Origin of the sequence: Shouchella phoenicis, assembly GCF_047238345.1 — a bacterium.
Lineage (GTDB): Bacteria > Bacillota > Bacilli > Bacillales > Bacillaceae_D > Shouchella.
Genome location: NZ_JBDFMQ010000001.1, coordinates 1 through 115,343 on the forward strand (window position 1 = coordinate 1; position 115,343 = coordinate 115,343).

Genomic DNA, 115,343 nt, shown 5'->3' on the forward strand with positions numbered 1-115,343 from the left:
GCAAACGAGTTCTTTGAAAACTGAACAAAAGCCAAGCGTAAAAGAGATACAAGGTATCTCGTCAATGAAGTTAGACACAGCTTTAAATTGTGCAAATGAGCAAGTCAAACACTTTTAACGGAGAGTTTGATCCTGGCTCAGGACGAACGCTGGCGGCGTGCCTAATACATGCAAGTCGAGCGGACAGAAGGGAGCTTGCTCCCGGAAGTTAGCGGCGGACGGGTGAGTAACACGTAGGTAACCTGCCCCTTAGACTGGGATAACTCCGGGAAACCGGAGCTAATACGGGATAATAAAGAGAATCGCCTGATTTTCTTTTGAAAGACGGTTTCGGCTGTCACTAAGGGATGGACCTGCGGCGCATTAGCTAGTTGGTAAGGTAACGGCTTACCAAGGCGACGATGCGTAGCCGACCTGAGAGGGTGATCGGCCACACTGGGACTGAGACACGGCCCAGACTCCTACGGGAGGCAGCAGTAGGGAATCTTCCGCAATGGACGAAAGTCTGACGGAGCAACGCCGCGTGAGTGAGGAAGGCCTTCGGGTCGTAAAGCTCTGTTGTGAGGGAAGAACAAGTGCCGGCGTAACTACCGGCACCTTGACGGTACCTCACCAGAAAGCCACGGCTAACTACGTGCCAGCAGCCGCGGTAATACGTAGGTGGCAAGCGTTGTCCGGAATTATTGGGCGTAAAGCGCGCGCAGGCGGCTTCTTAAGTCTGATGTGAAATCTCGGGGCTCAACCCCGAGCGGCCATTGGAAACTGGGGAGCTTGAGTGCAGAAGAGGAGAGTGGAATTCCACGTGTAGCGGTGAAATGCGTAGATATGTGGAGGAACACCAGTGGCGAAGGCGACTCTCTGGTCTGTAACTGACGCTGAGGCGCGAAAGCGTGGGGAGCAAACAGGATTAGATACCCTGGTAGTCCACGCCGTAAACGATGAGTGCTAGGTGTTAGGGGTTTCGATGCCCGTAGTGCCGAAGTAAACACATTAAGCACTCCGCCTGGGGAGTACGGCCGCAAGGCTGAAACTCAAAGGAATTGACGGGGACCCGCACAAGCAGTGGAGCATGTGGTTTAATTCGAAGCAACGCGAAGAACCTTACCAGGTCTTGACATCCTTTGACCACTCTGGAGACAGAGCTTCCCCTTCGGGGGCAAAGTGACAGGTGGTGCATGGTTGTCGTCAGCTCGTGTCGTGAGATGTTGGGTTAAGTCCCGCAACGAGCGCAACCCTTGATCTTAGTTGCCAGCATTTAGTTGGGCACTCTAAGGTGACTGCCGGTGACAAACCGGAGGAAGGTGGGGACGACGTCAAATCATCATGCCCCTTATGACCTGGGCTACACACGTGCTACAATGGATGGTACAAAGGGCAGCGAAGCCGTGAGGTGGAGCCAATCCCATAAAGCCATTCTCAGTTCGGATTGCAGGCTGCAACTCGCCTGCATGAAGCCGGAATTGCTAGTAATCGCGGATCAGCATGCCGCGGTGAATACGTTCCCGGGTCTTGTACACACCGCCCGTCACACCACGAGAGTTTGTAACACCCGAAGTCGGTGAGGTAACCTTTTGGAGCCAGCCGCCTAAGGTGGGACAAATGATTGGGGTGAAGTCGTAACAAGGTAGCCGTATCGGAAGGTGCGGCTGGATCACCTCCTTTCTATGGAGTATTTACTCTAGTCGATATATGACCGTTGGTCATATAACGCTTCGGATCTTTTGTTCAGTTTTGAATGAACTCAAATTCATTCATCTATAGCCTAATAGGGTATGGAACCAAGCTAAATGCGTGGTACCGACCTTCATGTAGGCAGGTTCTTTGAAAACTAAATCTAAAATCAACTCAAATAAAGTTTTGTTCATCGGTTTTAAACTGTTTGAACGAGACGTCAAGAATTCATAAACCTTTTAGGTTAACCAATTACTTTTTAAAAGTAAAATGGATAAGTTAGAAAGGGCGCACGGTGAATGCCTTGGCACTAGGAGCCGATGAAGGACGCGACGAACAGCGATATGCTTCGGGGAGCTGTAAGTAAGCTTTGATCCGGAGATTTCCGAATGGGGGAACCCACCATCCGTAATGGGATGGTACTCCTACCTGAACACATAGGGTAGGTAGAGGCAGACCCGGGGAACTGAAACATCTAAGTACCCGGAGGAAGAGAAAGCAAATGCGATTTCCTGAGTAGCGGCGAGCGAAACGGAATCAGCCCAAACCAAGAGGCTTGCCTCTTGGGGTTGTAGGACACTCTATACGGAGTTACAAAGAAACGGAGTAGGTGAACTGTCTGGAAAGACAGGCCGAAGAAGGTAACAGCCCTGTAGCTGAAACTTCGTTTCCTCCAGAGTGGATCCTGAGTACGGCGGGACACGTGAAACCCCGTCGGAATCCGGGAGGACCATCTCCCAAGGCTAAATACTCCCTAGTGACCGATAGTGAACCAGTACCGTGAGGGAAAGGTGAAAAGCACCCCGGAAGGGGAGTGAAAGAGATCCTGAAACCGTGTGCCTACAACTAGTCAGAGCCCGTTAATGGGTGATGGCGTGCCTTTTGTAGAATGAACCGGCGAGTTACGATAACGTGCAAGGTTAAGCTGATGAGGCGGAGCCGCAGCGAAAGCGAGTCTGAATAGGGCGAGTGAGTACGTTGTCGTAGACCCGAAACCGGGTGATCTACCCATGTCCAGGGTGAAGGTCGGGTAACACCGACTGGAGGCCCGAACCCACGCATGTTGAAAAATGCGGGGATGAGGTGTGGGTAGGGGTGAAATGCCAATCGAACTCGGAAATAGCTGGTTCTCCCCGAAATAGCTTTAGGGCTAGCCTCGAGTGATGAGTTTTGGAGGTAGAGCACTGATTGGACGAGGGGTCCCCACAGGATTACCGAATTCAGTCAAACTCCGAATGCCAAAAACTTTAACTCGGGAGTCAGACTGCGAGTGCTAAGATCCGTAGTCAAGAGGGAAACAGCCCAGACCATCAGCTAAGGTCCCCAAGTATACGTTAAGTGGAAAAGGATGTGGAGTTGCTTAGACAACCAGGATGTTGGCTTAGAAGCAGCCATCATTGAAAGAGTGCGTAATAGCTCACTGGTCGAGTGACTCTGCGCCGAAAATGTACCGGGGCTAAACGTATCACCGAAGCTATGGCAATCCCAATAGGGATTGGGTAGGGGAGCGTTCCAAGGACTGTGAAGCTAGATCGTGAGGACTAGTGGAGTGCTTGGAAGTGAGAATGCCGGTATGAGTAGCGAAAAGAGGGGTGAGAATCCCCTCCGTCGAAAGCCCAAGGTTTCCTGAGGAAGGCTCGTCCGCTCAGGGTTAGTCGGGACCTAAGCCGAGGCTGAAAAGCGTAGGCGATGGACAACAGGTTGATATTCCTGTACCACCTCGTATTTGTTTGAACGATGGGGGGACGCAGAAAGGTAGGGTGAGCGCGCCGCTGGCTGTGCGCGTCGAAGCATGCAAGGCTGGAACATAGGCAAATCCGTGTTCCGTGAAGGCTGAGCTGTGACCGTGAAGGACCCAAGGGTCCGAAATCCCTGATCCTCCGCTGCCGAGAAAAGCCTCTAGTTAGAATACAGGTGCCCGTACCGCAAACCGACACAGGTAGGCGAGAAGAGAATTCTAAGACGCTCGGGAGAACTCTCGTTAAGGAACTCGGCAAAATGACCCCGTAACTTCGGGAGAAGGGGTGCTCTATTAAGGTGAATAGCCTGAGAGAGCCGCAGTGAATAGATCCAAGCGACTGTTTAGCAAAAACACAGGTCTCTGCCAAGCCGCAAGGCGAAGTATAGGGGCTGACACCTGCCCGGTGCTGGAAGGTTAAGAGGAGGGGTTATCCCGTAAGGGAGAAGCTCTGAATTGAAGCCCCAGTAAACGGCGGCCGTAACTATAACGGTCCTAAGGTAGCGAAATTCCTTGTCGGGTAAGTTCCGACCCGCACGAATGGTGCAACGACTTGGATACTGTCTCAACGAGAGACCCGGTGAAATTATAGTACCTGTGAAGATGCAGGTTACCCGCGACAGGACGGAAAGACCCCATGGAGCTTTACTGTAGCTTGATAGTGAGTGTTGGTACCATTTGTACAGGATAGGTAGGAGCCTAGGAAACCGGAGCGCTAGCTTCGGTGGAGGCGTCGGTGGGATACTACCCTGATGGTGCTGACATTCTAACCTCGACCCGTGATCCGGGTCAGGGACATTGTCAGGTGGGCAGTTTGACTGGGGCGGTCGCCTCCTAAACAGTAACGGAGGCGCCCAAAGGTTCCCTCAGAATGGTTGGAAATCATTCGTAGAGTGCAAAGGCATAAGGGAGCTTGACTGCGAGACCTACAAGTCGAGCAGGGACGAAAGTCGGGCTTAGTGATCCGGCGGTGCCGTATGGAAGGGCCGTCGCTCAACGGATAAAAGCTACCCTGGGGATAACAGGCTTATCTCCCCCAAGAGTCCACATCGACGGGGAGGTTTGGCACCTCGATGTCGGCTCGTCGCATCCTGGGGCTGAAGTAGGTCCCAAGGGTTGGGCTGTTCGCCCATTAAAGCGGCACGCGAGCTGGGTTCAGAACGTCGTGAGACAGTTCGGTCCCTATCCGTCGCGGGCGTAGGAAATTTGAGAGGAGCTGTCCTTAGTACGAGAGGACCGGGATGGACATACCGCTGGTGTACCAGTTGTTCCGCCAGGAGCATCGCTGGGTAGCTACGTATGGACGGGATAAGTGCTGAAAGCATCTAAGCATGAAGCCCCCCTCAAGATGAGATTTCCCATGGCGTAAGCCAGTAAGACCCCTTAGAGATGATGAGGTTGATAGGTCAGAAGTGGAAGTGTGGCGACACATGGAGCGGACTGATACTAATCGGTCGAGGGCTTATCCTAATTTTTTTCTTGACTTGAGTTTGATTTCTAGATTTAGTTTTGAAAGAATCAACGATTCTTTTCATAGTCTGGTGGCAATAGCAAAGAGGTCACACCCGTTCCCATGCCGAACACGGTCGTTAAGCTCTTTTGCGCCGATGGTAGTTGGGGGCTTCCCCCTGTGAGAGTAGGACGTTGCCAGGCAAGCAGAAAGACACCTAAATAGGTGTCTTTTTTTGTGTATAAAGAGACGCAAAAGAGCTACGCTTCGAAGAAGCGAGATTAAGAAGAACGTACCCAGATCGAATAAGGCATCAATCCAAACCCATCACGAATAATCATCGAAGAAGAGGCATCATGCTTCCCCCTGTGAGACGAAAGGATCGAGTTCGTAGAACGTCATGAAGAAACCATCGTAAAAAGCGACATGCGAAACGTCCCTGTAAGAACTCATGACGGAGCCAAAGGACATTGCCAGGCAAGCAGAGAGACATTCCTAACTCTTTCCCTAATACTTTATTACTGTTTTCATGATTATCTAACTTAGGCGTTTGAAGAAATACCTTTTAGGTTAAAGAGAGGTACATTACTAAAATCTGTATTTAAACGATAAGGAGAATGAGGGATGATTGATCATAGAGAACCCCTTTATCCAGAATGCAAATGGCTATCATTTGAAAAAAGCTTTTTCATACAGCAGCGGTTCGTAAATTGAAATTAATAGCCCATTTCGGAGGAGCTTCTTTAATATCCCCTCTAGCCCATTCTAGGTTTGAACATACGCTAGGTGTTTCAAAATTAGTCTCGAAATTTTTTCCTGAAGACAAGGAGTTACGTGCAGCTGCCATTTTATTTGATGTAGCGGCTTTACCGTTTTCACCGTCCATTAACACGGTGTTGAATTATGAGCATGAGGCTATTCTTTCGGAGACCCTGCTTTCAGATGATATTCAAGAGGTCTTGAGAGCAGAAAACTTAGATTGGCTCGTTATTAAAGACCATGCACTAAACAGTTCGATCTTACATGGTCGAAACGATCAAGTGGGTTTAATTGATCTTGATAAAGCATTTCGAACCTTATATATGTTAGGTGAACTGAAAGAATCAGCAACTGATTACCTTACTCACTGTAGCTGTGATGTATCTGGAGTTCGCTTTGACGATGATATGGAGGAGGAGTTGACCTCCATTTTTGGGAGAGCAGGAAAAATTCTTTCAAGTAAAGAAACAGCAGCAGTTGAAGCGATTGTGTTGGAAGCTATACAATGCGACTGGGCAGAAAAAGGTGATGAAAAAGGGGTCTATCATGATTTAACAGACTGGGAAATATTATGCTTGTTAAAGACATCCCCATCTCCAAGAGCGCAATTTTTAATTCAATCTTTGCTCCATCAGCCTGATAAATTTGTAATTCGAGAGAAAGCAACAGGTGCAGGGATTCCTTTCTCTATTCACAGTGCATTTAAGGTGTTTTCTAGAGTAAAAGCAGAAAAAGCTCAAGAACAAAGTAACACCTATGAAGTAATCGATCTTTCTACAATAGCAGAAACAATTTAACCTCTGACAAACACCTACACGCCATAAGCTGCATAGAATAATAAAAAATGCCTCTCTGCAGTATAAGGAGCGCATTCTAGGCGATACTTATGGTGGAGGTGCATCATGCGGAGAGTTGAACGGACGATTCGATTTAAACTTCATAAAGAATGTCATGTTTGTGGGGAGTTCATCACCAAAGGGCTATGTGTAAATCAAATGAATATTTGTATGGCATGCGAAGAAGATATGGTTGATGAAAAAGAGAACAATTTGTATGAGCATTACGTAAAAGCAGTAAAACAAATATGGAAAAATTACTAAGACTTGTTGAGAAAACAAGTCTTTTTTAGGTGACGGACAAATTATTATTCGTTAAAATAGGGATAGTTTTAAAATGTAGAAAGGGCGTTGTCGCTTGAGTGTACGTACTCCTATCATTGATGCCATTGAAACACATATTCAAACCGAACCAATTTCTTTTCACGTACCAGGACATAAAAATGGTGTTCAATGGCACACGTTACTGCCTGCTTTTAAAAAAATACTGCCATATGATCTTACAGAAATTAGTGGTCTGGATGATTTACATGATCCAAAAGAGGCAATCGCAGAATCGCAGGCTCTATGTGCACGCTTTTATGGAGCTGGTGAAACGAGTTACCTCATTGGAGGATCAACAAGTGGAAATTTAGCTATGATCTATGGCACCTTGCAAGAAGACGATGTTGTTTTTGTTGAACGAGATTGTCATAAATCTGTTATTCACGCGCTAGAACTTTGTAGGGCACATGTAGTATTTTTACCATCGGTTCGTTCTAGTATAACAAGTCATCCCCTTGGAGTAAGTTGCTCGACTTTGGAAGACGCACTAGTAAAATATCCGCTTGCTAAAGCATTGATTGTAACGTATCCAAATTACTGGGGGCACATTAATGAATACGAACCATTGTTTTCTTATGCAAAACGTAAAGGGTTATACATATTAGTAGATGAAGCACATGGTCCGCATTTTTCATTAGGTCATCATGTAGATGGTTGCCCACCATCTGCGTTACGTATAGGTGCTGATATTGTTGTTCAATCTGCGCATAAAATGTTACCAGCATTAACGATGACAGGATGGTTGCATTTCTCTCAATCCGTCGATCCAACTGTTAAAAAACGAGTGAAACACGCTCTACAAATGTTCCAATCAAGCAGTCCTTCTTACGTTTTGCTAGCATCGTTAGACGGGGCACGTGCTTTTTTAGAACAATCAGGTAGGCAGTCTTTGGAAGAGGCCGTGCAGGAAAGAGATCAATTATGTAAATGGATTGATCAACATAGATATCTAGAAAGAGTGGTGGATGAGAGTTTCTATGCAGATCCATTAAAAATCATGATAAGGGCGAGAAACGGTGAAGCCGGAAATGCTTTGCTAGCTGAATTAAATAAAGTGGGCATTTATGCCGAGATGGCCGATCCGCATATGGTTTTGATTGTGTTGGGTCTAGGAAAGTTACATCCAAACACGCATGAACGGTTAAAAAAGGTTACAATAGAGAGAGAAATGAAAAGAAAAAATGTTTTTTTTCAAGCAGGAGCACAAGGAACAGTGTCCGAATTAATAAGGACGACTAAGAACGATGAAGAAACTGAATTGTTATCATTGCAAGAGGCAGTAGGGAGAATATCAGCAAGTGATGTCATTCCGTATCCTCCAGGTGTACCGCTTCTTTTAAAAGGAGAGAGGATTACACCGGAACATGTAGAACAATTGAATCAATACGTCTATACAGGTGTTTCCTTTCAAGGATTTCAACCTAAAGAAGGACTATTAGTTAAGTGTAAAGCAGGAGAAGAATAATGCAAAAAGGTATATTTATAACAGTTGAAGGCGGTGAAGGAGCTGGGAAAACGACAGTTGTTGACCGAATTGAACGCACGCTTAAAGATTGGAATTATCAAGTGTTGCGGACAAGGGAACCAGGTGGCGTCCAGCTTGCTGAACAAATAAGGGATATTTTGCTTCACACAAAGCATATTGAAATGGACGATCGAACGGAAGCGTTGCTGTATGCAGCAGCTAGAAGAGAACATCTTGTAAAAAAGGTGGTGCCTGCTATTGAAGCGGGCAAAATTGTTCTTTGTGATCGTTTTATTGATTCAAGTCTTGTTTATCAAGGGTATGCGCGAGGTATTGGTGTGGAAGAAGTAAGAAGCATTAATGAATTTGCAGTGGAACATCATATGCCTGATTTAACACTTTATTTTGATGTTTCCCCAGAAGTAGGTTTATCAAGAGTACAAAACGATCACGTGCGTGACTGGAATCGATTGGATCAAGAAACCATTGATTTTCATAAAAAAGTAGAAAACGGGTATAAGTCACTTATTGAAACTGAAGGTGATCGTATACGTGTTATTGATGCAGATCAATCAGTAGAAGACGTCTTTCAGCAAGCGCTAAGCATTGTTGAGGAATTTATAAAGGGAGTGGAGTAAAGTGAAGCTAATTATGGCTGTTATTCAAGACAAAGATAGCACTAGATTATCCGATGCATTAGTAAAATCCGACTACAGAGCAACACGTCTTTCGAGTACTGGTGGATTTTTAAAAGCTGGAAATACAACATTCCTAATTGGTGTGGAAGACAACTCTGTTGAAGAAGTCATGGGAATTATTCAAAAAAATTGCCGTAGCCGTGAACAAGTCGTTGCACCTATTTCACCAATGGGCGGAAATGCTGATTCCTACGTTCCTTATCCAGTTGAAGTACAAGTTGGTGGAGCGACCGTATTTGTACTCCCAGTTGATCAGTTTGAACAATTCTAATAATACTGGTGGGTAGATAATGAGACTTTGGAAAGATTGGGTAGAGGCACAGCCACAGGTTGTGCCTATGCTTGTAGAGAGTATAAAAAAGGAAAGGCTTGCTCATGCGTATTTATTTGAAGGGCTGGCTGGAAGCGGGACAATGGATCTTGCCATGCTCATTGCTAAACGCTTTTTATGTGAAAATAGCCAAGGCGAGGATCCCTGTTTACGTTGTGTAGACTGCACGCGAATTGAAACAGGAAATCATCCTGATTTACACAGGATTTTTCCCGATGGTCAATCAATTAAAAGAGAACAAATTGATTATCTTCAAAAAGAATTTTCGTACCGAGGGATGGAGTCGCGAAAAAAAGTATATATTGTTTCGGATGCCGATAAGATGACTAGCACAGCAGCAAACACTTTATTAAAATTTTTAGAGGAGCCTCAAGGTGAAACGCTAGCTATTCTAATGACTGAACAAGCGAGTAATGTGTTACCGACGATTCGAAGTCGTTCGCAGCACTTAAGGTTCCAACCGCCTCTTAAAGAAGAAATCATTCATCAGCTAGTCGAGCATGGGATTGAACAGAAACATAGTCATTTTCTTGCTGAACTTACTGAAAATAAAGAGATGGCAATACGCTTAATCGAAGACGACTGGTCTTTTCAAGCTAGAAGCGTAGTGTTACAATTAATGTATGAGCTTTACACAAGACCCGATCAAGCGACAATGACGTTAGCGGAAAAATGGCTACCGCTAATGAAAGAGCGCATTCATCAAGAAATGGGTCTAGAAATGATGATTTTATGGTTGCGAGACCTTTTATATATAAAAGTTGAAAAGCAAGGAGAGCTTGTTTATAGCGATTTTTCTGAGCGCTACAATGAACTATCTCTTTCAACGTCACAGCGTCTCATCAGCCTTTCGTTGACTAAGGTCATGGAAGCGAAAAGTCAACTAAGTGCTAATGTTGCCATACAGTTAGTGATGGAAAGATTGCTTTTCACAATACAGGAGGGCTAGTTTTGCACGAGGTTGTAGGTGTCCGATTTAAAAAAGCGGGCAAAATATATTACTTCTCGCCAGGTTCTTTGCAAATTGCTGGCGATGAAGCGGTAATCGTCGAAACATCCCGGGGAGTTGAATACGGGAAAATAGTCGTTTCACCAAAGTTTGTTGATGAACAAGATGTCGTTTTGCCGTTGAAACAAGTCATCCGTTTAGCAACAGCTGAAGATACATTAATTGTAAGAGAGAATCGTGAAGCAACAAGAGAAGCAATTGATGTATGCACACAGAAAATTATTGAACACAAGCTAGATATGAAGTTAGTGGACGTTGAATATACATTTGATCGGAATAAAGTGCTGTTTTACTTTACAGCGGATGGTCGAATTGATTTTAGAGAATTAGTAAAAGACTTGGCGGCTATCTTTAGAACAAGAATTGAACTTAGGCAGATTGGTGTAAGAGATGAAGCCAAGTTACTCGGCGGAATTGGTCCTTGCGGTAGAATGCTTTGTTGCTCCACATTCCTAGGTGATTTTGAACCTGTATCCATCAAGATGGCAAAAGATCAGAACCTCTCTCTTAATCCCGCAAAGATTTCAGGGCTTTGTGGACGTTTAATGTGCTGTTTGAAGTATGAAAACGACACATATGAAGAAGCTAAGAAAGAAATGCCTGACATTGGTAAGAAAATATCGACGCCTGATGGTACTGGAAAAGTCATTGGACTGAATTTACTTGATCGAGTCGTTCAGGTTCAACTTTTAGAAGAAGAACAAACGCTTGAATATGCTTTTGATGAATTAATGAAAAGTGAAAAGCTCACTTCAAAAGCAACGGATTAATGAGGTGAACGATGTGGATAAAAAGGCCATCTTCATACAGGTATCAAGCCTTGAAGAACGAATTGGTGATTTGCACGAAGAGTTACGAGGGTTAAAGGAACAACTTGCTTACTTAATTGAAGAGAATCATTATTTACACATAGAGAATGAAAATTTACGTAAACGTCTAGAGCCTGAAAAGCCTGTTCTCCCGGAAGAATTTGAACGCAAGAAAATGGTTGGAGAAGGGCATGAGAATTTAGCAAGGCTATACCAAGAAGGGTTTCATATTTGTAATACGCATTATGGAAGCATACGGCCTGAAGGTGATGATTGTTTGTTTTGCCTTTCATTTCTACATCAAAAATAAAAGAGGATTTAACAGCCGGTCTCCATATGCAGAGATCGGCTTTTACAGTAAGGAGCCATAAACCATGCTTGAAAAAGACGAGCGTCTAGACCATATTGCCGGTACTTCCTATAAAATTGTTCAAAGTGATCAAGTCTTTACGTACTCTATTGATGCTGTGTTACTAGCCAGGTTTGCTTCTATCCCGCTTCAGAAAGGTCGAATTCTTGATTTGTGCAGCGGGAACGGTGTTGTAGGGATTACGATGACTGAGCGTACAAAAGCTCTAATTTCTTTGGTGGAGCTACAAGAACCTCTTCATTCAATGGCATTGCGCTCGATTAAAGAAAATGGATTAGAGAAGCAACTAACTCCTTTATGTGCAGACTTGAAACACATTAGGGATTATTTTGCACATGGTTATTTTGATGTCGTTACATGCAATCCCCCTTATTTTACAAAAGGTGATCATGAACAAATCAAACTGGAATCAACAAAAGCGTTGGCAAGACATGAGATATCGTGTACGTTAGATGACGTAATTGCTGCGGGTTCGTATGTCTTAAAACATGGAGGCAAATTTACGATGGTCCATCGTCCAGAGCGTATGGTAGAAATCATTGAAACGATGAAACAACATCGTATTGAACCAAAGCGGATTCGTTTTTGCCATAGTAGCGCAACTAAACCGTCAACGATGCTATTGATTGAAGGAACCAAAGGTGGCAAACCAGGACTCGTGTGTGAGGCTCCTTTATTTGTATACGATCAAGACGGCAAATACACAAATGCTTTTAACAAGGAGTATTTTGATGTATGAAGCATTATGTCTATATTCTTGAATGTCGCGATAAGTCGTGGTACACCGGCTACACAAACGACTTAACGCAACGTCTTAGAAAGCACGAAGAAGGTAAAGGGGCAAAATATACGCGTGGCAGAGGGCCACTTAAACTGATTCATGTAGAGGCGTTTGAAACAAAGACCGAAGCGCTTAAGCATGAGTATCAATTGAAGCAAAAGAAGCGGAGCGACAAAGAACGCTATGTCGCAGAAAAAAGGAGTTTAAATCAAAATGATTGAACAAAAAAGTTATCCCCTTACTGGCGGGGGTTTATATTTAGTGCCGACACCGATTGGAAATTTAGAAGATATGACTTTTCGAGCAATTAACATTTTAAAAGAAGCAAACTTAATTGCTGCGGAAGATACACGACAAACGAAAAAGCTAACGAATCATTTTGATATTGATACTCCTTTAGTAAGCTATCATGAACATAATAAACAAAAAGTTGGACAAGACTTACTAGACAAGATGAAGGCTGGCACTGTAATTGCACTCGTTACAGATGCAGGCATGCCGGGAATATCTGATCCTGGTGAAGACTTAGCCACGTTATGTATAGAAGAGCAGATTCCGGTGATTTCACTACCAGGAGCAAATGCTGCACTCACTGCACTCGTTGCATCGGGCTTATCAGCGGCTTCTTTTACTTTTGTCGGCTTTTTACCTAGAGGAAAGAAAGAGAGTAAAGTAGAGTTAGATCGATTAAAAACGCATCAGGAGACGTTAATTTTTTATGAAGCGCCCCATCGATTAAGCCAAACCCTTACTTCTTTACAGGAAACTCTCGGGAATCGAAAGATTGTACTCGCTCGCGAATTAACAAAACGATTTGAAGAATTTAAGCGAGGAACGTTAGAAGAAGCAGCAGAGTGGGTTAAAGATGCTTCATTAAAAGGGGAATTCTGTATTGTTGTTGAGGGCTTCGACGGTGAGATTGAGGACGAACAGGATACATGGTGGAAAGCGTTAACGGACATTCAACATGTTAAGCACTATGTAGAGTTAGGTCTTTCAGAAAAAGAAGCAATTAAGCAGACAGCGAGTGATCGGAAGTTAGTCAAACGTGAACTTTACCAACAGTATCACGAGGCTAAAAAATAAAAAAACCCGCCATGGGCAGGTTTAAGTGATTATTTCTGTGCCACATAGTCTTGAAGTTGTTGAAGAACAGCTTCGGCTCCTTGAGGGCTAAGTACAATCTTGCCATTTGCAAGTGATAAGTTATCATCAGATACTTCACCAGTTACTTGGCAAGTCATGTTGGCTTTGTATTTCTTTAAAATGATGCGGTCATTATCAACATAAATTTCAAGTGCGTCCTTTTCAGCAATGTCTAACGTACGACGAAGCTCAATCGGAATCACAACTCGACCTAATTCATCGACCTTGCGGACAATCCCAGTTGATTTCATTACGTTTCCCCCTATATTAAGCCGTATGTAGTCAAGAATAATTTTGTGTCATATTTCGACATAATTCTATAGTAATCTTAGAATAACAATATTTCCAAAACAAGTCAATCGCTTTAAATAAAAAAACTTATATTTTGCGACAATTTATTTGAAGTGCTTTAAAAGTTGAATTGGCGGGCTTTTTTAAAAGGAAAAGTCATATGAGATGAAGAAAGGAGACCGCTTCATTGGATATTCATGCAGATATTATTCATAAGTTACAAGAATCAAATGAGATTTTAAAAGAAAAATATGCTCAGAGTCATAGAAAAAAAGAACCATTTCGACAAAAACTGACAAAAGAAGCGAACATCTTTCGACAAATGCAGCGAATTAATAAGGAAGATTTAGTACAGTCATTGAACGGGAAAAAATTAGCTGGAACAGACGGGTCGGTAAATCAGACAAAGGGCGAATCCCCTCATATTATTTATCTTTTTCAAGCTGTAGCCAAAACAACAGATGGAATCGCAAAATGGACGTCTGATCTATTTGTCCCTCTATTAGAGCGCGAAGAAGAGGAAGATGGAATCAGTAAACAACGAGCAAAGCGTTTAGCTACGCTAGAATTAAATGCCGCACGAACATTAATCGAACAAGAAGAAGTGGCTGTGATGCTGATGGATGGTGCCCTGTACCACTATCGCATTGATGCAAAAGAAGAATGGGAGCAGTTGCGGCAGTCTGCATTATCCAGGGGGACGCTACTTATTGGTGTATCAGAAGAAATTACAACGGAAAATCTTATTAAGCTATCAAGCTTTGATTCCTATGCACGAAACCCCTATTCCTATGACCGGGATCTGTTGTTCGGTATGCTGGAACAAAATGAAATGATTTATATTGATGCGATCCAACATAAAGCTGGATTGCTATCAGCATGGATGCGTTTAGGGTCAACACCGACGATTACAGGGTTTGATATGCTAGAAGAGCAATCTGAGCATATGAGTTGGGTCGGAGACTTAATTTGTACGCTGACTCCAGTCGATGGTCGAGGCATTCCGCTCTGGCTTGATCATATAGATCAAGAGATTCGAATAACAGACAAGCTAGTCGAAGGTTTAGTAGAGCAATATGTCGATGAAGACATTCGCAAGCAATTTTTTGTGAAAATGAGAACCGAGCGTCCATATTAGGAGGAGGAATGAATGATGCAAGTGGTCGGCGTTACAACACAACATGAAATTCATGTTGCGTCGAAAGCACATAAGTTTCGAATGAATGAAATGTTAGTGATTCAAGATCAAGATTTGCAAGAGCCAAAAGGAGAAGTTGTCGAAACCTTATCATACAATCGCTATATTCCAATGGGAATGGATAAGGGGTTAGTCGACCGCAATGTGTTAGAAACGTTAGAAGCGATTGGCTATGATATTGGTCAAGACGACATTCATTTAGCAAAAGTAAGGTTATTTGAAGAAGCTCAAAAACCGATTCAAACGGGTGTGACTGTTCGCCACCCTGAATTTTATGAGATTGAGCATTTACTTGTGTCGGCATCAAAAGAAAAAGGCATGGTTCTAGGTGAAATTAAGTCGACAGATTTTATTGCTGAATCTTTACCAGATCATTTAGATCAAATTTTGCATATGCAAGAACAGGGTCAGGTCAGAGAGCAGAATGGTGTGCCGTTTATTTTTGATATTCGGGCAATGCAACAATATCCTCATATTGGCGTGTTTGGTGGCTCAGGCTCAGGGAAATCGTTTGGTCTTCGCGTGATGCTCGAGGAATTAATGAAGTTAAAGATTCCATCGCTCGTATTTGATCCACATTTTGAAATGAATTTTACAGGTAAAACGGAAGCCGATCGCGGGGATGTTCCATATTCATCTCGTTATGAAGTTGTGCAAATTGGTCGTGATGTTGGCGTTGATTTTTCGGCGTTAACAACAAGAGACGTTGAACGTTTACTTGGAGCTGCTGGGCAGTTAACGGAGTCAATGGTAAACGTCATTCAATCGGTCCATAAGCGCAAAGACAGCTACCAATCATTTAGTGATCGCGTGGCTAACTTAATTGAGGCACTGGATATGGGGAAACAGAAAATCGACGGTATGCTTCATGATGGTGGGATGACGAAAGACGAGATTAAACGATACAGTGAGTTTAAACGTTTACTCGATCAATTTGGTAGCCTGCCTCCTTCTTCTGTAAAAGGTATTCAGTGGCGTGCCAACCGTCTTTATCAAGCAGGTTTGTTTCAACAAAACATTCGGGCCATTGAACACGGTATTCATAATGGAAAGCTAGTGGTCATCCAAGGCGCTGTTTGGTTGCTCCAAGTGTTTGCAAGTTATGTCATTGGAACACTCTATTTTAAAAGGCGTTCTTATAAAGATGCTAAACTGCAACAGCAACAAAGTGAATTCTTTCCACCGTTTGTCGTTGTAACAGATGAAGCACATAATTTCGCACCGAAAGGGTTTGAAGCACCGGCAAAATCGGTTTTAAAAGAAATTGCACAAGAAGGAAGAAAGTATGGAACGTTTCTTATTTTTGCGACACAGCGGCCAACGTTACTTGATGAAACCATCACGGCACAATTGAACTCCAAGTTTGTATTCCGTACGGTTCGTGGTACAGATATTCAAACAATTAAAGAAGAAACCGATTTAACAGCTGAAGAAGGAAAGCGGCTCCCATATTTACAGTCAGGTGATGTGTTTTTGTCATCAGCTATTATTGGTCGTACGGTAGCGGTTCGGATTCGTCTTGCTCATTCAACAAGCCCACACACGATGAATCCATTCGATGAGCTTGAACAAATGAATGAAGTAAGTAATGAAGAGTTGATTGCAGCACTTGATGATTTTCTCCCTTTAGCCGAAATGCATGTGATGCAAAAGCTTGATCAAATGAATAAAAAAGCAGGCAAGTCTTGGGATGTGTCAGAGTGGAAGCAAGAATTAGAGCGACTATGTGAGGACGGGTCGTTGAAAAAACAAAAAACACCTTTTGCAACACTCTACGATCGCACTTGACAATCCGATGTATGATTCGCTATATTTTTGATAAGAATGAACCATATACGTTTCTGTGAATGGATGAGTATAAAGGAAGATGCTTGTACTAGAGAGCCGGGTTAGGTGGAAGCCGGTCAAGGATGCCTTTAGAAGATGGTCCAGGAGAATTCATTTTCGAGCCAGCTAAGGTAAGGGAGTGACGTTTGCCAGCGTTATTGGTCTAAAGCCTTGTCACACGTGATAAGGGAATTTTGGGTGGTACCACGTAAGATAACCTTTCGTCCCGATTGCGGACGAAGGGTTTTTTGTATTTTATTCGAAAGGGTGAGGATTTTGACAAAACCATCATTTTACATTACAACGCCAATCTATTATCCAAGTGGAAAGCTTCATATCGGACATACGTATACGACTGTAGCTGGAGATGCAATGGCTCGCTATAAGCGCCTTCGTGGCTATGACGTGCGTTATTTAACAGGTACAGACGAACATGGTCAAAAGATTGAACAAAAAGCAGCTGAGAGAAACATTTCACCTCAAGAATATACCGATGAAATGGTAAAGCCAATTAAAGAACTTTGGGAAAAACTCGACATAACGTATGATGATTTTATTCGTACAACAGAAGACCGCCACAAAAAGGTAGTCGAAAAAATCTTTGATCAGCTTCTTGCTCAAGATGATATTTATTTAGGCGAATATGAAGGTTGGTACTGTGTATCAGATGAGACTTTTTATGGAGAAAGAGAGCTCATCGATCCAATTAAAGATCAAGAAGGCACGATTATTGGAGGAAAAAGTCCGGATTCCGGTCATCCTGTAGAAAAAGTTCGTGAGGAATCTTATTTCTTTAGAATGAGTAAATATGCAGATCGATTGCTCAAGTACTACGAAGAAAATCCTGAATTTATTCAGCCAGCTTCAAGAAAGAATGAAATGGTAAACAATTTTATAAAACCGGGTCTGCAAGATCTTGCCGTATCAAGAACCTCGTTTACTTGGGGTGTGAAGGTACCAAGTAATCCAAAACACGTTGTTTATGTATGGATTGATGCGCTGACGAATTATATTACAGCACTTGGTTATGGCACGTCTGAAGATGAACTTTATCAAAAACATTGGCCAGCAGATGTTCATCTTGTAGGAAAAGATATCTTACGTTTCCATACGATTTATTGGCCTGTCATGTTAATGGCGCTTGATTTACCACTTCCTAAAAAAGTGTTCGGACATGGTTGGTTCTTAACACGTGACGGAAAAATGTCGAAATCAAAAGGAAACGTTATTGATCCAGTTCCACTAATTGATCATTTTGGTCTGGATGCAATTCGCTATTATCTCTTAAGAGAAGTTCCGTTTGGTTCCGATGGTGTTTTCACACCAGAAGCTTTTGTAGAACGAGTAAACTATGATCTAGCAAATGACCTTGGAAACTTATTAAACCGTACTGTGGCGATGATTAATAAGTATTTTGATGGAAGCATGCCTACCTATATCAAAAGCGCGACACCATTTGATGAAGAACTGCTAGAGTTAATTGATGCTACCGCAACAAAAGTAGAAAATGCGATGGAAGAGATGGAATTTTCTATAGCGTTAACGGCAATTTGGCAGCTTGTTAGTCGTACAAATAAATATATTGATGAAACACAGCCGTGGATGTTAGCAAAAGATGAGGAGCAAAAGGATCAGCTAGGTTCGGTTATGTATCACTTGGCAGAGTCACTTCGAATCATTTCTGTATTCTTACGTCCGTTCTTAACAAGAACACCACAAAAAATGTGGGAACAGCTTGGCATTTCAGAAGACCAAGCAACATGGGAATCTGTACGTACGTTTGGCATGATAAAAGCGGGTACAAAGGTAAGCAAAGGAACACCTGTATTTCCACGATTGGATGTTGAAAAAGAAGTAGAATACATCGTGGAGTTGATGGGTGGTAAAGCAAATCCAGAACCGGAAGAAATTGAAGATGAAAATCAAATCACAATTGATGATTTTTCAAAAGTAGAGTTAAAAGTAGCGGAGGTCATTGGTGCTGAACCGGTTGAAGGAGCGGATCGTCTTTTAAAGATTCAGCTTGATTTAGGGAATGAAAAGCGTCAAGTTGTATCTGGGATTGCTAAATTCTACACACCAGAAGATTTAAAAGGTAAAAAAGTAATTTGTGTTACGAACTTAAAGCCTGTGAAGTTACGTGGTGAACTATCGCAAGGAATGATTTTAGCTGGTTCAAAAGGGAAAAAACTTCAGCTCGCGACTGTAGACGGAAATCTTCCGAACGGTGCGCAAGTGAAATAAAAATTGAAGGAGCGAAGCAGGGAAACCCCCGCTGCGCTCCTTTTCAATCTTATAAAAGCTCTTTACAACAGTTGAATATTCAGATATATTTAATTTATTCGTTAGTAGGAGGTGAGTAGATTGGATCTTTTTAATGGTAGCCAGGCAAAACGATTAGCATACTTGTGGATTTGTCAGGCGATTTTTTCGGCATCAGTTAGAAAATTGGATACGTCTGTCCTTTTTAAATAACTGTATACGAAAAAACCATTAGAAAGAAACACGTCTGTCTACTTGCATACGGATTACACATGCAGCAGCGAGTTTTTGCTGCTTTTTTGTGTTGGTTTCTTTCTTTCATTAAAGGAGAAACGATAAAATGATTTATTTTTATGGAAAAGAAATAGAACAAAACTACGCGGGCAATCAAATTTTTAAAAAGGTCTCAGTTGAAATAAAAGCCGGAGACCGTATAGGCATTGTTGGGCAAAACGGTGCAGGGAAAACGACGATCGCAAAAATTGTTGCAGGAACGGAAAGCCCTTCTGTAGGAGTAGTTGGATGGAAGAAAGGCTTGAAAACAGCAATGATTGATCAAAATCCTTATTACCAAGATATGCTCATTAAAGATGTACTACTGACACCTTTTACTCAGCTAATCGATATGGAAGCAGAACTTAAGAGAATGGAACATGTATTGTCAACATCACTAAGCGAACGAAAGCTTACAGAAACCCTAAATCAATATGCAGAAGTCCAAGAACAGTATACAAATAATGGAGGCTACGAATATCATGCCCTCATTCGAAAGGTAACAGCAGGTCTCCTTTTAGACACTTATCTCAATCATAGTTGGGACTCATTAAGTGGTGGGGAGCGTTCAAAGGTTGAGCTAGCATGTTTACTACTTAAGCAACCTGACTTAATCGTTTTGGATGAACCGACCAATCATTTAGATCTTGTTTCCGTCGACTGGTTAATTCAATGGCTGAATCAATATGAAGGCAGTGTGTTAGTCGTTTCTCATGATCGTTACTTTTTAGACCGTGTTGTGACCACGGTCTGGGAAATGGACCAAGGGATGTTATATGAATATCAAGGAAATTATAGTCGCTTTGTGCAACAAAAGGAAGAAAGGGTGTTAAAAGAATTTCAACACTACGAGGATCAGCAAAAGAAAATAAAGAAAATGAAGGAAACCATTAAGCGTTTAAAAGAATGGGCAAATCAAGCAAACCCACCAAATGCAAGCTTGCACAAGCAAGCAAAAAGCATGGAAAAAGCATTGAATCGAATTGAAGTTTTACAAAAGCCGGTGCAGTCAAAACGTGTCTCGTTTCAATTTAAGCAAGATCAAAGAAGTGGTCAAGACGTATTCAAGCTTGAAGATGTGTCGTTTGCATTTAATCAAAAAACGATTCTGCATAAAGCTAATTTTGTCACTTACCATCGAGAAAGAGTTGCCATTATCGGACCAAATGGTGCAGGGAAGTCAACTTTACTTCAACTATTGCGCGGGAAATATTCTCCGAATAATGGAAGGGTGAAAATAGGGTCAAGTCTGTCGATTGGGTATTTATCACAACATGTGGAAGAGCTTTTAGGAGAGAAAACGGTGCTGGATGCTTATCGAGAATATGCACATGTAGAAGCAGGTGCTGCACGAGGGAGATTAGCAAAATTTTTATTCTTTGGCATGGATGTCTTCAAAAAGACTAGAGATTTAAGCGGAGGAGAGCGAATGCGGTTGCGTCTTGCTCAACTAATGGAAGAGCAACATAACGTGTTACTATTAGATGAACCAACGAACCATCTCGATATTGATTCAAGAGAAGTATTAGAAGACGCTTTAGTAGAATTTAGTGGAACGGTTGTGGCGGTTTCGCATGATCGACAACTTTTAAATCAATATTTCCCCGTCTCTTATTGGCTAGAGAATGGAACAATAACGAGGTATGAAGGCAATGTCTCTTATGTGCAAGCGAAACGTAAGAAAGAGTGTAAGTAAAAATAAACGAGCGACCTGTTTGCACTGTTCAGGTCGCTTGTTTACATAGAATACTGTTATTGTTCATCAATATCCGTTAAGTCAGAGACTTTACCGTCGTCGACACGCACTTCTAATAGTTGTCCATCTTTCGTTAGGGCAAAGATGCCGCTGTTAAAGTCGGTTTGTAAGTGTTTAAAGAAGATCCCTTCAAACGTTTGCCCTTCGAGGTCATCAAAATGAAGATCGTAGGCACCGTTGCCGTCGTCGACTAAATACGCGTGGACGCCTCGTTCGAAATTCCAGTCCTCCGTTTCTTCAGAACGTTCTCGAGGTACAACGTGCAAGTCCGCAAAAGGAGCTTTTTCAAGCAGTTCGTTGACAATGGACCCACCAATTAATTTTGCCCAAATGCTTTCAATAAATTGGCCAATAATAATTTGGGAAGCGTCAACTTCCTTTGCTTTATTGGTAATTACTTTTGTAATGTCATGATAATGAGATTTTTCTAATACGAGATTCGCCTCGTACTCATCAGCCAGCTCTTTAAATAATGTCATATCCACATCTTTATCATTTTTAAATTCTTCTTCAGGAAGAGAATCAAAAACGAGGATTGTTAAAGAAGCACCAAGTTGTTTTGCTAATGAAGCACCTCGAGAAATAAGCTTTTTTCCGTTATGACCATAGTTCACACAGACAAGAATGTTTTCTTTTTGCGATGTTGAAAACGTCATGATGATGTTCAACTCCTTTCGTAACTAAACGGTATTATTCCCCTATCTTAAAACGTTAAACAACTTATGTTGAAGGGATTTATTGACGATAATTAAATTACTTGCTTTCTACAATTCATTAGTCATAAAATGCGAACAGAGAGGTGAATAGAATGTTAATTGATACGCATGTACATTTAAATGCAGATCAGTTTGATGATGATTTGCAAGAAACCATTGATCGTGCAAGAACAGCTGGTGTAAAAGAAATGGTCGTCGTAGGTTTTGATGAAAAAACGATTAAACGAGCGATGAACTTAATTGAGGAAGACGAACAGATTTATGCAGCGATCGGCTGGCATCCAGTTGACGCAATCGATATGACCGATGAACATCTTCAGTGGATTGAAGAACTGGCCAAACATCCTAAGGTTGTTGCAATCGGGGAAATGGGCTTGGATTATCACTGGGATAAGTCCCCTAAAGATGTTCAGAAAGAAGTGTTTCGTAAACAAATCGCATTAGCAAAACGAGTGAATTTACCAATTGTCATTCATAATCGTGACGCTGATCAGGATGTTGTTGAATTATTAGAAGAGGAAAACGCTCATGAAGTTGGCGGCGTGATGCATTGCTTTGGTGGTAGTGTTGAAATTGCAGAACGTTGCATTAGAAACAACTTTTATATTGGGCTCGGAGGTCCGGTTACGTTTAAAAATGCTAAACGACCAAAAGAAGTTGCCAAACAGATCCCACTAGATCGCTTAATTATAGAAACAGACGCTCCGTTCTTAGCTCCTCATCCATACCGTGGAAAGAGAAATGAACCTGCTTATGTGAGAAGGGTAGCTGAAGATATTGCAGATTTACGTGAAATGACATTTGAAGAATTATGTCAAAAAACAACTGAAAATGCAAAGAGATTGTTCACTTTTAGTGAATAATTGGAAACGAATAATGCAACAACAATGCAAAGAAGTGTCAAACATTACTACAATGTTACGATTGTGTAACGTCTATTGACACTAGACAAGCTGGTCTCTATAATTCAGTCCTTGAGGAGGGGCTGAAATGGACCAATTGTCAAAACACGATGATTTAACAAAAAATCGACTTCCATTGCAGACAAAGACGTTTATCGTAGTCGGCGTATTTATCGCTCTTATTTTATTTTTTACTGGCCTTTACGAATGGAACAAAAAGTCTGTCACTGTTCATGTAAATGGAGAAGAGTCGGTTGTGACAACCCACGCAGAATCAATTGAAGAACTACTTCTAAGTTTAGACATAGATGTTACGGAGCACGACCTCGTAGTACCTCATCTTGAGACTGAATTATCTGACGACATGAGTGTGTTGTTTAAGCAAGCAAATGTTGTGACATTAGATATGAATGGTGAGGAAAAGGAAGTCTTAACAACAGTTGATACAATTTATGATTTCTTAAAAGAACAAGGTTTTGAATATCGAACAGAGGATCATTTATTGCCAAGTGGTGACGCTGTAATTGAAGATGGATTAACGATTACGTATAAACCTTCTGTTGAACTTAATTTTGCTTATGATGGGAATGAAGATACATATTGGAGCGCATCAGCGACTGTCGCTGACTTTTTGAAAGAAGCAAATGTAGAACTTGGAGAAGATGATCGAGTAAAACCAAGTCTAGACGAACATTTAGAAAATGGATTGTCTATCAAGCTTACAAGAATTGAAAAAGTCACCGATGTCATTGAGGAATCAACTGCATATGAAACCGTTCGTGAAGATGATGACTCGCTGAATACAGGGGTCGAGCGTGTTGTTGAACAAGGAGAGCGAGGAAAGCAAGAACTCCATTATCTTATTACGTATGAAGACGGAGAAGAAGTGGAGCGCGAACTTGTTGAAACAAAAATGGTTGAAGAACCGAAAGAGCGTATTGTAGCGGTTGGAACGAAAGAAGAAGAAGCAAAGCAGTTTGTATCTGAAACAAAAACGGCAAATGCTACTGTAAGTCAAAGGGATGCAAAGCCAGAAACAACAACTTCATCATCGAATCAACCAAGCCAATCCAGTACCTCTAAAAATGAGGCGAAATCTGAATCAAAAACCATTCAAATGACGGCGACGGCCTATTCGGCTGAATGTGATGGTTGTAGTGGCGTCACGGCAACGGGGATTAACTTGTTAAATGACCGAAATATGAAAGTAGTGGCTGTAGACCCAAGCGTTATTCCTCTTGGTTCAAAGGTTCATGTTGAGGGATACGGAGAAGCCATTGCTGGAGATACCGGTGGAGCAATTAATGGAAATAAGATTGATTTACACGTACCGACTCGTGAGCAAGCAATGAGTTATGGACGTAAAACCGTTAACGTAACCATTCTTGATTAAGTGATAAAAGAAGCGACGACAAGTTAGCTTCTTTTTTTTTGCGTATAAAACAGCTAAAATAAAAGGAGTATAGGAGTGAGATGAAAGAGGCGGATCATGAAAATTAAAGAAATAATCGTTGTAGAAGGCCGCTCAGATACGGTAGCAATTAAGCGTGCTGTTGATGCCGATACAATTGAAACAAACGGCTCAGCGGTTGGGGAGGATGTTCTCAAACGAATTGAACTTGCTTATGAGAGAAGAGGCGTCATTATTCTGACAGACCCAGATTACCCAGGAACGAGAATTAGAAGGATCGTGAGTGAACGGATTCCTGGTTGCAAACATGCGTTTATCCCAAAATCGAAAGCCATGCGGAAGAACCGAAGTCTCGGCGTCGAGCATGCTAGCGATGAAGCGATCCAACAAGCGTTAAAAGAAGTACGTTCAGCAGGGAAATCGACATATGAATCGGATGTTTCACGGAGTGACCTTATTATGGCTGGCTTAATGTCAGGAGACGGCGCTAAACAAAAGCGAGAGGCATTAGGCGAACGACTTGCTATAGGATATGCAAATGGAAAGCAATTAAAGAAACGATTGGATGCTTTTGAAATTACCGCAGAAGAATTTCAACAAGCATTGAAAGATATCGAACAAACGGAGGAAAAACGTACGTGAAAAAAGACATTGCCACACCAGCGCGAACGAAAGAAATTTTAGCGAAACATAATTTTCATCTAAAAAAAAGCTTAGGACAAAATTTTTTAATTGATTTAAACATATTGAACGGAATTGTAGATGCAAGTGGGTTTACGGAAAAAGATGGGGTCATTGAAATTGGACCTGGTATCGGTGCATTGACAGAACAGTTAGCTAAAAAAGCTAAAAAAGTCGTTGCGTTTGAAATTGACGATCGATTAATACCTGTTCTGGAGGATACGTTGTCCCCTTATTCAAATATTGAAATCATTCATGAAGATGTATTAAAAGCTGACGTACAAAGCATCCTTGCTTCATCCTTTAATGACGTGGAGCATATTCATGTAGTCGCAAACTTGCCTTACTATGTAACAACTCCTATCTTAATGAAATTGTTAGAAGAGCGGTTGCCGTTAAAAAGTATAACGGTCATGATTCAAGCAGAAGTGGCGGAGCGCATTGCTGCAGTGCCATCGACGAAAGAATATGGATCGTTATCAATCGCTGCACAATACTTTTCAGAAGCTAAGAAGAAACTGCACGTACCTGCAAGTGTATTTGTGCCGCAGCCTCGTGTTGATTCGGCTGTTTTAAAACTTACTATCCGTGAGCGGCCGCTTGTTTCTGTCAAAGAAGAAGCGTGGTTTTTTCAAGTATTTCATGCTTGCTTTGCAAATAGAAGAAAAACAATTATGAATAACCTTGTTCATAATTTAGTTGGAAAAGAAAAGAAATCACTTGCAGAAGAAGCGCTGCATCGTGCAGACATTGATCCAATGCGAAGAGGTGAAACGTTATCCATTGAAGAATTTGCTGCGCTTAGCGATGAATTGTATGATTTACGCAATTAACCATTAAATCGTGTCACTTCCCCTTCTATGTTCACATAGGCTACATGAGAGGGGGCAACGTGATGACAGTGAAAATGGGTGATGTAGTTGGCCGGCTCTCTTATAAATGTGATCTGTTATTTCGTGTCTTAGCGGTTGAGAAAGGCGTAGTCACGCTTGTAGGAGAAGAGATGCGTCTACTTGCAGATGCACCTATAGATGATGTGAAAGTAATGTCTCTGCAGGAACGTGAAGAGGATAAGAATAAAGTAAAAGAACAAGAAGATGCATCCTATCGCTTATTTCGTCAGGATGCAAAACTAATGAAGCGAAGACAAGATTATCAAACACATTCTGGATATGAAGATACGTCACATTTTTTTGAGTTAAGAGGTAGGGTTCTGCACATTGACGGCGATGCGAATTATCTAGATCGATGTACGGATATTTATAATAAACTAGGTGTCCCTGTCTATGGCGTTCACCTCGAAGAAAAAGAAATGCCTGCTCAACTAGCATCTTTAATGGAGATGGTTCAGCCAGACATTCTTGTCGTTACAGGCCATGATGCCTATTCAAAGGCAAAAGGAAACCGTAACGATTTGAAAGCATACCGGCATACAAAGTACTTTGCAGAGTGTGTCAGAATAGCTCGTAACCATACAAAAGATTTAGACCGCTTACTTATTTTTGCAGGTGCTTGCCAATCGCATTTTGAAACACTCATTCGTGCAGGAGCAAATTTTGCATCTTCGCCGGATCGGGTAAATATTCATGCTCTTGACCCAGTTTATATTGCGGCTAAATTAAGCCGATCGTCCTTTGCAGACACTGTTAATTTATGGGACGTGATTCGAAACACCATTACAGGTCAAAAGGGCTTAGGCGGGATTGAAACAAAAGGGTGTATGAGACTCGGGCTACCCTATAAAGAAGCTTATACCGACGATACCAATGCCTAACATCAATAAAAATAATTCAATTTCAGGACACTTTGCAGGTCAATATGCAAGGTGTTTTGTTATTTTTTATCAATGTTCTAATAAAAATGGGAAAGAAACATATACTATCTACAATAAATTACAAATTTAGTCATTGACATAGGTGTGGAACGTTGTTAAAATTATAAATTTTGACTTTCTACACATTTCTTGTTATACTAAGAACATAGTGAGGTGGTTGTGGAAAATGGCAAAGACGTTAATTGACATTAAGCGAGCACTAGATAGCAACATTGGAAAGAAAATAACAATAAAAGCAAATGGAGGACGTAAGAAGTCTTCTGAACAATCAGGGATGATTGAAGAAACGTATCCAGCTGTATTTATTGTTAAGCTAGATGAAGATCAAAATTCTGTTGAACGTGTTTCATATAGCTATGCAGATGTATTAACAGAAACTGTACAATTACTTTTACCGAGTGACGGAGGCAAGCCTGCAACACTCATTTAAAAGTCGTGACTTTCTTTCCAAAAAAAAGAAAGTCTTTTTTTTATGGAGTTGCGCACACTAAGAGTGCAGTACATTAACAAGCAAAGGGGCGGTTTTCACGTGAGCAGAAGACGAGGAATGATGTCAGATCGCTTAAAAGAAGAAATTGCAAAAGAGCTTGGTTTTTATGATACTGTACAAAAAGAAGGTTGGGGCGGTATTAAAGCCAAAGATGCTGGCAACATGGTGAAGCGAGCAATTGAGCTTGCGGAACAAAACCTTCACGAAAGAAAATAACTGGCTAAACAAACAAGAATACAAGTAAGAAAAAACCATGAATGCACAGGCATTCATGGTTTTTTATTCAAAAGCAGTGTATCGTGATTTTAAACAGAGATGTGGACTTCACTTTGATTCGGCTATCATTCAACTGTACTTTTTTTGTTTAAGAAATCTCTAATTGGGAATAGTAATACTACTAACCTATTAAAATGGAGATGATTAAAGATGAGTTTACAAGAATATATAACAGAAATTAACGATATGCTGGAAGAAGCTAAGACAAATGTACATACGGAAATAGATGAGTAAAGCGCCCTTTTTTATATAAGGGTGTTTTTTTATGTGGGCCCGCTAAGAGAAAAGGTGGTATGTTCGTTTCACAAGTGATAAAATAACTTCAGCATTATGCATGTATAGAAGGTGAGAAAGTGAAGGTTTCGATTAAGGCCCCGGCGAAAATCAATTTATCATTAGATGTATTAAGAAAACGTAACGATGGATATCATGAAGTGGAAATGATTATGACCATGGTTGATCTAGCTGATCGTATTGACCTTACAGATTGTTCTTCTGGGAAGATAACAGTTGATGTATCTGAAGGGTTTGTGCCTAATGATGAACGGAATTTTGCCTATCAAGCGGCCGCGTTGTTGAAGAAAAGATTTAAAGTAACATCTGGAGTTCATATTTATATTACAAAACGTATTCCTGTAGCAGCAGGTCTTGCAGGTGGTAGCAGTGATGCAGCAGCGACGTTGAAAGGGTTAAATCAGCTTTGGAAGCTTGGCTTAACGCTGGATCAACTAGCTGAACTCGGTGCAGAGATTGGATCAGACGTTTCTTTTTGTGTCTATGGCGGAACCGCGCTTGCAACAGGACGAGGGGAAAGGATCGAAGCGATTCCTTCACCGCCTCCGTTATGGGTAATCCTTGCAAAGCCGCCAATTGGGGTTTCAACGAAAGAAATATATGGGAATTTAAAATTGAACCAAGCAACACATGCAAATACGGAAGCCATGATTCAATCCTTAGTCAATCAAGATACGAAAGGGATTTTTCAAAACCTGCACAATACGCTTGAAGGTGTAACGCTTCAGCTGTATCCAGAAGTTAAGCACTTAAAAGAACAAATGAAACGTTTTGGCGCAGACGCTGTATTGATGAGTGGAAGTGGTCCAACCGTATTTGGTTTAGTGGAAACGGAGTCACGCGTTAATCGAATTTATAACGGATTAAGAGGATTTTGTGAAGAGGTTCACGCTGTGCGCTTAATTCGTACAAGCAACACTTGTCCAAAACCGTACGAAAGTGATATCTTATAAGTAAATAATTCGGTTATGGCTCGGAGGGATTATGAAAAAGTTAAAAAGAAGTTCACGTCTCGTTGATATGACGTATTTTTTGCTCCAACATCCGCATGAAGTCATCTCGTTAACGCATTTTTCAGAGCGTTACCAAGCTGCTAAATCTTCTATTAGTGAAGATTTGGTTATTATTAAAGAAATGTTTGAGGATGAAGGATACGGCGCATTATTGACCATTCCAGGAGCAAGCGGTGGCGTTAAATTTATGCCTAGGATGAAGAAGGAAGAAGCGGAAACGCTCGTTCATCAACTTGTCCTAGATCTTAATAGACCGGAACGTATTTTACCGGGTGGGTATCTCTATATGATGGATGTATTAGGAAACCCAAAATTGTTGCATGAAGTAGGGCGCTTGTTTGCAGCCGCGCTCGTGGATAAAGAGATCGATGCTGTTATGACCGTTGCAACTAAAGGAATTCCCCTTGCATATGCAGTAGGACAACATTTAGGTGTGCCTGTAAGTATTGTGCGACGTGACCATAGAATTACAGAGGGATCTATGGTGAGTATTAACTATGCATCTGGTTCTTCAGATCGTATTCAAACGATGACGCTAGCTAGACGGAGCTTGGCGCCTGGATCGAATGTTTTTATCGTCGATGACTTTATGAAGGCAGGCGGAACAATTCGTGGTATGGTGGATTTACTTGCGGAATTTGAAGCAAAGTTGGTTGGTGTCGGTGTACTGGTAGAAGCAGCTGGTGTAACAGAACGACTCGTTGAAGATTATTTATCTTTAACAAAATTAACGAATGTGAATGTTCGTGAAAGGCAAATTGAATTATTAAGTGGTAATATTTTAGATAGATTAGAGTAAAGGGGATCTTTCATATGAAAATTGTGCATACAACAAAAGCACCTCAAGCAATTGGTCCATATTCACAAGGAATGATTGTGAACAACATGTTCTATAGCTCTGGACAAATTCCGTTAACTGCAGAAGGCGAACTTGTAAATGGCTCGGTAGAAGAACAAACGCATCAAGTTTTCAGCAACCTTAAAGCGGTCTTAGCTGAAGCGGGTTCTTCCCTTGATAAGGTGATAAAAGCAACCGTATTCATCAAAGATATGAATGACTTTCCATTGATCAATGAAGTATATGGAGAATATTTCTCTGAACATCAACCAGCCCGTTCGTGTGTAGAAGTAGCCCGTCTCCCTAAAGACGTATTGATTGAAATAGAGGTTATTGCGCTCGTATAAGAAAAAAGGCTTTACAAAAGAATAGAAACATGTTGAAAAGGCGAATATTCTAATGAATGACTCGTCTTTTCTCTGTTCTTTATGATAGAGTCCAGATAATTGTATGAAAAAGGTCATGTGATTAAAATCGTCGAAGAATTCTGAGGGAGAAGCGGTGTAGTGCTCATGGACATCCATGAAAACTGGCTTGGTTCTACTATAGTGAATGGAACTAGGATGATTTTAGACAGGGATCTGGACTTGCCTTTCACGATCTTGTTGTTATAAGAATCTTGCTTGTTTGAGTCTTAGTTAAATGACGATATACTTCTTTTATTATTTTTTGAAAAATCATAAAAAAACTTTATTTCTTTGAAGGATTTAACCTGACTCTCTAGAATCTACTATATAGATTATCTATAAGAGAGGTGACCACCATGGAAATTACTGACGTAAGGTTACGGCGTGTGCAAACGGAAGGTCGTATGCGTGCAATAGCTTCAATTACGATTGACCATGAATTTGTTGTTCATGATATTCGTGTCATTGATGGAAACAACGGCCTATTCGTTGCAATGCCTAGCAAGCGAACACCTGACGGAGAATTTAGAGATATTGCACACCCGATATCCTCTAAAACGAGAGAAAAGATTCAAGTGGCTGTTATAGAAGAGTACGATCGCGTAGGAGAATATGATGACGCTAACAATTATGAAGAAGCAGGTGCTTCATAATAAAAGGAAGAACAAATCAGTCAGCTAAAGAGGCAGGCTGATTTTTTTTGTATTTTTTTTCAAGTATGTAAAGACAACAAGAGATGTTGAAATGATTGACCGTTTCAAGTATAGTTTTAATGATGAACATGAACGAGTGTGGAGGGGACTATGGGCGGACGATATGCAATTGTTCTTGCTGCTGGACAAGGGACAAGAATGAAATCAAAGCTTTATAAAGTGTTGCACCAAGTTTGTGGCAAAACCATGGTGGAACACGTTGTAAATCAAGCAGAAGCAGTTGGGTTTGATCACATCTCAGTCGTTGTTGGACACGGGGCTGATCAAGTGAAAGAAGCCATTGTAGGAGATGTTTCTTTTGCTTTACAACAAGAACAACTTGGCACAGGACATGCAGTTAGATGTGTAGAGCCTCTGTTAGAGGAGAAGCAAGGTACAACGGTTGTTTTATGTGGCGACACACCATTGATTACATCACAAACGATCCAGGAACTTCTTGATTTTCATGAACAGGAAGCTGCGAAAGTGACAGTCTTAACAGCGAATGTTCATAACCCTCATGGTTATGGTCGAATGATCCGCGATGAACATGGTGAAGTAAGCAAAATTGTTGAACAAAAAGATGCTACTGCAAAAGAGCAAGCCGTTACAGAGATAAATACTGGTATCTATTGCTTTGACAACCAAGCTCTTTTTGCTGCATTAAAAGAAGTTAATAACGATAACAAGCAAGGTGAATACTATTTACCTGATGTTATAGGGCTTTTAAAGGACAGTGGAGAGAAAGTGAGTGCTCACCCAGCATCTTCATTGGATGAGACCATAGGCGTAAATGACCGGGTTGCATTAGCTCAAGCTGAAAAGCATATGCAGAAGCGTATAAATGACTATTGGATGACGGAAGGTGTAACCCTTATCGATCCCGAAACCACTTATATATCAGCTGATGCAATGCTATCACAAGATGCGACAATCTATCCAAATGTGAGCATCAAAGGAACATCCAAAATAGGTGAGGATTGCATCATTGAGTCTGGAACTGAAATTCATGACTCAGTCATTGAAAAAGGTGTTCATATCCGATCATCATATATTTACAATAGTTATGTATCTGAAGGCGCATCAATTGGTCCTTTCGCACATATTCGACCGGAATCATCTGTAGGGAAAGACGTCAAAGTCGGGAACTTTGTTGAGTTAAAAAAAGCTGCGATTAAAGATCGAAGTAAGGTCTCTCATCTAACGTATATTGGCGATGCCGCTATAGGAGAAGATGTAAATATAGGCTGTGGTGTAGTAACGGTGAACTATGACGGCAAGAATAAACATCAAACGATTGTTCACGATGGCGCATTTATTGGCTCTGGTTCGAACTTAGTCGCACCAGTTGAGGTAGGAAAGCGTGCATTTATTGCGGCTGGATCTACAATTACGAATAGTGTAGATGACTATTCATTAGCTATTGCTCGGGCGAGACAAGTAGATAAACAAAATTACGTAAAAAAAGATTAATAACATTTATTGGAGGTAACACAAGAGATGGCAAATTACAGCGACCCAAGCTTAAAGGTCTTTACTCTTAATTCAAACAAGGCTTTAGCTGAAGAAATCGCTCAGCATATAGGTGTTTCTTTAGGGAAAAACTCCGTTATGCGCTTTAGTGATGGCGAAGTACAGATCAATATTGAAGAAAGTATACGCGGATGTGACGTATACCTCATTCAATCTACCTCTGCCCCAGCAAATGAACACTTAATGGAACTTTTAATTATGATTGATGCTGTTAAAAGAGCTTCAGCTAGAACGATAAATGTTGTTATGCCGTATTACGGATATGCGCGTCAAGATCGTAAAGCAAGAGCGAGAGAACCGATTACAGCTAAGCTTGTGGCGAATCTGCTTGAAACAGCTGGTGCAACGCGTGTTCTTACAATTGATCTTCATGCTACACAAATTCAAGGATTCTTTGATATTCCGGTTGATCAACTAATGGGTGTACCGATTCTATCTGATTATTTTGGTGGAAAAGGGTTAGATGATATTGTCGTTGTGTCGCCTGACCATGGTGGCGTGGTGAGAGCCCGTAAAATGGCTGATCGCTTAAAAGCACCAATCGCGATTATTGACAAGCGTCGACCAAAGCCAAATGTATCTGAAGTCATGAACATTGTTGGGAATATTGAAGGAAAAACTGCTATTATCATTGATGATATTATTGATACGGCAGGAACCATTACACTTGCGGCGAATGCTTTAGTAGAACAAGGAGCAAAAGAAGTGTATGCTTGTTGTACACACCCTGTTCTTTCTGGCCCTGCAGTTGAAAGAATTCGTAACTCTAAAATTAAAGAACTTGTTGTGACGAATACGATCGACTTAGAGGAAGAGAAAAAAGGCGCGAATATTACCGAGTTGTCAGTTGCTGAATTAATGGCTGAGGCAATTATTCGTGTGCATGAAGATGCTTCAGTTTCGACTCTGTTCGATTAATTCCATAAACACCTAGAGAGAAATTACGAAAAGAACAAGGAATTCTGTTTGAAAACTGACCTTTAAGGGAACACATTTAATAGACGTGGAAAACTAAGATGAGGTGAAAGAAAGATGACAGTATTACAAGCTCGTGATCGTAAAGACTTAACAGGACAAGAAACAAGAAAAATTCGCTTAGATGGCTTCGTGCCAGGCGTACTATATGGCAAGAAAATTCAAAGCCAAGCTGTATCAGTTGAAAGTGTTGCTTTTTTAAAGACAATGAGAGAAGTAGGACAAAATGGGTTATTTAACCTTGAACTAGAAAGCGGTAAAAAGCATAATGTAATGGTTCAAGAAGTTCAAGTAGATCCACTAAAAAATCACTACACTCACATTGATTTCTTTGAAGTAGATATGAACGAAGAGCGTGATGCAAATGTACCGGTTCATTTAGAAGGAGAAGCACCTGGAGCAAGCGAGGGTGGAATTGTAAACCACCTTCTTTATGAAATTACGGTTCACTGCTTACCAGCAGATATTCCAGAGAGCATTACAGTAGATATCTCCAATCTAAACATTGGTGATTCGCTATCAGTTGAAGAAATTCGTTCAAATGTACCGGTTCAAATCGTTAATGAAGACGATGAAGCTGTTGTAACCGTACAAGCACCTTCAGTGAACGAAGATCCAGAAGCGACTGAAGAAGATGGTACAACTGCACTTGGTGTTGAAGCAACAGAAGAGCGTGAAGATGACGATAAAGATCGTCCAGGTCGCGTAGAATAGAAAAAATTGGCGAAAGGTATGACCCTTTGGGGTTATGCCTTTTTCGTCAAGTTAGCATAAAGGAGTTACACATGAAGTTAATTGTGGGCTTAGGCAATCCTGGAAAACAATTTGACCATACTCGACATAATATTGGCTTTGACAGCATCGACGAGTTGGCGAAGCAATTTGACGTTTCGTTAAATAAACAAAAATACAATGGGCTTTATGGTGAAGCGATTATCGACGGTGAAAAAGTGTTTTTGCTCAAACCATTAACCTATATGAATTTATCAGGCGAGTGCGTCAGACCTTTTATGGATTTCTTTAAAATTGATATACATGATCTTGTTATTTTATATGACGATTTAGATATCCCACCAGGGAAAATTCGCCTTCGTCAAAAAGGAAGTGCCGGAGGACATAACGGGATTAAATCTCTTATCCATCATTTAGGGACACAGGAATTTAATCGTGTTCGAATCGGTGTTGGGCGGCCTATTAATGCAGAGCCGATTGTTAAATACGTTTTAAACCGTGCATCTAGCGATGAGCAAATTCATTTGAACGATGCTGTAAAAAAAACAGCAAAAGCAATGGAGTCTTGGCTAAGTAAGCCGTTTATTGAAGTCATGAACGTCTTTAATCGTTAGGATAATGTCGGCGCATTTTGATCATACTGTAGACAAGCATAAAGGTCTATAAGGAGTGATGAAAATGGCCGTACATTACAAGTGTAGCTACTGTCGAAAAGCGATGGCAACGTTAGAAGAGCCTTATACATTTGATGATTTAGGTATCAGCAATCTTCATGAAAGTGATCAAGAGGATATTGTTCGACTTACGAATAAAGGGGATGTTCATATTGCATCAATCTGTGAAGATTGTCATGAAGCCTTTCAACTAAATCCGCTTTTACATGAGACACAGCAAGTTATTCAGTAAAGGTAGAAAGCTTTGGTATCCTTAAAGACCAAGGCATTTTTCAATTAAAACAAACGTAGAATTGTTAGTATAAAACGATTTTTACGGTTCAAAATGAGTTAGCGATATCAGGGGGAAAAGAAATGTTAGGATTGCAACAGTTTGTAAGTAGAACGAATGAACTACAAACCATTGCTGACGGAATAGAAAACGGTAAGAGTGAGCAAGTCTTATCAGGTTTAACCGGTTCTTCGAGAACCGTTGCCAGTGCATCACTTTTCCGTGAGACACAGCGTAACCAATTAATTGTTACCCATAACTTATTCCAAGCACAGAAAATTTACGAAGATTTAGTTGATTTATTAGGGGAAGAAAAAGTTTTCCTTTATCCAGTGAACGAATTAATCTCTGCAGAAATAGCAGTAGCTAGTCCAGAAATGAAAGCGCAACGCATTGATGTGTTAAATCGTCTTGTGGGCTCTTTTTCTGGAATTGTTGTGGTTCCATTAGCAGGTGTACGACGATTATTGCCACCTAAGACTTTATGGGAACAGCATCAAATTGAACTAAACGTCGGTAAAGATGTACAAGAGCTCGATACATTTATTAGTCGTCTTGTTTCCATGGGCTATAGACGCTCTGATATGGTTGCAGCGCCAGGGGATATGAGTGTCCGTGGTGGCATTATTGACATGTATCCGCTTACGGAAGAGAATCCGATTCGAATTGAACTCTTCGATACAGAAATTGACTCATTACGTTATTTTTCATTAGAAACCCAACGTTCAGAAGGGCCCATTGAGACCATAAAGATTGGACCAGCTGAAGAAGTTCTTTTAACATCAAGCCATTATAGTCATGCGGCAAAGGTACTGGAAGAACAACTACATGTCACAACAAAAAAAGTCTCCAATAAAAAGACACGTGAATTGCTTCAAGAGAGAATTCCGTTTGAATTAGCGCAATTAAAACAAGGCCAATCATTTGAAGGCATGTACAAATATATGTCGTTTTACTATGAAAGTCCAAACACGCTATTATCGTATATGTCAGACCATGCTGTTATTTGGATTGATGAAATGACTCGTGTAAAAGAAATGTCCGAAAATCTCTACAAAGAAGAGGCGGAGTGGCATACGAGTATGATTGAACAAGGCGCGATTGTTCACGGGGCAGAGATGTCTTTCGAATTGATTAATCGGTTACAAGAAGTGTCGCAGCCAATCATCTATTCATCGCTTTTTCAAAAGCAAATACCAGGAACGAAACCGCAGCAAACGATTAATGTTTCTTGTAAGTCGATGCAGAATTTTCATGGACAAATGAATTTGCTGACGTCTGAAATTAATCGATGGTTGTCCAATCAATATACGATTTTGTTTATTGCAGGAACTGAAGATCGAGCCAAACGCTTATCTTTAAATCTATCCGACGAAAACATTGATGCCCACGTCATTGAAGGAAAAACAGCGTTAACGAAAAGCACTGTACAAATTTTCACCGGTCATTTACACGCTGGTTTTGAATTACCGGAAGAAAAGCTTGTTGTCATTACTGAGGAAGAAGTGTTTGCCAAACAAGCAAGAAAGCCGAAACGTCGTCAAACGATGTCTAATGCAGAGCGAATTAAAAGCTATTCTGAACTTGCTGTAGGCGATCTCATCGTACACGTGAATCACGGTGTAGGAAAGTATTTAGGCGTAGAGACACTCGAGATTAATGGGGTTCATAAAGATTATTTAAACTTACGCTATGCAGGGAATGACAAGCTGTATGTTCCAGTTGAACAAATTGATCAAGTACAAAAATACGTAGGGTCAGAAGAAAAAGATCCTAAAATTTATGCACTTGGGGGCAACGATTGGAAAAAAGTAAAGAGTAAAGTGAAGTCATCAGTCGAAGATATTGCGGATGACTTAATTAAACTTTATGCAGAGCGTGAAGCAAGTGTTGGCCACAAATTTTCTGAAGATGGGCCTGAGCAAGCGGATTTTGAAGCTTCGTTTCCTTATCAAGAAACAGAAGACCAGGCGCGGGCCATTGTTGAAATTAAAGAAGATATGGAAAAACAACGACCGATGGATCGTTTGTTATGTGGTGATGTAGGTTATGGAAAGACTGAAGTAGCAATTCGAGCTGCATTTAAAGCAATTATGGATGGGAAACAGGTTGCCATTCTTGTGCCCACTACGATTTTAGCCCAGCAGCATTTTGAAACCATTTCAGAGCGGTTTTCTGAATTTCCAATTACAGTAGGAGTTTTGAGCCGATTCCGGTCTAGAAAAGAGCAAAACGAAGTATTAAAAGGACTCAAAGCAGGTTCTGTTGATTTGGTCGTCGGAACCCATCGCTTGTTATCTAAAGATCTCGTTTTCAAAGAGCTAGGGTTACTGATTGTGGATGAAGAACAGCGGTTTGGTGTAACACATAAAGAGAAAATTAAGCAATTGAAGTCAAATATTGATGTTCTAACGTTAACGGCTACACCAATTCCAAGAACGTTGCACATGTCGATGCTCGGTGTTCGGGACTTGTCTATTATTGAAACGCCTCCAGAAAATCGTTTCCCTGTGCAGACGTATGTGGTGGAATACAATCCATCGATTGTACGAGAGGCAATTGAGCGAGAAATGACTCGTGGAGGTCAAGTGTACGTCTTATACAATCGTGTGGAAGACATTGAGCGAATGACTGAGCAAATCTCAATGCTTGTACCTGATGCAAAAGTGGCGTATGCCCATGGTCAAATGAATGAGCGGGAACTAGAATCCATTATTTTAAGTTTCTTAGAGGGTGAGAGCGATGTGCTCGTGACCACGACAATCATTGAAACAGGTGTCGATATTCCAAACGTAAACACGTTAATTGTAAGCAATGCAGACAAGATGGGATTATCGCAGCTTTATCAAATTCGCGGGCGTGTAGGACGTTCAAATCGAGTTGCTTATTCCTACTTTACTTACCAGCAAGACAAAGTATTAACGGAAGTAGCAGAACGTAGGCTTCAATCAATTAAAGAGTTTACAGAACTTGGTTCAGGTTTTAAAATTGCGATGCGTGATTTAACAATTAGAGGAGCAGGTAATCTTTTAGGCTCTCAGCAGCATGGATTTATTGATTCTGTTGGGTTTGACCTTTACTCGCAAATGCTAAAAGATGCCATTGATGAACGGAAAGGTAATGTTCCAAAACAAGAGCGGTTCCAATCTGAACTTGCAATTAGTGTGGATGCTTATATTCCAGAACGCTACATTCCAGATGCAAAACAAAAAATTGAAATGTACAAACGATTTAAAGGCATAGAAACCATTGATGAGCTCGCAGATTTACAAGATGAATTAATTGATCGTTTTGGTGAATACCCAAAACAAGTGGATTACTTGTTAAGTTTAACGAAAATAAAGCACTTAGCTGATCGCTATAAAGTAGAAAAAGTAGCGGAAGCAAAAGACACGATTACGATACTATTGTCTGCTGAAACCACTCAATCAATAAAGATTGCCTCATTTATGGAAGCTGCTCGCGCCATCGGTCGCTTTGTGACGGTTGGAACACAAGGGGATCAATTAAAAATTACGATTAAAACAAAGAGTATGTTACCTGAACAAATACTGGATGTGACGTATGAAGTACTACAAGCGGTGCATCGATCTTATTTAACGCAAGACCAAATGACCGTTAGCTGAGGTTGAAGAATCAAATCTTTAAGATATTTCATCTATTGGTGAATAGTTCTTAAAAAAGGAAGGATACTACAGTTATAACAAATTGTATTCTTCCTAAATGATTTGATTTTACACCTTAGAAAGCGAGGCTTTATTTATGAAAGCAACTGGTATCGTTCGACGTATTGATGATTTAGGCAGGGTCGTTATCCCAAAAGAAATAAGACGAACATTAAGAATTCGTGAAGGGGATCCTTTAGAAATCTTTGTCGATCGTGAAGGGGAAGTAATCTTAAAGAAATACTCTCCAATTTCTGAACTAGGCGATTTTGCAAAGGAATACGCTGAGGCATTATACGATAGCTTAAATCACTACGTTTTAATTTCTGATCGTGATACATATATTGCGGTGGCAGGTGCATCAAAAAAAGAATACGCCAATAAAGCGGTAGGCGAGGCTGTTGAATCAGCAATGGGAAACCGTAAATCTTATATGGAAGCGAATGCTGGCGAATATAACATTGTTGGTGACCATAAAGATGATTTTAAAGGTTATGTCGCTGCGCCAATTATTGCAAGTGGCGATCCGATAGGTGCGGTTGTCATTATTTCAAAATCAGAACCGTTGTCAGGAAAATTGGAACAAAAAATGGCTGAAACGGCAGCGGGTTTTCTAGCTCGACAGATGGAACAATAATAAAATAAAAACAGATGAGTATCCACGCTCATCTGTTTTTATTTTGCTTCATATACTTAAAGAAGCTACACTAAAAGTATGAAAGGAGGTACATATGAATTCATTTTTTAACGTGTGGATAAATCCACGAGGGGTCGTAAAAAGAAAAATTGAGCAAGAGGCGGCTGTACAACCGTATGGAAAGTATTTGCTTTTAGCTTATATATCAGGGCTATTTTCCATAACAAGCTCTCTTGAGACAGAAGAACCAATGACCACAACATTTTTTATCCTATCTGTCTTTCTGGGTGCTGTTTTAACAGCTGTACTGTCGGTTTTTCTAATGCCGCTGCTTTTTAAGTGGTTTGGAAGCTGGGTTGGTGGAAGAGGTGCGTTGTCTGAAGTCCGTGTTGCGGTGATGTATACGCAAGTTTTACCACAAATTCTAATTGGACTTATCCTTTTACCGTTTATTATTATTATCGGGGAAAGCTACTTCTTATCTGCTACATCAACGTATACAGTCGAACTATCTGCCATGCAGGAGTGGGCTCTTTTAATTGCGGCATTAATAATGATTACCTTATTTATTTGGCAATTTGTGATCATGCTGCACGGTCTTGGAGAAGCTCACGGATTTTCAGCTTGGAAATCACTTCTCGTCTACATTATCTTTACAGCGATTCTAACAGTAGTATTAATCGTCTTTATGCTCATTATCGTATTCGCCATCGGTGTTACGTTTATTTAAAAGACGTGAACAAACAATAAGCTACCGGCACGTACTGCCGATAGCTTATTTTTGTATAGCTGCACATCCATGCACGTTATACGTTATTTAGATTGTCTGTAATAAGTTGTACTGCGCGAGTAGCCTCGCTTTGCTGCATCGTTGTTAAGATCGGTTCACGATTGGCATAGAGAGCATGAATTTCTTTTACGAGGCTGTCGTCTTTTATAGCTTCTTCCTCAAGCATATGCGCATAGCCATTTTTTACAAAGGTTTGCGCGTTTAATATTTGGTCCCCACGACTACTTTGTCTCGAAAGTGGGATAATGAGCATTGGAATTTGCAAGGCAAGAAATTCAAAAATTGCATTTGACCCACCGCGTGTTACAACAAGGTCTGCCGCTTGCATAAGATGCGGAAGTTCTTCATGTACATATTCATACTGCTTATAGCCGCGTTTCCCATCTAACTCGGGATCCAGATGGCCTTTCCCGCAAATATGAATGATTTGATAGGTGTTTAGAAGTTCATCTAAAGAGTGACGAATACCCTCGTTAATCGCTTTAGCTCCCAAACTACCGCCCATTACAAGCATAACAGGTTTTTGTTTTACAAAATCGGTAAGCGATAGTCCTTTCGTGCGGGAGCCGGTTAAAAGGTCTTTTCGAATGGGCGAACCAACAACATGGGTGGCGTCACTTGGAAAATGCTTTGCCGTTTCTGCAAACGACGTGTAAAAGGTCTTTGTAAATCGTTTAGCAATGCGATTTGCTAACCCCGGAGTTAAATCACTTTCATGTAAATGTACAGGGATGCCTAGAGAATAGGCAGCAATAACGACAGGTACTGTCACAAATCCACCTTTTGAAAACACAACATCAGGCTTTTCTTTTTTTAAAATTTTACGGGCTTGTCGAAGGCCGTTTGAGATCCGTGCTAGATCCGTAATATTTTTTGTATCAAAGTAACGACGTAATTTCCCACTTGAGATACCAAAGTAGGGAATGCCACTTTTTTCGACGAGTTCTCGTTCAATCCCGTTATAAGAACCGATATAAGCAATGGACCAAACGTCTGCGTTCATTTCGTTAATAATCGCCAAATTTGGTGTCACGTGCCCCGCGGATCCTCCACCAGTAAAGATAATTTTTTTCATTCCAAACCTCTCCGTCTAGTTCAATGTTAACCAATAATAAGCGTTGCTGTGAAGTCTACGACAATATAGAGTCCTGCAAGACATCCAATCATAGCAACAACAACGAGTAAAGCTTTCATAATGCTAATTTTCTGTGCCTCTGAATAAGCAATTAGAAAAATAACGAAAACCCATGCAACTGTTAAGTCGATCATTACAGAGCCAAAGCTTACAATTGTTCGTAATAAAACCGTTTGAGCTTGTAGTGTTAGTAGAGCGAGACCAAACAAAAATAAATTGATTAAGCCAACAATAATTCCTGGCATAAACAAAGCATATACAAACACTTTTCGTGTGGCCTTCACATCACCGTTTCCGTTGTACCAACCTCCAACATGACCAAATGCAAAACTAAAACCATAATAGAGAATGGGTCCTGTGAGTGTGCCAATGAATATGGTGATGAGCAAAGGCAAGAATTCGCCTGTAGAAGCAAGGAGAAGTGTGTGGCTTCTTGAGAACCAAAAAGCAGTCAATCCTCCAAATACGATGGATAAGATTAAAGTCGCTTGTTTATGTATATCACTTTTCAATGCGTCTTTCATTGTTTGACGAGGCGCAATCCATATGCCTAGCCATGGATTTGTTGTTTTCAAGCAATCACCTACTATAGCATATCTTTTGTTCTTATCATACCATGATTTATGATTATGTATGAATAGGCTGAAAAAAGAATTAAAAAGTAATCGCTTTTTCTTTCGACAACTACGGAGGATGATGATATTTTAGAGAGGTAAAGGAGGAAGAGTGCTTGGAAAAATCACAAGTAGTAAAAGGGGCTTTCCTCTTATCGATAGCCGCATTAGTGACAAAGATATTCAGTGCAATCTATCGCATCCCTTTTCAAAATATGGCTGGGGACATGGGTTTTTATGTTTATCAGCAGGTATACCCATTCTTCGGTATGATTACCATTCTTGCTCTTTACGGCTTTCCGGTTGTACTATCCCGCCAAATTGCCGAAAAAAAAGCACAAGGAAAAGACGATGAAGTAAAAGAATTACTTAGCTATACATTTTGGGGCTTACTCATTCTATCCTTACTACTGTGTATCGGTTTTTTACTTTTTGCTCAATCCATTGCGTTATTTATAGGGGATGAATCCCTTTATACGGTTATTCAACTTGTCGGATTTGGCTTTTTATTTCTACCGTTATTAAGTGTCTTTCGAGGGGCTGGACAAGGTATTAATCACATGGCACCAACTGCTTTTTCACAATTGAGTGAACAGGCGGTTCGGGTATTAGGGATCCTTTTTGTGACTTTTATTCTAACTTCTCAAGGATATGATGCGTATGCAGTCGGCGAAGGGGCGATGTATGCATCGCTATTAGGAAGCGGAATTGGTACAATAATTTTAATCCTTTTAGCAAAAAAAGGTGACATTGGATTTAACATAAAAGGCTCCTTTAAATCGTTTATTCAGCATAATGCCAGTTTCTTAAAGCAAAGTGTATTTATTTGCCTTAACTCTCTCATCCTATTATTGTTTCAGCTTATTGATGTCTTCACTGTTGTTCGTGGACTTCAAGTACTGGATGTAGCAGATGTAAATATTTATACAGCAAAAGGTGTATACGATCGCGGACAGCCGATGATTCAATTAGGGACAATCTTAATTACATCCATTGCGCTAGCAGTCGTTCCGCTACTGTCAAATGCCATTGCAAAGCAACATCACCAAGATGCACGTCGTTACCGTGATGTGATGATGCGGCTGGCGATTTTGCTTGGCGGCGGGGCAACAATTGGTCTATTCTTATTAATGGATTCGCTGAACGTCATGCTTTTTACAGACCAAGCAGGTACGAACGTACTCCGACTTTTTGTTCTTTCCATTTTGCCCTGCTCAATCTATTTAGCAGGTGCGGCAATCATTCAAGGCTACGGCCGCATTCATATTCCTGTGTATGCCATTTTAGCAGGTTTGATAACGAAAACGGCAGGTAACATCGTGTTTATTGATTTATTTGAATCAACGATGGGCGCAGCACTTGCAAACGTTGTTGCGTTTACCGTTATGATGATCATTGTTTTATATTCACTTAAAAAGATTGATCAAACGATATTCATACAGAAACAATCATTCGTTACATTAGTTGTGGTCTTATTAAGTATGGGACTAGTTGTTTTTGGACTTAAAATAGGAGTAGAGACGATATTCTCCACTCCGTATCAAAGAAGTGCACACGCACTGCAAGCAATATTTTTAGCGATAATTGGGGCTTTATTTGTCGGTGTTGCTGTATGTTTGAGTAATGTTTTTACGTTACGTGAATGGGCAAGCGCACCTAAATTGGCTGCCGTGAAACGACGAATTATCCGAACGTTTATGAAGAATTAGAGGTGACATATGGGTACAATTAAAGTAGTTGGACTAGGAGCAGGCGGATTAGACCAAATGCCAATTGGGATCTATCGTACAATGAAACAAGCTAAGGGTGTAAGGGTTCGTACGTTGGATCATCCCGTTGTAGAAGAGCTTAAACAAGAAGGGGTGACGTTTTCATCCTACGATCATATTTACGAAACATTTGACGCATTTGAAAATGTCTATGACGCCATTGTAGAGGATTTAATCGAGCGCGCTCAGAATGAAGACTTGGTTTATGCAGTACCAGGCCACCCATTTGTTGCGGAAAAAACCGTGCAGTTGCTTCATCAGGCAGCTGCAGACGAACACGTACAGTTAGAGATTGTAGGAGGCGCATCGTTTCTTGATCAGATGTATACAAGTTTAAGAATTGATCCTATTGAAGGGTGCCAAATTCTTGATGGCACAGTCTTAAAGCAGGAGGAAGTGCAGCTGCGTCACCACCTCATCATTGTGCAAGTGTATGATAGCCTAATTGCATCTGACGTAAAGTTAACGTTAATGGAAATATACCCAGATGATTATGAGGTGACAATCGTTACAGCTGCTGGCTCATCTGAAGAAGTGCTTGTAAACGTCCCTTTATACGAGTTGGATCATTATACAGAAGTAAATAATTTAACAGCGGTTTATGTACCGCCGATAAAAGATGAAACCTTGTTCTATAAGGATCTCAATTATTTAAAAACCATCATTGCGCAATTAAGAGGGCCGGGAGGTTGTCCGTGGGATCAAAAGCAAACGCACCAATCGTTAAAGCGTTTCTTACTGGAAGAATCGTATGAAGTGTTTGAAGCAATTGACCTGGAAGATGATGAGCAGTTAACAGAAGAGCTCGGCGATGTCTTATTACAAGTTCTTCTCCATGCGCAGATTGGTGAAGAGTCGGGGTATTTTCAGCTTTCCGATGTGATTGGTACCCTTACTGAAAAAATGATTCGCAGGCACCCACACGTATTCGGCGATCAACAAGTAGAAACAGCAGAGGCTGTCAGTTCCATCTGGCAAGAAGTAAAACAAAAAGAAAAAGAACAGCAAGGCCATGTGGACTCGAGGCAAGAAATCAGTTCGTTTCCTTCCATGCTAGTCGCTGCAGAGACTTTGCAGAAGGATGTCGCCAAATTAGGATTTGAATATGAGGCAATTGAACAAGTGTATGACAAAGTGGTAGAAGAGCTAGAAGAAATAAAGGCTGCAGGACCTGCTGAACACGAAAAGGAATACGGTGATTTGCTTTTAGCTGTTGTCAGCTTAGGTCGCTTTATTAAACAATCACCAGAAGTATCGCTTCATACAGCGCTCACGACCTTCTTGCGTCGCTTTGCATATGTGGAGACCCAAGCGAACGAAACAGGAAAAACGATGAAGGAAATCGATATGAATACGCTTGAAACATGGTGGAAAGAAGCGAAAGAGCTAGAAAACTAACCATTATGGAGGTAGTCAATGAGACTGGACAAATTTTTAAAAGTATCCCGCTTAATCAAAAGACGAACATTAGCAAAAGAGATTAGTGATCAAGGACGTATTACAGTAAATGGACAAACGGCAAAAGCAGGTACCACAGTAAAGCCAGGTGATGAGCTTGCTGTTCGGTTTGGCCAAAAGATTGTGACGGTGAAAATTAACGACTTAAGAGATACAACGAAAAAAGAAGTCGCTGCCGAAATGTATACCATTCTTAAGGAGGAATCTGTTTAATGAAGGCGTTTATTTTTGATATGGATGGCGTCATTATTAATAGTGAGCCTCTTCATTTCCAAGTAGAATCAGAACTTGCAAAGGAAAAAGGGATTGCGTTAAAAGCGGGAGAGCTAGAATCCTACGTCGGCGTTCGTGCAGATGAAATGTGGGCATCTTTAAAAGCAAAACATCGTGCATCATTTGATGTAGAAGAGTTATTAGTAGAAGCAAATGAGAAAAAATTAACCTATTTAAACGATGCATCAATAGAACCAATTGAAGGAATACGAGAGTTACTAGCGCAGTTAAAGAAAAAAGGCTACAAAGTTGGCTTAGGCTCTTCTTCGCCAGTTGCCTTTATCGATGCAGTGTTGACTGCTTTTGCCATTAAGGATCAATTTGATATTGTTTTAAGTGGCGAACAAGTAACAAAGGGAAAACCTGCTCCCGACATTTATTTAGAAGTAGCAAAACAATTAGGTGTCGAGCCTCAGGACTGCACCGTTTTAGAAGATGCAGCACACGGAGTACAAGCAGGAAAAGCTGCAGGGATGGATGTAATTGGCTTTGTTAATCCCCACTCGGGAAACCAGGACTTATCAAAAGCTGACATCGTCATTGAAAACATTTCAACCATTACCATTCAAACAGAAGGTGTTTCTGTACAAAACTGACAAAAAAGATCTTCGTGAATGACTCTGTTCATTCATGAAGATCTTTTCGTGCTTGTACCGCTTTTTTTACTATGGCTTTACGACGTCCATCGGAGTGTCGCCTTTCGCTCCTGCAACGAGGTTTTTAATTGCACGCAATGCCATAGCTTCTCTTGTCGCAGCTGTAGCAGACCCTATATGGGGAGTAAGCGTGACGTTACGAAGGGTTAGAAATGGGTGATCTTTAGGGAGTGGTTCTGTTTCAAATACATCTAAGGCTGCACCAAAGATGTCGTTGTTCTGCAAGGCTTCAATCAATGCTTGTTCATCAATGACAGGACCGCGAGCACCGTTCACAAGTAAAGCTGTCTTTTTCATTTTTTGTAGTGCTTCTTTGTTAATAAGATGTGTTGTCTCTTTCGTAAGGGGTACCATTAAAACAACTACATCAGAGCGGGTAAGAAGATCGTCTAATTCAACTTTTTCAGCGTTGTAGCGTTCCTCTGCTACCGGTCTGCGAGAGCGATTGTGGTAAAGGACCTTCATACCGAAGCCTTCTTTAGCCCGATGTGCGATTTTTTCACCGATACGACCCATTCCTACGATACCAAGTGTTTTTTCATAAACATCTTGCCCATAAAGTGAAGCTTGCGAAGTGCTCTGATCCCATTTGCCTGCCTGGATCTGGCTATGTAATTCAGCAATTCTTCGCGAACCAGACAAAATTAAACCGAAAAGAAGATCCGCGACCGTTTCATCTAATACGTAAGGTGTGTGGGTTAACAGTACGTTTTCACTAGCCAATCCTTGCGCATCGAAATTATCATAGCCAACTGTTGCTGTACTAATTACTTTCAACCGCTCGCTCTCCTTAACAAGATCGGCATCAGCGGAATGACCTGTTAAAAGAGCACCATCTACTGATTTCAGAATTTCCTTTAAATCTTCTCGTTTTAAATCCTTTTGTTGATCCCAAATTTGGTACGTGCAATGTTCATCAAGATAGCGTAATACGCGGTCAGGAACAGAATGGGCGAGAAATACATCAGGTTTTTTCATCATCTTCACTCCTTATGAATGGTTGCTTTTGTATAAACTATAAAAGTAAACGCTTTAGAAATCAAAACAAACGTTTATTGTAAAAAGAATCATCTTAACATCGTTGTCACAGATAACGGTACTTTTTTTAAGGAATGACCAAGCTTTGGCTTGAAATTCACCTCATTGTTGCATAAACTGTAAGTAACATGAGAATGATTTTCATTATCCTAGCAAAATTGGAGGAAGGACCGTGCAACAAAACGAGATGTACGATCTAACAATTATTGGTGGTGGACCTGCTGGGTTATACAGCACGTTCTATGCAGGAATGCGCGATCTCAAGGTCAAGCTAATTGAATACAATCATGAACTAGGCGGTAAAATTCTCTTTTATCCTGAAAAAATTGTATGGGATGTCGGAGGAATGCCTCCTACTCCTGGTGCAACCCTAATAGATCAGCTTGTCAATCAAGCAAATACATTTGAACCAACCATTTGCACAAATGAACATATCGAAAAAATGGTGCGAGAGCCAGATGGGACGTTTACGTTATTAAATGCGAACGGCGAAAAGCACTATAGTAAAACGGTTATGCTCGCGTCCGGACATGGGATTCCGGTTATGCAGAAGTTAGAGCTAGAGGGTGCAGATCGTTTTGAAATCTCGAACCTACACTATACTGTAACGCAAATTGAAAGTTTCCGAGATAAGCGTGTGTTAATCTCAGGAGGCGGAAATGCAGCAGTTGATTGGGCAAATGAGTTAGTAGGTGTAGCAAAAGAGGTCATCGTTTGCCATAGAAGGCATGATTTCGGTGGTCATGAGAAAAATGTGGAACAAATGAAATCAACGGTCGCACTGCGAACGCCATTTCAAATAAAAGAGCTGCATGGAGAATTGGCAAACATTGATTCTGTTACGCTTTCAAATTGTGAAACCGAATTAGAAGAGCGTTTTGATATTGATGCAGTCATAGTCAATCACGGGATGAAGCTAGATGGCTGCTTTCTTATGGAGGCGGGGCTCGAATTAGAAGCGGATGGCTTCGTTCGTGTATCGCCTCGAATGGAAACAAGTCAGCCGGGTATATTTGCTGCAGGTGATGTGACGAGGCATGCAGGCAAGCTCCAGTTGATCTCTGGTGCTTTTGTTGAAGGCGCCACAGCTGTAAATGGTGTTAAACAATTTCTTGAGCCGACAGCGAATCAACAGGCATTTGTTTCTTCGCATAATGAGAAATTTAAACAGCGAAATAAAGAAATTAAAATTGAACATAAGCATAAAAACAAGCGAAAGAAAATTGAATTCACCTAAGATGCTCAAGGCTTAACGCCTTAAGCATCTTTTTTAGTCTTAAATCCAATTATCGGTATTGGCTCAGTTGAGCAAGAGTGTCTTTTTGTAAAAGGCGTTTTGGTTGAACGAGATCTTGATGATCATAGAAATAAACATGATCACGGTCTTGAATGAATACAGCTTTTAGAGGAGCAGTCAAAAAGATTTTTTGAATGGCTTCGTCTAGAGTCTGCTCATTTGTTAGTTGCAAAAGTTGAGTCTTTGTTAGTAACAGCCCGTCCATAAAGCGTAAAAAAGATAAAACAGTTGTGTGCGCTTCGTAAGAAAACGTAAAGGATGATGAGATCATAAGCGCAAGAACGGCGTCGATGTTTCTTTGTTGCAACGCTTCGTAAAAGGAGGGTGCTTCCACGCTTTCCATTAGATACGAGCTCGTACATAGTAAAATAGAATGCGGTTCTTCATGAATTCGCTCGTAAGTGGAGATAGGTGTTGCATCTTTTAAAAACGATGCTTTTTCATTTGTTACTAGGTCAAGCAATAAAGTTTTCACAAAACAACCCTCAAATCTTTGTAATAAATAGCTTGTTCTACCTTACTGAAGCGCTGCATAACTATCAAGTAAAGAACTGTTTTTTCGAGGAGCGTGCATAGTATGGATCAGACAAACTACGAGTTTGGAGCACCAATGGGAAGGGAAAGAAAAAACAATGACCATGATATTACGATAAAAGGTCGAAAACAGTTAGATATAACGGGTGTGAAGCAAGTCGATAGCTTTGATAATGAAGAATTTTTATTAGAGACGGTCATGGGCTACCTATCAATTAAAGGACAGAATCTTCATATGAAAAACTTGAATGTGGAACAAGGGAATGTTTCTATTGAAGGAAAGATTTACGATTTAATTTATGTGGATCAAAATCAACAAGGAAAATCAAAAGGACTATTCGGAAAGCTATTTAAATAATGACACTGACAGTCCAATTCATGTCAATGTTATCCATGGCCGCAATGGGGATCTGGCTTGGAGCGGCCATAGATACATACAGCCGATTTGTTGGAAATAGACATTCCTTTGATAGTAGAACGGCATTGTTGGATCTTTCTTTCTGGGCCGTACAGGCTATTCTTATTTTCTACATTCTTTATCAAGTGAATTTTGGAGAAGTGCGGATTTTTGTATTTATTGCGCTATTACTTGGATATGCCATGTACCAAGCGCTATTTAAAAGCTTTTACAACCATGCGCTTGAAGGACTCATCACATTCTTCATGAAACTTTTCTCTTTCATTATGTACGTATTAAAGATTCTAATTCTAATCCCTATAAAATGGTTATTGCACATTTGTAGGCGTTTAGCTATGATGATAGTACTTACATTATGGAGTCTTGTCTTCTATTTGCTAGTGAAGCCCATTTATTTCATTCTGTCTCTTCTTGGTGTTGTCAAAGTATTAAAAAAAGGACAGCCTATCTATGAGAAAATAAAGGGTTTCTGCAGCCGTTTAATGAAGAAGAAGTAGAGGTGAGGAAATTGGCGTCTAATCGAGCAACAATTAGAGAAATTGATACAAAGTACATGGAGCAACGGCAACAAGAATTAGACAGACAATCAAAGCGTCGAAAAGGATTATTTAGACGTTTAACCTTTATGGGTGTCGTGTTCGGAATAGTAATGATTATCTGTGGAATCACGCTGTTTAATCAAACATCGCAAATCAGCGAAAAAGAAGCTGACTATGAACGTTTGCAAGCAGAGCAAGCAGCATTATTAGAAGAACGAGATGACCTCAAACAAGAAATCACAAACTACCAGGATGATGAGTTTATACAGGATATTGCAAGAAGAGATTACTTCTTAACATTCCCAGGCGAGCAAAGAATTAACGTCACAAAGCAAAACAGCGATTGACACGTTTTTTTCCTGTCGAGTATAATGTTGTCAAGTATGGAATTTACCTAAAATTTTAAGGAGGATGTACGTTTTCATGTCCATAGAAGCAGGCAGCAAGCTGCAAGGCAAGGTTACTGGTATTACACACTTTGGTGCATTCGTTGAATTGCCAGAAGGAAAAACAGGACTTGTGCACATTAGTGAGGTTGCGGATCACTATGTTAAAGATATTAATGAATTATTAAAAGTCGGTGATGAGGTGACCGTTAAAGTCGTCAATGTTGAAAATGACGGCAAAATTGGACTCTCGATCCGTAAAGCCATCGACAAACCAGTAGAAGAAAAGAGACCACCTCGTCCGTCTCGCCCTTCTCATTCTGATTCACCACGTCAAAATCGTCAGTCAGGCGGTTTCCGAGGTGGAAGCAAACCACGCGTTACGCCATCTTTTGAAGATAAGGTGAGTCGTTTCTTAAAAGATAGCGAAGAACGTCTAACAACAATTAAGCGTCAAACAGAATCAAAACGTGGCGGCAGAGGCGCAAAACGAGGTTAGTATGCAGCTTGTTAACGTAGCGTCCGTGATATAAAAAGACTGAAGGATAAAAAGGAGTGAGCAATCACTCTTTTTCTTTCTTCTTCTATTGACTTCTCATCAAAAAAGAAGTATAGTTATAAGCGTCGTGAAAAACATGGCGGTGTAGCTCAGCTGGCTAGAGCGTACGGTTCATACCCGTGAGGTCGGGGGTTCGATCCCCTCCGCCGCTATCAAAGAACAAAGAAGATGATTCTCATAATGAGGGTCATCTTTTTTTTGTCGTGGAGAATAGAAATTAATACAAAGGGAAATCGTGATTTCTAGTCTAGAACCATTTTTTTATTTCTCAAACATCTTTTTCTCCGTCATTTCTTGGCAAAGGTAGTGCTAACTTGCGTGAATATGCTAGTATGGTTTCCATTTTTATTAGCGAATGTGCTTTTTTATTGCTACTTGAGCCGAAGAAGGTCGAAAGTCTTTTGAAAAACGTTTCGTAATTCTGACAAATTCTGTTCATAGCCATTGGTATAGTGACGGTACGATATCTTAATAGGTGGTGGGCGCTCGATGAATAAAACAGACAAGTCTACAGGAACGCTTTTGGCGACAGGTGCTTTTGAGAGGTTCAATCATGTACAAGCTCGTTTGGTTGTAAGTGGACAAGCATTAAAGGATATGGGTAAAACACTTTTCTTTGAATGGGGCCTACTCATTGCAATTGTTGGCTTTTTACTTGGACGAGCGATGATCCTAGCAGAATTAACGCCATTTATTCTTCCGTTCATTGCTGCAGTATTTTTATTAAGAAGAAGTCATGCGCTTATAGCTGGTGTAGCATTACTCGCAGGAACCGTTTTTAGTTATCATGGCGAAGTTGCTTACGCGTTAATCGGGATGGGGATCTTCCTATTACTATATAGAGGGGCAAAGACGTTTTTAGATCAGCCTGGAAAATCGCTTCCATACCTTGTATTTGGAGCAAGTATGGTGACCAGGATAGGGGTTGTGTTTGTTACAACGGGGACAGTAGGTCAATATTCGTTAATGATGGCAACGGTGGAAGCCGGTCTAGCGTTTATCTTAACGATGATCTTTGTTCAAAGTATACCGCTCGTTACAGGGAAACGAGGGGGACAAGCATTACGAAATGAAGAAATTATTTGTTTAATTATATTACTTGCTTCTGTTATGACAGGAACAATTGGATGGGCATTAAATGACATTGTGATGCAGCATAGTCTCGCTCGGTATTTAGTACTTATTTTTGCATTTGTTGGGGGAGCCGCCATTGGTTCAACTGTAGGGGTTGTGACAGGGTTAATATTAAGTTTAGCCAGTGTGGCTAGTTTGTATCAGATGAGCTTGCTTGCTTTTGCAGGATTATTAGGTGGTCTATTAAAAGAAGGAAATCGTCTCGGCGTCGCGTTTGGTTTATTAGTAGGAACACTGTTAATTGGGCTTTATGGCGACGGCGGTGGAAGTCTTGCTGGAACGGTCGCTGAAACAGGTATTGCCATTGCACTTTTTCTCTTAACACCAAGGAGTTGGCTTAAGACGATTGCAAAATATATCCCTGGGACAGTCGAACATTCTCAAGAGCAACAGCAATACTTACGCAAAGTACGAGATGCAACCGCAGGAAGAGTTGAGCGCTTTTCGTCTCTGTTTCAGACGTTGTCCAATAGTTTTAAAGTCCAGCAAAAGAGTGATGAAGAACAACATTCAAACGATGTGGATGTTCTGCTTAGTCATGTGACGGAGAAAACATGTCAAACGTGCATGATGAAAGAAAAGTGCTGGGTTCAAAATTTTAATCAAACGTACGATTCCATGTCAAAAATGGTGGAGCATATTGAAGTGAACGGTACGATGAACGATCCAAAACTACAGCGGCAATGGAGAAGTCACTGTCGTAAGCCTGACCAAGTGATTGCTGCGATTAATATGGAAACAAATCAGTATCGCGCAAATAAAGAACTTAAAAGACAAGTTCAAGAAAGTCAGCGATTGGTAGCCGATCAATTATTAGGGGTCTCGAGAGTGATGGGGGATTTTGCAAAAGAAATTCAAAAAGAAAAGCAACCGCATTTAATTCAGGAAGAATACATGGTTGATGCGCTTCGTAGTGCTGGAATGGATGTTGGTCATATTGATATTTATAGCATTGAAAGTGGACGAATTGAAATTGAAATGAGCGTTCAATGCGATCATGCAAATGGAGAAGCGGAAAAGGTGATTGCACCAATGCTGTCCGATTTGGTAAAAGAAACCATTATCTTAAAACGAGAGGAGCCGAAATTTTATGCAAATGGGTACAGCCATATCTCATTTGGATCGGCGCAACCTTTTGTAATGGAATCTGGCGTGGCTAAGGTCGCCAAAGGGGGAGAATGGTTATCAGGAGATAATTATTCGATGATTGAACTAAACAGTGATAAATACGCGATAGCCATTAGTGACGGCATGGGAAATGGTGAAAAAGCGTACTTAGAGAGTAGTGAGACGTTGGCGCTTTTACAAAAAGTATTGCAGTCAGGCATTGAAGAAACCGTTGCAATTAAGTCCGTTAATTCCATTTTGTCACTGCGAAATACAGAGGAAATGTTTTCAACGCTTGATCTTGCGATGATTGATATGCACGATGCACACGCGAAATTTCTGAAAATTGGTTCGACACCAAGCTTCATAAAAAGAGGTGAACGTGTATCAAAAGTGGAGGCAGGCAACCTTCCAATGGGAATCATCCCAGAATTCGAAGTGGAAGTCGTCCATGAACAATTGCGGGATGGCGATTTATTAATTATGTGTAGCGACGGGGTCTTAGAAGCGAAACGATCGATTGAAAACCGTGAGCAATGGATGAAACGTGTGATATCAGAGATTGAGACCAACGACCCCCAAGAAGTAGCCGACATTATTTTAGAACGAGTCATCCGTTCGGAGGAAGGAAACGTGATAGAGGATGACATGACCATTGTGGTCACTCAAGTGAAATTACACAAACCGAAATGGACGTCAATTCCAATACATCCAAAAATTCAAAAGCCGAAGAAAGGAAGACCATTTTTTAAACAGGCAACAGGAACATAAGCGTATAAAAGCGTTTCGTGATGGCGATGCTTGTAAGACTATTGGCTAGCTGGAGGGAACGCGATGAAAGGGACATTAAAACAAATCTTACTTATAACAGACGGGTATTCAAATGATGGTGAGGACCCGATTGCAATTGCTCGCTTGGCGAAAGAATTTGGGATTGCTGTAAATGTCATTGGAATTATGGGAGATCAAAAAGAAAACCTTCATGGACTTAATGAAGTCGAGGCGATTGCCGATGCTGGAGGTGGTGTCAGCGAAATTGTTTACGCTAAGCAGCTATCACAGACTGTGCAAGTTGTTACTCAAAAAGCGATGACACAAACGTTGCATGGTGTAATTAACCAAGAATTAAAGCAGATCTTAGGAAAAGAAGAAGAGATGGATGCCCTTCCCCCTGAAAAAAGAGGAGAAGTGATGGAAGTAGTCGATGAAATTAGCGAAACTGCTCAACTAGATGTACTAGTATTAATTGATACAAGCGCGAGCATGGCAAACAAGCTCAGCAAAGTTCAAGAGGCGTTGGAAGATCTTTCAATCGGGTTAAATTCAAGAACAGGCGAGACGTCCTTTGCAGTTTATACGTTTCCTGGTAGAAAACAACCAGTGCACAAAGTAATGGACTTTTCTCCGACTTTGAACCGTTTAAATAAATTGTTTAATAAATTAGCATCTGGAGGAATGACGCCAACAGGACCTGCTCTCAAAGCGGCCATTGAGATTATGAGAGGCAATCGTTCAAGAAGGAAAGTTATAGGTGATGTAGATGAACAACTTTTCGGCTAAAGAGAATGAGATCTCTGCAGGTTTAGCGATTGTGGGCAAATGGAATGCTCACAGCTATACACTTATACGTAAATTAGGTGAAGGTGTTACAGGTGTTGTCTATCTTGCACAATCCATTGATGGAAAAGTAGCGATAAAATTTGGGATAGACCAAATGTCGATCGCGCAAGAAGTCAATGTACTTAAAGAATTAAGTAAGGTTCAAGATATATGTCTTGGACCTTATTTACATGACGTTGATGATTATCAAGCGACACCGATAAGTCGTGTCATCCCGTATTATGTGATGGAATATATTCAAGGTGTTGATTTTTTACGGTTTATGAATGGAAAAGGAAGTGAGTGGCTTTCAATTGTCATCATTCAGTTACTAACACAGCTACAGCAGCTACATGAAAGAGATTGGATTTTCGGAGATTTAAAACCAGAAAATATTATAGTGACGAAACATGCTTCCCAGGTCAGGTTATTAGATGTTGGTGGCACCACAAAAAAAGATCGAGCAATTAAAGAGTATACAGAATTGTACGATCGAGGCTACTGGGTTGGTGGGACACGAAAAGCCGAAGTGAGCTATGATCTTTTTTCCGTTGCCATATTAATGATCCATTGTGCATATCCTAATCAGTTAAAAAAAGAAAGTCATAAGCCACTCGAACAACTAAAAAAACAAATAGAACGTTCAGAGCAATTAAAACCATTTACGCAAGTTATCATCGGTGCGCTACAAGGTCATTACCAAAGTGCAGAAAAAATGAAAAATGATTTGCTTTCCTTAAAATCAACAAAAAAACCATCTTTCTCTTCGGTGGAGTCTAATACCTCTAGGATGACAAGAATAAAGAAAAAGCGTCAAAAGCATGCTGTAACAGATTTAATTTTCTTAATCGCTTTTGTTGGACTCTTGATTATTCTATACTTATTAGTATCCAAGTTTTAGTCAAGGAAGGCGAACGATTTGAAACAGCAAATTCAAAACTTTATTGAAAAAAACGATTTGTTTAAAAAAAATCAAACCATTCTCGTAGCTGTATCTGGTGGTGCTGATTCAATGGCACTCTTATCAATCATGGAAGAAATGAGAGTGGACTGGTCGTTAACGCTATACGCTGTACACGTGAATCATCAACTTCGAGCTGAAGAGTCAGAAGAAGATGCACGTTTTATAAAGAAACGGTGTGCAGCCCTACATATCCCTCTAGAACAAAGAGATGTCGATGTGAAGACGCAAAAAACAAAAGATCATGTCGGGACTCAAGCAGCGGCCCATACGGTTCGCTATCGAGCATTTGAAGAAGTGATGAGGAAAGTAAACGCGGATGTTTTACTGACTGCCCATCATGGGGACGACCATGTAGAATCAACGTTAATGAAGCTTAACCGCGGCACAAGCCCCTTTCGTAGACTTGGAATAGCGGTAGCGCGGAATTTTGCAAATGGCAAGTTGGCAAGACCTCTTTTATGTGTTGATAAAGAGGAAATCTTGAATTATTGTCGCGCGCACCATATTCCGTACCGAGATGATTCGAGCAATCAATCTGAAGTTTATACAAGGAATCGATTCCGTAAACAGGTAATGCCATTTTTAAAGGAAGAAAACCCTTTAAGCTACAAACATATTCGCCGTTATGAAGAATGGCAGTATGAGGATAATGAACTATTAATGGAACTTGCGAACGAAAAATTAAAGGACCTAATCGTGTCTCAACGTGATGGCACCCTAACAATCTCACGTTTTGGCTATCACGAGCTAGCGATTCCTTTACAAAGAAGGTTGATTCATCTAATATTAAACTGTCTGTATAATAAAGAGAAAGTTCGTGATTTCTCTTCATACATAGAGCAAGTAGAGCATTTCTTAAAAAACCATTCGAGATTTGCATCAATTGACTTACGTGATGGTCTTAAAGTTTATCGACAAAACGACTGCTATAGGTTTACACAAGAGGATTCTGTGGAATCAGATAACTACTGTTTAGAACTGAAGGTACCTGGTGAAGTGAGGACGCCGTTAGGCATAATGAAGGCGGAATTTAGTCAAACTTATACGATGGAACATAAATCGAGTATGATGATTCCGTTAAAAGACTTGTCCATTCCTTTCTATGTAAGGAATCGTCGATCAGGTGACCGTTTTTGTCCGAAAGGTTTAAACGGATCAAAAAAAGTTAGTCGGGTCTTTATTGATAAGAAAATTGATTTCCCGAAACGACAGAGCTGGCCTATACTCGTCAATGGTATGGACGAAATCTTATGGATACCTTTACTACATAAGGCCGAAATTTCCAAACAAGAAGCAGATGATCACTATGTCCGAATCACGTTTTTAGGAAATACTTAAAAAGCAAATGGACAATAACAGGAGGTACATGACGGTTGATGAAGAACGACATGAAAGAGATTTTACTAACGGAAGAACAAATCCAGAAAAAAATTAAAGAATTAGGGCATACTATTACGGAAGAGTATAGTGATCGCTTTCCACTGTTTGTTGGTGTATTAAAAGGTGCTCTTCCTTTTATGGCTGATTTAGTGAAGTCTGTTGATATTCATTTAGAAATGGACTTTATGGACGTTTCAAGCTATGGTAAAGGATTGGTCTCTTCTGGAGAAGTGAAAATCGTCAAAGACTTGGATACAAAAGTAGAAGGTCGTGATGTTCTGATCGTCGAAGACATCATTGATAGTGGCTTAACATTAAGTTATTTAATTGAGCTCTTCAAATATCGTAAAGCAAAATCAGTAAAAGTGGTCACACTTCTTGATAAGCCTGAAGGTAGAAAAGTTGATTTAGTACCTGATTTAACAGGTTTTATCGTGCCTGACGAATTCGTTGTTGGGTACGGCTTAGATTTTGCAGAACGTTACCGAAATTTACCGTATGTCGGAATTTTAAAGCCGGAAATTTATGAAGGCTAATCGTTGGTATCCTCAAAATGGTTGTGGTAAGATAGGTTCAGTTTTTGTTGGACGTGGGAGGAGGTAAAGAATGAAAGGACGTACGTTGCGTACTGTCTTAATATTAGTTTTGGTCATGGTAGTTGTAATTGCTGCTGTTAATGCGGTAACGAGTGATCAGACTGAGACATCTGAAGTACGATATGATGAATTTGTTGAGAGACTTGAGCAAGGCGAAGTTGAAAGTATAAACGTTCAGCCAGAGCGTGGCGTTCTAATTGTAACAGGACGTTTTATAGATCAAAATGAAGATGAGAACTTTGTTACATCTGTATTTAACTCTGAGGTTACAACTGGTTTCTTAGCGGAAATTGATAATGTTGAAATTTCCATAGAACCGGAAGAAGAACAAAGCAACTGGTTTACAACGATTCTGTTTATTGCCCCATTCTTATTAATCGTTCTAATTATTATCTTTATGATGAGCTCTGCCCAAGGTGGCGGTGGCGGTGGTGGAAACCGCGTCATGAACTTTGGTAAGAGTAAAGCGAAGATGGTTAGTGATGAGAAGAAGAAAGCGAAGTTTAAAGACGTTGCTGGTGCAGATGAGGAAAAGCAAGAACTTGTTGAAGTGGTCGAGTTCTTAAAAGATCCAAGAAGGTTCTCAGCTATTGGTGCACGTATCCCTAAAGGTGTCTTACTAGTAGGACCTCCAGGTACAGGTAAAACGTTGTTAGCAAGAGCTGTAGCTGGTGAAGCAGGCGTCCCATTCTTCTCCATTAGTGGTTCAGATTTCGTAGAAATGTTTGTTGGTGTAGGGGCTTCTCGTGTACGTGATTTATTTGAAAATGCTAAGAAAAATTCTCCATGTATTATCTTTATTGATGAAATCGATGCAGTCGGTCGTCAACGTGGAGCAGGTCTTGGTGGCGGTCACGATGAACGTGAACAAACACTTAACCAACTACTTGTAGAAATGGACGGATTTAGTGCCAATGAAGGAATTATTATCATTGCAGCAACAAACCGTGCAGATATTTTAGACCCAGCGTTATTACGCCCAGGTCGATTTGATAGACAAATTCAAGTGAATGCGCCTGACGTTAAAGGTCGTGAAGAAGTTCTTCAAGTTCACGCTCGTAACAAGCCTTTACGTGAAGATGTTAAACTCGATTTAATTGCAGTTCGAACACCGGGCTTCTCTGGTGCTGATTTAGAAAACCTTCTAAATGAAGCTGCCTTAGTAGCTGCAAGAGACAACCAGAAAGAAATTGGCATGGAGCATATTGAGGAAGCCATTGACCGTGTAATTGCCGGTCCAGCTAAGAAGAGTCGTGTGATCTCGAAAAAAGAGAAAAACATTGTGGCTTGGCATGAAGCGGGACACACCGTTGTCGGCGTAAAACTAGAAAGCGCAGATACGGTTCACAAAGTAACCATTGTACCTCGTGGTATGGCTGGTGGTTATGCGATGATGCTTCCAAAAGAAGATCGTTATTTCATGACGAAACCAGAGTTACTTGATAAAATTGTCGGCCTTCTAGGTGGACGTGTAGCGGAAGAAGTACAGTTTGGTGAAGTGTCAACAGGCGCTCACAATGACTTCCAACGTGCAACTGCGATTGCCCGTAAGATGGTAACGGAATATGGAATGAGTGATAAGCTCGGACCAATGCAGTTTGGTTCAAGTTCTGGCGGTCAAGTATTCCTTGGTCGAGATATTCAAAACGAACAAAATTATTCCGATGCAATTGCCCATGAGATCGACCTTGAAGTTCAGCGCATTATCAAAGATTCTTACGAGCGTTGTAAGCAAATTCTTATTGATAATAAAGATAGCTTAGATTTAGTTGCGCAGAAATTGATTGAGTTAGAAACACTTGATGCTGAGCAAATTCAATCGCTTATCAACGAAGGCAAACTTCCTGAAAATCATCATGCGTCAAGAAAAGTGGATGATCTCAAAGTGAATATCCAGTCAAAAGACGAGAACGAAGAAGAAAATTTAAAAGGAGCTTATGAAGAAACGACGAATATGGAAGAGAATCGTCCAGCTTCTGAAGAGCCTCCAAACAATAACGAACGAAACGACTAAAAAAGAGAGTGCAGCTGCACTCTCTTTTTGTTAAGAGGAGGAAGTAAGTTGATCTTAACCATTGATATCGGAAACTCATCCATTGTAACAGGAGTGTTTAAACAAGATTATTTAGAGAATATCTTCCGTAGTTCAAAAACGACAGAAAAGACAAGCGATGAATATGGAATGCTGCTGTATAGCTTTTTTCAACACCACCATTACTCGTTTTCCGATGTTGAAGGCGTTATCCTATCCTCTGTTGTACCAAGTATCATGCATCGTTTTAAAAAAATGTGCAGAGACTATTTTAAGATTGAACCTGTTATCGTTGGTCCGGGAGTGAAAACAGGACTAAACATTTTATATGATGATCCAAAAGAAGTCGGTTCAGATCGAATTGCAAATGCAGTGGCAGCAATCTCCTTATACCAGGCACCGTGCATCGTTGTTGATATAGGAACGGCAACAACGTTTTGCTACATTGATGAAAAGCATCGCTACTGTGGAGGGGTTATTGCGCCGGGTGCTGCGCTGTCAGCAGATGCGCTTTCTATGAGTGCTTCAAGACTTCCGCAAATCGAATTGCAAAAACCGAAGCATGTCATTAATAAGACGACGTTAAGTTCCATTCATAGCGGAACGTATTACGGGTATTTATGCATGATTGATGGTATGATTGAACGCATGAAAAAAGAAGAGCGTCATAGGGATGTTGTCGTGATCGCAACAGGTGGTCTTGTTGACCTCTATGCAAGTGAGTCTGAAACGATTCAATATGTAGATCGAAATCTGACGTTAAAAGGTCTTAAAATAATATACGATCGAAATAAGTAAGAGGAGTGTTTACAATGAATGATTATTTAGTAAGAGCGACAGCATACAACGGAGAAGTAAGAGCGATAGCGCTAACTGCTACAGATATGGTGTCGGAAGCGTGTAGAAGACAAGGCACATGGCCAACAGCTTCTGCTGCTCTTGGGCGTGCGATGATGGGCGGAACGATGATGGCTTCCATGCTTAAGGGAGATGCTAAGCTTACCGTTCGTATTGAAGGCGATGGTCCAATTGGTCAAGTCATTGTTGATAGTCATGCTGATGGTTCAACGAGAGGGACAGTGACAAACCCCCACGTTAGTCCTGACTTAAACAGTCAAGGTAAGCTAGATGTGGCCCGTGTTGTTGGCTCACAAGGTACGATGTCTGTTGTAAAAGATCTAGGTATGAAGGAACCGTTTACGGGAAGTGTGCCGTTAGTTTCAGGTGAAATAGGCGACGATTTTACGTACTACTTTGCGAACTCTGAGCAGACACCTTCTTCTGTCGGTGTAGGCGTATTAGTCAATCCGGATGAAACCATATTAGCAGCTGGTGGATTTGTGATTCAAATGATGCCAGGGGCACAGGAAAGCACAATTGTTGATATTGAAAAGCGTTTATCTTCCGTACCTGCTGTTTCAAAGCTCGTAGAAAAGGGATTATCACCAGAGGAAATTCTTCACACGTTATTAGGAGAAGAAAACGTGAAGTTGTTAGAAACAAAGCCGGTTCAATTTAACTGTACGTGCTCAAAAGATCGAATTTCAAATGCGATTATTAGTTTAGGGCAAGAAGAAATCCAAGCGATGATTAGTGAAGATCATGGTGCGGAAACGACGTGTAATTTCTGTAATGAAGTGTACACATTTACTGAAGAAGAGCTTACATCTTTACTTGACTATGCAAAATAAGCATATTCAGTAAGGGTGAAGCTGTCGGACAAAAGGATAGGAGCCTGTTGAAAAGACGATTGATCCAATTTAGGGTTAATTGTCTTTTTTTCATTAATTGGTCAAAGTACCAGCCACGACGTCCTTGAAAGAGACAGGTTAAAAGAGAATATAACGAACGATTAAATTGAGTGAAAGTATAGTCAAGTAAAGAGAGGCTTTTTAATTGACTTATCTGAAAATGTTTGCTATCATTCTATTAATCAGATAAAAATACTAGGGATTGATTTAGAGGAGGATTTTCAGTATGACGGTCGTAAACAATATTACTGAACTAATTGGAAACACACCTTTGGTTAAATTAAATCGTTTAACATCAGAAGAACATGCAGATGTATATTTAAAATTAGAATATCAAAACCCAGGAAGTAGTGTAAAAGATCGTATTGCCCTCGCAATGATTAATGCTGCGGAGGAATCTGGGGAATTAACACCAGGAACGGTTATTGTAGAGCCAACAAGTGGAAATACCGGTATTGGTTTAGCAATGGTTGCGGCTGCTAAAGGTTACAAAACAAAGCTTGTTATGCCTGAGACAATGAGTTTAGAAAGAAGAAACTTGTTACGTGCCTATGGAGCTGACCTTGTTCTAACACCTGGACCAGAAGGAATGGGTGGTGCAATTCGAAAAGCAACGGAACTTGCTGAAGAAGATGGTCATTTTATGCCGCAGCAATTTGAAAACGGTGCAAATCCTAAAATTCATCGAGAAACAACAGGAAAAGAATTGCTTCAACAAGTTGATGGGCAACTTGATGGCTTCGTAGCAGGAATTGGTACAGGTGGTACTATTACTGGAGCAGGTGCATTATTAAAAGAACATTTTCCTCATTTAAAAATTGTTGCAATTGAGCCACAAGACTCAGCTGTTTTATCAGGTGGAAAGCCAGGACCACATAAAATTCAAGGAATTGGACCTGGTTTTGTTCCAGGAATTCTTGATACGGACGTATATGATGAAATTTTGAAAGTCTCAACGGATCAAGCGTTTGAGCATGCGAGAAGAGCCGCTAAAGAAGAGGGTATTCTTGGTGGAATTTCTTCAGGTGCAGCCATTTACGGAGCGCTACAACTTGCAAAAGAATTGGGGCCAGGGAAAAAAGTAGTAGCAGTGATCCCGTCAAATGGAGAGCGTTATTTAAGTACTCCTCTTTATCAGTTTGAAGAGGAAGAGGCAAAAGCATAAGAATAAGGGGATATTTTACTTCCCGGGAAATAAAAAGAAGCAGGCTCAATTGAGAGTCTGCTTTTATTATTGTTAGTAGTTTAGTAAAATGAGTCCATATCGTTATGGACGGAGGAAAGAACGTGCACGATCGAAAAACGTTAACAAAGGTTATTGAATTGAACAGTACGGATTGGTTTAGCATTTTTAAACAGCTTGCTGCAGAAGAAAGTCACTATATCTTATTAGAAAGTGGCCGAACTGGACGTTACAGCATCATGGGGGTAAAGCCTGAAGCCGTAATTGAAGGGAAAAATCGCAGTTTAACAGTTCAGCGTGCGGATAATGAGGAACTTTACGAAGGAGAACTTCTTGAGAGCCTGGAAAAGGTTTTAGAGCCTTATCAAATACATGAACCTTTAGTTGAGGATGGACCACCTGTACAAGGTGGTGCATTAGGTTACATTAGCTATGATTATGTCCGCCAAATTGAGCTACTGGATACTCGTGCTGAAGATGACTTGGACTTCCCAGAGGTTTACTTTATGGTGTTTGAAAATCTTTTTATTTATGACCACGAGAAACAAAATGTGTGGTTATGTGCCAATGGAGAGGACCAAGACGAATTAGAAGCACGTCTTTCTTATTACGAAAAACACTTTACAGAGGTTAAGCAAGAAAGTCAGTCCAAGACCGAAAGTCATCATACAATTCCTACCGAGCAGTCTGCTTTAATTGGAACGCTAAGTGAAGAGACGTTTTCAGCAGCTGTTGAGCGGATTAAAACGTATATTAGCGAAGGTGACGTCTTCCAGGTGAATTTGTCGGTTCGTCATCATAAGAAGAACGACGTAGAGCCAATGCGTATATATGAAGCACTAAGAGCGCTTAACCCTTCTCCATATATGAGCTATATCCAAACGCCAGAGCGACAAATCGTTAGTGCGTCTCCAGAGCTTCTTGTGAAAAAAAGAGGAGATGAACTTAGCACGAGACCGATTGCTGGGACAAGATCTAGAGGGCGGACAGAAGAAGACGACGACTTGTTAAAAGAGGAACTGTTGTCTGATGAAAAAGAACGGGCGGAACACGTGATGCTTGTTGATTTGGAACGGAATGATCTTGGACGTGTGAGTTCATACGGAACAGTAGAAGTAGATGAATTGCTGGTCGTAGAAAAATATTCTCATGTGATGCACTTAGTGTCTAATGTAAAAAGCAAACTGGCAGAAGGCTATTCATTGTATGACTGCATTCGAGCAGTATTCCCTGGAGGAACGATAACAGGGGCACCAAAAGTGAGGACGATGGAAATTATTGAGGAGCTGGAACCAGTACGAAGAGGGTTGTATACAGGTGCAATCGGTTGGATCGGATTTCATCAAGACATGGAACTGAATATTGTTATTCGGACTATGATTTGCCAAGGAGACAATGCGTATGTTCAGGCAGGGGCAGGTGTTGTGATTGATTCTAATCCAGCTTTTGAGTATAAGGAATCCCTAAAAAAAGCACGGGCTCTTTGGAATGCCTACGAAATCGCTAAGGAGGACAGAGAAAGATGATTTTAATGATTGATAACTATGATTCTTTTACGTATAACCTTGTACAATATCTAGGTGAAATGGGCGAAGAGCTAGTTGTTCGAAGAAATGATAAAATTTCTATATATGAAATTGAGACGACCATGAAACCGTCGATGATTATGATTTCACCAGGTCCATGTACGCCGAATGAGGCAGGCATTAGTTTAGAGGTTATCCGTCATTTTAGTGGAAAAATACCAATTTTAGGCGTTTGTCTCGGTCATCAGGCGATTGCTCAAGCTTTTGGTGGAGTGGTACACAAGGCGGAACGTCTTATGCATGGAAAAACATCACTAATCATGCACGACCAAAATACCATGTTTACAAATCTTCCGCAGCCTCTCCAAGTAACGAGATACCACTCCCTTATTGTGGACCGGGCAACCTTACCAGATTGCTTTGAAATTAGTGCAGAAACAAGTGAAGGTGAAATTATGGCAATCCGCCATAGAGAGTATCCGTTAGAAGGGGTGCAGTTCCATCCAGAAGCGATTCTCACTACTGAAGGAAAGAGGATGTTGAAGCAGTTTGTCGAAACATATAAAGGTGAAGTACCGTGTACATTAGTGTAAATGGTCGTGAGGTACGAGATATAGATGCGGTCATTTCTCCATATGATCATGGTTTTTTATACGGGTTAGGCTTGTTCGAAACCTTTGCTGTAAGAGAAGATAACGTTTTGCTTTTAAATAAACATGTCAATCGTTTGAATGAAAGTGCGAAAGAGTTAGGGATCCAGTATGTTCTGTCAGAAGACAAGGTGATGAACACAGTTCGTAAGTTGCTAAATAAAAATAACATGAGTGAGGCGTACGTTCGTTGGAATGTTTCCGCTGGTATTAGGGAGATTGGTTTATATAACGAGGAGTTTACATCTCCGCAAGAGATCGTGTATGTAAAAGAATTACCTCGCTCTTCTATTTCCGCAAAATCACTGCAATCTCTTCAGCTTAACCGAAATACTGTGGAGGGTGAGAGGCGATATAAGTCACACCATTATTTAAACAACCTTTTAGCAAAAAAAGAATTAGGGAATCAGGCTGACACAGAGGGGCTGTTTTATACAAAAGAAGGGTATGTGGCAGAAGGTATTGTTTCTAATGTATTCTTTGTAAAGGGAGGTGTCGTCTGTACACCTGCTCTTGAAACAGGTATTTTAAATGGGGTAACGAGGCAGTATACGATTGACTGGTGTAATAAACACAATCAAACAGTGGTAGAAGGTCTTTTCACAAAAGAAGATCTGCTTAAAGCGGATGAAGTGTTTCTGACTAACGCCATTCAGGGTATCGTTCCTGTAGAAACGTTTGACGAATTAAATAAGTATCAGGCAGACCTTACGCTAAAACTTTTAGAAGACTATAGGCAGGCTGCACACATGCAAGAGGAGATAGAGGGTGAGTAAGCTGGTAAAGGTTAATGTGAAAAAAGGCGCGAGAACAAAAGTAATGGGCATTTTAAATGTGACGCCAGATTCGTTTTCTGATGGTGGGAACTATACCACGATTGACGCTGCTATTGATCAAGTCGCTCAAATGATAGAAAATGGCGCTGACATTATTGATATCGGAGGAGAATCCACCCGCCCAGGCTACACACCTGTTTCTGTAGAAGAAGAAATTGAGCGGACAAGCCCGGTGATTGAAGAGCTCTCAAAGCGCTTTGCTGTCCCTATATCCATTGATACATTTAAAGCGAAGACAGCAGATGAAGCACTTAAGGCAGGTGCTGCAATGATAAACGATGTATGGGGAGCGAAAGCAGATGCGCAAATGGCTGCTATAGCCGCAAAGCATAGAGCACCCATTATATTGATGCACAATCGTGGAGAACAGCAGTATCATTCTTTTATGCCTGATGTTTTGAATGACTTAAAAGAGAGTATTAAGATATGTATAGATGCAGATGTGCAGCCTGATCAAATTTGGTTAGATCCAGGTGTAGGTTTTGCAAAATCATATGAGCAGAATTTAGAAGTAATGAGAGAGCTTCATCAAATAGTAGAACTTGGCTATCCTGTTTTATTAGGAACTTCAAGAAAGTCTGTCATTGCAAAAACTTTGCAGCTACCTGTGCACGACCGTGTTGAAGGAACAGGTGCGACAGTATGCTTAGGTATTACAAAAGGTGTAAGTGTGGTACGCGTACATGATGTTAAGGAAATAAAGCGAATGGCTGTAATGATGGATGCGATGCTACAAAGGAGTGACGAAATTGGATAAAATCTATATGAACCAACTTTTTTTTTACGGCTACCATGGGGTGTTCCCTGAGGAAAATAAACTAGGGCAACGGTTCTTAGTAGATTTGGTATTAGAATTAGATTTGCAGCCTGCTGCAGACAGTGATGATCTCAATGAATCTGTAGATTATGGAGAAATTTATAAGAGCGTTAAAAAAGTCGTTGAAGGGGATCCAGTTAAGCTTGTTGAAACCATTGCTAGAGGAATATGCGATGAGTTGTTTCAATCATTCAATAAGATTGAAGCCTGCACAGTGAAGGTTATCAAGCCTGATCCCCCAATTCCAGGACACTATGACTCGGTTGCAGTGGAGTTGAGAAGATCAAGATGAGAAATCAAGCGTTTATTGCACTTGGATCAAACTTAGGAAATCGTGAAGAGAATTTGCTAGCGTCTGTAGAGCGATTAAACCGTTCTGAAGGTATAGATGTTATTCGGGCCTCCTCCATTTATGAAACGGACCCTGTAGGTTATGAAAATCAAGATCAGTTTCTTAATATGGTTATAGAAATTTCTACGGTGCATCACCCTTTAGACTTACTAGACATTACGCAACAAATTGAGCTAGATCTTGGACGTGAACGAGATATTGTTAATGGGCCAAGAACGGTAGACCTCGACATTTTATTGTTTGAGCAGGAGGAACTGGATGTGAATGAATTACAAATCCCTCATCCAAGAATGTGGGATCGGGCATTTGTGTTAATTCCTCTTGCTGAAATTGCACCTAAGATAATCAGCGGAAAAAGTGGGCTACCCCTAAATACAATCATAAACGAGTCGTTTATTGATAAAGAGGGTGTGAAATGGTGGAAACAATGGAATGGGGAAGGAATATACGAGCCTATCGAAAGTTAAAAGGCTTTACACAACAAGATTTTGCAAAAGAGATTCATGTATCTGTATCGCTATTAGGTGAGATTGAACGTGGGATTCGTCATCCTGATGAAGAACTAATAAATCGAATTTGTTCGTGCTTACAAGTGTCGAAGCAGGACATGATGCAGTTGTAAGGAATTGAGCTTTAGGTATCTATGCAGGAAGGTATGCATGGAATGCGGTGCGTATGCAGGAAGTGAAAATAGATAAGACTGCATAAGGATAAAATGTGTACATGCTTGCATACTCCTTTTGGTTTATTTTTAAGATGAATGAACTAGCAAAGGTACGAGCTTTATAGTACACTTCTAAATAACTTGATTAAAAAAGGGTTTGATTAACAGGTGGTTGATCTGCCCTTTTTCGATGATAGAGAACAGGGGTTGAGAGTGTTGACTGAAGAATTAGAGCTACATGACTTATTGGCTGTCCGTAAAGACAAGCTGAACCAATTATATGATCAGGGTATTGACCCATTTGGAGGAAAGTTTGAGCGTACACACACATCGCAACAAGTAGTTGAGCAATTTGATGCGTTTTCTAAAGAAGAATTAGAAAATAAAGATGAAAAGGTTGTGCTTGCAGGTCGCCTTATGACAAAGCGCGGAAAAGGTAAAGCTGGCTTTGCTCATATACAAGACTTAACCGGACAAATTCAAATTTATGTTCGTCAAGATGCAATTGGGGAAGAATCATACGATCTATTTAAGTCTCTAGATATTGGAGATATGGTTGGGGTTGTAGGAGGTCCCTTTAAAACGAATGTAGGGGAAATGTCTGTTAAAGTAACAGAGCTTACGCTTTTAGGTAAATCATTACGTCCTTTACCTGATAAATATCACGGCTTAAAAGATGTAGAGCAACGCTATCGTCAGCGGTATTTAGATTTGATTACTAGTCCAGAGTCTAGAAATACGTTTATTACACGAAGCAAAATCATTCAAGTTATGCGTCGTTATCTTGATGACCAAGGCTTCTTAGAAGTCGAGACGCCAATGATGCATAGTATCCCTGGCGGAGCTTCTGCGCGTCCGTTTGTTACACATCATAATACACTAGATATGGAACTTTATATGAGGATTGCAATTGAACTTCATCTAAAGCGTCTCATTGTTGGTGGACTAGAGAAAGTGTATGAAATCGGACGAGTCTTTAGAAATGAAGGAGTTTCAACCCGACATAATCCTGAATTTACAATGATTGAACTTTACGAAGCGTATGCAGATTATCAAGACATCATGAAATTAACTGAAGGTGTAATTGCACATATAGCAAAAGAAGTCCTCGGTACGACGACTGTGCAATACGGGGAGTATGAAGTAAATCTGGCTTCTGGTTGGACGCGTGTTCACATGGTAGATGCGGTAAAAGAAAAAACAGGTGTGGACTTTTGGAAAGAGATGAGCGATGAAGAGGCTCGTTCACTCGCAAAAGAACATGGTGTACCTGTGAAAGAGACAATGAGTTTTGGTCATGTTGTAAATGAGTTTTTTGAGCACTTTGTTGAAGAGTCACTTATTCAACCAACATTTGTGTATGGTCATCCTCTTGCCATTTCGCCGCTCGCTAAGAAAAATACTGAAGATCCGCGTTTTACGGATCGCTTTGAACTATTTATTGTTGGACGTGAACATGCAAATGCATTCTCCGAGCTAAATGATCCTGTTGATCAACGTCAGCGATTTGAAGCGCAGTTGGTTGAGCGAGAACAAGGTGATGATGAAGCTCACATGATGGATGAAGATTTCGTAGAGGCGCTTGAGTATGGAATGCCTCCTACAGGAGGACTAGGTATCGGGATCGACCGTTTAGTCATGTTATTGACGAATGCGCCCTCTATAAGAGATGTACTGTTATTTCCGCAAATGCGTAAGCGTGAGCAAGGAGAATAACCTTCATTGTTCATCCACTACCCTCAATGGATTTTGGGTAGTGGATGAATTTCTAAAAAAAGTTTCAAAAAAGACTTGCGGTTTTTTTCTGAGGGTGGTATATTATTTCTTGTCGCCGCGACAGACGCGAACGACACAAAAAAAGATAAAAAACATGATTGACAAGGGTTTTGGCTTCTGTTAAGATATAAAAGTTGCTAAAACAAAACGAGTTCTTTGAAAACTGAACAAAAGCCAAGCGTAAAAGAGATACAAGGTATCTCGTCAATGAAGTTAGACACAGCTTTAAATTGTGCAAATGAGCAAGTCAAACACTTTTAACGGAGAGTTTGATCCTGGCTCAGGACGAACGCTGGCGGCGTGCCTAATACATGCAAGTCGAGCGGACAGAAGGGAGCTTGCTCCCGGAAGTTAGCGGCGGACGGGTGAGTAACACGTAGGTAACCTGCCCCTTAGACTGGGATAACTCCGGGAAACCGGAGCTAATACGGGATAATAAAGAGAATCGCCTGATTTTCTTTTGAAAGACGGTTTCGGCTGTCACTAAGGGATGGACCTGCGGCGCATTAGCTAGTTGGTAAGGTAACGGCTTACCAAGGCGACGATGCGTAGCCGACCTGAGAGGGTGATCGGCCACACTGGGACTGAGACACGGCCCAGACTCCTACGGGAGGCAGCAGTAGGGAATCTTCCGCAATGGACGAAAGTCTGACGGAGCAACGCCGCGTGAGTGAGGAAGGCCTTCGGGTCGTAAAGCTCTGTTGTGAGGGAAGAACAAGTGCCGGCGTAACTACCGGCACCTTGACGGTACCTCACCAGAAAGCCACGGCTAACTACGTGCCAGCAGCCGCGGTAATACGTAGGTGGCAAGCGTTGTCCGGAATTATTGGGCGTAAAGCGCGCGCAGGCGGCTTCTTAAGTCTGATGTGAAATCTCGGGGCTCAACCCCGAGCGGCCATTGGAAACTGGGGAGCTTGAGTGCAGAAGAGGAGAGTGGAATTCCACGTGTAGCGGTGAAATGCGTAGATATGTGGAGGAACACCAGTGGCGAAGGCGACTCTCTGGTCTGTAACTGACGCTGAGGCGCGAAAGCGTGGGGAGCAAACAGGATTAGATACCCTGGTAGTCCACGCCGTAAACGATGAGTGCTAGGTGTTAGGGGTTTCGATGCCCGTAGTGCCGAAGTAAACACATTAAGCACTCCGCCTGGGGAGTACGGCCGCAAGGCTGAAACTCAAAGGAATTGACGGGGACCCGCACAAGCAGTGGAGCATGTGGTTTAATTCGAAGCAACGCGAAGAACCTTACCAGGTCTTGACATCCTTTGACCACTCTGGAGACAGAGCTTCCCCTTCGGGGGCAAAGTGACAGGTGGTGCATGGTTGTCGTCAGCTCGTGTCGTGAGATGTTGGGTTAAGTCCCGCAACGAGCGCAACCCTTGATCTTAGTTGCCAGCATTTAGTTGGGCACTCTAAGGTGACTGCCGGTGACAAACCGGAGGAAGGTGGGGACGACGTCAAATCATCATGCCCCTTATGACCTGGGCTACACACGTGCTACAATGGATGGTACAAAGGGCAGCGAAGCCGTGAGGTGGAGCCAATCCCATAAAGCCATTCTCAGTTCGGATTGCAGGCTGCAACTCGCCTGCATGAAGCCGGAATTGCTAGTAATCGCGGATCAGCATGCCGCGGTGAATACGTTCCCGGGTCTTGTACACACCGCCCGTCACACCACGAGAGTTTGTAACACCCGAAGTCGGTGAGGTAACCTTTTGGAGCCAGCCGCCTAAGGTGGGACAAATGATTGGGGTGAAGTCGTAACAAGGTAGCCGTATCGGAAGGTGCGGCTGGATCACCTCCTTTCTATGGAGTATTTACTCTAGTCGATATATGACCGTTGGTCATATAACGCTTCGGATCTTTTGTTCAGTTTTGAATGAACTCAAATTCATTCATCTATAGCCTAATAGGGTATGGAACCAAGCTAAATGCGTGGTACCGACCTTCATGTAGGCAGGTTCTTTGAAAACTAAATCTAAAATCAACTCAAATAAAGTTTTGTTCATCGGTTTTAAACTGTTTGAACGAGACGTCAAGAATTCATAAACCTTTTAGGTTAACCAATTACTTTTTAAAAGTAAAATGGATAAGTTAGAAAGGGCGCACGGTGAATGCCTTGGCACTAGGAGCCGATGAAGGACGCGACGAACAGCGATATGCTTCGGGGAGCTGTAAGTAAGCTTTGATCCGGAGATTTCCGAATGGGGGAACCCACCATCCGTAATGGGATGGTACTCCTACCTGAACACATAGGGTAGGTAGAGGCAGACCCGGGGAACTGAAACATCTAAGTACCCGGAGGAAGAGAAAGCAAATGCGATTTCCTGAGTAGCGGCGAGCGAAACGGAATCAGCCCAAACCAAGAGGCTTGCCTCTTGGGGTTGTAGGACACTCTATACGGAGTTACAAAGAAACGGAGTAGGTGAACTGTCTGGAAAGACAGGCCGAAGTAGGTAACAGCCCTGTAGCTGAAACTTCGTTTCCTCCAGAGTGGATCCTGAGTACGGCGGGACACGTGAAACCCCGTCGGAATCCGGGAGGACCATCTCCCAAGGCTAAATACTCCCTAGTGACCGATAGTGAACCAGTACCGTGAGGGAAAGGTGAAAAGCACCCCGGAAGGGGAGTGAAAGAGATCCTGAAACCGTGTGCCTACAACTAGTCAGAGCCCGTTAATGGGTGATGGCGTGCCTTTTGTAGAATGAACCGGCGAGTTACGATAACGTGCAAGGTTAAGCTGATGAGGCGGAGCCGCAGCGAAAGCGAGTCTGAATAGGGCGAGTGAGTACGTTGTCGTAGACCCGAAACCGGGTGATCTACCCATGTCCAGGGTGAAGGTCGGGTAACACCGACTGGAGGCCCGAACCCACGCATGTTGAAAAATGCGGGGATGAGGTGTGGGTAGGGGTGAAATGCCAATCGAACTCGGAAATAGCTGGTTCTCCCCGAAATAGCTTTAGGGCTAGCCTCGAGTGATGAGTTTTGGAGGTAGAGCACTGATTGGACGAGGGGTCCCCACAGGATTACCGAATTCAGTCAAACTCCGAATGCCAAAAACTTTAACTCGGGAGTCAGACTGCGAGTGCTAAGATCCGTAGTCAAGAGGGAAACAGCCCAGACCATCAGCTAAGGTCCCCAAGTATACGTTAAGTGGAAAAGGATGTGGAGTTGCTTAGACAACCAGGATGTTGGCTTAGAAGCAGCCATCATTGAAAGAGTGCGTAATAGCTCACTGGTCGAGTGACTCTGCGCCGAAAATGTACCGGGGCTAAACGTATCACCGAAGCTATGGCAATCCCAGTAGGGATTGGGTAGGGGAGCGTTCCAAGGACTGTGAAGCTAGATCGTGAGGACTAGTGGAGTGCTTGGAAGTGAGAATGCCGGTATGAGTAGCGAAAAGAGGGGTGAGAATCCCCTCCGTCGAAAGCCCAAGGTTTCCTGAGGAAGGCTCGTCCGCTCAGGGTTAGTCGGGACCTAAGCCGAGGCTGAAAAGCGTAGGCGATGGACAACAGGTTGATATTCCTGTACCACCTCGTATTTGTTTGAACGATGGGGGGACGCAGAAAGGTAGGGTGAGCGCGCCGCTGGCTGTGCGCGTCGAAGCATGCAAGGCTGGAACATAGGCAAATCCGTGTTCCGTGAAGGCTGAGCTGTGACCGTGAAGGACCCAAGGGTCCGAAATCCCTGATCCTCCGCTGCCGAGAAAAGCCTCTAGTTAGAATACAGGTGCCCGTACCGCAAACCGACACAGGTAGGCGAGAAGAGAATTCTAAGACGCTCGGGAGAACTCTCGTTAAGGAACTCGGCAAAATGACCCCGTAACTTCGGGAGAAGGGGTGCTCTATTAAGGTGAATAGCCTGAGAGAGCCGCAGTGAATAGATCCAAGCGACTGTTTAGCAAAAACACAGGTCTCTGCCAAGCCGCAAGGCGAAGTATAGGGGCTGACACCTGCCCGGTGCTGGAAGGTTAAGAGGAGGGGTTATCCCGTAAGGGAGAAGCTCTGAATTGAAGCCCCAGTAAACGGCGGCCGTAACTATAACGGTCCTAAGGTAGCGAAATTCCTTGTCGGGTAAGTTCCGACCCGCACGAATGGTGCAACGACTTGGATACTGTCTCAACGAGAGACCCGGTGAAATTATAGTACCTGTGAAGATGCAGGTTACCCGCGACAGGACGGAAAGACCCCATGGAGCTTTACTGTAGCTTGATAGTGAGTGTTGGTACCATTTGTACAGGATAGGTAGGAGCCTAGGAAACCGGAGCGCTAGCTTCGGTGGAGGCGTCGGTGGGATACTACCCTGATGGTGCTGACATTCTAACCTCGACCCGTGATCCGGGTCAGGGACATTGTCAGGTGGGCAGTTTGACTGGGGCGGTCGCCTCCTAAACAGTAACGGAGGCGCCCAAAGGTTCCCTCAGAATGGTTGGAAATCATTCGTAGAGTGCAAAGGCATAAGGGAGCTTGACTGCGAGACCTACAAGTCGAGCAGGGACGAAAGTCGGGCTTAGTGATCCGGCGGTGCCGTATGGAAGGGCCGTCGCTCAACGGATAAAAGCTACCCTGGGGATAACAGGCTTATCTCCCCCAAGAGTCCACATCGACGGGGAGGTTTGGCACCTCGATGTCGGCTCGTCGCATCCTGGGGCTGAAGTAGGTCCCAAGGGTTGGGCTGTTCGCCCATTAAAGCGGCACGCGAGCTGGGTTCAGAACGTCGTGAGACAGTTCGGTCCCTATCCGTCGCGGGCGTAGGAAATTTGAGAGGAGCTGTCCTTAGTACGAGAGGACCGGGATGGACATACCGCTGGTGTACCAGTTGTTCCGCCAGGAGCATCGCTGGGTAGCTACGTATGGACGGGATAAGTGCTGAAAGCATCTAAGCATGAAGCCCCCCTCAAGATGAGATTTCCCATGGCGTAAGCCAGTAAGACCCCTTAGAGATGATGAGGTTGATAGGTCAGAAGTGGAAGTGTGGCGACACATGGAGCGGACTGATACTAATCGGTCGAGGGCTTATCCTAATTTTTTTCTTGACTTGAGTTTGATTTCTAGATTTAGTTTTGAAAGAATCAACGATTCTTTTCATAGTCTGGTGGCAATAGCAAAGAGGTCACACCCGTTCCCATGCCGAACACGGTCGTTAAGCTCTTTTGCGCCGATGGTAGTTGGGGGCTTCCCCCTGTGAGAGTAGGACGTTGCCAGGCTTACATATTTTCTTTGTTATTTGAAAACAAGATAATACGTTGGAGGATTAGCTCAGCTGGGAGAGCACCTGCCTTACAAGCAGGGGGTCGGCGGTTCGATCCCGTCATCCTCCACCATGTGCCGGTCTAGCTCAATTGGTAGAGCAACTGACTTGTAATCAGTAGGTTGGGGGTTCAAGTCCTCTGGCCGGCACCATGTTTCTTGAAGTCAGAGCCATTAGCTCAGTTGGTAGAGCATCTGACTTTTAATCAGAGGGTCGAAGGTTCGAATCCTTCATGGCTCACCATATATTTGCGGGTGTGGCGGAATTGGCAGACGCGCTAGACTTAGGATCTAGTGTCTTTATGACGTGGGGGTTCAAGTCCCTTCACCCGCACTCACAATTACTAATTGTGTGCGGAAGTAGTTCAGTGGTAGAACACCACCTTGCCAAGGTGGGGGTCGCGAGTTCGAATCTCGTCTTCCGCTTTTGCCAATTAATTTTGCCGGGGTGGTGGAATTGGCAGACACACAGGACTTAAAATCCTGCGGTTGGTGACAACCGTGCCGGTTCAAGTCCGGCCCTCGGCACCATTTTAAATTTAATATGCGCCCGTAGCTCAATTGGATAGAGTACTTGACTACGAATCAAGCGGTTAGAGGTTCGAGTCCTCTCGGGCGCGCCATTACGGGAAGTAGCTCAGCTTGGTAGAGCACTTGGTTTGGGACCAAGGGGTCGCAGGTTCAAATCCTGTCTTCCCGACCATGTAATGGGGCCTTAGCTCAGCTGGGAGAGCGCCTGCTTTGCACGCAGGAGGTCAGCGGTTCGATCCCGCTAGGCTCCACCAAAAAACTTTTAAAAAACTATTTGACATTCAAGATAATGTCATGTAGAGTACTAAGAGTCGCCAAGAGAGATTGAGGCGCAAACGAGTTCTTTGAAAACTGAACAAAAGCCAAGCGTAAAAGAGATACAAGGTATCTCGTCAATGAAGTTAGACACAGCTTTAAATTGTGCAAATGAGCAAGTCAAACACTTTTAACGGAGAGTTTGATCCTGGCTCAGGACGAACGCTGGCGGCGTGCCTAATACATGCAAGTCGAGCGGACAGAAGGGAGCTTGCTCCCGGAAGTTAGCGGCGGACGGGTGAGTAACACGTAGGTAACCTGCCCCTTAGACTGGGATAACTCCGGGAAACCGGAGCTAATACGGGATAATAAAGAGAATCGCCTGATTTTCTTTTGAAAGACGGTTTCGGCTGTCACTAAGGGATGGACCTGCGGCGCATTAGCTAGTTGGTAAGGTAACGGCTTACCAAGGCGACGATGCGTAGCCGACCTGAGAGGGTGATCGGCCACACTGGGACTGAGACACGGCCCAGACTCCTACGGGAGGCAGCAGTAGGGAATCTTCCGCAATGGACGAAAGTCTGACGGAGCAACGCCGCGTGAGTGAGGAAGGCCTTCGGGTCGTAAAGCTCTGTTGTGAGGGAAGAACAAGTGCCGGCGTAACTACCGGCACCTTGACGGTACCTCACCAGAAAGCCACGGCTAACTACGTGCCAGCAGCCGCGGTAATACGTAGGTGGCAAGCGTTGTCCGGAATTATTGGGCGTAAAGCGCGCGCAGGCGGCTTCTTAAGTCTGATGTGAAATCTCGGGGCTCAACCCCGAGCGGCCATTGGAAACTGGGGAGCTTGAGTGCAGAAGAGGAGAGTGGAATTCCACGTGTAGCGGTGAAATGCGTAGATATGTGGAGGAACACCAGTGGCGAAGGCGACTCTCTGGTCTGTAACTGACGCTGAGGCGCGAAAGCGTGGGGAGCAAACAGGATTAGATACCCTGGTAGTCCACGCCGTAAACGATGAGTGCTAGGTGTTAGGGGTTTCGATGCCCGTAGTGCCGAAGTAAACACATTAAGCACTCCGCCTGGGGAGTACGGCCGCAAGGCTGAAACTCAAAGGAATTGACGGGGACCCGCACAAGCAGTGGAGCATGTGGTTTAATTCGAAGCAACGCGAAGAACCTTACCAGGTCTTGACATCCTTTGACCACTCTGGAGACAGAGCTTCCCCTTCGGGGGCAAAGTGACAGGTGGTGCATGGTTGTCGTCAGCTCGTGTCGTGAGATGTTGGGTTAAGTCCCGCAACGAGCGCAACCCTTGATCTTAGTTGCCAGCATTTAGTTGGGCACTCTAAGGTGACTGCCGGTGACAAACCGGAGGAAGGTGGGGACGACGTCAAATCATCATGCCCCTTATGACCTGGGCTACACACGTGCTACAATGGATGGTACAAAGGGCAGCGAAGCCGTGAGGTGGAGCCAATCCCATAAAGCCATTCTCAGTTCGGATTGCAGGCTGCAACTCGCCTGCATGAAGCCGGAATTGCTAGTAATCGCGGATCAGCATGCCGCGGTGAATACGTTCCCGGGTCTTGTACACACCGCCCGTCACACCACGAGAGTTTGTAACACCCGAAGTCGGTGAGGTAACCTTTTGGAGCCAGCCGCCTAAGGTGGGACAAATGATTGGGGTGAAGTCGTAACAAGGTAGCCGTATCGGAAGGTGCGGCTGGATCACCTCCTTTCTATGGAGTATTTACTCTAGTCGATATATGACCGTTGGTCATATAACGCTTCGGATCTTTTGTTCAGTTTTGAATGAACTCAAATTCATTCATCTATAGCCTAATAGGGTATGGAACCAAGCTAAATGCGTGGTACCGACCTTCATGTAGGCAGGTTCTTTGAAAACTAAATCTAAAATCAACTCAAATAAAGTTTTGTTCATCGGTTTTAAACTGTTTGAACGAGACGTCAAGAATTCATAAACCTTTTAGGTTAACCAATTACTTTTTAAAAGTAAAATGGATAAGTTAGAAAGGGCGCACGGTGAATGCCTTGGCACTAGGAGCCGATGAAGGACGCGACGAACAGCGATATGCTTCGGGGAGCTGTAAGTAAGCTTTGATCCGGAGATTTCCGAATGGGGGAACCCACCATCCGTAATGGGATGGTACTCCTACCTGAACACATAGGGTAGGTAGAGGCAGACCCGGGGAACTGAAACATCTAAGTACCCGGAGGAAGAGAAAGCAAATGCGATTTCCTGAGTAGCGGCGAGCGAAACGGAATCAGCCCAAACCAAGAGGCTTGCCTCTTGGGGTTGTAGGACACTCTATACGGAGTTACAAAGAAACGGAGTAGGTGAACTGTCTGGAAAGACAGGCCGAAGTAGGTAACAGCCCTGTAGCTGAAACTTCGTTTCCTCCAGAGTGGATCCTGAGTACGGCGGGACACGTGAAACCCCGTCGGAATCCGGGAGGACCATCTCCCAAGGCTAAATACTCCCTAGTGACCGATAGTGAACCAGTACCGTGAGGGAAAGGTGAAAAGCACCCCGGAAGGGGAGTGAAAGAGATCCTGAAACCGTGTGCCTACAACTAGTCAGAGCCCGTTAATGGGTGATGGCGTGCCTTTTGTAGAATGAACCGGCGAGTTACGATAACGTGCAAGGTTAAGCTGATGAGGCGGAGCCGCAGCGAAAGCGAGTCTGAATAGGGCGAGTGAGTACGTTGTCGTAGACCCGAAACCGGGTGATCTACCCATGTCCAGGGTGAAGGTCGGGTAACACCGACTGGAGGCCCGAACCCACGCATGTTGAAAAATGCGGGGATGAGGTGTGGGTAGGGGTGAAATGCCAATCGAACTCGGAAATAGCTGGTTCTCCCCGAAATAGCTTTAGGGCTAGCCTCGAGTGATGAGTTTTGGAGGTAGAGCACTGATTGGACGAGGGGTCCCCACAGGATTACCGAATTCAGTCAAACTCCGAATGCCAAAAACTTTAACTCGGGAGTCAGACTGCGAGTGCTAAGATCCGTAGTCAAGAGGGAAACAGCCCAGACCATCAGCTAAGGTCCCCAAGTATACGTTAAGTGGAAAAGGATGTGGAGTTGCTTAGACAACCAGGATGTTGGCTTAGAAGCAGCCATCATTGAAAGAGTGCGTAATAGCTCACTGGTCGAGTGACTCTGCGCCGAAAATGTACCGGGGCTAAACGTATCACCGAAGCTATGGCAATCCCAGTAGGGATTGGGTAGGGGAGCGTTCCAAGGACTGTGAAGCTAGATCGTGAGGACTAGTGGAGTGCTTGGAAGTGAGAATGCCGGTATGAGTAGCGAAAAGAGGGGTGAGAATCCCCTCCGTCGAAAGCCCAAGGTTTCCTGAGGAAGGCTCGTCCGCTCAGGGTTAGTCGGGACCTAAGCCGAGGCTGAAAAGCGTAGGCGATGGACAACAGGTTGATATTCCTGTACCACCTCGTATTTGTTTGAACGATGGGGGGACGCAGAAAGGTAGGGTGAGCGCGCCGCTGGCTGTGCGCGTCGAAGCATGCAAGGCTGGAACATAGGCAAATCCGTGTTCCGTGAAGGCTGAGCTGTGACCGTGAAGGACCCAAGGGTCCGAAATCCCTGATCCTCCGCTGCCGAGAAAAGCCTCTAGTTAGAATACAGGTGCCCGTACCGCAAACCGACACAGGTAGGCGAGAAGAGAATTCTAAGACGCTCGGGAGAACTCTCGTTAAGGAACTCGGCAAAATGACCCCGTAACTTCGGGAGAAGGGGTGCTCTATTAAGGTGAATAGCCTGAGAGAGCCGCAGTGAATAGATCCAAGCGACTGTTTAGCAAAAACACAGGTCTCTGCCAAGCCGCAAGGCGAAGTATAGGGGCTGACACCTGCCCGGTGCTGGAAGGTTAAGAGGAGGGGTTATCCCGTAAGGGAGAAGCTCTGAATTGAAGCCCCAGTAAACGGCGGCCGTAACTATAACGGTCCTAAGGTAGCGAAATTCCTTGTCGGGTAAGTTCCGACCCGCACGAATGGTGCAACGACTTGGATACTGTCTCAACGAGAGACCCGGTGAAATTATAGTACCTGTGAAGATGCAGGTTACCCGCGACAGGACGGAAAGACCCCATGGAGCTTTACTGTAGCTTGATAGTGAGTGTTGGTACCATTTGTACAGGATAGGTAGGAGCCTAGGAAACCGGAGCGCTAGCTTCGGTGGAGGCGTCGGTGGGATACTACCCTGATGGTGCTGACATTCTAACCTCGACCCGTGATCCGGGTCAGGGACATTGTCAGGTGGGCAGTTTGACTGGGGCGGTCGCCTCCTAAACAGTAACGGAGGCGCCCAAAGGTTCCCTCAGAATGGTTGGAAATCATTCGTAGAGTGCAAAGGCATAAGGGAGCTTGACTGCGAGACCTACAAGTCGAGCAGGGACGAAAGTCGGGCTTAGTGATCCGGCGGTGCCGTATGGAAGGGCCGTCGCTCAACGGATAAAAGCTACCCTGGGGATAACAGGCTTATCTCCCCCAAGAGTCCACATCGACGGGGAGGTTTGGCACCTCGATGTCGGCTCGTCGCATCCTGGGGCTGAAGTAGGTCCCAAGGGTTGGGCTGTTCGCCCATTAAAGCGGCACGCGAGCTGGGTTCAGAACGTCGTGAGACAGTTCGGTCCCTATCCGTCGCGGGCGTAGGAAATTTGAGAGGAGCTGTCCTTAGTACGAGAGGACCGGGATGGACATACCGCTGGTGTACCAGTTGTTCCGCCAGGAGCATCGCTGGGTAGCTACGTATGGACGGGATAAGTGCTGAAAGCATCTAAGCATGAAGCCCCCCTCAAGATGAGATTTCCCATGGCGTAAGCCAGTAAGACCCCTTAGAGATGATGAGGTTGATAGGTCAGAAGTGGAAGTGTGGCGACACATGGAGCGGACTGATACTAATCGGTCGAGGGCTTATCCTAATTTTTTTCTTGACTTGAGTTTGATTTCTAGATTTAGTTTTGAAAGAATCAACGATTCTTTTCATAGTCTGGTGGCAATAGCAAAGAGGTCACACCCGTTCCCATGCCGAACACGGTCGTTAAGCTCTTTTGCGCCGATGGTAGTTGGGGGCTTCCCCCTGTGAGAGTAGGACGTTGCCAGGCAAGCAGAAAGACACCTGAATAGGTGTCTTTTTTTGTGTATAAAGAGACGCAAAAGAGCTGCGCTTTGAAGAAGCAAATTTAAAAAGAAAGCATGCAGAGTGAAAAAACACGAACCGAGATCCATAAAGTCAGTAGGAATACACAATCATAAAAAGAGCGTGTGAAACATCCCCGTAGAAAATCATAGCGGAACCAAAGGCTGTTGCCACATGTTAATCTATTTTTTCGTTGAACTCTTTTTCTAACGTCTTATACCTATAGTCAAAAATCTCTTCTAATCGTTTCTTTACCATTAAACGATGAGCCATTCCCCCAAGAAATGAAAAGGGTAGGCTATAGTGAATAATGTCAATCATATTGACACCGTCTTCTGTTTCTGAAAAATGATGCTGGTGGTGCCAGAGTTTAAAAGGGCCAAAACGCTGCTCATCAATAAAGTAGGATTGATTTTCAACTTGGGTAATCTCTGTAACCCAAGTTAGTGGAATTGATAAAAGAGGCCTCACTTTATAAGTAATCAATTGGCCAGTATAAATAGTTTTTCCGGGATCGTTTGTAATTGTGAAGTTCATATACTTAGGTGTAATGGCTTGAAGATTTTTAGCGCTCGAAAAAAATTCCCAGGCTTGGTCGAGCGTTATGTTCAAATGCTGTTCGCGTTTCAACATGTGTATTCGCATAAATATTCACCTTCCTAACAAACAGAATTACCCTTTTCAAAAAAATTAAAACAATCTACTGGAGATAGGTCTAGAAGCAGAGACTTTGGCGATAATAGAGAAGAGTTAGTTGTTGAAGTTTTTTAGTAAACAGCTTATAATAAAGTTATTAATAGTCAAATATAGTCAAAGTCAATGTTGTCCTTTACTAGGAGGGTTGATTTATGAGCAATATAACGGACTTAATTGAACAATATTTAAAAATGACATTGACTCGTAGTGGCAAAGAGCTACTGGAAATAAAGCGAAGCGAGCTTGCAAAACAATTTCAATGTGTACCTTCACAGATCAATTATGTGATTAGTACACGTTTTACTTTAGAAAAAGGCTATGTAGTCGAAAGCAAGCGCGGTGGTGGCGGCTATATACGAATTACGAAAGTAGAGTCCCACGAAGATGCCGCTTTATTTGATCATATGCAACAGTTAATTGGCTTAAAAATTGATCAACAAACAGCTCAAAATATTGTGTTTCGTCTTTTTGAAGAAGAAGCCATAACAAAACGTGAAGCGAAGCTAATGTCTAGTATTTTAGAAAGAGAGCTTTATAAGTCGACCATTGAACATCGAGATGAAATCCGTGCAAATCTTTTAAAAGCGATGATTGAAACGCTTAAGTATACAGAAAATCGGTAATAGATAAAGGGGTGATGATCATGGTATGCCAAGAGTGTAATGTGCGACAAGCGACATTACATTTCACAAAAATTGTTAATGGAAAAAAAACAGAGATGCATGTATGTGAACACTGCGCAAGAGAAAAAGGCGAGGCTATACCGGGAAGTGACAGTTTCTCTATCCACCACCTTTTTTCTGGCTTATTTAATACAGAGGATAGTAGCTCCTCGCAGAGAGATACAAAAGAAAAAGTTGCGATAAAATGTCCTAATTGTGGACTGAGCTATGAAAAATTTCTTCATATTGGACGTTTTGGTTGTGCGACTTGTTATGATACATTTTCAAACAAACTCTCTTCAGTCTTTCGAAGAGTGCACGGTGGAAATAATAAACACAGCGGAAAAATTCCAAAACGAATTGGTGAGTCAATTCAAATTGAGCAAAGAATTGAAGAAATGCGAGCAACCTTAAATGAACACATTCAAAGAGAAGAATTTGAAAAGGCCGCAGAGCTTCGAGATGAAATTAGGGCATTAACGAAGCAAAAAGATCGACCTAAAGAAGGAGGGGAAGACGAGTGAGTTTAAATCAGTTCTTAGAGCATGCGATTAGTCCTTGGATGAAAAAAGACGGGGTCGAATCGGATATTGTTTTAAGTAGCCGAATAAGATTAGCAAGAAACATGAACGCATTCTCCTTCCCCTTATTATCATCAAAAGAAGAGGCCTATACAGTTACTCAGTACGTGAAAGAAGCATTAGCATCGACACAAAGTAATGCACTTGGAAATGCAGAAATGTTGACAATGGATGAAATGAAAACAAACGATAAACGAATGCTTGTAGAGAAACATCTCATTAGTCCACATTTAGCAGAGCAGTCTAAGCATGGCGCGGTTTTATTAAGTAAAGACGAGTCTGTGAGTATTATGGTGAACGAAGAAGATCATCTGCGTATACAAGTACTAACATCGGGATTTGATCTTGAACATGGGTTTCAAGCTGCAAGTTCTTTAGATGATTGGATGGAGTCTCACCTTACTTATGCATACGATAAACAGTATGGGTATTTAACTAGTTGTCCGACAAATGTTGGTACAGGGATGCGTGCATCGGTCATGATGCATTTACCTGCTCTCGCCATTACCCAGCAATTACAACGTATTTTGCCAGCAATTAATCAATTGGGTCTCGTTGTTAGAGGGATTTACGGAGAAGGTAGCGAAGCTTTAGGAAATTTATTTCAAATCTCAAATCAAATGACGTTAGGTAAATCTGAACAAGATATTATTGATGAACTTCAAGGCGTGGTGAAGCAACTGATTCAACAAGAGCGGTCAGCCCGTGGTTCATTACTCGATCATTCTTATTTAAAACTTATGGATCGTGTGCACAGATCGCTTGGAATCCTTTCCCATAGTTATGTTATTGATTCAAAAGAAGCAACAAGACGTTTATCTGACGTCAGATTGGGAATTGATTTAGGATTAATTGAAGGGATTTCAGCTAGTATCTTAAATGAACTAATGATTGTGACCCAGCCTGGATTTTTACAAAGATATGCTGAAACAGTCTTATCGCCCGATCAACGAGACGAGAGGCGAGCGACATTAATTAGAGAACGATTAAAATTAGAAGAAAATAACGAGTAATACAATTCCTCTGGAGGTGTCATTTTTATGATGTTTGGAAGATTTTCTGAGCGTGCACAAAAGGTATTAGCTCTTTCACAAGAAGAAGCAATTCGCTTGAGCCATCATAACATTGGAACGGAGCATATCTTGTTAGGTTTGATTCGTGAAGGTGAAGGAATTGCGGCCAAAGCTCTTCAGCAGCTTGGTTTAGGATCAGATAAACTTCAAAAAGAAGTAGAAGGATTAGTAGGGAAGGGCCAAGAAGTACAAAAAAGTATTCAGAGTACCCCTCACTACACACCTCGAGCAAAAAAAGTTATTGAACTGTCAATGGATGAAGCAAGAAAGTTAGGTCATTCCTACGTAGGAACAGAACATATTTTACTAGGTTTGATTCGTGAAGGAGAAGGCGTTGCGGCCCGTGTGCTAAATAACTTAGGTGTGAGTTTGAATAAAGCGAGACAACAAGTATTACAACTGCTTGGAAGCAATGAAGGTGGCAGCTCTGCGCAAGCTGGTGGTTCAACAGCGAATGCAAACACTCCTACACTTGATAGTTTAGCAAGAGATTTAACGGCGATTGCTCGAGAAGAAACTCTCGATCCTGTTATAGGACGTAGTAAAGAGATTGAGCGCGTCATTCAAGTGTTAAGCAGACGTACAAAGAACAACCCTGTACTTATTGGTGAACCAGGTGTTGGTAAAACAGCCATAGCAGAAGGATTGGCTCAAAGTATCATTGCGAATGAAGTACCTGAGACGCTTCGTAATAAGCGTGTGATGACATTAGACATGGGTACGGTAGTAGCCGGTACGAAATACCGTGGTGAATTTGAAGATCGTTTGAAAAAAGTGATGGATGAAATTCGTCAAGCTGGAAATGTCATTCTGTTCATTGATGAGCTACACACATTAATTGGTGCAGGTGGTGCTGAAGGCGCCATTGATGCATCTAATATCTTGAAACCTTCTTTAGCTCGTGGTGAACTGCAATGTATTGGGGCAACAACTCTTGATGAGTATCGTAAGTATATCGAAAAAGATGCGGCTCTAGAGCGTCGTTTCCAACCAATTCAAGTTGATGAGCCAACGCTTGATGAATCCGTTCAAATCCTTTACGGGCTACGTGATCGCTATGAAGCGCACCACCGTGTAACGATTACAGACGGTGCAGTAGAAGAAGCGGTGAAACTTTCAGATCGCTATATCTCAGATCGCTTCTTACCAGATAAAGCGATTGATTTAATTGATGAGGCGGCTTCAAAAGTACGCTTACGTTCTTATACAGCGCCACCAAACTTAAAAGAACTTGAAGCGAAGTTAGAAGAAACACGGAAAGAAAAAGATGCATCTGTACAAAGTCAAGAGTTCGAAAAAGCTGCATCTTTACGTGATTCTGAACAGCGTTTACGTGAAGAGTTAGAAGAAATGAAAAATGAGTGGAAGAAAAAGCAAGGTCAAGAAAATACAGAAGTGGTTGTAGAAGACATTGCCCAAGTTGTGGCGAGCTGGACTGGAATTCCTGTTTCAAAGCTAGCGGAAGAAGAAACCGAGCGTCTCTTAAAAATGGAAAGCATCTTGCACGACCGCATTGTTGGTCAAGAAGAAGCAGTTAAATCCATCTCGAAAGCCGTTCGTCGTGCAAGAGCGGGGCTTAAAGATCCGAAGCGTCCAATTGGTTCATTTATTTTCCTTGGCCCAACAGGTGTCGGTAAAACAGAACTTGCTCGTGCGGTTGCAGAGACGTTGTTTGGCGATGAGGACTCTGTTATTCGAATTGATATGTCTGAGTATATGGAGAAGCATGCGACGAGTCGTCTTGTCGGTTCACCTCCAGGCTATGTAGGACATGAGGAAGGCGGCCAATTAACGGAAAAAATTCGCCGTAAACCGTACTCTGTTATTTTATTAGATGAAATTGAGAAAGCTCACCCAGACGTATTTAACATTTTATTGCAAGTGTTAGAGGACGGCCGATTGACGGATTCAAAAGGTCGTACAGTTGATTTCCGCAACACAGCAGTTATTATGACATCAAACGTTGGGGCGTCTCAATTAAAGCGCAATAAGTATCTTGGCTTCTCTACAGAGACAGAAGGTCAAGAATACAAAGATATGAAAGATCGTGTGATGTCTGAACTGAAGAATAGCTTTAGACCAGAATTTCTAAACCGTATTGATGAGATTGTTGTCTTCCATGCCCTTGAGAAAAAGCATGTTCGAGAAATCATTACCATGATGGCTGATCAGCTGAAGAGTCGATTATCTGAACAAGGGATTGACTTTGAACTGACGGAAGAAGCGAAAGACAAGATTACGGAAGCAGGTTACGATCCAGAGTATGGTGCACGTCCGTTACGTCGTGCATTACAAAAAGAAGTTGAAGATCGTTTGTCTGAAGAACTGTTAAAAGGAACGATTGTCAAAGGACAAAAAGCAGTTATTTTTGTTAAAGACGGTCAACTAACGGTTGAGGCAAAAGAAGAAACAAGTGTATAAGTACGGATAACCGGAGGAGAAGATCCTCCGGTTTTTTTAAAAATCAAGCGTTTTTTCCTTGTTTTTGGTACACTTGGCATAGTGGAAAGTAACGGAGGAATGAACGATGGCAAAAGCAAAAACGAAATTTGTCTGTCAAGAATGCGGATATGAATCAGCGAAATGGATGGGGAAATGTCCAGGGTGTCAAAGCTGGAATACATTGGTGGAAGAAAAAGCAGTACAAGAAAAGCAACGATCAAGAAGTTATGTCACGTCAGGTGCAACGATTCATAAAGCCCAACCAATAACAAGTGTCGTGAGCGAGAAGGAACCACGTGTGAGTACGACGATGACAGAGTTGAATCGGGTGCTTGGTGGGGGGATTGTCCCAGGTTCTCTTGTCTTGGTAGGTGGTGATCCGGGAATCGGAAAATCAACACTTTTATTGCAATTATCTGCGAAGTTAGCAAAAACGAAAGAGCGGGTACTGTACATTTCAGGAGAAGAGTCTGTAAAACAGACGAAACTGAGAGCGGATCGATTAGAGCTCTCGTCAGAAGATCTCTATGTACTTGCGGAAACCGATGTATCTCTTATTGAACAAGCGATTGATCAAGTACAGCCCTCTTTAGTAATCATTGATTCTATTCAAACCGTCTATCAAGAGGAATTAACTTCAGCGCCTGGAAGTGTTGCTCAAGTTCGCGAGTGCACAGCTACGTTTATGCGCATTGCAAAAACAAGAGGAACGGCTGTTTTTATTGTTGGCCACGTAACGAAGCAAGGGTCCATTGCAGGGCCTAAAATGCTCGAACATATGGTTGATTCGGTGTTGTACTTTGAAGGGGAGCGCCATCATACGTATAGAATTCTTCGAGCCGTAAAAAACCGTTTTGGTTCAACGAATGAAATGGGCATTTTTGAAATGAAGGAACTAGGTCTAGAAGAAGTGCTTAATCCATCTGAAATCTTTCTGGAGGAGCGTTCACAAGGTGCTGCAGGTTCAGTGGTTGTGGCTTCAATGGAAGGGACAAGACCTGTTCTTGTGGAGTTACAGGCATTGATTTCACCTATGGGATTCGGAAATCCAAGACGAATGGCTACTGGATTAGATCATAACCGTGTGTCACTTTTAATGGCGGTCTTAGAAAAAAGAATTGGCATGCTGTTACAAAATCAAGATGCGTATTTAAAAGTGGCTGGGGGTGTGAAGCTGGATGAACCGGCCGTTGATTTAGCCATTGCACTAAGTATTGCCTCTAGCTTTCGGAATCAACCAACAGAGCCGATGGATGTTGCAATTGGAGAAGTAGGTTTAACAGGTGAAATTAGACGGGTATCTAGAATAGAACAGAGAGTAAATGAAGCGGCGAAGCTAGGCTTTAAGCGCGTTATTATTCCAGAAAAGAACTTAGGTGGTTGGACGACGCCTGAGGGAATTGAAATAGTAGGCGTGGCAACGCTTGATAAAGCACTCGATGTTGCTTTAGGGAGGTAGTAGGAAATGGAAGAGAGAAATCGAACAGCTTTTATCCAAAATATCTTAAAATTAGTAGCGCCTGGTACACCTTTGCGAGCTGGGATTGATAACGTGTTGCGTGCGAATACCGGTGGTCTAATTGTTTTAGGCTATAACAACGAAATGATGAACATTGTAGATGGTGGCTTTTTTATAAACAGTGATTTTTCCCCGGCATATTTGTATGAGTTAGCAAAAATGGATGGTGCAATTATTTTAAGTGAGGACGGAAAGCGTATTTTATATGCGAATACTCAGCTAGTCCCTAATAACAATATTACATCGAGCGAAACAGGCATTCGACATCGGTCTGCGGAACGGGTAGCAAAACAAACTGGTAACTTAACGATTTCGATTTCACAAAGACGAAACGTGATTACCCTTTATCAAGGAGAGCATCGTTATGCGTTAAAGGATATTGGCGTCATTTTAACAAAAGCCAACCAAGCGATTCAAACCCTTGAAAAATATCGTTCTGTCTTAGATCAAAGTATTACGAATCTAGGTGCTATGGAGTTTGAACAGCTTGTTACGTATAGCGATGTAGTGCAGGTAATCCATAGAGTACAGATGGTCTTACGAATTAAACAGGAAATCCAAAACTTTGTGTTGGAACTTGGGGATGAAGGACGTCTCATTACGATGCAGTTAAGAGAGCTTGTCTCTAATACGGAGCAAGAGGCCATACATCTATTAAAAGATTATTCGAAAGATCGCCATCAAGACGTGACAAAAACGTTGGCTGAATTGACGAACCTTTTAAATGAAGATTTATTAGATGAGCAGGCAATTGTGAAAGCACTTGGATTTGGAAGATCAACCAATTTCCTTGATCAACCTGCCTCTCCTCGTGGTTATCGAATTCTTCATCGTATTCCTAGACTTCCATCTCAAATTATTGAGAATGTCATTAATGAATACGGCCATCTATCCAGCGTCATGGTTGCAACTGTCGAACAATTAGATGAAGTAGACGGAATTGGAGAAGCTCGTGCCAAAATGATAAAAAATGGATTGAGTCGGATACAGGAACAATTGTTTGTAGACCGACACATTTAAAAAAGAAGGGCGATTTCCCTTCTTTTTGTGTCTAAATTGAAACGTTAATCTTGTAGAATTCAATATTTCATGTTTTTTTGTGGGAAATCCAGTTTGCTAGGTTTGAGAGTTGTATACTTGTCTATAATAGCTACAAGGAGGTGTATACATGCATGCTTAAATGGATTATTCAGATCTTTTTTATATTGGCCGGAGCCACATTAGGTGTTTTGTTTGTTCCAGAATTGATTGATGCGACAGGTTATGTTGTACCCGCTTGGTTAGATACCCCATACACAGGAGCGACCATTGGTGCACTACTATTTTTTATCGTATCGTTGTTTATAGCACGTTATATTGTTAATTTTTTCAAAATGGTCGAAGAAACGATTGTGAAAGCCCCGATAGCGGATGTATTAACGGGTTCAATCGGTCTTATCGTTGGGTTAATTGTCGGTTATTTAGCAGGTACGCCGTTAAATTTATTTGATTTCCCTGTTATTAGCGACATTTTGCCGAGTTTCATTACAATATTAGTTGGTTATCTTGGTTTCCAAATTGGATTTAAAAAGCGTGATGAGATGATGCAATTTATTCAATCTGTTCGTACTCCAAAGGAACGTGAGGGTCAGAAGAAGAAAGACGAAGATGACGAGAATGAAAAAAGTGGGCAACAGCTAAAAATTCTAGATACCAGTGTTATCATTGACGGAAGAATTGCAGATATTTGCCAAACGAACTTTTTAGAGGGAACGCTCGTGATCCCGCAATTTGTGCTAGATGAGCTACAGTATATTGCAGATTCATCAGATGCATTAAAACGAAACCGTGGACGAAGAGGTCTTGATATATTAAATCGAATTCAAAAAGAACTTCCTATCGATGTGGAAATTTATGAAGGCGATTTTGAAGAGATACAAGAAGTAGATAGCAAGCTTGTTAAATTAGCGAAAGTGACGTCAGGTGTCGTTGTGACAAATGACTTTAACTTAAATAAAGTGTGCGAGCTACAAGGTGTTCAAGTATTAAATATTAATGACTTGGCTAACGCTGTTAAGCCTGTAGTATTGCCAGGAGAAGTCTTAAGTGTACATGTCATTAAAGAAGGTAAAGAAAACCACCAAGGGGTTGCTTATCTAGACGACGGTACCATGATCGTCGTAGAAGGTGGTCGTGATTGGATTAATAAACATACCGACGTTACGGTGACAAGTGTCTTGCAAACAAGTGCAGGCAGAATGATCTTTGCTAAACCGAAATCGCTAGAAAAGGCCCAGTAAGGGTATTCAAGAAACCTGTCCTTCTTAGGGCAGGTTTTTTTGAGCAAATGTAGCTTCCGTGGTAAACTACGGGTAAGGTATAGTTGAAGGAGATTAAGATGGAATATAAAGCAATTGTCTTGGCTGCGGGTCAAGGGAAGCGAATGAAGGCTGGCTTTAATAAACAGTTGATTAAGCTAGGCGACATCCCACTCATTATTCATTCGCTCCGTTTGTTTGAACAGGATTCACAGTGTAAAGAAATTATGCTTGTTGTAAGTAGGGAAGAAAAAGAGGACATGCAGCATCTTGTTCAATCGTATGCAGTTGAAAAGGTAGGTCAATTTGTTGTAGGTGGAAAAGAGAGGCAAGACAGTGTCTACGCTGCACTGCAAGCGATGACAGAATCGGATCTTGTTTTAATTCATGATGGTGCAAGACCCTTTGTGACGCAAGACGTGATTGGTAAAGTAGTGGCTCAAGCGAACGTGCAAGGTGGAGCAATTGCCGCGGTTCCTGTGAAAGACACGATAAAAAAAGTAACGTCAGGTGCCATAAGTGAGACGGTACAACGAGATGACTTATGGTCTGCACAAACGCCGCAAGGGTTTCAATATCATTTAATCATGACTGCACATGAAGAGGCGAGGCAAGCAGCGTACTTGGGCACAGATGATGCAAGTTTGCTTGAACGACAAGGAAATCAAGTAGCGATTGTTGAAAGTGACTATTTGAATATAAAATTAACGACAGCAGAAGATCTATTATTTGCAGAGACGATCTTGAAAACAAAGGAGAAAACAGAACATGATTCGAATCGGACAAGGGTATGATGTACATCAACTAGTAGAGGGAAGACCCTTAATCCTCGGAGGTCTGGAAATTCCTCATCATAAAGGATTACTCGGTCATTCTGATGCAGATGTACTTTTACACACCATTACAGATGCAGCCCTAGGTGCAATCGCTGCTGGCGATCTAGGAAAGCATTTTCCTGATACGGACGAAGCATTTAAAGATGCGGATTCAAAAGTACTGTTGCAAAAAGTTTGGGCGTTAGTAAAGGAAGAGGGTTATACATTAGGGAATGTGGACTGCACGGTGATGGCACAAAAACCAAAACTTGCCCCGTATATTGATCCAATGCGCCAACAAATTGCGCAACTTTTGGAAACGGATATTAAAAATGTTGGCTTAAAAGCGACGACAACAGAAAAGTTAGGTTTCGTCGGTCGTGAAGAAGGAATTGCAGCTCAAGCGGTTATTTTGTTAACGAAAAGCTAATCCATCTTTGTTTTGCAGGTAGAACGTGCTAGAATAATTCAGAATAAGAGCTAGAGGAGTGCAGCGACATGGCAAAAGAAGTACGGGTACGGTTTGCTCCAAGTCCAACTGGACATTTACATATTGGTGGAGCAAGATCAGCATTGTTTAACTATTTAATGGCGAAGCATACAGGTGGGACATTTGTACTTCGTATTGAAGATACAGATCAAGCAAGAAATGTGGAAACGGCAACTGAAAAGCTAATGGATAGCTTGAGATGGCTAGGAATTCAATGGGACGAAAGTGTTGATACTGCTGAAGGACAATATGGTCCATACCGCTCAATGGAGCGCGTTCATTTATATAGAGATTATGTTCAACAACTCATAGATGAAAACAAAGCGTATTATTGTTATATGACCGAAGAAGAGCTTGAGGCAGAGCGTGAAGCGCAAAAAGCACGCGGTGAAATGCCAAAGTATAGTGGCCGCGATCGTGATTTAACGGAAGAAGAGCGTGCGGCGTATGAAGCAAAGGGGATTAAACCGGTTGTTCGTTTTAAAGTTCCACAAAATCAAATGATCACGTTCCAAGACTCGGTAAGAGAAGAAGTATCGTTTGATTCAAACGGAATTGGTGATTTTGTTATCGCTCGTAAAGATGGCGTGCCGATGTATAACTTTGCTGTTGTCATCGATGATCATCTTATGAAGATTAGTCACGTTATCCGTGGAGAAGAGCATCTATCAAATACGCCAAGACAAATTCTTTTGTTTGAAGCATTCGGTTGGGAAGTGCCGACGTTTGCGCACGCATCCCTAATCTTAAATCCAGACCGCCAAAAAATGAGTAAGCGTGATGAATCCATCATTCAGTTTGTGGAACAGTATAAAGAGCTCGGCTATATGCCAGAAGCATTGGTTAATTTCTTAGCTTTACTAGGTTGGTCTCCTGTAGGGGAAGAAGAGATCTTTACGCTCAAACAATTAGAGGAGCAATTTACGCTTGATCGGGTTTCAAAAGCTCCTGCTGTATTTGATACAGACAAGCTTGCTTGGATGAATAACCAGTACATTAAAGAAGCGAGTTTAGAGAGTGTCATTGAGCTTGCTTTACCTCATTTGGTTTCTAGTGGGCGCATTTCCGAAAATATGGGCGAAGAGCGTTTAGAGTGGGCAAAGCGTTTAATCGGTCTTTACCAAGAGCAAATGCAATATGGCGCAGAAATCGTCACGTTGACGGAACAATTTTTCAAAAAAGACGTAGATTATACAGAAGATGCGAAAGCGGTTTTAGCCGAAGAACAAGTACCAGAAGTGCTTACACAATTTGCGAACGAGCTTGATCAGTTAGAAGAGTATACTGTTCCGGAAATTAAAAAGGCCATTAAAGCAACGCAGAAAGCTACAGGACATAAAGGGAAGAAATTATTTATGCCGATTCGTGCCGCTGTAAGTGGTCAAACACACGGGCCCGAACTTGGCGATACGATTGAACTTCTAGGGAAAGCGGTTGTAACAAGTCGCTTACATGAAGCGGTACAACAATAGCATATAGACATACATGTTGATTGGGAAAAGTAAACACAGGAGTTCTACAGAGAGAATGACCAAGAGCTGGAAGTCATTTAGAAGGAATGTGTTGAACATGCACCCATGAATCTTGCTTTGAATGCATACGCGTAGTAGGAGTGAGCGGTAAACCACGTTAAGGTTGAAGAGATCCAGAGTAATGCTGGAAAACAGAGTGGAACCGTACAAAATGTGCCTCTGTACCTACTGTAGGTACGGAGGTTTTTTATTGTCACAAAAAGGAGGGAAATCGATTGAGTTTATTGCGAACCATGTTAAGCGACATTGATGTTGTATTTGACCGAGATCCAGCAGCTCGAAATAGGCTAGAAATCATTTTTACGTATTCAGGCGTACATGCGATCTGGGGGCATCGGATTGCTCACGCATTATGGAAAAGAGGGTGCTTTTTTTTAGCACGATTACTCGCACAGTTCGCTCGCTTTCTAACGGGAATTGAAATTCATCCTGCGGCTCAAATTGGCGAGAGGCTCTTTATTGACCATGGGATGGGTGTCGTAATCGGAGAAACGTGTGAGATTGGCGATGACGTGACGATTTTCCAAGGTGTGACATTAGGTGGAACTGGAAAAGAAAAGGGAAAGCGACATCCAACGGTGAGAGATGGTGCGTTAATTGCGACTGGAGCAAAAGTACTTGGATCCTTTACGATTGGCGAGCAAGCACGAATTGGTGCGGGATCCGTTGTGCTAAAAGAAGTACCTCCATACTCAACGGTTGTAGGGATACCAGGAAAAATTGTTATCAAAAACGGAAAAAAAGTAGCTTCTTCGCATACATTAGATCATTCATTACCTGACCCAATTGCCGACAGTATTTCAGAAATGGAAAAAGAAATTCAGCGTTTAAAACAAGAGTGTGCCCGGTTATCAGAAGAGAATAGTCGCTAGACGACGTAACGATACCAATTGTTTAGACGGATCATAGAGACTGGAAAGGAAGTTAACGATGTTAAGAATTTATAATAGCTTAACCAATCGAAAAGAAGAGTTTAAACCAATGGAGCCAGGTAAAGTGAAAATGTATTTCTGTGGCCCAACGGTTTACAATTATATTCATATTGGGAATGCAAGACCTCCGATCGTGTATGACATGGTGAGACGTTATCTCGTCTACCGTGGTTACGATGTTACCTTTATTTCTAACTTTACAGATGTAGATGATAAGATTATCCGCGCTGCTCAAGAACTTGGTGAAGAAGTATTTGAAGTGGCTGAACGTTTTATTGAAGCTTATCATGCTGATACAGAGGCATTAAATGTTCAGAAAGCGGATATGCACCCACGTGTGACGGAAACAATGGATGATATTATTGATTTTATTAAGCAATTAGAGGAAAAAGGATTTGCCTATGAAGCAGGTGGCGACGTCTATTTCCGTACAAGAAAATTTGATGACTATGGCAAGCTCTCTGGCCAATCGTTAAACGAGTTACAAAGCGGTGCACGAATTGGCGTAGATGAACGAAAAGAAGATCCAGTTGACTTTGTTTTATGGAAAGCGGCAAAACCAGAGGAAATTTCATGGGAAAGTCCTTGGGGACATGGTCGACCTGGCTGGCATATTGAATGTTCCGCAATGATTAAAAAGAATTTAGGCGATACAATCGATATTCATGCAGGAGGAAAAGATTTAACGTTCCCACACCACGAAAATGAAATTGCGCAATCTGAATCATTAACAGGTAGAAAATTAGCGAATTACTGGATGCATAACGGGTTTGTCAACATTAATAACGAAAAGATGTCGAAATCCCTTGGTAACTTCGTATTAGCCCATGACATTATTCAACAATATCCGGCAGAAGTTGTCCGATATTTTATGCTAACGACTCACTATCGTACACCAATTAACTTTAGTGATGAATTATTGGTAAGCGCAACGACAAGTTTAGAGCGATTAAGAAATGCGGTTACGAATTTAAAACATCGTTTAAACGAAAGCGTTGATTTAGGCGAGAAAGAACAGTGGCTTGAAAAAATTGAAACGTATAAACAGCGTTTTATCACGGAAATGGACGACGATTTTAATAGTGCGAATGCCATTAGTGTCTTATTTGATTTAACAAAAGAGGCAAATGTGTATGCGAACGAAGCACAAACATCAAAAGCGGTGTTATCAGCGTTTCTACAACTCTTTGAAGAAATTAGTGACGTATTAGGCATACAGCTACATCAAGAACAAGCGTTGTTAGATGAAGAGATTGATGCGCTCATCGAAGAGCGAAATGAAGCACGGAAAGCAAGGAATTTTGCTCGTGCAGACGAGATTCGAGATACACTGAAAGAAAAAAAGATCTTGTTGGAGGATACGGCTCAAGGTGTGAGATGGAAGCGAGGATAACGTGAAGTCAAAAATGGAATGGAAGCAGTTAAATGGTTTAGCTTTAGCTTATATGGGGGATGCCGTCTTTGAGAAGCACGTTCGTTTTGAGCTTCTTAAAGATGGGGCTGTACGCCCAAACAGACTGCACCGTGCAGCAACTACCTACGTATCTGCAAAAGCACAGTCGTATATCCTGCATGAATTAGAAAATAAAGGCTGGTTAAGTGAAGCGGATATAGCAGTCGTGAAAAGAGGAAGAAACGCAAAGTCTCATACTGTTCCTAAAAACACTGACATCGCGACATATCGTAATTCTACAGGGTTTGAAGCACTACTAGGTTACTTATATGTATTAGAGGAAAACGAACGTTTAGAGCAGTTGATGAATCAAGCTGTTCAAATCATTAAAGATAAAGGAGGGCTGGAATCATGAAAAAAGAACGTCCACCACATGAGAAAAAAGGAAAACCCAAGCGCAGCCCGGATAAAAGCAATCGTCAACCGAGTGAAGCACCTAATGAAAGTCAAAGTGAATTTGTTACAGGGAAAAATCCAGTCATCGAATCCCTAAAGTCTGGGCGAGAAATTCACAAAGTCTGGGTCGGAGAAGGGTCGCAACGAGGTCAAATGACGAATCTGATTCAGCTAGCGAAAGAAAAGAACATTCTTGTCCAAACGGCACCTAAGAAAAAGCTTGATCAGCTCGTTGGCCACCAAAACCATCAAGGCGTGGTTGCATCTATAGCTGCATATAGCTATGCAGAGATTGATGATTTGTTTGCAAAAGCTGAGGAAAAAGGAGAAGATCCGTTCTTTCTCATTCTCGATGAAATTGAAGACCCGCATAATTTAGGCTCAATTATGCGTACAGCTGATGCAGTCGGCGCTCATGGAATTATTATTCCAAAACGCCGTGCAGTTGGTTTAACACAAACCGTCGCAAAGTCATCTACAGGGGCGATTGAATACATTCCTGTTGCGCGAGTGACAAACATTACGCGAACAATGGACGATTTAAAAAAGCGCGGTCTATGGTTTGCTGGCACTGATGCTAAAGGTGATCAAAACTACAATCAAGGTTCTTTTGATTTGCCCCTTGGGCTCGTAATTGGGAGTGAAGGCAAAGGAATTAGTCGCTTAGTAAAAGAGAAATGTGATTTCTTGTTACAGATTCCCATGGTTGGAAATGTAACGTCGTTGAATGCTTCAGTTGCTGCTAGTTTATTAATGTATGAAGTGTTCCGAAAAAGAAAAGGAATCGATTGAAATGAACATTCTGCTCGTTGATGGCTATAACATGGTTGGAGCGTGGCCTGAATTACAGCGGCTCAAAGATAAAGATCTAGGGCAGGCAAGGGACAAGCTTGTAGGTATGCTCGCTGAATACGCAGCCTATACAGGGTATGACGTTAAGGTTGTGTTCGATGCACATATGGTTTCTGGGATCGGAAAGGCCTATCACACGCACCGAGTGGATGTAATTTATACAAAAAATAAAGAAACCGCAGATGAACGAATTGAGAAGCTAGCTCGTGAGTTAAAACGAATTGACCGCGTCATTTATGTGGCGACTTCTGACATGGCGGAGCAATCTGTTGTGTTTGGAAGCGGCGCATTACGTAAATCAGCGAAAGAGCTTTTAATTGAAACAGAGCTAGCTTCAAAACGAATCGACAAAATGGTACAAAAGACAAAGTTAGTGCAAGAATCGTCGAAAATTAGCTTATCAAAGGAAGTTGCTGAAATTTTTGAAAAATGGCGTCGAGGTGACAAATAAGCTGTTGACCTGCTAGAAAAATGTACTATATAATGTGTATAACTTTTCACAACATTATGTCTATGCAATCGCGAGGAGTGATTAGTTTGGGTGCAGGTCTAGTAGATGAAGTCGCAGTAAGGTTTCAGGAAAATTCGTTTGTTAACTGGGAAGATGATTCACTAATTAACGAAGTTCGAACAGGCAATACACTTGCATTAGAGCATTTAATTGGTAAGTACCGCAATTTTGTCAGAGCGAAGGCACGGTCTTATTTCTTAATTGGCGCTGATCACGAAGATATCGTGCAAGAGGGAATGATTGGACTTTATAAAGCGGTACGAGATTTCAATGGGGACAAGCTTTCTTCGTTTAAAGCATTTGCAGAACTATGTATCACTAGACAAATTATCACGGCGATCAAAACAGCAACGAGACAGAAACATATACCGCTAAATTCCTATGTCTCATTGGACAAGCCTTTATATGATGAGGAATCAGATCGAACGCTAATGGATGTCATTTGTGGAAACAAAATCACAGATCCAGAAGCATTGTTAATTAACAGAGAAGAATTTTCCTACATTGAAGGCAAAATGAGTGAGATCTTAAGTGAATTAGAACGGCAAGTATTAATGCTTTATTTAGATGGGCGAACCTATCAGGAGATATCAATAGATTTAAAACGCCATGTTAAATCGATTGATAATGCGCTTCAACGTGTAAAACGAAAGCTTGAACGTTACGTTGAATTAAAGAGTGTAATGCTATAGAGAATAAGGGCGTGGACCTGTGTCCCGCTCTTTTATTCTTTTGCCATAGATTGACACTACCTACTAGCTGTGCTAGAGTCTAAGGGCATGTGGATTCGTTGGAGGTGTAGAATTTTAATGAAAAAACGCATTTTGGCTTGTGAACGTTGCCAAGCGAGAAACTACTCGTATCCAGCGGATAACAAAACGCACGCCCGATTAGAAATGAAGAAATTTTGCAAACGATGCAATGAACATACGCTCCATTCAGAAACAAAATAATTAGCTTAGAAAACGTCCTATGAGGCGTTTCTTTTTCGAGATTCCAAACAATGGAGGTGCTCCTAGCAAGATGGCTGATGAAAGAAAGGGCCCTGTGACGTTTCTTCGCAATGTAGGCAAAGAAATGAAGCGAGTATCATGGCCAACTAGAAAAGAACTTACAAAATATACACTTGTTGTATTAGCAACATTAACAGTTATGGTTGGATTCTTTTTCGTAGTGGATGAAGCAATTTCGTTTTTATTACGATTTTTACAATAAGAAAATAAATGTGTATTAGAAGGAGGGAAGGACAACTGTCCTGAAAAATGGAAAAGAATTGGTTTGTGGTACACACGTATTCAGGTTATGAAAACAAAGTAAAAGCAAATTTAGAAAAACGTGTGGAATCAATGGAAATGACGGATCACATTTTCCGTGTTTTGGTTCCTGTTGAAGAAGAGACGGAAACAAAGAACGGAAAAACAAAACAAGTGACAAAGAAAGTCTTTCCAGGTTATGTATTAGTAGAAATGGTTATGACAGATGACTCTTGGTACGTTGTGCGGAATACACCAGGTGTAACGGGCTTCGTTGGTTCTTCAGGTGCTGGTTCTAAGCCAACTGCGTTAATGCCTGATGAGGTTGAGCGTATTCTGAAGCAAATGGGTGTAGAAGAACAACATATGGACGTTGACTTTGAAATTAAAGAATCTGTTAAAGTGAAAACAGGACCATTTGCAGATTTTGTTGGTACAATTGAAGAGATTCAGTTGGACAAGCAAAAGTTAAAAGTTCATGTGAACATGTTTGGAAGAGAAACACCGATTGAACTAGAGTTTGCGCAAGTAGAAAAGATTTCATAAAAAACTTGCACCATCTGCATTTAGGTGATAGAATCTTAATGTTTAGTATGAAAGTATACTTTACAGTCGGATGCTTTTGCATCCGTCTTTTTGAGTGGGAGGATATGAATTTGACATATCCGGCTAACCACATCACGGACTTAAGGAGGTATGTCACGTGGCTAAAAAGGTAATTAAAATGGTAAAACTACAAATCCCAGCAGGTAAAGCCAATCCGGCACCACCAGTTGGACCAGCTCTTGGTCAAGCAGGTGTTAACATCATGGGATTCTGTAAAGAGTTTAACGCTCGTACATCTGACCAAGCGGGTCTAATCATTCCAGTTGAGATCACTGTGTTTGAGGACCGTTCGTTTACATTCATCACAAAAACGCCACCAGCTGCAGTTCTTCTAAAGAAAGCAGCAGGAATCGAGTCAGGTTCTGGTGAGCCGAACCGTACTAAAGTTGCAACGGTTAAGCGCGATAAAGTACGCGAAATCGCTGAAACGAAGATGCCAGATTTAAATGCAGCTTCTGTAGAAGCAGCAATGCTTATGGTTGAAGGTACTGCCCGCAGTATGGGTATTGTGATCGAAGACTAATTGGTTCGTTTGCTGAAGGGTTGCGCTCACTCTTGAGCTGCAACCTTTCAAATAGTGGGAGGACTATCCGTTAATACCACATACGAGGAGGAAATAAAATGGCTAAAAGAAGTAAGAAATATACAGATGCTTTGAAGCTTGTTGATCGCGATAAGTCGTATCAAGCAGAAGAAGCTATTGAATTAGTAAAGAAAACATCAATCGCTAAATTTGACGAATCAGTTGAAGTTGCTGTCCGTCTTGGCGTTGACCCTAAAAAAGCAGACCAGCAAATCCGTGGTGCAGTTGTACTACCACACGGAACTGGTAAAACACAGCGTGTTCTTGTGTTTGCTAAAGGTGAAAAAGCGAAGGAAGCAGAAGCGGCTGGAGCAGATTTTGTTGGAGAAGATGATCTTATCAATAAAATCAACCAAGGTTGGTTTGATTTTGATGTAATCGTTGCGACTCCTGACATGATGGCTCAAGTTGGTCGTCTTGGTCGTGTGCTTGGACCAAAAGGTCTAATGCCTAACCCGAAAACAGGAACTGTTACATTTGATGTAACAAAAGCTGTTGAAGAGATCAAAGCTGGTAAAGTAGAATACCGCGTTGATAAGTCTGGAAACATTCACGTACCAATCGGGAAAATTTCTTTTGACTCAGCGAAGCTTAATGATAACTTCAAAACAATCATTGAAACACTTCACAAAGTAAAGCCTGCTGCTGCAAAAGGTACGTATGTTAGAAATATCGCAGTAGCATCAACAATGGGCCCTGGTGTTCGTGTTGTTACTTCAGCATACGCTAAATAATTGCATTTGACATTACTAGTAGAGCTGTGGTAAGTTCTATCATGTGATTAATATAGTCATGCCGTAGACAGTAGGAGCGATTAAGCTTAAAACATTCCTACCGAGGTGAGCAAATAGATCTCTTGTTTAGAGTGAATTGCCCTCGTGTGTCTTGCGCGAGGGCTTTCTATATGGAACCGGACGGTATGCAATTCGTTTTACAGGAGGTGTAACAATGAGCAATATTATCGAGCAAAAGCAACAAGTTGTAGATGAAATTGCTGCGAAGCTAAAAGATAGCAAATCAACAGTAGTTGTTGATTACCGTGGTCTTAATGTTGCGCAAGTAACAGAACTTCGTAAGCAATTGCGTGAAGCTGGTGTTGAGTATAAAGTATACAAAAACACGCTTGTGCGTCGTGCTACAGCTGAAACTGGCTACACTGGTTTAGATGAACACCTTGTTGGACCAACTGCAATCGCGTTTGGTGCAGAAGATGTTATCGCGCCAGCGAAAGTCATCAATGAATTTGCGAAGAAGAATGAAGCGCTTGAAATCAAGACAGGTGTAATCGAAGGTGAAGTTGCTACGGCTGCAGAAGTGAAAGCACTAGCTGAGCTTCCATCTCGTGACGGTTTACTTTCTATGCTTGCAAACGTACTTCAAGCACCAGTTCGTCAATTCGCACTTGCAACAAAAGCAGTTGCAGAACAAAAAGAAGAACAAGGCGCGTAAGTTAACCGCCTAAACTATAACAGATAATCGAATTAGGAGGATTTACAATGAGTAAAGATCAAATCATTGAAGCGATCAAAGAAATGACAGTTCTTGAGCTAAATGACCTTGTAAAAGCAATCGAAGAGGAGTTTGGTGTAACAGCAGCAGCTCCAGTAGCAGTAGCAGCAGGTGGCGGAGAAGCAGCAGCTGAGCAAACTGAATTTGATGTAGTACTTGAGTCTGCTGGTTCATCTAAAATCGGCGTAATCAAAGTGGTTCGTGAAATCACTGGTCTTGGACTTAAAGAAGCGAAAGCACTTGTTGATGGTGCTCCAGCTCCAATCAAAGAAGGTATTTCTAAAGAAGATGCTGAAGAAATCAAAGGCAAGCTTGAAGAAGCAGGCGCTAGCGTAGAAGTTAAGTAATTTCTCTTAACATCAAAAAGAAGGTCCGTGGAACATTTCCGCGGGCCTTCTTTTCCCATAAAGAAAAGGAGAGATTTTGTTGAGTGATCATTACTACTCCCGTTCACCAAAGGTTGACCATGATGAGCGAACGTGGAACTATACATTAAGAGAAACGGTCCTATCTTTCACAACCGATCGTGGTGTGTTTTCAAAAGGAGAAGTTGATTTTGGTAGCAGGCTTTTAATAGAATCCTACGAAGCTCCTGAAGTGAGTGGGAAGATGTTGGATGTTGGTTGCGGTTATGGGCCTATTGGTTTATCGATTGCAAAGGCGTATGCAAACCGTCATGTTGTCATGCTAGATGTAAATGAACGTGCGTGTCAGTTAGCTAAAAAAAATGCATCAACAAATGGTGTAAGCAATTGCGAAGTTCGCTGCTATGAAAACGGCGTTTCTGATTTAAGTGCTGATGAAGAGTTTGCTTCGATTATGACGAACCCACCAATTAGAGCCGGTAAGAAGACGGTTCATGATATTTATGAAGATGCATGGAAGAGGCTACTCCCTGGTGGGACATTATGGGTAGTTATTCAGAAAAAGCAAGGTGCATCGTCTACACGATCAAAGTTAGAGTTGCTTTTTGGAGAAGAAGCGGTCGAAGTGAAAAAGAAGGATAAGGGGTATTTTATCTTTTTTGCAAGAAAAAATTGACTTGGTTTTTTCTCTATGCTATTATTATTTAATGCGTATAACTGCCTAAAATGCCGTTTCCAAATTCATGAGAGAACGCTCAATGATTGAAACGGTTCATTTTTGGTTATGCTAGAGCAATACGTATTTATATGAAAAATGTTTCTGATTTTCATACTATAAAGCTTTTTGTTCGTTTTGTATAGTCTAACATTTTTGTGTTAGATCATGTAAGACATTAGGATCAATCTGTTTGACTATGAGTCAATGATAATCAAACAGTTGTAAGTTTAGATACTAAAACGCGAGATTTAAGGGGTGAATCAGTTGACAGGTCAACTAATTCAGTATGGACGTCACCGCCAGCGAAGAAGCTATGCGCGAATTAATGAAGTGCTGGATCTGCCAAACTTAATTGAAATTCAGACAGCTTCTTATCAATGGTTTCTTGATGAGGGTTTAAGAGAAATGTTCCAAGATATTTCTCCAATCCAAGACTTTACAGGTAACTTAGTCTTGGAATTTATTGACTACAGCTTGGGTGAACCTAAATATCCGGTTGATGAGTCGAAAGAGCGTGATGTAACTTTTGCTGCTCCATTAAGAGTGAAAGTACGTCTAATCAACAAAGAGACAGGTGAAGTAAAAGAACAAGAAGTATTTATGGGAGATTTCCCTCTCATGACAGAAACAGGCACGTTTGTCATCAATGGCGCAGAACGTGTTATCGTATCTCAGCTTGTTCGTTCACCTAGTGTGTATTACAGCCAAAAACTTGATAAAAACGGTAAAAAAGGGTTCACAGCTACCGTTATTCCGAATCGTGGAGCGTGGCTTGAACTTGAAACAGATGCAAAAGACATCGTTTATGTTCGTATCGATCGTACAAGAAAAATTCCTGTATCGGTATTACTACGTGCGCTAGGTTTTGGTTCTGATCAAGAAATCATTGACCTTTTAGGTGAAAATGAGTACTTGCGTGCGACCCTTGAAAAAGACAACACAGATTCAACGGACAAAGCGCTGTTAGAAATCTATGAGCGTCTACGTCCGGGAGAGCCACCGACAGTTGAAAATGCGAAGAGTTTGTTAGAGTCTCGTTTCTTTGATCCGAAGCGCTATGATTTAGCGAATGTTGGACGTTATAAGATTAATAAAAAGCTTCATATTAAGAACCGTCTATTTAATCAGCGTTTAGCAGAAAAGTTAGTCGATCCTGAAACAGGCGAAGTACTGGCAGAAGAGGGAACGCTTCTAGACCGTCGTACACTTGATAAGCTTATTCCATATTTAGAGAAAAACGTCGGCTTCCGTACAGCTCGTACTTCTGGTGGCGTGCTTGAGGAATCAGATGTGGAAATTCAATCGATTCGTATTCAAGCGGCAGATGATCTTGATGAAGATCGTACCATTTCTGTTATTGGCAACGGTATGGTTGACCGTGACGTAAAGCATATTGCGCCGTCAGACATCATCGCTTCGATCAGTTATTTCTTTAACTTGTTACACGGTGTTGGCGATACAGATGACATTGATCACCTTGGTAACCGTCGTTTACGTTCAGTTGGAGAGCTTTTACAGAATCAGTTCCGTATTGGTCTATCTCGTATGGAGCGTGTGGTTCGTGAGCGTATGTCGATTCAAGACCCGAATGTGATTACGCCACAAGCGCTTATTAACATTCGACCGGTTATTGCGTCTATTAAAGAATTCTTTGGTAGTTCTCAGCTTTCTCAGTTTATGGACCAAACAAATCCTCTTGCTGAGCTAACGCATAAGCGCCGTTTATCTGCCCTTGGACCTGGTGGTTTAACCCGTGAACGTGCCGGCATGGAAGTGCGAGATGTTCACTATTCTCACTATGGCCGTATGTGTCCGATTGAAACGCCAGAGGGACCGAACATCGGACTTATTAACTCCCTTTCATCTTATGCGAAAGTAAACGAGTTTGGTTTCATGGAAACACCATACCGTCGTGTGGACCCTGAGACTGGTAAAGTAACAGCTCGTATTGATTACTTAACAGCAGATGAAGAGGATAACTATGTAGTTGCCCAAGCGAACGCGAAATTGAATGATGATGGTTCATTTGTTGACGAAAACATCATTGCTCGTTTCCGTGGTGAAAACACGGTTGTTCCTTTCGAACGAATTGATTACATGGATGTATCGCCGAAGCAGGTTGTATCAGCGGCAACATCTTGTATTCCGTTCTTGGAAAACGATGACTCCAACCGAGCGCTGATGGGAGCAAACATGCAACGTCAGGCAGTGCCATTGTTAGTTCCGGAAGCGCCTCTTGTAGGTACAGGAATGGAACACATGTCTGCGAAAGACTCAGGAGCTGCGGTTGTATCAAAGTATCCTGGTGAAGTTGAGCGTGTAACAGCGAAAGAAATTTGGGTACGACGTATGGAAGAGGTTGACGGGAAGCAAGTCAAAGGCGACCTTGATAAATATCGTCTACAAAAATTTATTCGCTCGAACCAAGGAACAAGTTATAACCAACGCCCAATTGTGCGTGAAGGTGACGTTGTTGAAAAACGCGAAATCCTTGCCGATGGTCCTTCAATGGAACAAGGCGAAATGGCGCTTGGTCGTAACGTTCTTGTCGGCTTCATGACATGGGAAGGTTATAACTACGAGGATGCGATCATTTTAAGTGAGCGTCTTGTTAAAGACGATGTGTATACATCTGTTCATATAGAAGAGTATGAAAGTGATGCTCGTGATACAAAACTTGGACCTGAAGAAATTACAAGAGATATTCCAAACGTAGGTGAGGATGCACTGCGCAACCTTGATGAGCGTGGAATTATCCGTGTTGGAGCCGAAGTTAAAGATGGCGACATTCTCGTTGGTAAAGTAACGCCAAAAGGTGTAACTGAACTTACGGCTGAAGAGCGTCTTTTACACGCAATCTTTGGGGAAAAAGCGCGTGAAGTCCGAGATACATCACTCCGTGCACCACACGGTGGAGATGGAATTGTCTTAGATGTGAAGATTTTCAACCGTGAAGACGGCGATGAACTTCCTCCAGGCGTGAACCAACTTGTACGTGTTTACATCGTACAAAAGCGTAAAATTAACCAAGGCGATAAGATGGCTGGTCGTCACGGAAATAAAGGTGTTATCTCACGTATCCTTCCAGAAGAGGATATGCCGTATCTTCCAGACGGAACACCGATCGACATCATGCTAAACCCATTAGGGGTACCATCGCGAATGAACATCGGACAAGTGCTTGAGCTCCATTTAGGAATGGCTGCTCGTAAGCTTGGCATTCATGTTGCATCACCAGTATTTGATGGTGCGCGTGAAGAAGATGTATGGGGAACGCTTGACGAAGCGGGCATGGCTCGTGACGGGAAGACAATTCTTTATGATGGACGTACAGGTGAAGCATTTGATAACCGTGTATCTGTAGGGATCATGTATATGATTAAACTTGCACACATGGTTGATGATAAACTTCATGCACGTTCAACAGGGCCTTACTCACTTGTTACCCAGCAGCCGCTTGGTGGTAAAGCGCAGTTCGGTGGACAGCGTTTTGGGGAGATGGAAGTTTGGGCACTTGAAGCTTATGGAGCTGCTTATACCCTTCAAGAGATTTTAACTGTAAAATCGGATGATGTTGTCGGACGTGTGAAAACGTACGAAGCAATCGTTAAAGGTGAGAATGTTCCTGAGCCAGGTGTTCCTGAATCATTTAAAGTATTAATTAAAGAATTACAGTCTCTCGGCATGGACGTAAAGATGCTTTCAAGCAATGAAGAAGAGATTGAAATGAGAGAGTTAGATGATGAAGACGAACAAACGTCTGAAAAACTAAATCTCCAACTTGAAACAAACGAATCACAAGCTTAATAGTGAGGAGGGAGGAGAAATCCTCCTTCCCTCATCCATTTATAGAGGGTGGAAAGTAACACCTATAAAAGGGACTCCACATAAGTGGAAATCATAAGGGAGGTTGGCCCCTTGATCGATGTAAATAACTTTGAATACATGAAAATTGGTTTGGCATCGCCAAATAAGATTCGTTCTTGGTCTCGTGGTGAAGTAAAGAAACCTGAGACGATTAACTATCGTACGTTAAAGCCGGAGAAAGACGGTCTTTTTTGTGAGCGTATCTTTGGCCCGCAAAAAGACTGGGAATGTCATTGTGGGAAATACAAACGCGTTCGTTATAAAGGTGTCGTTTGTGACCGATGTGGCGTTGAAGTCACTCGTGCAAAAGTACGCCGTGAGCGCATGGGGCACATCGAATTAGCTGCACCTGTTTCTCACATTTGGTATTTTAAAGGGATTCCTAGCCGAATGGGGCTAGTGCTAGATATGTCCCCGCGTTCTCTTGAGGAAGTCATTTATTTTGCATCTTATGTTGTAACAGATCCAGGCGACACGCCTCTGGAAAAGAAACAACTTCTCTCTGAAAAAGAGTACCGTGCGTACTATGATAAATATGGTCGTACGTTTACAGCTTCTATGGGTGCTGAAGCGATTCGTAAGCTTTTAGCTGATATTGATTTATTAAAAGAAGTAAATGCGTTAAAAGAAGAGTTAGAAACGGCACAGGGGCAAAGACGTACTCGTGCAATCAAACGTCTAGAAGTGTTAGAGGCATTCCGTAATTCAGGGAATGAACCTTCTTGGATGGTCCTTGATGTTCTACCTGTTATTCCACCGGAATTACGTCCAATGGTGCAATTAGATGGTGGACGTTTTGCAACTTCTGATTTAAATGATTTATATCGTCGTGTAATTAACCGTAATAATCGTCTAAAGCGTCTTTTAGATTTAGGCGCACCAAATATTATCGTTCAAAATGAGAAACGTATGCTTCAAGAAGCTGTGGATGCGTTGATTGATAACGGTCGTCGTGGTCGTCCTGTTACAGGTCCTGGTAACCGCCCGTTAAAATCACTTTCTCACATGCTAAAAGGGAAGCAAGGTCGTTTCCGTCAAAACTTACTAGGTAAACGTGTTGACTATTCTGGTCGTTCTGTAATTGTTGTAGGACCGAACTTGAAAATGTATCAGTGCGGATTGCCAAAAGAAATGGCGCTTGAGCTATTTAAGCCTTTCGTTATGAAAGAACTTGTTTCAAAAGGATTGGCTCATAACATTAAAAGTGCGAAGAGAAAAGTAGAACGTGTTCAGCCGGAAGTATGGGATGTCCTTGAAGAAGTTATTCGTGAACATCCAGTACTATTGAACCGTGCACCTACTCTTCACCGTCTTGGTATTCAAGCATTTGAACCAATTTTAGTTGAAGGCCGTGCGATTAAACTGCACCCTCTCGTATGTACAGCTTACAATGCTGACTTTGACGGTGACCAAATGGCTGTACACGTACCATTATCAGCAGAGGCGCAAGCTGAAGCGCGTATCCTTATGCTAGCAGCCCAAAACATCTTGAACCCTAAGGATGGTAAGCCGGTTGTAACGCCTTCACAGGATATGGTACTTGGTAACTACTATTTAACGATGGAAAATGCAGAAGCGCGTGGCGAAGGTTCTGTATTTAAAGATACAAATGAAGCCATTATTGCGTATCAAAATGGTTATGTTCACCTTCATACAAGAGTTGCAGTTCCTGTATCTTCTCTTAATAAACCAACGTTTAAAGAAGAGCAACAAGATTTGCTTCTCCTAACAACTGTCGGTAAGCTAATTTTTAATGAGATCATGCCAGACTCATTCCCATATATGAATGAGCCTACAAACTTAAATCTTGAAGTTGAAACACCAGATAAGTATCTCGTATCAAGTGATACAGATATCAAAGGTGAATTTAAAAATCGTCCAATTGTTGCTCCTTTCAAGAAAGGATTCCTAGGTAACGTCATTTCTGAAGTCTTTAAGAAATTTAAGATTACAGAAACGTCTAAGATGCTTGACCGCATGAAAGACCTTGGTTTCACTTACTCAACAAAAGCTGGTATTACCGTTGGTGTATCTGACATCGTGGTTCTATCTGAGAAAAAAGAGATCCTTGAAGAAGCAGACAAAAAGGTTGAGCGTATTACGAAGCAGTTCCGTCGTGGTCTAATTACTGAGGAAGAGCGTTATGATCGTGTTATCTCCATCTGGAGTGAAGCGAAAGACGTGATTCAAAGTAAGCTAATGGGAACCCTTGACGAGCGTAACCCAATCTTTATGATGAGTGATTCAGGTGCCCGTGGTAACGCATCAAACTTTACACAGTTAGCTGGTATGCGTGGACTAATGGCCAACCCATCTGGACGTATCATTGAACTTCCTATCAAATCAAGTTTCCGTGAAGGGCTAACAGTACTCGAGTACTTTATCTCTACCCACGGTGCGCGTAAAGGTCTTGCCGATACAGCACTTAAGACCGCTGACTCTGGTTATCTTACACGTCGACTTGTTGATGTGGCACAAGATGTTATTGTTCGTGAAAATGATTGTGGTACCGATCGTGGTCTTGAAGTTGCTGCGATTAAAGAAGGTACAGAAACAATCGAGAATCTATATGACCGCCTTGTCGGTCGTGTGGCGTTCAAAACCGTCCGTCATCCAGAAACAGAAGATGTTCTTATTCGCCGCGGCGAATTAATGAGCGAAGACATTGCAAAACAAATTGTTGACGCAGGTGTTGAAGAAGTCACCATTCGTTCTGTATTTACATGTAATACCCGTCACGGCGTATGTAAAGCTTGTTATGGTCGTAACCTCGCTACGGGAAGCGACGTTGAAGTTGGTGAAGCGGTTGGTATTATTGCCGCTCAATCAATTGGTGAGCCAGGAACACAGCTTACAATGCGTACATTCCACACAGGTGGTGTAGCCGGAGACGATATTACACAAGGTCTTCCGCGTATTCAAGAATTGTTTGAAGCTCGTAACCCTAAAGGTCAAGCAACAATCACTGAAATTGACGGAGATGTAATCGACGTCAAGGATGGCGATAAGCGTGAAGTGACGATTCAAAACGCTCTTGAAACGAAAAACTATGCGATTCCTTATGGATCTCGTCTAAAAGTTGTTCCTGGTGATAAAGTGGTTGCAGGTCAAACACTTACTGAAGGTTCAATTGATCCAAAAGAACTGCTTAAAGTAACAGGCATGGGCGGCGTTCAAGAATACCTCTTACGCGAAGTTCAAAAAGTTTATCGTCTACAAGGGGTAGAAATTGGCGATAAGCACGTAGAGGTAATGGTTCGTCAAATGCTTCGTAAAATCCGTGTTGTTGATGCTGGAGATACTGGTGTATTACCGGGATCACTCGTGGAAATTCAGAAGTTTAACGATGCCAATAGTAAAGTCTTAATAAGTAATGACCGACCGGCAACTGGTCGCCCTGTCTTATTGGGAATTACAAAAGCGTCTCTTGAAACAGATTCCTTCTTATCAGCAGCTTCATTCCAGGAAACGACTCGTGTCCTAACGGATGCAGCGATTAAAGGGAAGCGTGATGAACTTCTTGGACTTAAAGAGAATGTTATCATCGGTAAGCTTGTACCAGCTGGAACAGGATTACAACGCTACAAAAACCTTGGCATTCATTCTGCGCATGATGAAAAAGCAGAACAAAAAGAAGAGGTTGTCTCTGAGGAAGCGCTCGTACAAGAATAATTTACAAAAATCACCGGATAGGCTGTTGACACAGCCTATCTCGCGGTGATACTATATCAAAGTGTGCCTGATAGTCTGCTGCTTTGGAGGTATGACAATGTCTTATGAAAAAGTAGAACAGGCGAAAGATCGAGTGATCGGAAGAAAACAGACACTAAAAGCACTACACGCTCGTTTAATTAAAGAGCTGTACGTGGCAAACGATGCCGATCCGCGTATAAAGCAAGAGGTCGTCGGTGCTGCTATTGATACAGATGTTGCGGTCGTATATGTCGATTCAATGAAACGGCTTGGTAAAGCATGTGGAATTGAAGTCGGTGCAGCCACTGTAGCGTTAAGGAAATAGAAAGTTTGTTTTGAGTGATCAAGACAACTTATTCTTTTGCCTAAACATGAACCACCTGGATCGGTGGTCTTAAAATAAGGGAAGGGAGGAAACAAAAATGCCTACTATTAACCAGTTAATTCGTAAAGGTCGCGTAGACAAAGTGAAAAAGTCTGACTCGCCTGCACTTAACAAAGGATACAATAGCTTCAAAAAAGCACAAACAAATGTATCTTCACCACAAAAACGTGGGGTGTGCACGCGTGTTGGTACAATGACACCGAAGAAACCGAACTCGGCTCTTCGTAAATATGCTCGTGTACGTTTGACGAACTCAATTGAGGTTACTGCATACATCCCAGGAATTGGACACAACTTGCAAGAGCACAGTGTTGTACTTATTCGTGGAGGTCGTGTAAAAGACTTACCAGGGGTACGTTACCACATCGTTCGTGGTGCACTTGATACTGCGGGAGTTCAAAACCGTATGCAAGGTCGTTCTAAATACGGAACGAAGAGACCAAAAGAGAAAAAGTAATAAACTAATAAGGATAATCGGTGAAAGGAGGGGGACACATGCCTCGTAAAGGTCCAGTACCACGTCGTGATGTATTACCTGATCCAATGTATAATTCCAAGCTTGTAACCCGCCTCATCAACCGCATCATGGTTGACGGGAAGCGTGGAACAGCTCAAACGATTTTATATAATGCTTTTGATCTTGTTAAAGAGCGTAGCGGAAACGAACCTATGGAAGTTTTCGATCAAGCATTAAAAAACATCATGCCAGTTCTTGAAGTTAGAGCTCGCCGTGTTGGTGGTTCAAACTATCAAGTACCGGTTGAAGTTAGACCTGACCGTCGTACAACATTAGGTTTACGTTGGTTAGTAAACTATTCACGTCTTCGTGGCGAAAAGACAATGGAAGAGCGTCTTGCTAACGAAATTCTTGATGCAGCGAACAACACTGGTTCAGCTGTTAAGAAACGTGAAGATATGCATAAAATGGCAGAAGCGAACAAAGCGTTTGCTCACTACCGTTGGTAAGATTTTAAAATTCAAGGTTGAAAGGAGAACGTTACTATGGCAAGAGAATTCTCCTTAAAAGATACACGTAATATCGGCATCATGGCTCACATTGATGCCGGTAAAACAACCGCTACTGAACGTATTTTGTTCTACACAGGTCGTGTGCATAAGATTGGTGAAACACACGAAGGTGCTTCTCAAATGGACTGGATGGCGCAAGAGCAAGAGCGTGGTATTACAATCACGTCTGCTGCGACAACAGCACAGTGGAAAGACCACCGTATCAATATCATTGATACTCCTGGACACGTAGACTTTACGGTAGAAGTAGAGCGTTCTTTACGTGTACTTGATGGGGCAGTTGCGGTACTTGATGCACAATCTGGTGTTGAACCGCAAACAGAAACTGTATGGCGTCAAGCAACAACATATGGTGTACCTCGTATTGTATTCGTCAACAAGATGGATAAAACAGGTGCAGACTTTATGTATTCAGTAGGAACGTTACGTGATCGTTTGCAAGCAAATGCTCACCCAATTCAATTGCCAATCGGTGCAGAAGATGAGTTTTCTGGATTTATTGACTTAATTGAAATGACTGCGCACATCTCTAAAGATGATCTTGGTCAAAATTGGGAAGTAACAGACATCCCTGCTGAGTATGAAGAGCAAGCTAAAAAAATGCGTGAATCATTAGTTGAAGCAGTTGCTGAGCTAGATGAAGAGTTAATGATGAAATATCTTGAAGGCGAAGAATTAACAAAGGATGAAATTAAAGCGGCTATCCGTCAAGGTACAGTCAATGTAGAATTTTACCCTGTAATTTGTGGTTCAGCTTTCAAAAACAAAGGTGTTCAAGCGCTTCTTGATGCGGTTCTTGATTACCTACCATCTCCTCTTGATGTTGCTGCAATTCGCGGACACGTGCCAGATTCTGAAGAAGAAGTAACACGTGAGCCAGGTGATGATCAACCTTTCTCTGCATTAGCATTTAAGGTTATGACTGATCCATTCGTTGGTAAACTAACGTTCTTCCGTGTTTACTCTGGTACGCTTAACTCTGGTTCTTATGTTCGTAATGCGACAAAAGACAAGCGTGAGCGTGTTGGACGTATCCTTCAAATGCACGCAAACTCTCGTGAAGAGATTGCAACTGTATACTCAGGCGATATTGCGGCTGCAGTAGGTTTGAAAGATACAACAACTGGTGATACTCTATGTGATGAAAAGAGCCTTGTAATCTTAGAATCCATGCAGTTCCCTGATCCAGTTATCCACTTGTCTGTTGAACCTAAATCAAAGGCAGACCAAGATAAAATGGGTATTGCTCTTGCTAAACTAGCAGAGGAAGATCCTACGTTTAAAACGCATACTGATGAAGAAACTGGTCAAACGATTATCGGTGGTATGGGTGAACTTCACCTAGACATTCTTGTTGATCGTATGAAGCGTGAGTTCAAGGTAGAAGCGAATGTGGGTGCACCACAAGTATCTTACCGTGAAACGATTCGTCAGTCTGCTAAAGTTGAAGGTAAATTCGTACGTCAGTCTGGTGGTCGTGGACAATTTGGTCACGTTTGGGTTGAGTTCTCTCCAAACGAAGAAGGCGCTGGATTTGAATTCGAAAATGCGATTGTCGGTGGTGCGGTACCTCGTGAATATATCTCTTCTGTAGAAGCAGGTATTGAGGAAGCGCTAGATAATGGTATGATTGCTGGATACCCTGTAATTGATCTTAAAGCGAAACTTTATGATGGTTCTTACCATGATGTCGATTCGTCTGAGATGGCATTTAAGATTGCTGCTTCTATGGCATTGAAAAATGCAAAATCAAAATGTAGCCCAGCTCTTCTTGAGCCTCTAATGAAAGTTGAGATTGTTATCCCTGAAGAATACATGGGTGACATTATGGGTGATGTAACAGCTCGTCGTGGACGTGTTGAAGGTATGGAAGCTCGTGGGAATGCACAAATCGTTAAGGCGTTTGTTCCACTTGCTGAAATGTTTGGATATGCAACAAGCCTTCGTTCTCGTACGCAAGGTCGTGGAACGTATTCTATGTTCTTTGATCACTACGAAGAAGTGCCTAAGAGTGTATCTGAAGAAATCATTAAAAAGCAAACTGGAGCATAATGCTTCCGCGTTGTTTTGAGTGATGATTTATTGTAAGCTAGGAAGGGAATTGGCTGCTAGTCAGCTACCTTTCTTATGAATAAAAAAATTAACTGTATTTAAGGGAGGAAATGAATCATGGCTAAAGCAAAATTTGATCGTTCCAAAACACATGCCAATATCGGTACAATTGGACACGTTGACCATGGTAAAACAACTTTAACTGCTGCAATTACAACTGTACTTGCTAAGCGTTCTGGTAAAGGCCAAGCAATGGCGTATGACGCAATTGATGGTGCTCCAGAAGAGCGTGAGCGTGGAATTACAATTTCTACTGCACACGTTGAATATGAAACTGATACTCGTCACTATGCACACGTTGACTGCCCAGGTCACGCTGACTATGTTAAAAACATGATCACTGGCGCTGCGCAAATGGACGGCGGAATCCTAGTAGTATCTGCTGCTGATGGTCCAATGCCACAAACGCGTGAGCACATTCTTCTTTCTCGTCAAGTAGGCGTACCTTACCTTGTTGTATTCTTAAACAAATGTGACATGGTAGATGACGAAGAGCTACTTGAACTAGTAGAAATGGAAGTACGTGACCTTCTTTCTGAGTATGACTTCCCTGGTGATGACACTCCAGTTATCCAAGGTTCTGCTCTTAAAGCCCTTCAAGGTGAAGCTGAGTGGGAAGAAAAAATCGTTGAGCTTATGAACGCTGTTGACGAATATATCCCAACTCCAGAGCGTGATAAAGATAAGCCATTCATGATGCCTGTTGAGGACGTATTCTCAATCACTGGTCGTGGAACAGTTGCTACTGGTCGTGTAGAGCGTGGACAACTTAACGTTGGTGATACTGTTGAAATCCTTGGTATCGAAGAAGAGAAAAAATCTACAACTGTAACAGGTGTAGAAATGTTCCGTAAGCTTCTTGACTACGCTGAAGCTGGCGACAACATCGGCGCGCTTCTTCGTGGGGTAGCTCGTGAAGATATCCAACGTGGACAAGTACTAGCTAAGCCTGGTACAATCACGCCACACACAAACTTCAAAGCTGAAGTTTACGTTCTATCTAAAGAAGAAGGTGGACGTCACACTCCATTCTTCTCTAACTATCGTCCACAATTCTATTTCCGTACAACTGACGTAACTGGTATCTGCCAATTACCAGAAGGTACTGAAATGGTAATGCCTGGTGATAACATTGAAATGACTGTTGAGCTAATCGCTCCAATCGCACTTGAAGAAGGTACTAAATTCTCAATTCGCGAAGGTGGCCGTACTGTAGGCGCTGGCGTTGTAGCTACAATCCAGAAGTAATAAATAAAAAAGAGGGCGGATTTATTTCGTCCTCTTTTTCTTTTGAAAAAAAACAGCATAACCCCTTGCATTCATAGGCATTAGTCTATATAATAGTAAAAGTGTGCCCCGATAGGTGCGTTTCTTTGTTCTTATACTAGAAATACAATTATTATGTGTGGCATGTTTGACAGCGATGATGCGGAAGGTTGCTGACACACCCGGCCCCTTTGCCATGGGAGGGTGAGGAAATTTCCGCGGAGTATGTCTATTTTATAAAATGGGCGAAAAAGGAGGGCTATCATGGCAAAGCAAAAGATTCGTATTCGTTTAAAAGCGTATGATCATCGTGTGCTAGACCAGTCAGCTGTGAAGATTGTTGAAACGGCAAAACGTTCAGGTGCGAGCGTATCAGGACCGATTCCACTTCCAACTGAGAAATCTGTATACACAGTATTACGAGCAGTTCACAAGTACAAAGATTCTCGTGAGCAGTTTGAAATGCGTACGCACAAACGTCTAATTGACATTGTGAATCCAACACCACAAACTGTGGATGCTTTAATGCGCTTAGATCTACCATCTGGCGTTGATATCGAAATTAAGCTATAAGCTAAAATAAAATTTATATATTTAATAGGAGGTGTAACGGATGTCCAAAGGAATCTTAGGAAGAAAAATTGGTATGACTCAAGTATTTGCTGAAAACGGTGAAGCAATTCCTGTAACAGTAATTCAAGCTGAGCCAAACGTCGTTCTTCAAAAGAAGACAATTGAATCAGATGGATATGAAGCGATTCAAATCGGCTTTGCTGATGCGAAAAAGCCTAACAAACCAGAAGCGGGTCATGCAGCGAAAGCAGAAGCAACGCCTAAGCGCTTCATCAAGGAAATCCGTGACGTTAAACTTGACGAGGTAGAAGTTGGTCAAGCGATTAACGTAACAACATTTGCAGCAGGAGAAGTCGTTGATGTAACAGGTACATCTAAAGGGAAAGGTTTCCAAGGTGCAATCAAACGCCATAACCAATCTCGTGGACCTATGACTCACGGTTCTCGTTACCACCGTCGCCCAGGTTCAATGGGACCTGTAGCGCCAAACCGCGTATTTAAAGGTAAATTATTACCTGGACGTATGGGTGGAGAGCAAATCACAATCCAAAACCTAGAGATCGTTCGTGTAGATGAAGAGCGTAATCTTCTTCTAGTAAAAGGAAACGTTCCAGGAGCAAAGAAAAGCTACGTAACTGTTCAATCATCAGTTAAAGCTTAATGTTATAGAAAGGAGGCCATTCGAATGCCAAAAGTTACAGTTTTTAACCAAACAGGTTCTCAAGTTGGAGATATCGAACTTGCTGATGCAGTATTTGGGATTGAACCAAATAACAGTGTTGTACATGATGCAGTTATCATGCAGCAAGCGTCTTTACGTCAAGGTACGCATAAAACAAAAGGTCGTTCTGAAGTTCGTGGTGGTGGAAGAAAGCCATGGCGTCAAAAAGGAACTGGACGTGCGCGTCAAGGTTCTATCCGTTCCCCACAATGGGTTGGCGGTGGCGTTGTATTTGGACCAACTCCACGTAGCTACAGCTACAAGCTTCCAAAGAAAGTTCGTCGCTTAGCACTTAAATCTGCTTTGTCTTCTAAAGTACAAGGTTCAGAATTAGTGG

At 42.0% G+C, this 115,343-nt stretch carries 101 protein-coding genes, 10 tRNA genes, 9 rRNA genes and 3 other annotated features (1 of these 123 running past the window's edge); of the genes, 113 read left to right on the top strand and 7 right to left on the bottom strand.

Annotated elements, in window-relative coordinates; translation table 11 throughout:
• Window positions 1-114 precede the first annotated feature (114 nt).
• The 14 genes from ABC361_RS00005 to rsmI all read left to right on the top strand — a co-directional run bounded on the left by ABC361_RS00005 (window position 115) and on the right by rsmI (window position 13,327).
• Window positions 115-1,662: ribosomal RNA gene (locus ABC361_RS00005) — 16S ribosomal RNA — on the top strand.
• Window positions 1,663-1,943: 281 nt separating this feature from the next.
• Window positions 1,944-4,879 (top strand): 23S ribosomal RNA (locus ABC361_RS00010).
• A 67-nt stretch (window positions 4,880-4,946) separates the two neighbouring features.
• A 5S ribosomal RNA gene (gene rrf / locus ABC361_RS00015) occupies window positions 4,947-5,062 on the top strand.
• The 16S, 23S and 5S rRNA genes sit together here, the layout of an rRNA operon.
• A gap of 507 nt (window positions 5,063-5,569) precedes the next feature.
• On the top strand, window positions 5,570-6,415 hold the full coding sequence (locus ABC361_RS00020) for an HD domain-containing protein (RefSeq protein WP_413072138.1): 846 nt from the start codon (window positions 5,570-5,572) through the stop codon (window positions 6,413-6,415).
• A gap of 105 nt (window positions 6,416-6,520) precedes the next feature.
• Window positions 6,521-6,718, top strand: coding sequence for a sigma factor G inhibitor Gin (locus tag ABC361_RS00025; protein WP_099305658.1), 198 nt, complete (start codon window positions 6,521-6,523; stop codon window positions 6,716-6,718).
• 94 nt (window positions 6,719-6,812) lie between these two features.
• Window positions 6,813-8,243 carry an aminotransferase class I/II-fold pyridoxal phosphate-dependent enzyme gene (locus ABC361_RS00030; protein WP_413072139.1) on the top strand — a complete coding sequence of 477 codons (1,431 nt, stop codon included), beginning with the start codon at window positions 6,813-6,815 and terminating at the stop codon, window positions 8,241-8,243.
• Window positions 8,243-8,881, top strand: a complete 639-nt coding sequence (gene tmk / locus ABC361_RS00035) for a dTMP kinase (protein WP_413072140.1) — start codon at window positions 8,243-8,245, stop codon at window positions 8,879-8,881. Before ABC361_RS00030 ends, tmk begins: the two co-directional genes overlap by 1 nt.
• Before the next feature lies 1 nt (window position 8,882).
• Complete coding sequence (locus ABC361_RS00040) at window positions 8,883-9,212, top strand: cyclic-di-AMP receptor (protein ID WP_413072141.1); 330 nt, start codon at window positions 8,883-8,885, stop codon at window positions 9,210-9,212.
• A 19-nt stretch (window positions 9,213-9,231) separates the two neighbouring features.
• The gene (holB, locus tag ABC361_RS00045; RefSeq protein ID WP_413072142.1) at window positions 9,232-10,221 is read left to right on the top strand and encodes a DNA polymerase III subunit delta'; all 990 of its coding nucleotides are present in this window, start codon (window positions 9,232-9,234) and stop codon (window positions 10,219-10,221) included.
• Window positions 10,222-10,223: 2 nt separating this feature from the next.
• Window positions 10,224-11,051, top strand: coding sequence for a PSP1 domain-containing protein (locus tag ABC361_RS00050; RefSeq protein WP_413072143.1), 828 nt, complete (start codon window positions 10,224-10,226; stop codon window positions 11,049-11,051).
• 13 nt (window positions 11,052-11,064) lie between these two features.
• Entirely contained in the window at window positions 11,065-11,400 is a 336-nt protein-coding gene (gene yabA / locus ABC361_RS00055; protein ID WP_099305646.1) for a DNA replication initiation control protein YabA, read from the top strand.
• Window positions 11,401-11,464: 64 nt separating this feature from the next.
• Complete coding sequence (locus tag ABC361_RS00060) at window positions 11,465-12,199, top strand: tRNA1(Val) (adenine(37)-N6)-methyltransferase (RefSeq protein WP_413072144.1); 735 nt, start codon at window positions 11,465-11,467, stop codon at window positions 12,197-12,199.
• Window positions 12,196-12,462, top strand: a complete 267-nt coding sequence (locus ABC361_RS00065) for a GIY-YIG nuclease family protein (RefSeq protein ID WP_413072145.1) — start codon at window positions 12,196-12,198, stop codon at window positions 12,460-12,462. Before ABC361_RS00060 ends, ABC361_RS00065 begins: the two co-directional genes overlap by 4 nt.
• Window positions 12,455-13,327, top strand: a complete 873-nt coding sequence (rsmI, locus tag ABC361_RS00070; protein ID WP_413072146.1) for a 16S rRNA (cytidine(1402)-2'-O)-methyltransferase — start codon at window positions 12,455-12,457, stop codon at window positions 13,325-13,327. The genes ABC361_RS00065 and rsmI overlap by 8 nt, the downstream gene beginning before the upstream one ends.
• 29 nt (window positions 13,328-13,356) lie before the next feature.
• Here rsmI and abrB read toward each other — a convergent pair whose 3' ends face one another.
• Window positions 13,357-13,638 (bottom strand): transition state genes transcriptional regulator AbrB, encoded by a 282-nt coding sequence (gene abrB / locus ABC361_RS00075; RefSeq protein ID WP_099305638.1) that lies wholly within the window; start codon window positions 13,636-13,638, stop codon window positions 13,357-13,359.
• Between the two features lie 227 nt (window positions 13,639-13,865).
• Here abrB and ABC361_RS00080 point away from each other — a divergent pair, with 227 nt between their 5' ends.
• The 4 genes from ABC361_RS00080 (at window position 13,866) to abc-f (ending at window position 20,934) form a co-directional block, all read left to right on the top strand.
• Window positions 13,866-14,816 (top strand): DNA double-strand break repair nuclease NurA, encoded by a 951-nt coding sequence (locus tag ABC361_RS00080; protein ID WP_413072147.1) that lies wholly within the window; start codon window positions 13,866-13,868, stop codon window positions 14,814-14,816.
• A gap of 15 nt (window positions 14,817-14,831) precedes the next feature.
• On the top strand, window positions 14,832-16,664 hold the full coding sequence (locus tag ABC361_RS00085; protein ID WP_413075686.1) for an ATP-binding protein: 1,833 nt from the start codon (window positions 14,832-14,834) through the stop codon (window positions 16,662-16,664).
• A 46-nt stretch (window positions 16,665-16,710) separates the two neighbouring features.
• Window positions 16,711-16,935 (top strand) — a binding site (T-box leader).
• 44 nt (window positions 16,936-16,979) lie between these two features.
• Window positions 16,980-18,947 (top strand): methionine--tRNA ligase, encoded by a 1,968-nt coding sequence (metG, locus tag ABC361_RS00090; RefSeq protein ID WP_413072148.1) that lies wholly within the window; start codon window positions 16,980-16,982, stop codon window positions 18,945-18,947.
• A gap of 358 nt (window positions 18,948-19,305) precedes the next feature.
• Entirely contained in the window at window positions 19,306-20,934 is a 1,629-nt protein-coding gene (gene abc-f, locus ABC361_RS00095; protein ID WP_413072149.1) for a ribosomal protection-like ABC-F family protein, read from the top strand.
• Between the two features lie 56 nt (window positions 20,935-20,990).
• Here abc-f and ABC361_RS00100 read toward each other — a convergent pair whose 3' ends face one another.
• The gene (locus tag ABC361_RS00100; RefSeq protein WP_413072150.1) at window positions 20,991-21,650 is read right to left on the bottom strand and encodes a universal stress protein; all 660 of its coding nucleotides are present in this window, start codon (window positions 21,648-21,650) and stop codon (window positions 20,991-20,993) included.
• A gap of 152 nt (window positions 21,651-21,802) precedes the next feature.
• Between ABC361_RS00100 and ABC361_RS00105 the strand changes: the two genes are divergently transcribed.
• The 19 genes from ABC361_RS00105 to ABC361_RS00195 all read left to right on the top strand — a co-directional run bounded on the left by ABC361_RS00105 (window position 21,803) and on the right by ABC361_RS00195 (window position 39,765).
• On the top strand, window positions 21,803-22,573 hold the full coding sequence (locus ABC361_RS00105) for a TatD family hydrolase (RefSeq protein WP_413072151.1): 771 nt from the start codon (window positions 21,803-21,805) through the stop codon (window positions 22,571-22,573).
• Between the two features lie 127 nt (window positions 22,574-22,700).
• A complete protein-coding gene (locus ABC361_RS00110; RefSeq protein WP_413072152.1) occupies window positions 22,701-24,005 on the top strand; it encodes a resuscitation-promoting factor in 1,305 nt (434 codons plus the stop codon).
• Window positions 24,006-24,101: 96 nt separating this feature from the next.
• Complete coding sequence (rnmV, locus tag ABC361_RS00115; RefSeq protein WP_413072153.1) at window positions 24,102-24,665, top strand: ribonuclease M5; 564 nt, start codon at window positions 24,102-24,104, stop codon at window positions 24,663-24,665.
• Complete coding sequence (rsmA, locus tag ABC361_RS00120; RefSeq protein ID WP_413072154.1) at window positions 24,662-25,537, top strand: 16S rRNA (adenine(1518)-N(6)/adenine(1519)-N(6))-dimethyltransferase RsmA; 876 nt, start codon at window positions 24,662-24,664, stop codon at window positions 25,535-25,537. The genes rnmV and rsmA overlap by 4 nt, the downstream gene beginning before the upstream one ends.
• 62 nt (window positions 25,538-25,599) lie before the next feature.
• Entirely contained in the window at window positions 25,600-26,478 is an 879-nt protein-coding gene (yabG, locus tag ABC361_RS00125) for a sporulation peptidase YabG (protein WP_413072155.1), read from the top strand.
• A gap of 226 nt (window positions 26,479-26,704) precedes the next feature.
• A complete protein-coding gene (veg, locus tag ABC361_RS00130) occupies window positions 26,705-26,968 on the top strand; it encodes a biofilm formation stimulator Veg (RefSeq protein WP_099305615.1) in 264 nt (87 codons plus the stop codon).
• Between the two features lie 99 nt (window positions 26,969-27,067).
• A complete protein-coding gene (locus tag ABC361_RS00135; RefSeq protein WP_099305613.1) occupies window positions 27,068-27,244 on the top strand; it encodes a small, acid-soluble spore protein, alpha/beta type in 177 nt (58 codons plus the stop codon).
• A 413-nt stretch (window positions 27,245-27,657) separates the two neighbouring features.
• Entirely contained in the window at window positions 27,658-28,551 is an 894-nt protein-coding gene (ispE, locus tag ABC361_RS00140; RefSeq protein WP_413072156.1) for a 4-(cytidine 5'-diphospho)-2-C-methyl-D-erythritol kinase, read from the top strand.
• A gap of 31 nt (window positions 28,552-28,582) precedes the next feature.
• Complete coding sequence (purR, locus tag ABC361_RS00145; RefSeq protein ID WP_413072157.1) at window positions 28,583-29,410, top strand: pur operon repressor; 828 nt, start codon at window positions 28,583-28,585, stop codon at window positions 29,408-29,410.
• A 14-nt stretch (window positions 29,411-29,424) separates the two neighbouring features.
• Window positions 29,425-29,796, top strand: coding sequence for a RidA family protein (locus ABC361_RS00150; protein WP_413072158.1), 372 nt, complete (start codon window positions 29,425-29,427; stop codon window positions 29,794-29,796).
• Between the two features lie 416 nt (window positions 29,797-30,212).
• A complete protein-coding gene (spoVG, locus tag ABC361_RS00155) occupies window positions 30,213-30,509 on the top strand; it encodes a septation regulator SpoVG (protein ID WP_099305605.1) in 297 nt (98 codons plus the stop codon).
• Between the two features lie 150 nt (window positions 30,510-30,659).
• A complete protein-coding gene (glmU, locus tag ABC361_RS00160; protein WP_413072159.1) occupies window positions 30,660-32,021 on the top strand; it encodes a bifunctional UDP-N-acetylglucosamine diphosphorylase/glucosamine-1-phosphate N-acetyltransferase GlmU in 1,362 nt (453 codons plus the stop codon).
• Window positions 32,022-32,048: 27 nt separating this feature from the next.
• Entirely contained in the window at window positions 32,049-32,999 is a 951-nt protein-coding gene (locus ABC361_RS00165) for a ribose-phosphate diphosphokinase (protein WP_099305601.1), read from the top strand.
• Window positions 33,000-33,113: 114 nt separating this feature from the next.
• A complete protein-coding gene (locus ABC361_RS00170; protein ID WP_413072160.1) occupies window positions 33,114-33,770 on the top strand; it encodes a 50S ribosomal protein L25/general stress protein Ctc in 657 nt (218 codons plus the stop codon).
• A gap of 71 nt (window positions 33,771-33,841) precedes the next feature.
• Window positions 33,842-34,402 carry an aminoacyl-tRNA hydrolase gene (gene pth / locus ABC361_RS00175; protein WP_413072161.1) on the top strand — a complete coding sequence of 187 codons (561 nt, stop codon included), beginning with the start codon at window positions 33,842-33,844 and terminating at the stop codon, window positions 34,400-34,402.
• Between the two features lie 64 nt (window positions 34,403-34,466).
• Window positions 34,467-34,694, top strand: coding sequence for an anti-sigma-F factor Fin (locus ABC361_RS00180; protein WP_413072162.1), 228 nt, complete (start codon window positions 34,467-34,469; stop codon window positions 34,692-34,694).
• 122 nt (window positions 34,695-34,816) lie between these two features.
• Window positions 34,817-38,359 (top strand): transcription-repair coupling factor, encoded by a 3,543-nt coding sequence (gene mfd, locus ABC361_RS00185; protein ID WP_413072163.1) that lies wholly within the window; start codon window positions 34,817-34,819, stop codon window positions 38,357-38,359.
• A 136-nt stretch (window positions 38,360-38,495) separates the two neighbouring features.
• A complete protein-coding gene (gene spoVT, locus ABC361_RS00190; protein ID WP_099305591.1) occupies window positions 38,496-39,035 on the top strand; it encodes a stage V sporulation protein T in 540 nt (179 codons plus the stop codon).
• Window positions 39,036-39,129: 94 nt separating this feature from the next.
• Window positions 39,130-39,765, top strand: coding sequence for a YIP1 family protein (locus ABC361_RS00195; protein WP_413072164.1), 636 nt, complete (start codon window positions 39,130-39,132; stop codon window positions 39,763-39,765).
• Window positions 39,766-39,841: 76 nt separating this feature from the next.
• Here the strand turns inward: ABC361_RS00195 and murG are convergent, their stop codons facing one another.
• Window positions 39,842-40,900 carry an undecaprenyldiphospho-muramoylpentapeptide beta-N-acetylglucosaminyltransferase gene (gene murG, locus ABC361_RS00200; protein WP_413072165.1) on the bottom strand — a complete coding sequence of 353 codons (1,059 nt, stop codon included), beginning with the start codon at window positions 40,898-40,900 and terminating at the stop codon, window positions 39,842-39,844.
• A 26-nt stretch (window positions 40,901-40,926) separates the two neighbouring features.
• On the bottom strand, window positions 40,927-41,535 hold the full coding sequence (locus tag ABC361_RS00205) for a YIP1 family protein (RefSeq protein ID WP_413072166.1): 609 nt from the start codon (window positions 41,533-41,535) through the stop codon (window positions 40,927-40,929).
• A gap of 155 nt (window positions 41,536-41,690) precedes the next feature.
• On the opposite strand from ABC361_RS00205, the gene ABC361_RS00210 reads away from it, so the two are divergent.
• The 4 genes from ABC361_RS00210 to ABC361_RS00225 are packed head-to-tail and all read left to right on the top strand — an operon-like array spanning window position 41,691 to window position 45,670.
• Window positions 41,691-43,283, top strand: coding sequence for a putative polysaccharide biosynthesis protein (locus tag ABC361_RS00210; protein WP_413072167.1), 1,593 nt, complete (start codon window positions 41,691-41,693; stop codon window positions 43,281-43,283).
• Window positions 43,284-43,292: 9 nt separating this feature from the next.
• Window positions 43,293-44,741 carry a bifunctional methyltransferase/pyrophosphohydrolase YabN gene (gene yabN, locus ABC361_RS00215; protein ID WP_413072168.1) on the top strand — a complete coding sequence of 483 codons (1,449 nt, stop codon included), beginning with the start codon at window positions 43,293-43,295 and terminating at the stop codon, window positions 44,739-44,741.
• Between the two features lie 18 nt (window positions 44,742-44,759).
• Window positions 44,760-45,014, top strand: a complete 255-nt coding sequence (locus ABC361_RS00220) for an RNA-binding S4 domain-containing protein (protein ID WP_099305579.1) — start codon at window positions 44,760-44,762, stop codon at window positions 45,012-45,014.
• Window positions 45,014-45,670 carry an HAD family hydrolase gene (locus ABC361_RS00225; RefSeq protein ID WP_413072169.1) on the top strand — a complete coding sequence of 219 codons (657 nt, stop codon included), beginning with the start codon at window positions 45,014-45,016 and terminating at the stop codon, window positions 45,668-45,670. The genes ABC361_RS00220 and ABC361_RS00225 overlap by 1 nt, the downstream gene beginning before the upstream one ends.
• A gap of 69 nt (window positions 45,671-45,739) precedes the next feature.
• Here ABC361_RS00225 and ABC361_RS00230 read toward each other — a convergent pair whose 3' ends face one another.
• Window positions 45,740-46,708, bottom strand: coding sequence for a 2-hydroxyacid dehydrogenase (locus tag ABC361_RS00230; RefSeq protein ID WP_413072170.1), 969 nt, complete (start codon window positions 46,706-46,708; stop codon window positions 45,740-45,742).
• Window positions 46,709-46,955: 247 nt separating this feature from the next.
• Between ABC361_RS00230 and ABC361_RS00235 the strand changes: the two genes are divergently transcribed.
• Window positions 46,956-48,005, top strand: a complete 1,050-nt coding sequence (locus ABC361_RS00235) for an NAD(P)/FAD-dependent oxidoreductase (protein ID WP_413075687.1) — start codon at window positions 46,956-46,958, stop codon at window positions 48,003-48,005.
• 49 nt (window positions 48,006-48,054) lie between these two features.
• Here ABC361_RS00235 and ABC361_RS00240 read toward each other — a convergent pair whose 3' ends face one another.
• On the bottom strand, window positions 48,055-48,540 hold the full coding sequence (locus tag ABC361_RS00240; RefSeq protein ID WP_413072171.1) for a hypothetical protein: 486 nt from the start codon (window positions 48,538-48,540) through the stop codon (window positions 48,055-48,057).
• 102 nt (window positions 48,541-48,642) lie between these two features.
• Here ABC361_RS00240 and yabP point away from each other — a divergent pair, with 102 nt between their 5' ends.
• The 37 genes from yabP to rrf (ABC361_RS00425) all read left to right on the top strand — a co-directional run bounded on the left by yabP (window position 48,643) and on the right by rrf (ABC361_RS00425) (window position 80,040).
• Window positions 48,643-48,957, top strand: coding sequence for a sporulation protein YabP (gene yabP, locus ABC361_RS00245; RefSeq protein ID WP_078439973.1), 315 nt, complete (start codon window positions 48,643-48,645; stop codon window positions 48,955-48,957).
• Window positions 48,957-49,514 (top strand): spore cortex biosynthesis protein YabQ, encoded by a 558-nt coding sequence (yabQ, locus tag ABC361_RS00250; RefSeq protein WP_413072172.1) that lies wholly within the window; start codon window positions 48,957-48,959, stop codon window positions 49,512-49,514. The genes yabP and yabQ overlap by 1 nt, the downstream gene beginning before the upstream one ends.
• An 11-nt stretch (window positions 49,515-49,525) precedes the next feature.
• Complete coding sequence (locus ABC361_RS00255) at window positions 49,526-49,903, top strand: septum formation initiator family protein (RefSeq protein WP_413072173.1); 378 nt, start codon at window positions 49,526-49,528, stop codon at window positions 49,901-49,903.
• Window positions 49,904-49,979: 76 nt separating this feature from the next.
• Window positions 49,980-50,441, top strand: coding sequence for a S1 domain-containing RNA-binding protein (locus tag ABC361_RS00260; RefSeq protein WP_099305567.1), 462 nt, complete (start codon window positions 49,980-49,982; stop codon window positions 50,439-50,441).
• 138 nt (window positions 50,442-50,579) lie between these two features.
• A tRNA-Met gene (locus tag ABC361_RS00265) sits at window positions 50,580-50,653 on the top strand.
• A 337-nt stretch (window positions 50,654-50,990) separates the two neighbouring features.
• Window positions 50,991-53,513 (top strand): stage II sporulation protein E, encoded by a 2,523-nt coding sequence (spoIIE, locus tag ABC361_RS00270; protein ID WP_413072174.1) that lies wholly within the window; start codon window positions 50,991-50,993, stop codon window positions 53,511-53,513.
• Between the two features lie 63 nt (window positions 53,514-53,576).
• Window positions 53,577-54,302: a vWA domain-containing protein gene (locus tag ABC361_RS00275; protein WP_413072175.1), complete on the top strand. Its 726-nt coding sequence runs from the start codon at window positions 53,577-53,579 to the stop codon at window positions 54,300-54,302.
• Window positions 54,283-55,242: a protein kinase domain-containing protein gene (locus tag ABC361_RS00280; protein ID WP_413072176.1), complete on the top strand. Its 960-nt coding sequence runs from the start codon at window positions 54,283-54,285 to the stop codon at window positions 55,240-55,242. Before ABC361_RS00275 ends, ABC361_RS00280 begins: the two co-directional genes overlap by 20 nt.
• An 18-nt stretch (window positions 55,243-55,260) precedes the next feature.
• Window positions 55,261-56,643, top strand: a complete 1,383-nt coding sequence (tilS, locus tag ABC361_RS00285) for a tRNA lysidine(34) synthetase TilS (RefSeq protein ID WP_413072177.1) — start codon at window positions 55,261-55,263, stop codon at window positions 56,641-56,643.
• 38 nt (window positions 56,644-56,681) lie between these two features.
• Window positions 56,682-57,221, top strand: a complete 540-nt coding sequence (gene hpt, locus ABC361_RS00290) for a hypoxanthine phosphoribosyltransferase (RefSeq protein WP_176554498.1) — start codon at window positions 56,682-56,684, stop codon at window positions 57,219-57,221.
• Between the two features lie 70 nt (window positions 57,222-57,291).
• Entirely contained in the window at window positions 57,292-59,295 is a 2,004-nt protein-coding gene (gene ftsH / locus ABC361_RS00295) for an ATP-dependent zinc metalloprotease FtsH (RefSeq protein WP_413072178.1), read from the top strand.
• Between the two features lie 48 nt (window positions 59,296-59,343).
• Complete coding sequence (locus ABC361_RS00300; protein ID WP_413072179.1) at window positions 59,344-60,111, top strand: type III pantothenate kinase; 768 nt, start codon at window positions 59,344-59,346, stop codon at window positions 60,109-60,111.
• Between the two features lie 14 nt (window positions 60,112-60,125).
• A complete protein-coding gene (gene hslO, locus ABC361_RS00305) occupies window positions 60,126-61,004 on the top strand; it encodes an Hsp33 family molecular chaperone HslO (protein ID WP_413072180.1) in 879 nt (292 codons plus the stop codon).
• A gap of 286 nt (window positions 61,005-61,290) precedes the next feature.
• On the top strand, window positions 61,291-62,229 hold the full coding sequence (gene cysK / locus ABC361_RS00310; protein WP_413072181.1) for a cysteine synthase A: 939 nt from the start codon (window positions 61,291-61,293) through the stop codon (window positions 62,227-62,229).
• Between the two features lie 104 nt (window positions 62,230-62,333).
• Window positions 62,334-63,773, top strand: a complete 1,440-nt coding sequence (locus ABC361_RS00315; RefSeq protein ID WP_413072182.1) for an anthranilate synthase component I family protein — start codon at window positions 62,334-62,336, stop codon at window positions 63,771-63,773.
• Window positions 63,770-64,366, top strand: coding sequence for an aminodeoxychorismate/anthranilate synthase component II (gene pabA, locus ABC361_RS00320; RefSeq protein WP_413072183.1), 597 nt, complete (start codon window positions 63,770-63,772; stop codon window positions 64,364-64,366). Before ABC361_RS00315 ends, pabA begins: the two co-directional genes overlap by 4 nt.
• Entirely contained in the window at window positions 64,351-65,199 is an 849-nt protein-coding gene (pabC, locus tag ABC361_RS00325) for an aminodeoxychorismate lyase (protein WP_413072184.1), read from the top strand. Before pabA ends, pabC begins: the two co-directional genes overlap by 16 nt.
• A 43-nt stretch (window positions 65,200-65,242) precedes the next feature.
• Window positions 65,243-66,016 (top strand): dihydropteroate synthase, encoded by a 774-nt coding sequence (folP, locus tag ABC361_RS00330; protein ID WP_413075688.1) that lies wholly within the window; start codon window positions 65,243-65,245, stop codon window positions 66,014-66,016.
• Complete coding sequence (gene folB / locus ABC361_RS00335; protein WP_413072185.1) at window positions 66,009-66,368, top strand: dihydroneopterin aldolase; 360 nt, start codon at window positions 66,009-66,011, stop codon at window positions 66,366-66,368. Before folP ends, folB begins: the two co-directional genes overlap by 8 nt.
• Window positions 66,365-66,895, top strand: a complete 531-nt coding sequence (folK, locus tag ABC361_RS00340; RefSeq protein ID WP_413072186.1) for a 2-amino-4-hydroxy-6-hydroxymethyldihydropteridine diphosphokinase — start codon at window positions 66,365-66,367, stop codon at window positions 66,893-66,895. Before folB ends, folK begins: the two co-directional genes overlap by 4 nt.
• Entirely contained in the window at window positions 66,847-67,050 is a 204-nt protein-coding gene (locus ABC361_RS00345; protein WP_413075689.1) for a helix-turn-helix domain-containing protein, read from the top strand. Before folK ends, ABC361_RS00345 begins: the two co-directional genes overlap by 49 nt.
• 258 nt (window positions 67,051-67,308) lie before the next feature.
• The gene (lysS, locus tag ABC361_RS00350) at window positions 67,309-68,808 is read left to right on the top strand and encodes a lysine--tRNA ligase (RefSeq protein ID WP_413072187.1); all 1,500 of its coding nucleotides are present in this window, start codon (window positions 67,309-67,311) and stop codon (window positions 68,806-68,808) included.
• Window positions 68,809-69,125: 317 nt separating this feature from the next.
• Window positions 69,126-70,673: ribosomal RNA gene (locus ABC361_RS00355) — 16S ribosomal RNA — on the top strand.
• A 281-nt stretch (window positions 70,674-70,954) separates the two neighbouring features.
• Window positions 70,955-73,890 (top strand): 23S ribosomal RNA (locus ABC361_RS00360).
• A gap of 67 nt (window positions 73,891-73,957) precedes the next feature.
• A 5S ribosomal RNA gene (gene rrf, locus ABC361_RS00365) occupies window positions 73,958-74,073 on the top strand.
• Between the two features lie 41 nt (window positions 74,074-74,114).
• Window positions 74,115-74,190: transfer RNA gene (locus ABC361_RS00370), tRNA-Val, on the top strand.
• Between the two features lie 3 nt (window positions 74,191-74,193).
• Window positions 74,194-74,269: transfer RNA gene (locus tag ABC361_RS00375), tRNA-Thr, on the top strand.
• A 15-nt stretch (window positions 74,270-74,284) separates the two neighbouring features.
• Window positions 74,285-74,360, top strand: a tRNA-Lys gene (locus ABC361_RS00380).
• Between the two features lie 7 nt (window positions 74,361-74,367).
• A tRNA-Leu gene (locus tag ABC361_RS00385) sits at window positions 74,368-74,450 on the top strand.
• 20 nt (window positions 74,451-74,470) lie between these two features.
• A tRNA-Gly gene (locus tag ABC361_RS00390) sits at window positions 74,471-74,542 on the top strand.
• A 16-nt stretch (window positions 74,543-74,558) separates the two neighbouring features.
• A tRNA-Leu gene (locus ABC361_RS00395) sits at window positions 74,559-74,647 on the top strand.
• A gap of 15 nt (window positions 74,648-74,662) precedes the next feature.
• Window positions 74,663-74,739 (top strand) — tRNA-Arg (locus ABC361_RS00400).
• A 3-nt stretch (window positions 74,740-74,742) separates the two neighbouring features.
• Window positions 74,743-74,819, top strand: a tRNA-Pro gene (locus ABC361_RS00405).
• A gap of 6 nt (window positions 74,820-74,825) precedes the next feature.
• A tRNA-Ala gene (locus ABC361_RS00410) sits at window positions 74,826-74,901 on the top strand.
• Window positions 74,902-75,092: 191 nt separating this feature from the next.
• Window positions 75,093-76,640: ribosomal RNA gene (locus ABC361_RS00415) — 16S ribosomal RNA — on the top strand.
• 281 nt (window positions 76,641-76,921) lie between these two features.
• Window positions 76,922-79,857: ribosomal RNA gene (locus ABC361_RS00420) — 23S ribosomal RNA — on the top strand.
• A gap of 67 nt (window positions 79,858-79,924) precedes the next feature.
• Window positions 79,925-80,040 (top strand): 5S ribosomal RNA (rrf, locus tag ABC361_RS00425).
• 212 nt (window positions 80,041-80,252) lie between these two features.
• On the opposite strand, the gene ABC361_RS00430 is transcribed toward rrf (ABC361_RS00425), so the two are convergent.
• Window positions 80,253-80,720, bottom strand: a complete 468-nt coding sequence (locus ABC361_RS00430; RefSeq protein WP_413072188.1) for an SRPBCC family protein — start codon at window positions 80,718-80,720, stop codon at window positions 80,253-80,255.
• A 203-nt stretch (window positions 80,721-80,923) separates the two neighbouring features.
• Between ABC361_RS00430 and ABC361_RS00435 the strand changes: the two genes are divergently transcribed.
• From ABC361_RS00435 to rplD, 34 genes are all read left to right on the top strand, one after another.
• Window positions 80,924-81,394 (top strand): CtsR family transcriptional regulator, encoded by a 471-nt coding sequence (locus ABC361_RS00435; protein ID WP_413072189.1) that lies wholly within the window; start codon window positions 80,924-80,926, stop codon window positions 81,392-81,394.
• A gap of 20 nt (window positions 81,395-81,414) precedes the next feature.
• On the top strand, window positions 81,415-81,957 hold the full coding sequence (mcsA, locus tag ABC361_RS00440; RefSeq protein ID WP_413072190.1) for a protein-arginine kinase activator protein McsA: 543 nt from the start codon (window positions 81,415-81,417) through the stop codon (window positions 81,955-81,957).
• Window positions 81,954-83,027: a protein-arginine kinase McsB gene (mcsB, locus tag ABC361_RS00445; RefSeq protein WP_413072191.1), complete on the top strand. Its 1,074-nt coding sequence runs from the start codon at window positions 81,954-81,956 to the stop codon at window positions 83,025-83,027. Before mcsA ends, mcsB begins: the two co-directional genes overlap by 4 nt.
• A 27-nt stretch (window positions 83,028-83,054) precedes the next feature.
• Complete coding sequence (gene clpC, locus ABC361_RS00450; RefSeq protein ID WP_413072192.1) at window positions 83,055-85,508, top strand: ATP-dependent protease ATP-binding subunit ClpC; 2,454 nt, start codon at window positions 83,055-83,057, stop codon at window positions 85,506-85,508.
• A 106-nt stretch (window positions 85,509-85,614) separates the two neighbouring features.
• The gene (radA, locus tag ABC361_RS00455) at window positions 85,615-86,988 is read left to right on the top strand and encodes a DNA repair protein RadA (protein ID WP_413072193.1); all 1,374 of its coding nucleotides are present in this window, start codon (window positions 85,615-85,617) and stop codon (window positions 86,986-86,988) included.
• A 6-nt stretch (window positions 86,989-86,994) separates the two neighbouring features.
• A complete protein-coding gene (disA, locus tag ABC361_RS00460) occupies window positions 86,995-88,068 on the top strand; it encodes a DNA integrity scanning diadenylate cyclase DisA (protein WP_413072194.1) in 1,074 nt (357 codons plus the stop codon).
• A 152-nt stretch (window positions 88,069-88,220) separates the two neighbouring features.
• The gene (locus tag ABC361_RS00465; RefSeq protein ID WP_413072195.1) at window positions 88,221-89,327 is read left to right on the top strand and encodes a PIN/TRAM domain-containing protein; all 1,107 of its coding nucleotides are present in this window, start codon (window positions 88,221-88,223) and stop codon (window positions 89,325-89,327) included.
• Between the two features lie 98 nt (window positions 89,328-89,425).
• Complete coding sequence (gene ispD / locus ABC361_RS00470) at window positions 89,426-90,139, top strand: 2-C-methyl-D-erythritol 4-phosphate cytidylyltransferase (RefSeq protein WP_413072196.1); 714 nt, start codon at window positions 89,426-89,428, stop codon at window positions 90,137-90,139.
• Window positions 90,114-90,590: a 2-C-methyl-D-erythritol 2,4-cyclodiphosphate synthase gene (gene ispF, locus ABC361_RS00475; RefSeq protein ID WP_413072197.1), complete on the top strand. Its 477-nt coding sequence runs from the start codon at window positions 90,114-90,116 to the stop codon at window positions 90,588-90,590. The genes ispD and ispF overlap by 26 nt, the downstream gene beginning before the upstream one ends.
• A 68-nt stretch (window positions 90,591-90,658) precedes the next feature.
• The gene (gene gltX, locus ABC361_RS00480; RefSeq protein WP_413072198.1) at window positions 90,659-92,122 is read left to right on the top strand and encodes a glutamate--tRNA ligase; all 1,464 of its coding nucleotides are present in this window, start codon (window positions 90,659-90,661) and stop codon (window positions 92,120-92,122) included.
• A 7-nt stretch (window positions 92,123-92,129) separates the two neighbouring features.
• Window positions 92,130-92,346 (top strand) — a binding site (T-box leader).
• A gap of 69 nt (window positions 92,347-92,415) precedes the next feature.
• Window positions 92,416-93,054: a serine O-acetyltransferase gene (gene cysE, locus ABC361_RS00485; RefSeq protein WP_413075690.1), complete on the top strand. Its 639-nt coding sequence runs from the start codon at window positions 92,416-92,418 to the stop codon at window positions 93,052-93,054.
• 58 nt (window positions 93,055-93,112) lie between these two features.
• Window positions 93,113-94,507 (top strand): cysteine--tRNA ligase, encoded by a 1,395-nt coding sequence (gene cysS / locus ABC361_RS00490; protein WP_413072199.1) that lies wholly within the window; start codon window positions 93,113-93,115, stop codon window positions 94,505-94,507.
• 13 nt (window positions 94,508-94,520) lie between these two features.
• Complete coding sequence (locus ABC361_RS00495; protein WP_413075691.1) at window positions 94,521-94,922, top strand: Mini-ribonuclease 3; 402 nt, start codon at window positions 94,521-94,523, stop codon at window positions 94,920-94,922.
• Complete coding sequence (rlmB, locus tag ABC361_RS00500) at window positions 94,919-95,755, top strand: 23S rRNA (guanosine(2251)-2'-O)-methyltransferase RlmB (protein ID WP_413072200.1); 837 nt, start codon at window positions 94,919-94,921, stop codon at window positions 95,753-95,755. The genes ABC361_RS00495 and rlmB overlap by 4 nt, the downstream gene beginning before the upstream one ends.
• Window position 95,756: 1 nt before the next feature.
• Complete coding sequence (locus ABC361_RS00505) at window positions 95,757-96,266, top strand: NYN domain-containing protein (RefSeq protein WP_413072201.1); 510 nt, start codon at window positions 95,757-95,759, stop codon at window positions 96,264-96,266.
• Window positions 96,267-96,352: 86 nt separating this feature from the next.
• Window positions 96,353-97,018, top strand: coding sequence for an RNA polymerase sporulation sigma factor SigH (gene sigH / locus ABC361_RS00510; RefSeq protein WP_413072202.1), 666 nt, complete (start codon window positions 96,353-96,355; stop codon window positions 97,016-97,018).
• A gap of 117 nt (window positions 97,019-97,135) precedes the next feature.
• Complete coding sequence (rpmG, locus tag ABC361_RS00515) at window positions 97,136-97,279, top strand: 50S ribosomal protein L33 (protein WP_413072203.1); 144 nt, start codon at window positions 97,136-97,138, stop codon at window positions 97,277-97,279.
• Window positions 97,280-97,349: 70 nt separating this feature from the next.
• Window positions 97,350-97,541 carry a preprotein translocase subunit SecE gene (gene secE / locus ABC361_RS00520; protein WP_176554494.1) on the top strand — a complete coding sequence of 64 codons (192 nt, stop codon included), beginning with the start codon at window positions 97,350-97,352 and terminating at the stop codon, window positions 97,539-97,541.
• A gap of 47 nt (window positions 97,542-97,588) precedes the next feature.
• A complete protein-coding gene (nusG, locus tag ABC361_RS00525; protein WP_099305493.1) occupies window positions 97,589-98,125 on the top strand; it encodes a transcription termination/antitermination protein NusG in 537 nt (178 codons plus the stop codon).
• Between the two features lie 157 nt (window positions 98,126-98,282).
• A complete protein-coding gene (gene rplK, locus ABC361_RS00530) occupies window positions 98,283-98,708 on the top strand; it encodes a 50S ribosomal protein L11 (protein WP_035421288.1) in 426 nt (141 codons plus the stop codon).
• A gap of 98 nt (window positions 98,709-98,806) precedes the next feature.
• A complete protein-coding gene (gene rplA / locus ABC361_RS00535) occupies window positions 98,807-99,502 on the top strand; it encodes a 50S ribosomal protein L1 (RefSeq protein ID WP_413072204.1) in 696 nt (231 codons plus the stop codon).
• A gap of 43 nt (window positions 99,503-99,545) precedes the next feature.
• Window positions 99,546-99,680, top strand: a sequence feature (ribosomal protein L10 leader region).
• A 36-nt stretch (window positions 99,681-99,716) separates the two neighbouring features.
• Window positions 99,717-100,217, top strand: a complete 501-nt coding sequence (rplJ, locus tag ABC361_RS00540) for a 50S ribosomal protein L10 (protein WP_413072205.1) — start codon at window positions 99,717-99,719, stop codon at window positions 100,215-100,217.
• Between the two features lie 47 nt (window positions 100,218-100,264).
• Complete coding sequence (gene rplL, locus ABC361_RS00545; RefSeq protein WP_099305485.1) at window positions 100,265-100,624, top strand: 50S ribosomal protein L7/L12; 360 nt, start codon at window positions 100,265-100,267, stop codon at window positions 100,622-100,624.
• 79 nt (window positions 100,625-100,703) lie between these two features.
• Window positions 100,704-101,318 (top strand): class I SAM-dependent methyltransferase, encoded by a 615-nt coding sequence (locus tag ABC361_RS00550; RefSeq protein ID WP_413072206.1) that lies wholly within the window; start codon window positions 100,704-100,706, stop codon window positions 101,316-101,318.
• A 306-nt stretch (window positions 101,319-101,624) separates the two neighbouring features.
• Window positions 101,625-105,167, top strand: coding sequence for a DNA-directed RNA polymerase subunit beta (gene rpoB / locus ABC361_RS00555; RefSeq protein ID WP_413072207.1), 3,543 nt, complete (start codon window positions 101,625-101,627; stop codon window positions 105,165-105,167).
• Window positions 105,168-105,278: 111 nt separating this feature from the next.
• Window positions 105,279-108,899, top strand: coding sequence for a DNA-directed RNA polymerase subunit beta' (gene rpoC, locus ABC361_RS00560; protein WP_413072208.1), 3,621 nt, complete (start codon window positions 105,279-105,281; stop codon window positions 108,897-108,899).
• A 97-nt stretch (window positions 108,900-108,996) separates the two neighbouring features.
• Window positions 108,997-109,245 carry a 50S ribosomal protein L7ae-like protein gene (locus ABC361_RS00565; protein WP_413072209.1) on the top strand — a complete coding sequence of 83 codons (249 nt, stop codon included), beginning with the start codon at window positions 108,997-108,999 and terminating at the stop codon, window positions 109,243-109,245.
• 97 nt (window positions 109,246-109,342) lie between these two features.
• Window positions 109,343-109,762 carry a 30S ribosomal protein S12 gene (gene rpsL / locus ABC361_RS00570; protein ID WP_035421298.1) on the top strand — a complete coding sequence of 140 codons (420 nt, stop codon included), beginning with the start codon at window positions 109,343-109,345 and terminating at the stop codon, window positions 109,760-109,762.
• Window positions 109,763-109,800: 38 nt separating this feature from the next.
• On the top strand, window positions 109,801-110,271 hold the full coding sequence (rpsG, locus tag ABC361_RS00575; RefSeq protein WP_099305473.1) for a 30S ribosomal protein S7: 471 nt from the start codon (window positions 109,801-109,803) through the stop codon (window positions 110,269-110,271).
• Window positions 110,272-110,307: 36 nt separating this feature from the next.
• Complete coding sequence (gene fusA, locus ABC361_RS00580) at window positions 110,308-112,386, top strand: elongation factor G (protein WP_413072210.1); 2,079 nt, start codon at window positions 110,308-110,310, stop codon at window positions 112,384-112,386.
• 117 nt (window positions 112,387-112,503) lie between these two features.
• Window positions 112,504-113,694 (top strand): elongation factor Tu, encoded by a 1,191-nt coding sequence (gene tuf / locus ABC361_RS00585; protein WP_413072211.1) that lies wholly within the window; start codon window positions 112,504-112,506, stop codon window positions 113,692-113,694.
• 282 nt (window positions 113,695-113,976) lie between these two features.
• Entirely contained in the window at window positions 113,977-114,285 is a 309-nt protein-coding gene (rpsJ, locus tag ABC361_RS00590; RefSeq protein ID WP_099305467.1) for a 30S ribosomal protein S10, read from the top strand.
• 40 nt (window positions 114,286-114,325) lie between these two features.
• Complete coding sequence (rplC, locus tag ABC361_RS00595; RefSeq protein WP_413072212.1) at window positions 114,326-114,946, top strand: 50S ribosomal protein L3; 621 nt, start codon at window positions 114,326-114,328, stop codon at window positions 114,944-114,946.
• Between the two features lie 24 nt (window positions 114,947-114,970).
• Window positions 114,971-115,343 carry the 5' portion of a 50S ribosomal protein L4 gene (gene rplD / locus ABC361_RS00600; RefSeq protein WP_413072213.1) on the top strand. The gene runs 251 nt beyond the window's last position, so 373 of the gene's 624 nt are visible here — the first part of the coding sequence; its start codon is at window positions 114,971-114,973; its stop codon lies beyond the right edge, outside the window.

What these genes read in the sequence shown, in the direction of transcription:
- glmU (WP_413072159.1), top strand. Translation starts at nt 30,660, where the DNA reads ATGGGCGGACGATATGCAATTGTTCTTGCTGCTGGACAAGGGACAAGA.
- cysE (WP_413075690.1), top strand. Translation starts at nt 92,416, where the DNA reads ATGTTAAGCGACATTGATGTTGTATTTGACCGAGATCCAGCAGCTCGA.
- rnmV (WP_413072153.1), top strand. Translation starts at nt 24,102, where the DNA reads ATGAAAATTAAAGAAATAATCGTTGTAGAAGGCCGCTCAGATACGGTA.
- rplC (WP_413072212.1), top strand. Translation starts at nt 114,326, where the DNA reads ATGTCCAAAGGAATCTTAGGAAGAAAAATTGGTATGACTCAAGTATTT.
- ABC361_RS00150 (WP_413072158.1), top strand. Translation starts at nt 29,425, where the DNA reads ATGAAAATTGTGCATACAACAAAAGCACCTCAAGCAATTGGTCCATAT.
- murG (WP_413072165.1), bottom strand. Translation starts at nt 40,900, where the DNA reads ATGAAAAAAATTATCTTTACTGGTGGAGGATCCGCGGGGCACGTGACA.
- pabA (WP_413072183.1), top strand. Translation starts at nt 63,770, where the DNA reads ATGATTTTAATGATTGATAACTATGATTCTTTTACGTATAACCTTGTA.
- yabG (WP_413072155.1), top strand. Translation starts at nt 25,600, where the DNA reads ATGACAGTGAAAATGGGTGATGTAGTTGGCCGGCTCTCTTATAAATGT.
- gltX (WP_413072198.1), top strand. Translation starts at nt 90,659, where the DNA reads ATGGCAAAAGAAGTACGGGTACGGTTTGCTCCAAGTCCAACTGGACAT.
- ABC361_RS00235 (WP_413075687.1), top strand. Translation starts at nt 46,956, where the DNA reads ATGTACGATCTAACAATTATTGGTGGTGGACCTGCTGGGTTATACAGC.
- ABC361_RS00435 (WP_413072189.1), top strand. Translation starts at nt 80,924, where the DNA reads ATGAGCAATATAACGGACTTAATTGAACAATATTTAAAAATGACATTG.
- ispF (WP_413072197.1), top strand. Translation starts at nt 90,114, where the DNA reads ATGATTCGAATCGGACAAGGGTATGATGTACATCAACTAGTAGAGGGA.
- ABC361_RS00110 (WP_413072152.1), top strand. Translation starts at nt 22,701, where the DNA reads ATGGACCAATTGTCAAAACACGATGATTTAACAAAAAATCGACTTCCA.
- tuf (WP_413072211.1), top strand. Translation starts at nt 112,504, where the DNA reads ATGGCTAAAGCAAAATTTGATCGTTCCAAAACACATGCCAATATCGGT.
- veg (WP_099305615.1), top strand. Translation starts at nt 26,705, where the DNA reads ATGGCAAAGACGTTAATTGACATTAAGCGAGCACTAGATAGCAACATT.
- rlmB (WP_413072200.1), top strand. Translation starts at nt 94,919, where the DNA reads ATGAAAAAAGAACGTCCACCACATGAGAAAAAAGGAAAACCCAAGCGC.
- ABC361_RS00025 (WP_099305658.1), top strand. Translation starts at nt 6,521, where the DNA reads ATGCGGAGAGTTGAACGGACGATTCGATTTAAACTTCATAAAGAATGT.
- cysS (WP_413072199.1), top strand. Translation starts at nt 93,113, where the DNA reads ATGTTAAGAATTTATAATAGCTTAACCAATCGAAAAGAAGAGTTTAAA.
- tmk (WP_413072140.1), top strand. Translation starts at nt 8,243, where the DNA reads ATGCAAAAAGGTATATTTATAACAGTTGAAGGCGGTGAAGGAGCTGGG.
- ABC361_RS00505 (WP_413072201.1), top strand. Translation starts at nt 95,757, where the DNA reads ATGAACATTCTGCTCGTTGATGGCTATAACATGGTTGGAGCGTGGCCT.
- ABC361_RS00230 (WP_413072170.1), bottom strand. Translation starts at nt 46,708, where the DNA reads ATGAAAAAACCTGATGTATTTCTCGCCCATTCTGTTCCTGACCGCGTA.
- ABC361_RS00260 (WP_099305567.1), top strand. Translation starts at nt 49,980, where the DNA reads ATGTCCATAGAAGCAGGCAGCAAGCTGCAAGGCAAGGTTACTGGTATT.
- ABC361_RS00105 (WP_413072151.1), top strand. Translation starts at nt 21,803, where the DNA reads ATGTTAATTGATACGCATGTACATTTAAATGCAGATCAGTTTGATGAT.
- spoIIE (WP_413072174.1), top strand. Translation starts at nt 50,991, where the DNA reads ATGAATAAAACAGACAAGTCTACAGGAACGCTTTTGGCGACAGGTGCT.
- ABC361_RS00315 (WP_413072182.1), top strand. Translation starts at nt 62,334, where the DNA reads ATGGACGGAGGAAAGAACGTGCACGATCGAAAAACGTTAACAAAGGTT.
- ABC361_RS00280 (WP_413072176.1), top strand. Translation starts at nt 54,283, where the DNA reads ATGAACAACTTTTCGGCTAAAGAGAATGAGATCTCTGCAGGTTTAGCG.
- ABC361_RS00225 (WP_413072169.1), top strand. Translation starts at nt 45,014, where the DNA reads ATGAAGGCGTTTATTTTTGATATGGATGGCGTCATTATTAATAGTGAG.
- ABC361_RS00180 (WP_413072162.1), top strand. Translation starts at nt 34,467, where the DNA reads ATGGCCGTACATTACAAGTGTAGCTACTGTCGAAAAGCGATGGCAACG.
- spoVT (WP_099305591.1), top strand. Translation starts at nt 38,496, where the DNA reads ATGAAAGCAACTGGTATCGTTCGACGTATTGATGATTTAGGCAGGGTC.
- ABC361_RS00085 (WP_413075686.1), top strand. Translation starts at nt 14,832, where the DNA reads ATGCAAGTGGTCGGCGTTACAACACAACATGAAATTCATGTTGCGTCG.
- ispD (WP_413072196.1), top strand. Translation starts at nt 89,426, where the DNA reads ATGGAATATAAAGCAATTGTCTTGGCTGCGGGTCAAGGGAAGCGAATG.
- yabQ (WP_413072172.1), top strand. Translation starts at nt 48,957, where the DNA reads ATGACACTGACAGTCCAATTCATGTCAATGTTATCCATGGCCGCAATG.
- abc-f (WP_413072149.1), top strand. Translation starts at nt 19,306, where the DNA reads ATGATTTATTTTTATGGAAAAGAAATAGAACAAAACTACGCGGGCAAT.
- yabN (WP_413072168.1), top strand. Translation starts at nt 43,293, where the DNA reads ATGGGTACAATTAAAGTAGTTGGACTAGGAGCAGGCGGATTAGACCAA.
- rplL (WP_099305485.1), top strand. Translation starts at nt 100,265, where the DNA reads ATGAGTAAAGATCAAATCATTGAAGCGATCAAAGAAATGACAGTTCTT.
- ABC361_RS00275 (WP_413072175.1), top strand. Translation starts at nt 53,577, where the DNA reads ATGAAAGGGACATTAAAACAAATCTTACTTATAACAGACGGGTATTCA.
- rpsJ (WP_099305467.1), top strand. Translation starts at nt 113,977, where the DNA reads ATGGCAAAGCAAAAGATTCGTATTCGTTTAAAAGCGTATGATCATCGT.
- abrB (WP_099305638.1), bottom strand. Translation starts at nt 13,638, where the DNA reads ATGAAATCAACTGGGATTGTCCGCAAGGTCGATGAATTAGGTCGAGTT.
- holB (WP_413072142.1), top strand. Translation starts at nt 9,232, where the DNA reads ATGAGACTTTGGAAAGATTGGGTAGAGGCACAGCCACAGGTTGTGCCT.
- ABC361_RS00430 (WP_413072188.1), bottom strand. Translation starts at nt 80,720, where the DNA reads ATGCGAATACACATGTTGAAACGCGAACAGCATTTGAACATAACGCTC.
- ABC361_RS00100 (WP_413072150.1), bottom strand. Translation starts at nt 21,650, where the DNA reads ATGACGTTTTCAACATCGCAAAAAGAAAACATTCTTGTCTGTGTGAAC.
- folK (WP_413072186.1), top strand. Translation starts at nt 66,365, where the DNA reads ATGAGAAATCAAGCGTTTATTGCACTTGGATCAAACTTAGGAAATCGT.
- rplA (WP_413072204.1), top strand. Translation starts at nt 98,807, where the DNA reads ATGGCTAAAAGAAGTAAGAAATATACAGATGCTTTGAAGCTTGTTGAT.
- ABC361_RS00495 (WP_413075691.1), top strand. Translation starts at nt 94,521, where the DNA reads ATGGAATGGAAGCAGTTAAATGGTTTAGCTTTAGCTTATATGGGGGAT.
- rplJ (WP_413072205.1), top strand. Translation starts at nt 99,717, where the DNA reads ATGAGCAATATTATCGAGCAAAAGCAACAAGTTGTAGATGAAATTGCT.
- pth (WP_413072161.1), top strand. Translation starts at nt 33,842, where the DNA reads ATGAAGTTAATTGTGGGCTTAGGCAATCCTGGAAAACAATTTGACCAT.
- fusA (WP_413072210.1), top strand. Translation starts at nt 110,308, where the DNA reads ATGGCAAGAGAATTCTCCTTAAAAGATACACGTAATATCGGCATCATG.
- ABC361_RS00565 (WP_413072209.1), top strand. Translation starts at nt 108,997, where the DNA reads ATGTCTTATGAAAAAGTAGAACAGGCGAAAGATCGAGTGATCGGAAGA.
- mfd (WP_413072163.1), top strand. Translation starts at nt 34,817, where the DNA reads ATGTTAGGATTGCAACAGTTTGTAAGTAGAACGAATGAACTACAAACC.
- rpsL (WP_035421298.1), top strand. Translation starts at nt 109,343, where the DNA reads ATGCCTACTATTAACCAGTTAATTCGTAAAGGTCGCGTAGACAAAGTG.
- disA (WP_413072194.1), top strand. Translation starts at nt 86,995, where the DNA reads ATGGAAGAGAGAAATCGAACAGCTTTTATCCAAAATATCTTAAAATTA.
- ABC361_RS00170 (WP_413072160.1), top strand. Translation starts at nt 33,114, where the DNA reads ATGACAGTATTACAAGCTCGTGATCGTAAAGACTTAACAGGACAAGAA.
- radA (WP_413072193.1), top strand. Translation starts at nt 85,615, where the DNA reads ATGGCAAAAGCAAAAACGAAATTTGTCTGTCAAGAATGCGGATATGAA.
- nusG (WP_099305493.1), top strand. Translation starts at nt 97,589, where the DNA reads ATGGAAAAGAATTGGTTTGTGGTACACACGTATTCAGGTTATGAAAAC.
- ABC361_RS00220 (WP_099305579.1), top strand. Translation starts at nt 44,760, where the DNA reads ATGAGACTGGACAAATTTTTAAAAGTATCCCGCTTAATCAAAAGACGA.
- ABC361_RS00465 (WP_413072195.1), top strand. Translation starts at nt 88,221, where the DNA reads ATGCTTAAATGGATTATTCAGATCTTTTTTATATTGGCCGGAGCCACA.
- ABC361_RS00165 (WP_099305601.1), top strand. Translation starts at nt 32,049, where the DNA reads ATGGCAAATTACAGCGACCCAAGCTTAAAGGTCTTTACTCTTAATTCA.
- ABC361_RS00060 (WP_413072144.1), top strand. Translation starts at nt 11,465, where the DNA reads ATGCTTGAAAAAGACGAGCGTCTAGACCATATTGCCGGTACTTCCTAT.
- spoVG (WP_099305605.1), top strand. Translation starts at nt 30,213, where the DNA reads ATGGAAATTACTGACGTAAGGTTACGGCGTGTGCAAACGGAAGGTCGT.
- folP (WP_413075688.1), top strand. Translation starts at nt 65,243, where the DNA reads ATGGGCATTTTAAATGTGACGCCAGATTCGTTTTCTGATGGTGGGAAC.
- purR (WP_413072157.1), top strand. Translation starts at nt 28,583, where the DNA reads ATGAAAAAGTTAAAAAGAAGTTCACGTCTCGTTGATATGACGTATTTT.
- secE (WP_176554494.1), top strand. Translation starts at nt 97,350, where the DNA reads ATGGCTGATGAAAGAAAGGGCCCTGTGACGTTTCTTCGCAATGTAGGC.
- ABC361_RS00065 (WP_413072145.1), top strand. Translation starts at nt 12,196, where the DNA reads ATGAAGCATTATGTCTATATTCTTGAATGTCGCGATAAGTCGTGGTAC.
- rsmI (WP_413072146.1), top strand. Translation starts at nt 12,455, where the DNA reads ATGATTGAACAAAAAAGTTATCCCCTTACTGGCGGGGGTTTATATTTA.
- hpt (WP_176554498.1), top strand. Translation starts at nt 56,682, where the DNA reads ATGAAGAACGACATGAAAGAGATTTTACTAACGGAAGAACAAATCCAG.
- ftsH (WP_413072178.1), top strand. Translation starts at nt 57,292, where the DNA reads ATGAAAGGACGTACGTTGCGTACTGTCTTAATATTAGTTTTGGTCATG.
- rpsG (WP_099305473.1), top strand. Translation starts at nt 109,801, where the DNA reads ATGCCTCGTAAAGGTCCAGTACCACGTCGTGATGTATTACCTGATCCA.
- yabP (WP_078439973.1), top strand. Translation starts at nt 48,643, where the DNA reads ATGGATCAGACAAACTACGAGTTTGGAGCACCAATGGGAAGGGAAAGA.
- clpC (WP_413072192.1), top strand. Translation starts at nt 83,055, where the DNA reads ATGATGTTTGGAAGATTTTCTGAGCGTGCACAAAAGGTATTAGCTCTT.
- hslO (WP_413072180.1), top strand. Translation starts at nt 60,126, where the DNA reads ATGAATGATTATTTAGTAAGAGCGACAGCATACAACGGAGAAGTAAGA.
- ABC361_RS00195 (WP_413072164.1), top strand. Translation starts at nt 39,130, where the DNA reads ATGAATTCATTTTTTAACGTGTGGATAAATCCACGAGGGGTCGTAAAA.
- cysK (WP_413072181.1), top strand. Translation starts at nt 61,291, where the DNA reads ATGACGGTCGTAAACAATATTACTGAACTAATTGGAAACACACCTTTG.
- rpmG (WP_413072203.1), top strand. Translation starts at nt 97,136, where the DNA reads ATGAAAAAACGCATTTTGGCTTGTGAACGTTGCCAAGCGAGAAACTAC.
- mcsA (WP_413072190.1), top strand. Translation starts at nt 81,415, where the DNA reads ATGGTATGCCAAGAGTGTAATGTGCGACAAGCGACATTACATTTCACA.